The sequence below is a fragment of the Flavobacterium sp. B167r genome (assembly GCF_056824315.1).
In genome coordinates, this window is record NZ_CP124859.1 from 4,808,493 (window position 1) to 4,923,835 (window position 115,343).

The window sequence follows — 115,343 nt, forward strand, 5'->3', positions numbered from 1 at the left end:
CCTGTAAACAATACGTCATCTATAAAAATGACTTTTTTGTCTTCGACTATAAAATTGATTTGAGTTTTGTTGGCTTCAAGTGGTTTTTCTGTACGACGAAAATCATCTCTAAAAAAAGTGATATCCAAATAACCCAAAGAAATTTCAGGAACTTGGTATTCGTTTTCTAATATCTGTTTTAAACGTTCAGCTAAAAAAACGCCTCTTGGCTGAATTCCCACTAAAATAGTATTTGAAAAATCAAGATGTTTTTCGATTAACTGACAAGCCAAACGGTGAAGTATGATAGTAACTTCTTTTGAATTAAGTAATACTTTCTGGCTCATAATTAATTGTAATGATTGATCGGGCAAATATACGGAATCTGAATTTATTTGTTGGGGTGTTGAAGAGAGAAATGTTTTAGAGTAAAACAAATATGTATGGCTTGTTTTTAATATTTTAAAAAAAAAAACACTTTACAAAATAAATTTACTCAAAAATCATATTTTAGCTAATCATCAAGGTTCAATTTATTACAAATAATATTTTTAAATAACACACCTTTTAAATAGACGAAATCAACCAAAAACTTAAACTAAAAAAATGAATTTAACTGAATTAGAAGAAAGAATTAAAAATAATAGCTCCAAATTAAAATACAAATCTACATATGTGTCAAGTGCCACTGAAAAATCATATATGGGAACAAATTTAATTGAACTAAGAGAAGTATTAAAAGAATTTGAGGATGTAGAAATAATTAGTGATGAATTAAAACTAATAAAGTCTACCTCATTGTTTTCCAGCTATAAAGATGAAGAAATGTTCACTTCAAAAGAAAATATTATTCTTGATAAAAATGTCGAAGCAATACGAATTGGGCTAGAGTTTTTATTAAGATATAAAATTCAAATTGCTAAGCCTGATCATGGACTTTACATAAAATTACCGGAAATCGTTAATTTCGAAGATCTTTCAAAAGTTGCAAACGACTTAAAAAAATCTATCGAAATTCCAATTAATGATCAACAAGATGGGGGTTATATACAAATTCAATCCGCAGAATCAGGCTCTATCTGGCTTCTCATATCAGTCGGAACTATTTCTGCTGTAAACTTAATTGGTGGAATATGTTGGGCTGCTGCAGTTCTTAGGAAGAAGAAAGCTGAGGCTAAAATTTTTGAAGAGCATGCTCGCACATTAGAATTGAAAAATGACGCATTGACTGAAATAATTGAAGCTCAAAAACAACAATATAAAAACATATTACAAGCTGAAGCCGAAGAAATTGCAAATAAAAACTTTAACAATAACTCTCCAGAAGTTATAGAAAGATTAAAACTATCTCTTACAACTACTGCAGACCTTATAGATCGAGGAACTAAAATTTTACCTTCTTCAGACAAAGAATTGAGTCAATCTTTTCCTAATTATTCAAATTTAGATTTGATTGAATCTGCTATCAAAAAAATTGCAAATAATTAAACTTTTAAAATAATTGTTTATAAAAATTTTACTAATCCAAATCCTAAAACATTTCCAAAAAATTCTATAACACATTTCCCTGATTCTTGAAGTAATTTTAATAATGAATTTAAAAACTCAAAATCATGCAAAATAAAATACTTAGATTGTTAATGGTATTCGTAATACTGTTTTCATTTACAAGCTGTGAATTAGTTGGAGACATTTTTAAAGCCGGAATGGGAGTCGGAATTTTTATCGTAATCTTTATCATTGCGATTATTATCTGGATTTTCGCAAGGGTCTTCAAAAAGTAAAACATAAAAAAATCCCAAATTCAAATTGAATTGAATTTGGGATTTTTTATTGGATTTTATAGATTAAAGATTGTACATCTTCTTTCTTTGTTCCTGAATCTTTTCATCATCAAGATATTCGTCAAATGTCATGTAACGGTCGATAACTCCGTTTGGCGTCAATTCTACAATTCGGTTACCAACAGTTTGTGCAAACTCGTGGTCATGTGTTGTGAAAATTACAGAACCTTTAAAGTTTTTCAATGAGTTATTGAAAGCTGTAATAGACTCCAAATCTAAGTGATTTGTTGGTTCATCAAGCATTAAAACGTTAGCGCGCTCCATCATCATTCTAGAAAGCATACAACGTACTTTTTCTCCTCCTGATAAAACTCTAGAAGTTTTTAAAGCTTCTTCTCCAGAGAAAATCATTTTCCCTAAGAAACCTCTAATGAAAACCTCATCGCGCTCTTCTTCTGTTTTAGCGTATTGACGTAACCAATCCACTAAACTTAAATCATTTTCGAAGTAATCGTGGTTTTCAGCTGGCAAGTAAGCTTGATTTGTTGTAATTCCCCAATCAAAACTTCCAGAATCTGCTTTTTGTTCGTTGTTTAAAATTTCGTAGAAAGCAGTTGTAGCACGTGAATCTTTAGAGAAAAGAACGATTTTATCGCCTTTCGCCATATTCAAGTTAATATCTTTAAATAAAACCTCTCCATCTACAGAAGCAGATAAGTTTTCTACGTTTAAGATTTGATCTCCAGCCTCACGATCCTGATCGAAGATAATCGCAGGGTAACGACGGCTAGAAGGTTTGATTTCAGAAATATTCAATTTCGAAATCATTTTTTTACGAGAAGTCGCTTGTTTCGATTTCGCTACGTTTGCACTAAAACGACGAATAAATTCTTCTAACTCTTGTTTCTTCTCTTCTGCTTTTTTATTCTGTTGTGCACGTTGTTTCGCCGCTAATTGGCTAGACTCGTACCAGAACGTATAATTTCCTGAGTAATGATTGATTTTTCCAAAATCAATATCAGAAATATGTGTACAAACCGCATCTAAAAAGTGACGGTCGTGAGATACAACGATTACAGTGTTTTCGTAGTTTGCTAAGAAGTTTTCTAACCAAGCGATTGTCTCGAAATCCAAGTCGTTGGTAGGCTCATCCATGATCAATACATCAGGATTTCCGAAAAGTGCCTGCGCCAAAAGCACACGAACTTTCATTTTTCCTTCCATATCAGACATTAAAGTATAATGATCTGCTTCTGAAATTCCTAAGTTAGACAACATCGCAGCAGCATCAGAATCGGCGTTCCATCCGTTCATCTCTTCAAATTGAACTTGTAATTCTCCAATTCTGTCGGCGTTTTTGTCGTTGTAGTCTAAATAAAGTTCATCCATTTCTTTTTTAACAGCGTACAAAACTTTATTTCCCATCAAAACCGTTTCCAAAACCGTATGCTCATCGTACAAGTTGTGATTTTGAGTTAAAACCGACATACGTTTTCCCGGTTCTAAGTGAATATGCCCAGAAGTTGGATCCATATCACCTGAAATGATTTTAAGAAATGTAGATTTTCCAGCACCATTGGCTCCAATAACGCCGTAAATATTTCCGTGAGTGAATGTAGTATTTACTTCGTCAAACAAAATTCGTTTGCCAAATTGAACTGATAAATTATTGACTGTTAACATGAATGTCTTTTTAATTAATTTGGTGCAAAAGTACGGAAAAAGGTTCAGAGTTGCAAAGATGCAAAGGTGCTAAGTTTTTTATTTAACCATATAAGTAATATAAGTTCATTTTAGCAAAACTTAAATTTTCTTATATTACTTATATGGTTTAAAAATTCACAAAAATTTCTAAGTTGCAAAGATGCTAAGGTTTTTATTTTAACCATATAAGTAATATAAGTTCATTTAAAACTAAACTTACAATTTAAATGCTCTTAAAAATTACTCAAAATTGCAATTTACACCTTCAAAGACTAAACTTATAATCTCTTATATGAACTTATATGGTTTAAAAAATTTTACAATTTACTTTCTTTTGCTAAAGCGACTTCTAAACTTTCAAAATTAGGAAGCACTTTTGAAATAATTCCTTCTTTGTTGATGATAAAGTGTGTTGGGAAAGAATTCAGCTGTAAAGCATTATTCATGTATTCTTTCATATCTGGAATTACTGAATAGGACAAAGGTTTTCTCACTAAAAACGTTTTTAATTGTTCTGGAGAATCTTCGGCTAGACTCATGAAAACAATGTCTTTTCGGTCTTTGTAATCTTCAACTAATTTATTGACTTGCGGAAATTCTCTAATGCAAGGCGTGCAGTGAATGTACCAGCATTTTATTACGATGATTTTTCCTTTCATGGATTCATTTGCAACCAAATTTCCGTTTAAATCTTTGAATGAAAATTGCGGAAAAGCAGTTCCTTCCATCTTGTAGTTTTTGTAAGCATCAAAACCAATTTGGTTTATTGTTGCTTTTATGCTTGTATCTGTTTTTGGCTGAATTTTGAATAGTTTATAAACGTAAATATTCACCTCTGATTTTAATCGAACTGGAATGAAATTTCCGTTTGCCAATTGATCTAAAAAAAATTCTTTTGAGATTTCTTTTGAAGCAGAATCCAAAGCCGTAAAATCTCTGGAAAGCATTATTCCTTTATTATAAACCGACCATTGCTCATAAGTTTTCTGAATTTGTAAGGGATCAACTTCTGGATTTCCAAATTTATTTTGAGCGGTGCTTATTGTAAAAATAAAGAAAAGTGTAATTATAGTGATGAATTTCTGCATGGAATCTGAAACAATTGTATTTGATTTCAAAAGTAGTGAAAGTTTTTTAACCGCAAAGGCGCAAGGGTTTTCGCTAAGTTCGCAAAGGTTTTTTCTTTATTATGATTGAAAACGGAGCAATTCAGTAAGTTCAATATCCAAAGCATTTGCAATTCTTATAAGCGTTTTTATGCCTGTGTTTATTTTAGCTCTTTCAATTCTACCAATTTGATTTCTTGGAATGCCACAATCATCAGCTAAATCTTGCTGAGATAAACCTTTTTTTTCACGCAATTGTCTAATGTGAATTCCGAGATTTGCAATAAAAGTTTCTTCTGAAATATTCATATTTCAAAAGTCATAACAATTATTTTTTAATATGACACAAATTTGTGTCTAAAATTAATATATTTACAAAAAATATAAGATTATGACTATAGAAATTAATTTAAATGAAGTTCAAATTAGATTAAACAATCTTTTTACAGATGAAATTGATTGTAAAGAAATGGCAAAAATAATACGAGAAGTAAATCATGCGATTTCATTATCTATCATGAGAGATAGCGAAACCATCAAATTTGCAGTAAAAAATATTGATGATAGTTTTTATTGGCTTAATAAACTCGCAGAAGTTTTAGATCCTTATTTGGATGCATAAAATATTAGAAACCTTTTAAACATAAAAAAACCTGGCAGTAAAAACTACCAGGTTCATAATGCGCGTCTTTAGGCAAAAACCAAATAACAAATTACCTAAAGCCACATTTGTTAGAAATAAAATAGATTAAAACATAAATAACCAAACTCAATTTTAATCGTCCCGTTTTTTTATTTCTAGATTTTCAATTCTTTTTAGTTTAAAAAGTTCATTACTTTATATGATTTTCTGTTTCCAGATTTATCAGTTACGATCACAACAAACACTTGTTTACTGGCAAAACTGTGGCTATGAAGCAAAACCTCTTTGTTGTTTTGAATATTTCTATGACTTACAATAGTTTGTCCGATTGTGTTAAATACATCAACTTGAGCGATATCTTCATTGTCATTTGACACAGCCAAAGCATTATCTTTAAAATAAGCCACTGTTGTATTATTTGAAGCAGAAATAGTATCAACTGCTAATGCTTTTGCTGTTGCTTGTGATGCAAAATAGGCTGCATAAGCTTTAGACAATTCAGATGAATTACCGCAAGAAGAGGCATCCCAGTTTACAGACCAAGTCATTAAACCTCTTAAAGAAGGATATGGTCCGCCTGGTTGCATCGTGTAAGTTCTTCCTGAAAAAGTAGTTCCAGTTCTTAAATAATGCATCGCATTAATTCCCTCTGTAGGAGTTAAATAACCGCTACCTGCAGCACTTGGACAGGCTGGCAATGCAATAAGAACTTTTGAAGCTGGCAAACCATCAAAACGCATTCCTGTTGTACCAATGTTATAGCCTTTTATCACCATATCGGTTAGGGCTGTTACCATGTTTGATTTCTTAGCTGTACCATAATATTGTCCGTCTAATCCGTTTTCTCCACCTGTATTGTACAATTGCACTGCTAACAAGTCCAATTCGTTGCGCAGGTTTTGAATAATTGGAAGAAAAGAACCAAAAGTATCCGTATAAGTAGAATATCCTCCTTGTACATATTGTGTTTCTGGAGCTGCAGTTAATAAGAATCCAGGACCATAGTAAGCTTTTAATTCTTTGAAAGCATCTACTACGTTTTTTAATCTTGGATAAGCAGAAATACCTGCATAAGAAATGTCTCTTAAATTTCCTGCACTAAAATTCATCGATCCGCCTTCAAAGTCAATATCAACTCCATCAAATTGATATTCATCGATAATGGCTTTCATTCCATTCACAAAAATATTTTTTTGAGCTACAGTTTCTAAAACAACATGACCATTTTGACCTCCGATAGAAATAATAACAGGAACGCCGCTATCTCTAAGGGATTTTATATCATTTTTCAATAATTGTTTATTGAAAACACCGTTGGTCAAATATCTTGTATCATTTGTAGTTAATATTGGTGTGTAACCATCACGATTAACGGTTTCTACAAAAGAATAATCCACTACGTTAAACTTGCTTCCGACCATTTGAGAAAAATATAAAAACGGAGCACCAGCATTTTCCCAAGAATGTGCGTATCCTAAAATGATTTTAGATGGAAGCGGAATAAATCTGTTACTGCTTACTGTAGCAATTTTAATGGTATTATTTAATGTTGTTACACCAGATTTATTATCGGTTGCTTTAATTACAATTGGATAATCCTGATAAGCAGATGGCGTAAAATTATACGTATAAGTATTATTTGTACCTGCTGTCATATTAAATGTACCTCCGTTGATTGTAATCGTAACGCCAGAAACAGATCCGTCACTATCAACAGCTGTAACTGAAATCGGCACAACTTGGAAAGAGTTTTGGTAAATAGTAGTATTCGATGGTGAATTCCAAGTAATTACAGGCAATGAATTCGGGCAATTTGCGCCTGAACAAGTTAATGCAAAACTATATGTTTTTGAATCTGTTGTTCCGTTTGACGCAGTAGCTGTAACAGTTAACGTATGAGAAAGCGAAAACTGATTTGCTACTGGTGTCCAAATTGCTGTGTAAGTTCCCGAAGAATTAGTAGCGCTTATGGTTTGTCCGTCTAAACTAAATACAACAGATGAGATTGTAGTAGCATCTGCAGCACTTAACCCTACACTTGCTACGAAATTAATTGCTGATCCTAAATTTATAGCTATCGTCGAAGCTGTTGGCGCTGTTATGGCAACCACTGGCTTAGTTTCAACCACCGCTTGTCTGTTAAAATTATAAACCGTTGGAGTTGTTGGAACTGCAAAGTTGGCTAAGTTATTTGGATAGTAAGTAACATCACCGTTTTCCCATCCATTTAATTTCAAGCTTAAAATTTGATTATAACCTGCTACAACTGAATTATCAAAAGTATAATTTCCTGATGCATCTGTTGTTGCTAGAACACTTTTCCAGTTGTGTGTGTTATCCGTCCAAGGCAAAACAATTTCTACTTTAGCATTTGCTACTGGAGCTGAACCATTTTTAACCGTTCCGCTGATTAAGTTTGTCGCTGCCGCTAATGCTACTCTAGCCGTCGAAGTTGTATTGAAATTGTAAACCGTTGGAGTTGATGGAACAGGAAAATTTGCTAAATTATTTGGATAATAATTTACTTCTCCGTTTGACCAAGTATTCAACTTCAAACTTGTAACGGTTGTATAACCGTCTGTTACAGTATTATCAAAACTGTATTTTCCTTGTGCATCTGTTGTTGCGATAACGCTTTTCCAGTTGTGTGTATTATCTGTCCAAGGTAAAACCAATTCTACTTTTGCACCTGCAACAGGAGTTGATCCGTTTTTCACAGTTCCACTGATTTTGCTTGAACTTACTACAACATCTTGAGTGAAATTCAACGTTTTATTAGCATTCAAATTAGAATAAACTGTAGAAGCTGGAGTTAAAGTCTGTCCTGTTAAAGCCGCTGTTACTGTGTAATTTCCGCCAGAAGCTAAAGTTAGAGAATAAACTCCGCTTGCATTTGTAACCGCTGTGAAATTTCCTGCTGTAGAAGAAGCTGTAATGGTTACGCCAGAAACTAAAACACCATTATTTAAAACTGTACCGCTTACAGTGTAATTTACAACTGCTGTACCTTGAGTAAAGTTTAATGTTTTATTAGCGTCAATTGCATTATAAACCGTTGAAGCCGGAGCATATGAAAATCCTGATTTTGCAGCTGTAACTGTAAAATTAAGACCAGCTGTCAAACCTGAAATGCTGTAAGTTCCGCTTGCATTTGAAACCGCTGTTAAAGTTGTACTTCCTGAAACTGCCGAAACTGTCACGCCAGAAACTGGTGTAGAACCATCCAAAACTGTTCCGCTTACGGTATAAGTTGGCTGAGTTCCGTTGATTATAACTCCTGTTTGGTTTGTTGTAACGTTGGTCAACGAAACTGGAACAAATGTATAACTCGCTTTTAAAGCTGTTAGCGAATAATTTTGTCCAGAAGTTAAACTATTGAATGTAAAGTTTCCTGTTTGAGAAACTATTGTTTGGATAACTGCATTCGAAGCATTTCGCAATTCAACAGTAACATCTGTAACCAAAGCAGATCCATTTTTTACAGAACCCGCAATGCTTACTGTTCCTGGAACTACGCTTCCAAAAGAAGTATCAACTTGATTCAATAATGAATTTGGAATTGAACCTCTTGTATCTTGAGATAATTCCCAAATCATACCTCCCGCTAAGTTTTTAGATTTAATGTATTGTACTTTTAAATCCATTGATTGTTTATCTTCATAAGAGATAAACTCTTTTCTAGTAGCGTTATATAAATAAGGAACTTTTGTTGTGTTGTCAAAATAACGAACCCATCCTGCCGAAGCCGCAGATGGCGTTACCATCATTGTATTTGGATCTAAATAAGCATGCGAATTAGTAACTGGATTTCCGACTAAATCACAGATTTCGATGCTTCCTGATTTTTCACAAGCTCCAGCACCATCCCATGTTCCAGTTGGATTTTGCGGATTTGTACATCCAGGAACCACGTATCTTGGTGCTGCAACAAATAATCCGTTTGTTGAATTTGTAGCAACGTTATCGAATTTTTTTCCGTAGAAAGGCAATCCCATGATCAATTTATTTGCCGGAAAACCAATTACGTTTAAATATTGATTCGTTAATTCGTCTAATGATTCCGATTGCGTTGCGCCATACAACGGATCGTTTGGATTTCCGCTCGCATATAAAGGAGCATTGTAACAAGTTTTATCATACCAATTTCCTCCAAAATCATATCCGAAATAGGTAATATAATCACAATACGTCGAAATATCTTCGCTCATACCATATTGTGATTTATTGTTTGGCCCTAAATATTGTTTCGAAACGTTTCTAACATTGTTTCCAGCAGCAATCGTAACCAGCTTATTTGGCATTGCCTGACGCATGGCTTTTAATAAGTAAACCAAATTTTTGTTGTCGTCTGGACTGTATTTTTGCGGAGGAACAGGAGCGCCATTTACTATTTCTGTACCGTCAGTTCCACCCGAAAGAGGATATTCCCAATCGATATCAAAACCATCAATAAAAGGATAAGTAGTAATAAAGTTTGCCATATCTGCTGCTAAAGCTGCTCTTGCTACAGGACTTGCAGCAATTGGAGAAAGGTCTTGTCCTTTTGTCCAACCTCCAACAGAAATTAAAATTTTTAAATGCGGATACTTTTCTTTTAATTTCTTCAAATCATAAAAGTTTCCTTTTACTGGAGCATCCCAAGGGATTCCTCCTTCCATATGCTCAAAATCGGCATAGGTATCTAAACATTTTAACTTTGTATTCTCTGGATGGGCAGGATCATAAGTTGTCCCATAAAAAGAATAATTTAAATGCGTTATTTTGCTTCCATCAATTTTCGGAACATTGAAATCCCGAGCATAAATAGACCATTGCGCATAATACCCCACTACTTTTTTTCCGTGAGCTGGTTGAGCCAACGCTAGTAAGGGAAACAGTAACAAAAAGAGTAATCTGTAATAATGTTTCATAGTTAATAAATATTAGTTAATAGAAAATAAATAATTGGGCCACAGAAGCTTAAACTCTTCTGGGTTTCGCTCAACTGCAGATTGGAACCCCGCGGTCGATTGGAAATAAACTCAAATTATGTTCTATAGATAAATATTACTATTTCTGATTCATTCATAATCATTAGTAAATAGTAGTGATTGATATTTATTTATAATTTTTAAAAAATTAATCGTAAATACAAATGATAAATTTGGGACTAATCATCAATCTATACTCTCGTTTTTTTGTCATGTTTTGTTGTATTCTTTTTATTTGGTTTTTTAAAAGTTAATACTATTCTCACGGCTTATACTTTATTATTTGATTAAGTTAAGTGCTGATTATTCTGAAATCCCAGCCATAACCATCTCTACCGAGGAACTTCGGCAGAGATAATTAAAAGCCTGATTAATGGTAACTCTAATTAACACTAACTCAACCAAATTTTTATATTAGTTTCTTCAAACTCTCATAAACTGACAATTCTACGTCAGCATGATCTTTTGTATTGCATTGCTCAATTAAATTTTTTAAATCTGCTGATTTTAAAGTCGATTTATTATCTAATACAAGTAATAATTCTTGCGATGCGTCGCTTAATTTTTTTGATAAAGGCAAAATTGGCTGTACTAATGGCGCATTTGCGCTCAATTCAATCAATGCTTTATTAACAGCAATCCATTTATTAAAAAAGGCAGCCACTTTTGCTTTATTATCTGCCGATTTATTGGCTAAATATTGATTTACAGCTGCGTCAAATGAAAGCGCATCTTTTGCATCTGGTCCGCAAGCATCTGCAAACAAAGTAAACGGAGAATACATTTGATACTCTGTTCCTCCTTTGTTGCGCGTATATCCTTTTAAAGGCTCACTTACTTTAGAAAATTCTTCAAGCGATTGAATATTTTGGTTGTTGGCGATATTTCTTAAAATCACATCTTTGTTGCGAATGTGTGTAATGCCTAATTCTTCTAATCTGAAAGAAATATTTTCTAAACGTTTACGCATATTTTCCACATCTACTACATCTTCTGCAGACCAAAGTCTTTCCGCAATAGCAGCTGTTCTTGGCCAAACTCTAGAATCTATAGTTGTTGGTGTAGTCAATTCTGTCCACATTGTAGCTTCTCCACCTAAAATTCTTGCTTTTTCGTCGCTTGTTAAATTGGCTCCTTTTGGCATCGGATCATTTAAATAATGACTTGCAATTGGATACATCAAATCGATGTAATAACCATTTGAAAGAACGGTTTTGTATCCTTTTTTAACTGCGTCTACAAGAGATTGACCTGCTGGCATTCCTTCATTTGGACCTCTCCAAGAATGCACAATGGCTTCTTTAGACAAATCTTTCGTTAAGATTTCTTCCCAACCCATTAATTGTTTTCCGTGTTTCTTTAACATTGGAGCCAATTGCATGGTGAAATAAGTTTGTAATTCGTGGTTAGTCTTTAAATTATGTTTCTTTTTAAATTCTTGAATTTTTGGATTTGCATCCCAGTCTTTTCCTTCGTTTTCATCTCCACCAATGTGAAAATATGCCCCTGGAAACAACGGACAAACCTCATCAAAGACTTCGCTCAATAATTGATAGGTTTTAGGATTTGAAGGATCTAATGTTGGCGAAAAAATACCCGCATTTCTTTCAATTCCATAGGTAGCGATTGCTGTACCTTGAATATTTTTTTCGGATGTTCCTCCTGTCAGCGTGATTACTTTACTGCCAATTTCTGGATAAGCCGTTAAAATTGCAGATCCGTGACCTGGAACATCTATTTCTGGAACTATTAAAATACCGCGTTCATCAGCGTATTTTACGATATTTTTAATTTCCTCTTGTGTGTAATACATTCCATCTGAAGCTAATTGAGTAAACTTTGGATGTTTTTTCATTTCAATTCTCCAACCTTGATCATCAACCAAATGCCAGTGAAAAACGTTCATTTTTACTGCTGCCAATGCATCGATATTTCTTTTGATTACATCAACGGGCTGAAAATGTCTTGAAGCATCAATCATTAAACCTCTCCAAGTAAATCTTGGGAAATCTGAGATTTTTGAAACTGGAAAATAAAACGATTTTGAATTGTTTTGAAGCATTTGCAACAAGGTCTCCAAACCATGTAAAGCTCCTAAATCACTTGAAGCGTTTAAAGTGATTTTGTTAGAAGTGATATCCAAATGATAACTTTCATCTTCGTATAAACCAATTTTTCCGCTTTTAGTGCAATTGATTTGTAATTCCGCATTGGGAACTTCATTCAATTTGGCGATAAAACCTTGTTCAAAAAAAATACCTGTTCTACCATCTAAGCGGCGTAAAAAACGCGTTACTCCTCCAAATATTCTATCATTTGGATTTCCTGTAATGTTTACTTTAAAATTTTTAGTTAAATTAAAATTACCGTCATTAATAACAACATTTTGAGGCCAAGGCATAAGATTCAGCTGCTCCTTCTGGACTTGAGCACCTGCAGTTAAACCCGCAAATAATAGTACAAATAAATATTTCATTTTTCTTTTTTTTTGGTGGATACTTTTTGATAAATGTCCGAATTTATATAAAAAAGACAAAATCCAGAATGATATCTGCAGTACCTCACTTTTACAAGTAATCATCTGAATTTTGCCATTTGATTCATTTACAAACGAATCACAAAACTTTAATAATCAAAACGTTTAAATGCTTCAATTGCTTCATATTCAGCCAAACCTAATTCATCATATAAGATGGCTGTATTTTTATTACGATCTTCTGCCCTAACCCAGAATTCACGAGAGTCATTACCTTGAAACATTACTCTGTCTTTTTGAGACTGATGATGCAAAATCGCATGACGTTTCAACAAAACCTCTGATGGACTTAACGGAACAGCCATATCAATTTCGTGAATGTCCCATTCGTGCCAAGCTCCTCTGTAAAGCCACAGCCAGCAGTCATTCATGTATGGTTCTGGTTTAAGTATTTTTAAAGCGGCAAAAATGGCATTTAAACAAACCTCATGTGTTCCGTGCGGATCTGCAAGATCTCCTGCAGCAAAAACTTGATGCGGTTTTATTTTTGCGATAATATCTTTTACAATTGCAATATCTTCTGGTCCTAACGGATTCTTTTTAACTTGTCCCGTTTCATAAAAAGGAAGATCTAAAAAGTGTGTATTTTCATCTTTCAGTCCAATATATCTTGTGGCTCCGTAAGATTCTCTTCTTCTGATCAGTCCTTTTAATTTTCGAACTTCCAAGGAATCTATTTGATTTTCAGATTTATTGTTTAAAAATTCGATAACCGATTTGAAATTGATATCTGATTTTTCATCTCCAATAAAATCACTAGCTACTTCTGCAAATTTTAAAGCTTCATCATCTGAAACCGCAATATTTCCTGAAGTCTGGTAGACCACATGAACATCGTGTCCTTGTTTGATTAATTTAGAAAATGTTCCTCCCATAGAAATCACATCATCGTCTGGGTGCGGACTAAAAAGAATCACTCTTTTTTTAGCCGGATTTGCCCTTTCTGGACGAAATGAATCATCTGTGTTTGGTTTCCCTCCTGGCCATCCAGTAATTGTGTGCTGCAAAATATTAAACATATGGATGTTCATATCGTAAGCAGAACCTTCTTGAGCCAAAAGATCAGACATTCCGTTATTGTTATAATCACGGTCAGTCAATTTCAAAATAGACTGTTTTGTTTTTTGACACAACCAAACAATCGCTTTACTTTTTAATTCTGGAGTCCAAAGACATTCGCCAACTAACCAAGGTGTTTTGAAACGAGTTAATTCTGATGCCGCAGACTGATCTAAAACAAAAGTAGCATTAGGATGATTCTGTAAAAATGTAGCTGGAACTTCTGAACTGATATCTCCTTGAATTGTTCTTTTTATAATTTCAGCTTTGTTTTGCCCCCAAGCCATCAAAACAATACGTTTTGAGCGCAAGATGGTTGAAACTCCCATTGTAATGGCGCGTTTCGGCACATTATCAATACCATTAAAAGCTGATGATGCATCGACTCTTGTGATATGATCTAAGGTAATGATTCTTGTTCCTGAATTGATGTGCGAACCTGGTTCGTTAAATCCAACGTGTCCTGTTCTACCAATTCCAAGCAATTGAAAATCAAGACCACCCGCATTTTTAATATTCATTTCATAATCGATACAATATTGATTGATTTCCTCAATTGCAACTGTACCATCAGGAACATTAATATTTTCAGGTTTGATATCAATATGATTAAAAAGATGCTCATGCATGAAATAATGATAGCTCTGATTGTTCTCCTTGGTCATCGGATAATATTCATCCAAATTAAAGGTGATTACATTGCTAAAACTAAGTCCTTCTTCTCTGTGCATTCGCACTAGTTCCTCATAAACTTTGATCGGAGAAGAACCTGTTGCAAGACCTAAAACACAAGATTTATTTTTCTCCTGCTTAGATCTAATTAGCTGCGCAATTTCCTGTGCTACAATTACAGAAGCTTCAATAGAATTTTTGAAGATTTCGATATGAATTTTTTCAAATCGAGTTTCTTCAAATTTTCCCGCGCTTTTGTAACTAATATCAGGTTTTATTTCTAAAGCACTTTTCATTTCTTTTCTTTTTTGTAGTAATTACCATTTTGGTTTAAGAATGGTATAGATAGCTTTCACCATCTATACCATACTACTAACCAAACTTAATATTCTTTTTTTCTTAGAAATTTGGAGCGTTTACGTCCCACCAAGTTCTAGTCCCTCCGTTATCAGGACCGTTAAGTTTTGCGATACCTGTTTTAAGACCTTCTGGGTTACCATCTTTTTCAGTAGAAACAAAGTTGATTCTTCTTACACCGAATTCAGTAGTAATTGCACCAGCACTTTGGTTGTTAAGAATTGGTAATAATTTAGGATAACCCGTTCTACGGTGTTCAGCCCAAGCCTCCATACCGTCAGGGAAGTTAGCGATCCATTTTTGAGTAATAATTTTTTGCAATTTCACTTCATTACTTGCAGTGTCATCCCAAGCAACAGTCACATCATTCACAGCCAAACCGCTATTAAACGGAGCAACTGGATCTACATAATCTTTTGCTGTTTTTACATCATTTGCAATATAATCAGAAGCACCACCTACAGAAAGCTGTTCAAAAGAAGCCGTAATACCTGCTTTGTAAAATGTTTCAGCATCACCGCCCATATTCCAGCCTCTTAAAGCTCCTTCTGCTCTTAAGAAATAAATCTCAGCTGTATTTAACCAAACAACTTGTTTATCTTCATCTATTATCTTACCAAAGTTCGAAAACTTAATGTGTTTTGACTTATCACCAAGATTACCACCAGTACGGATTCCCTTATATTCTCCAGGGAATTCTTCTGAAGTTTTAAAGTAAACACTTATTCTAGGATCACTGTAACCTCCCATGATAGACTCCATATCCGCAGACATACGGCTATCATTATATTCATAAGCAGCAACTCTAAGTGGGTGTTGCGAAACATCTTTATTCACAATAAAGCTGTCTGCGTTTACTGTCATTACACCAAATTTTTGGCTAACTGCTTTTTCAGCTTCCGCTTTAGCTAATGTTGGATTTGCTTTTACAATACGCATTGCTAATCTTAAACGTAAAGAGTTTGCATATCTAACCCATTTTGTATAGTCTCCTTTATAAGTCGAACGATCGATTTTTGCAAAAGAACTTGTTTCACCTGCATCAATTCTTTTTGTTAATTCCGCAACAGCAAAATCTAAATCTTTAAACATTAAGCCATAAGCTTCTTCTTGAGAATCATAACCAATTGCTGCATCTGTAGTACCTAATTTAGAATAAACTATTGGTCCCCATGAATCTGCGGCTTTATGTAAAGTCTGTACTTTTACTATTGTTGCCAAAGCATAAAACTCATCATATTTTCCTTTAGATGCAGCTTCAACTTTTAAGTAATTTGCCATTACTTGCGTGTAAATAGCTTCCCAGCCCCAAAGGTTCCAGTTATCTGAAAGCGCATAAGAAAGGTTATTATTACCGTCAAAACCTGGCGCTGTAGTATATCCGCCCCAAGTGTTACCCGATAAATCTATAGCCACCTGATACTTCCACCCTGGCACATTTACCATAACGTTGTCAAACATTGTAGTAAAAGGCCCTTTAATATGATTAAAGTCTTGTGTTAATTCCTCTTGTGTAAAACCATCAGGATTACTGTTAATCTCGTCAAAATTATCTGTACAACCAACTAAGGTCAAAAGACCAAGACAGATTAGTGATTTTTTTATATTATTTGTTTTCATGATGTTTTAATTAGAAAGTTACATTTAAATTAAGACCAATACTTCTTGTTGATGGTAAACCGTAAATATCAACTCCTTGTAAACCCTGACCTGTACTTAAAGCAATGTTTGGATCGAATGGTGCATCTTTATAAAAGAAGAATAAGTTTCTTGCGATTAACGATAAAGTTGCTGTATTAACAAATGGAATTGCTTTTTTGTTAAAAGTATATCCAAGCGAAACCTCTCTTAAACTTACGTTTGTAGCGTCATAAACATATTCAGCTGTTGCTCCATTAAGACCACCTACAGCTTCATAATATTTTTGAGCATCAATTTTAGATACTTTTGTTCCATCAGGCATAACTGCATTTACAGCAACACCACCAGCATTTCTAGCATCTGCAGATCTTTTTGACACCCCATAAAAATCATTCATACCTTCAGTAATACTCATTACGTCTCCACCAAAGCGACCATCGATCAAGAAGTTAGCTGTAAAAGAACCAAATTTAAATGTGTTAGACCAACCTAACATAAAATCAGGGTTTGCATTACCAACTTCGTGAAAATCGGCTTCAACTGCTAAGTTTCCTTTATCATCTAAAACAATTTCCCCTTTATCATTTCTTACGATACCTTTTCCTTCAATAACACCAAATGGTCTTCCTTCAGTTAAAGAATATCTGTAATTGATATTATTTACAGGAGTTAATGGAATTTGGCCTCCTAATTCTGCTGGAATTTCTTTTACTTTATTTCTGTTATGAGAGTAGTTCACCATAGTTTCCCATGAGAATTTTTGTCCTTCAATAATTTTTCCACTTACAACAAGCTCGATACCTTGGTTTGCAATACTACCCGCATTTATTCCGTAGAAAGTATAACCGTAAGGGTTTGTTGCGGGAGCCGGAACTTGAATGTATTGATTTTTAGTTTCTGAGTTGTAGTATGAAATTTCGAAACCTAATCTATTGTTGAACATTCTCCACTCAGTACCAAATTCAAATTCTGATTTCAATTCAGGTTTCAATCCATCACCTGGTCTTGGCCCAACTACAGGAGGGATAATATTACCACCCTGAATAGTTGATTTTGGAGAAGTTACAAAAGCAGAAACGTCATTACCCACTTGAGCATAAGTTCCTCTCACTTTTCCGAAGTTAATCCATTCTGGCATTGTTGTCATTTCACTAATAAGAGCAGTAACTCCTACAGATGGATAAAAATAAGATGAAGTATCAGTATTTACTAAAGTAGAAGACCAATCATTACGTCCTGTAACATCTAAGTATAACATGTTTTTATAACCAAAAGTTGCAGAAGCAAAAACTGACTGAACTTCTCTTGAAGAACCTGTAGCCTGAAGGCTTAAGTTATCTAAACCACTAGCACTTGCAAAATTCCCCAAGGTAAACAAGTTAGCATTTACAAGTCCGCCAACAATACCAGAATCCAAAGTAGTTGATTGATTTGCTAATGTGTTATTGATACTTCCTCCTACGATAGCATTAAAGCTAAAATCTTCGTTGAAATTAGTATTAATTTTAGCAATCAAATCTCCGTAACGTTGTGTGCTTAAATTAGCAACATTTATATATCTACCGTTTATATTAGATAAAGAAGTATTTGTTGTAGCATAAATCTTTTTATCATAATCGTTTTCAACTCTATTGTAGCTATATCTAGCCCCAATGCTCAACCAATTGTTTGCTTTGTAATCTAAAGCTAAATTTCCATTGAAAAAATTATCTTTATCTACAGATTTGTTTCTGTTGATTAACCAATAAGGATTTTGAACATAGATATCAGCATTAGGTGCGCTGTAAAAGTTTTGACCGTATAGGTTTCTAGAAGGAATAAAAGTTTCGAAATTATCTTTATAATAATTAAAGTCATTTCCTCTTTGGAACAAATAAACTCCCGTTAATGGGTTTGAGTAAAGTCCGTTTACAGGTCTGTTATTAATTGTTTGCGATGTATATTTTGCATCAGCAGAAACAGTTAATTTATTGTTGAAAAATTTACCTGTCTGGCGGATTCCAAAGTTGTTTTTCTTTAAGCCGTTACCTTCAATAACTCCTGAAGCTGTAGTATTAGCGTAAGATATGCTTGTTGAAGAAACATCAGATCCAGTTGTAAAAGCAGCAGAAGTAATTTGAGTAACTCCTGTGTTAAAGAAGTCTTTTACAAAATCATTTGACTGTACTTTTCCTCCCCAAGATTTTTGTGCATCTGCTGTTCCATATTCAAACTGAAATTCTGGTAATGAGTGAACAGATTCGAAAGTAGTAACAGAAGAAACAGCTAAATTTCCTGTGTTTTCTTTCACTTTTTTAGAAGACAATAAAATAACCCCATTTGCTCCTTGAGATCCGTATAATACAGAAGCTGCCGCACCTTTAAGTACTGTCATACCTTCGTAGTCGTCTGGATTAATCAAAGAAATAACATCTCCTCCATCACGGTTACCTCCAGCAGTACTACCAAATGAATCATTTGACGCATTTGTATTACCCTGCTGATTTGATGTACCATTATACATAGGAATACCATCAATAACATAAAGTGGCTGGCTGTTCATGATAGATGAGTTACCACGAATTACCACTTTTGTAGATCCACCAGTACCTCCAGAACTTTTTGTTACCGCAACACCCGCAACTTTACCTGCGATTGTATTTATTACGTTGGCATCTTTTACACGAGTTAACTCTTCACCTTTAAGCTCTTGAGCTGCATATGTTAAAGATTTTCTTGTTTTCTTAAGACCTAAAGAAGTTACAACAACCTCATTTAATGCATTTGAAGCGCCTTGAACCATTTTTACATTAATTGTACCAGCGTCTCCTACAACTATCGTCTGAGTTTCTAGTCCTACATAAGTAAAAACTAAACTTTGACCTTTTTGAACTTCAATAGTATACAATCCGTCAAAATCGGTAGTCGTTCCCTTTTGACCTCCTTGCACAGCAACAGAAGCTCCTGGTAATGGCATACCGTCAGAATCTGTAATCACACCTTTGACACTTTTTACTTGTGCAAGCGAAACTTGCGCCGTAAAAACAATCATAAAGATTAAGAAAATTTTTTTCATGTTTATTTTATTTTGTTAGTTATGAAGTAAAATTATTCTTAAGGCATTGTTAAAAAAAATAAATTAAACCAACGACAAGAAAATTTAAACCAACGACATAAATCATTCAATAATACGTTTTACGAAAACGTTCTACTCGAAAAATTAAACACCTATATTCATTTTTTTTAAAATTTTATTCAAAAAAATTGGCTTTTTGCAGTTAATTGTTTAAAGTTGCACAATATTTAGACATTGTTAAGAAAAACCAAAAATCATTTAAACAACTAGAATCAGTTGAAAGAAATACGAAAAGTTAAATTTGATATTAAACTGCAAAATCATGTTTGGTTCTGGGGTATATATTTTACTTTAAACTTTTTAAGATGGGGTGCATATTTTAATGATTATCCATATGCATTCAAATCAAACCTAATTGAATTTTCATTGGTTATTCCTTTAGTGTATTTAAATTTATTCGTTTTAGTTCCAAAATATGTATTAAAACAGAAATACATAATGTATACTTTTTTATTGCTCCTGAGTTTATTTGGAATTTATTTAGCTAAAACTGCATTAACCTATTACATCATATCCGAAAATATTTGGCCTGAAGCCAATAGAGAATACCATCCTTTTGAGATTAATCATATCGTTGCAGTTTGTATAGGAGAATTGTATGTTCTAGCAATGGCATCTTCTGTATATCTGACTTTAACTTGGTTAAGAGAACGTGAAAGAAACAGATCTTTACGAGAAAATCAATTTAAGATCAAACTGAAATATCTTGAAAACCAGATTCAGCCACATTTTTTCTTTAACACATTAAACAATCTATACGCTTTATCTTTAGAATCATCAAAGAAAGTTCCAGATGTAATTATAAAACTTTCTAATTTGATGGAATATGTTTTGTATGATGTAAAAGGAACCAAATTTGTTCCGTTGATAAAAGAAATCGATTATATCCAAAATTATATTGAAATTGAAAAACTTCGTTTCGAAAATGTTGAAGTAACCATAAATTTAGAATCCAATATAGAAGATGTTGTTGTACCGCCTTTAATCTTTATTTCTTTGGTTGAAAACGCTTTTAAACATGGTGGATTAAACAACAAAAATTTAAAAATAAAAATCAATTGCAAAGTTATAGACAACAAAATACTTGATTTTGAAATCTTAAATAATTTTGTAATTTCACAAAACCATAATCCAAAAAAAGGAATTGGATTGGTGAATACAAAAAAAAGATTGAAATTGATTTACAAAAGCAATTTTAGTCTAAAACATCAAACCAAACTAAATTTCTACATAATTAGATTACAAATACCTACTCATAATGAAAATTAAATGCGTGTTAATTGATGATGAGCCACTAGCTATTAAAGTTCTGGAAAATTATTTCACCAATTTTACAGACTTTGAAGTTATAGCAACATTCACTAACTCTCTAGAGGCGCTCGATTTTCTCAACAGCACACCTGTTGACGCCGTCTTTTTAGATATCAACATGCCAATGATGACTGGTTTTGAACTTATTAGCTTAATAGAAAACAAAACAAAAGTTATCATAACAACTGCTTTTAGAGAATTTGCAGCCGAAAGTTATGATTTAGATGTGTTGGATTATTTGGTAAAACCAATTCCGCTACCGAGATTTATTAAATGCATCAATAAAATTACCACCGAATACAATCTCAAAAACAATATTAAAGTCGAAACTGCAAAAGGCGATTCTCATATTTTTATCAAAGTCGATAAAAAAATGATGAAAATTAATATTGAAGAAATTCTTTTTGTTGAAGGAATGAAAGAATACATCAAAGTGGTCACACCAGATAAAACCTATATTACCCATAAATCTCTTACATCACTATCTGAAGAATTACCCGCAGACCGCTTCCTTAGAATCCATAAATCTTATGTAATTGCTTTAAATAAGGTGAAATCTATAGAAGGAAACCGTGTTCAAATACAATCTTATAATATTCCGATAGGCCGAAACTACAGCAAAGAGGTTAAAAACAAGATATTGGAATAAAATATAATTACGAATTACATTTTCTAACTGGGTTAAAATTAACACTTTGTTGAAAAAACACGGTCGTTGGTTTAATTTTAACATTATTTATGCCTTTTTATTTTTTTTTGATACTCCTAACAAATATATTTACGGTCTTCAAAAAACAATAAAATAAAAAATTAACCTTATTATTATGAGTTCAGAAAATGTTCAAACCAAATGGGGGCAATTTATCTCTTTGATAATCGTCTTCTTCTTTTGGGGTTTTGTTGGTTCTGCTAACGACATCCTGATTCCAGTATTCAAAAAAGTATTTACGCTATCGCAAGTACAATCTCAATTAGTAGCGTGGGCTTTCTATGCTGCATATTTTGTTGGATCAATTATATTCTTTATCGTTTCTTTAAAAGTAGACGTTTTACAAAAATATGGATACAAAAAAACCTTATCAGCAGGATTAATTTTGTCTGCAATAGGTTCATTCTTATTTATACCTGCAGCTACAACTGAAAGTTTCCCTTTCTTTTTAACAGCTTTATTTACGGTAGGATTAGGATTCTCTATCCAGCAAATTGTTGCAAATCCGTTAGCAATTAAAATGGGAAGTCCAGAAACTGGAGCACACCGTTTAACACTTGCAGGCGGAATCAACTCTTTCGGAACAACAATCGGAGCTATTTTATTAGGTATTGCTTTATTCGGAATGGGTGACAACAAAAAAACTGCCCTTTCATTAGAAGACATTAAATTGCCATTTATAATTTTAGGTTTGGCTTTTATTGCTGTTGCTATATTTATGAACTTCTCAAAAATTGAGGATCCTGTAAAAGAGGAAGAAGCAATAATTGCAGAAAAACACAGTAAATTCAACATTCTTGACTATCCGCAATTATACTTGGGTATGTTAGGAATTTTTATTTATGTTGGAACTGAGGTAACTATTATCAGTAATCTACCAGCTTTATTACATACTAACGAATTCGGAAACATCTTAGAAGACGCAATCGCACCATTTATCGCGCTTTACTGGGGAAGTTTAATGATCGGTCGTTGGAATGGTGGAGCAAACGTATTCAACACTTCAAACTTAGTAAATACAGCTCTTAAATTTATCGTTCCAGCTGCGGCATTTGGAGTAATTATTGGAGCAAATATATTTGCTGCACACGATGTTTCTTCATTCTACATTTACCCATTCTGGATTTTACTATTTATTGCAGTAAGTTTTGTAGGTGGTAAAAATGCTGGAAAAACATTAATGCTTTTCGGAATTTCAGGATTAACCATGATGGTTTTAGGATTAGTATGGCCAGACCCGCAAATTGCTAAATTTTTCTTTATCTCTGGAGGATTGTTCTTATCTATCATGTGGCCTTCAATCTTCGATTTAGCGATTGCTGGATTAGGAAAAAACACAGGAAAAGCATCTTCTTTCTTAATCATGATGATTCTTGGTGGTGGAGTAATTCCATTAGTGCAAGGAAGTATCTGTGATTTAGATGCAACAAATCCAAACGGAATTTTCGGTATCACATACACTCACTTCTCTTACATTGTACCACTTCTTGGTTTTGCATATTTAGGATTCTACGGTTTCTACTGCCCTAAAATTTTAAAAAGACAAGGAATCAGTCACATAGAAAGTGCTGGTGGCGGACACTAAATATTAGAAATATCAATAAAAAAAAATCCAAATTCCTACCGAAAACTCGGACTCCATAGGAATTTGGATTTTTTTTATTTAATAAGAAAAAAACTCAGAACCTTAGCGTCTCAGAATCTTAGAATCTTACTTCGCATTAATAACATTACTCAAGTTCTTCTTAAAAAGAGCCTTATTTTGCGCCGTTAAAGAATAAACAACATCTTTATCCGCATGAACTACTATCTTATCGATATCTGCATTTAAAAGCGCTTGAGGATCCTTTATTTTCAAAGTACAAGCTCCATCAAAGAAACCATCATCTTCTATTGTTTTTCTAGCTTCTATTTTTGTACCATCGCTTAAAATAGCTGAAATAGTCATCTCACTATTTAATGTTTTCGAATAAAATCCGTCCATTACCAACATAAGGCGATAAGTATTTTTTAATTCTGGCCCTTTAAATTCATGCCTCGTAATATTATATTTGAGACCTTTGGCGAGAGTTTGAAATTTAACAGAACAATCCAATTCAAAAGTAGCAACATCACCCGCCTCATTTACCGAGGTAATAACTTTAGCGGCTTGAGCGTTTATCGAAAAACTAGCTACAAAAAAAGACAACATAAGTAGGATAACTTTCATATTTAACTGTTTAAGATTCAATATAAAAGTAAAAAAAAAGGTCTTTTCTCGTTAGAAAAAAGACCTTTTTATTTTGTAAGTATCTAAGGATTATTTGTTTCCTTTTTCGAAGTCAGCTACAAACTGAGCTAAACCGATATCTGTCAATGGATGTTTCAATAAACCGTGAATTGCAGAAAGTGGACCAGTCATAACATCAGCACCAATTTTAGCACAGTTTACAATGTGCATTGTGTGACGTACAGAAGCAGCTAAAATTTGAGTTTCGTAACCGTAGTTATCATAAACCTCCCTAATTTCTTGAATTAAATTCAATCCATCAGTAGAAATATCATCTAAACGACCAACGAATGGAGAAACATAAGTAGCTCCAGCTTTAGCAGCCAATAAAGCTTGTCCTACAGAGAAAACAAGAGTTACGTTAGTTTTAATTCCTTTATCAGAAAAGTATTTAGCAGCCATAACACCTTCCTTAGTCATAGGAAGTTTTACAACAATCTGCTCATGTAATTCAGCCAACTCCTCGCCTTCTTTAACCATACCGTCAAAGTCAAGAGCATTAACTTCAGCACTTACATCTCCTTCAACAAGATTGCAAATATCAACATAATGCTTAAGGATATTGTTTTTTCCAGTGATTCCTTCTTTTGCCATTAAAGATGGGTTTGTTGTTACACCGTCTAAAACACCTAGAGCTTGTGCTTCTTTAATTTGAGCTAAATTAGCTGTGTCTATAAAAAATTTCATAATTATTTGTTTAATTAAAAATGGTTTGTTCGTATTTATGTTTTTGCGAGTTTTCTTTAAATAAAGATTTTAAAGAAAAATCTAATTGCAAAATTACAAAATCAATATCAATAACGTTTTTAAAATTAAAACCATTTTTAAATTATATGTTAAAAATAAGTGTATTTTTTACATTTTATAATCAATTATAGTATAATTAAAAAAGTGAGCGAAAATTACTTCGAATTATTTCTATTCAATTCTTTCAATTCATCTCTAATTTCTTCCAGAACTTTCAAAGTATCTTCTTTGTAAAGCTCAGTATTATTTATTTTATCACTTATAGAAGCAAAAACCTTTCGAATTACAAGCCAGATAACAACAAAAAATAAAACCCCTAAAATCGTAGGTAAAAATTCAATTATCTTATCCATGATATTTATAATTTATAATGATTCATTAGCATTTTCTCATACATTTTATCTGGAAGTGCGCGTTTCAATACAATTGAAAACTTCTGCATGAAAGCTCCGACTTTATAATGTACGTTTGGTTTTTTAGTCTGAATGATTTTATAAACTGCTTCTGCCATTTCGTTCGGATTACTTCCTGCATCAACATGATCATTCATTGTTGCTAGAACATTTCCATAAACTTTTTCGTAAGCAGAATCTTTAATAACCGGCGCATGATAACGTCCAGCGGCAATATTAGTCGCAAAATCTCCAGGCGCCACATTCGTAATTTCAACACCAAAAGCTTTAACCTCCATTCTTAAAGCTTCAGTAATTAATTCTAAAGCTCCTTTTGATGCAGAATAAACGCTTCTGTATGGAAGTCCCATATAACCGGCAATCGAAGTGATATTGATAATAAGTCCAGAATTTTGCTTACGCATTTGCGGTAATGCAGCTTTCATAACCTCAATAGGTCCGAAAAAATTAGTCTCAAAATTATTTCGAATTTCTTCGGTCGGAATTTCTTCCAACGGCCCTGTAATTCCAACTCCTGCATTGTTAATTACAATATCTAATCTTCCAGAAGTTGCTATAATTTTATCTACAGCAGTTTTAATAGAGTTAGAATCTCTAACATCTAATGCAACCAAAGGAAACACTGAATTTAAAACTTTCTCAGGATTTCTGCTTGTTCCGTATACTACGAAACCTTTTTGATGTAAAAATTCACCAATAGATTTTCCAATTCCTGATGATCCTCCGGTAATTAAAACGACTTTGCTCATTTTTTTAGTTATAAGTTTTTGGATTTTGAGTTTTTAATTTTCCAACCAATATTTAAATTCAAGTTTAGAATCTAATTCTTTTATCAATGTGGAATCTGTAATTTCTTTTGAAAAATCTACAATAATTTTATTAGGATCAATGGTTGAATAATTTAATGAGTAATATTTATTTAAAGCAACTTCACTATTTTCTGGGCATCTGCCAACACTATTTCTGTACACTTTCTTATCAACATAATATTTCACAAAAGCCTTAGTAGTTTTTGGAAATTGCTTACAATAAGTATACTTACAAATTGTTTGCCCTCGATTTTCATAAATTTCTTTTCTATCATTATGCGCTTTAACAAAAAGATATCCAAAGCCTATAACTAGAATAATTAGAACTATTTTGGAAAGTTTCTCTTTCATATCTGAATTTAAAGATGTCCAAAAATAAAAAAATCCTCCTGAAAAGGAAGATTACAAATTAATTTAATTCTAAAAAAATAAAAAAATGGCAAGCGACCTACATCGCACCGCTCAACCACGTACCCTTGCTATGTTCCCATCCTGGGGGAGTCTGCAGGAGCTGGTCGTGTAGGACTTGCCGGTGCAAATATACAACCTTTTTATATTTTTGCAAGACCTTTGCGACAATAAAAATATCGTCGTATATTGCCTTATTCAAATTTTAAACTATGAAAAAATATAACTTCCTAGCTGTCATTTTATTAGGAATTACATTAATTGGATGTGGAGAAAAAAATAAAGGTGAAAATTCTTTATTTACCATCGATGATTCTGCTTTTCCAGCTCATCTTACGCAAAAAGAAGCGCTAAATATCGCAATTTTGAACCCAAAATCGAAAGAAATTGACAGCGTTGCCTACTTCGTAAACGATAAAAGAGTTGGAGGAACAAAAGGTGCTGAAAATTTTAGATTTGAATTAATAGATCAAAAATTAGGATATCAATACCTAAAAGCGAAGGTTTATTTTGGTGGAGATTCTTCTGATGCAACTACTAGAATCGAAGTAGTTTCAGATATTGAACCTAAATTATTAAAATATAAAATCGTAAATACTTTTCCTCACGACAAAAAAGCGTTTACTGAAGGTTTAGAATTTTATAAAGACACTTTATACGAAAGCACTGGACAAGAGGGAGCTTCATTCATAAAAAAATACGATTATAAAACTGGAAAGGTTTTTCATCAAATTGATCTTGACCAACAATATTTTGGAGAAGGAATTACATTTCTAAATGATAAATTATTCCAACTGACTTACAAAAACAAAAAAGGTTTTATCTACAATGCTAAAACTTTAAAGCTTGAAAAAACCTTTGATTACGAAAAAGATATTGAAGGTTGGGGAATGACAAATGACGGAAAGTACATTTACCAAACAGATGGAACTGAAAAAATTTGGAAAGTTGATCCAGCTACTCAAAAAATGATTAATTACATTAACGTTTATTCGGGGGCTTCAAAAATTAAAGCCGTTAATGAAATTGAATGGATTGATGGAAAAATTTATGCTAATGTTTGGTTCAAAGATGCTATTGCTGTCGTAAATCCAAATTCTGGAGCTGTTGAAGGAATTTTAAATTTATCTGATTTAAGAAAAACTATGACAGACATTACAAAAGATGATGTTTTAAACGGTATCGCATACAATTCTAAAACTAAAACTATTTTTGTAACTGGTAAAAATTGGAGCAAAATGTTCGAAATTACAGTTTCAGAATAATTTTTTTAGCCAAAAAACTATTTTACGAATTTCACAAGTTTTCACTTATTCATAAGGGAAAATTTGTGACTCGACCGCAGGGAACTGGCGAAGCAAATTTGTGTTTTATAACAATTCTTACTAATGATCACTTTAATCACAAACATACAAGAGTTACTACAAGTTCGCGAAACTTCAATTGACAAAGTTTCTGGTTCTGAAATGGCTAAACTTCCAACAATTAAAAATGCTTTTTTAGTTTTAAAAGACAATTTAATTGAAGATTTCGGTTCAATGGACAATCTTCCAAAAATAAATGCTGACGAAATTATTGACGCAACAGGAAAGGTTGTGCTTCCGTCTTGGTGCGACAGCCACACTCATATAGTTTATGCAGGAAATCGTGAGCAAGAGTTTGTAGATCGCATCAACGGACTTTCTTATGAGGAAATCGCTAATCGCGGCGGAGGAATTTTAAATTCAGCTAAAAAATTAAACGAAACTTCTGAGGAAGAAATTTATGAACAATCTAAAATTCGTCTCGAAGAAGTAATGCATTTAGGAACTGGAGCTGTTGAAATTAAATCAGGCTACGGATTAACAATCGAAGGCGAACTAAAAATGCTTCGCGTCATTAAAAAATTAGCTGAAAATTATCCGATTTCAATCAAAGCTACTTTCTTGGGCGCACATGCCTTCCCTACTCATTACAAAGAAAATAAAACAGGTTATATTGACGAAATTATAACTAAAATGATTCCGGAAATTGCCAAAAACAAGCTTGCAGAATATGTAGATATTTTCTGCGAAAGCGGTTATTTTTCTGTAGAAGAAACAGAAAAAATCATGCAGGCTGGAATTGATTTCGGCTTAAAGCCAAAAATACATGTGAATCAATTTAATTCGATTGGCGGAATTCAAGCTGGAGTTAAATTTAAAGCGCTTTCTGTAGATCATCTTGAAGTTATGAATCCAGAAGATATTGAAGCATTAAAAGACACAGAAACAATGCCTGTTGCTTTACCTTCTTGTTCTTATTTTTTAAGCATTCCATATACACCAGCGCGCGAAATGATAAAAGCAGGTCTTCCTTTAGCATTGGCTACAGATTTTAACCCTGGCTCTACTCCATCTGGCAATATGAATTTTGTTGTAGCAACAGCTTGCATCAAAATGAAAATGACTCCAGAAGAAGCTATTAATGCCGCAACAATAAACGGCGCTTACGCAATGGGACTTTCAGAAACTCACGGAAGTATTACAAAAGGCAAAAAAGCTAATTTAATACTGACAAAACCGATTTCTTCTTATTATCAGATTCCTTATGCTTTCGGAAGCAATCTTATCGAATCTGTTTTTGTTGAAGGCAAAATTTTAAAATAAATCGTTTGTCGAAACAAAACAATTCGATTCAATAATAAAAATCGAATTTGATCTGCCAAAATCTTTTTAAATCTGCTTGAAACATTTTGCGCAGATTTTTTTTTCACGCAGATTTCAAAAGATTTAAGCAGATGCGCACTGATTAAATTAGCAAAAAATTATTTCCTTTATCATTAGACACCGCCAGCATCTAAGTTACTTAGAAAGATTAGTCCATAAAAAAAGGTCTGTGAAAAATCACAGACCTTTAATATCAAAGTGGTATTTTATCCCATTAGGCTAAATTATCTTAAACTAAAGCTAGTTTTAGAAACTAATTCGTCATTATCAAAAACATTGATGAAGTAAGTTCCTTTTGCAAAATCTTTACCTGGAAGATCTTCACTCACATTAACGCTTTTGTTTTCATATTTTACAGTAGTTTTAAAGCTGTAAGTCAATGTGTTCTCTCCAAAGCTTTCTGTTTTCTTTTCGCCTAAAACATTGTTTTTAGCATCAATTACCTGCACATAATAAGTTTTATCACCAGATTTTGCAATTTGGTTTTCAGCAATAGTAAAACTAACTTTTAAGATATCTGCACGACTTGCTTTATCTGTTTCAATTTGCTTACCTGAGCTTTTTAATTTGTAAGCTGAAGTTTTAGTATTTAAAACTGATAATTTAGAACCTTTTTCTACAGTTTTAGCTAATTCTTCGTTTTGACCAACTAATACTTCGTTATATTTTTTAGATTCTCCTAAAACTACAATAGTACTATCTCTTTGAGTAGTTAAAACACCATTTTGTTTTTTCAACTCATCGTTTTCAGCAACTAAAGTTTTCATTTTACTCTGCATAGCTTGAACTTGAGATCTGTATTTAGAAACATCTCCTTTAGATTTGTTCAAATCATCCATTAGAGCAACCACTTTGTCTCTCTCTTGGATTAATTCGTCAGACATTGAAGTATTTTCAGCAATTGCAGCATCATAAGTTGCTTTTAACTCCTGCAAATCTTTCATTACTGATTCTTTTTCTGTCATAGTTGTAGTAAGTTCTGTCTTAACTACATCTGTATCAGAAGATAATTTAAAAATATACACTAAGCTACCGATCAGTAGGACTGCTAATACTGCGATTACCGCTTTTAGACTTGAATTGTTGTTCTTTGGGTTTTCCATATTTAAATAATTTTCTTTAATAACAAATTTAATAATTAATATAAGGTAATAACGTAAGTTTCTACAATTATATTATTTTTGGAAAATAAATTTTTTTCATGGAAAAATTAATCCCATTCACTATAAATGATTTAGCAAAAATCACAAATCATAGAAGTGGTGAAATAAAGTTCGGAGAAAAAATGATTGTTGTTCCTCCAGGGGCTGACATTGTTAATTTTCTTAAAGAAAGCGAAGCTAAATATGTGCTGTTAGGAATTCCTGAAGATATTGGCGTGCGTGCCAATTACGGAAGACCTGGAGCTGCTTCTGCATGGCAATCTGCGATAAAAAGCATTGCAAACATTCAGCATAATAGATTTTCTAAAGGAAGTAATATCATTGTTTTAGGACAAATTAATGTTACTACAGAAATGCGCGAAGTAGAAAATCTTGATTTTAATGACATTGACGATCGTTCCAAATTAAGCCAGCTGGTTGAAAAAATAGACAAAGAAGTATCTCATGTCATTTTTACTATAATTAAAGCAGGAAAAACACCAATTATTATTGGCGGAGGCCACAACAATTCGTACGGAAATATTAAAGGTGCCGCTCTGGCGAAAGGAAAACCGGTAAATGCCATTAATTTTGATGCACACTCTGATTTCAGAATTTTAGAAGGCCGTCATAGTGGAAATGGTTTTTCGTATGCTTATGAAGAAGGATTTTTAAAGAAATATTTCATTTTTGGCCTTCACGAAAATTACACTTCGAAAAGCGTTTTAGATATTATTAAAAAACTGGAAGACCGCGTTCGTTATAATACGTACGACAGCGTAAACATTAGAAAAGAAAAAGATTTTAATCGCGAAATGATTACTGCTTTGGATTTCATTAAAAATGATGCTTTCGGAATCGAAATCGATCTTGACGCAATTCCGAATATTGCCAGCAGCGCTATGACCATCAGTGGTTTTTCTGTTGAAGAATTGAGACAATTTGTTTCTTTCTTTGGCGAACACAAACATGCTACCTATTTGCATATCTGCGAGGGCGCACCAGATTTAGACAATTCTCCAAATAATAATTTAATTGGTAAATTAATTGGTTATTTAGTAACCGATTTTATCAAAGCAAACATAGAACCTGCTTAATTTTAAATATTCTATTTGATTATGCTGTAAGGCCTGTTTCCCAAATAAAAGCAAATTCAAACAAACGATTGAACGAATAAACATATCTTTGCATGCATTTTAGTAATTAAAACTAAAATACTTAATACCAAAGATATGTTATTCGAAGATCTATCACTTTCAAAAAGTATACAAAAAGCCGTATTTGAAGAAGGCTATTTAAATCCGACTCCTATTCAGGAACAATCTATTCCGATTGTTTTATCAGGAAGAGATTTAATTGGCTGTGCGCAGACAGGAACAGGAAAAACGGCAGCTTTTGCTATTCCAATCATACATCAATTACACCGCATTGTCGGTTCGTCAAAAAAAGCGAAACAAATTCGTGCACTTATAGTTACTCCTACTCGTGAACTTGCGGTACAAATTGGAGAGAGTTTTGATACTTATGGCAAGTATACCAACTTAACACAATTAACCATTTTTGGAGGAGTTTCTCAAAATCCACAAGTTGACGCTTTAAAAAATGGTGTAGATATTTTAGTTGCTACTCCAGGACGTTTACTTGACCTTCAAAAACAAGGTTTTCTTGATTTAGATCACCTGCACACTTTGGTGCTTGATGAAGCAGATCAGATGTTGGATATGGGTTTTATAAACGATGTCAAAAAAATCGTAAAACTAACTCCTAAAAACAGACAGACTTTACTTTTCTCTGCAACAATGCCAATTGCAATTCGCGAGCTTGCAGAAATGTTTCTTAAAGATCCCGAAAAAGTGGAAGTTTCTCCAGTTTCTTCTACAGCAGAAAATGTAGAGCAACGCATTTATTTTGTTGATAAAACTGAAAAAAGAAACTTATTATATAGTTTGATTAAAGAAGAAAATTTATCAAACGTACTTGTTTTCTCAAGAACAAAACATGGTGCTGACAATGTTGTAAAAGCACTTCGTAAAAAAGATATTCCGGCAGAAGCAATTCACGGAGATAAATCGCAAAATGCAAGACAAAGAGTTTTAGACGCTTTTAAAAACAAAGAAGTTGGAGTTTTGGTTGCAACCGATATTGCAGCGCGAGGAATTGATATTGAACAACTTCCTTATGTTATCAATTTTGATTTACCGAATATTCCTGAAACTTACGTTCACCGTATTGGCCGTACAGGCCGTGCAGGAAATGGAGGAATCGCAATTTCTTTCTGCGGAAAAGATGAGCTTCCTTATTGGAAAGACATTCAGAAACTGATAAAAGTAGATGTAAAAACGATTGCCGATCATCCATACCAATGGCATTCTGGAAGTCCAGAAGCTGGAGAAAAGCCTAAAAGTTCAAACAGAAGCGGTGGTGCTCACAAATCGAGAAAATCAGACAATTCTAAAAAAAATAAAAAACGCTGGTACTAAACAGCGTTTTTTTCTTTTATCAAGAAATTGATTATTTTAAATAATTTAACCGGTTCAAAAGGTTTAATTATAATATCATTCATTCCAGATGAAATCGCTTCATCTGTAATTTCATCCTTATCAAAAGCTGTCAAAGCTACAATTGGCGTTTCTATTCCTTGAAGTCGTATTCTTTTTGTAGTTTCAAATCCGTTCATCAAAGGCATATTAATATCCATTAAAATCAGATCAAACGTTTCGTCTTCTAAAATTTTAAGTGCCCCAAAACCATCATCTACTACTTTACAGACATAATTATTTTTTTCAATAATTTTCTTTGTAACAAGCTGATTAATCAAATTGTCTTCAACTACTAAAATTTTATAAACTTCGCATGAAGTCAAATCAACTTCAATCTCATCAATAATACTTTTCGTTTTAGCTAAATCATGTTCAAAAGCGATTGTGAACGAAAATGAAGTTCCTTTTCCTAAATCACTGTCCAAAGTAATCGTGCTTCCAAAAAGCCCCAAAAGTCTTTTTACAATGCTAAGTCCTAAACCAGTACCCTGATAATCTTCCTCTTTTCTTCCAACTTGAACAAACTTTTCAAAAATCTTATTTTGGTCTACAATTGCGATTCCTATTCCGTTGTCTTTTATTAAAAAATCTAAATAATAAAGCTTTCCTTCCGCCTTATTTAATTTTACAATAATTTCAACTTGCCCGTTTTTAGTGAATTTCAACGCATTACTTACCAAATTCATCAAAATCTGCGCTAGACGCAGTTTATCTCCAATTAAATACTCTGGAATACAAGGATCTATAGAAATAGAAATACTATTATTATTTTTCTGGGAAAGAAATGAAAGAGAGTTCTTAATTACCGTAATTTCATCTGAAATATTAAAAGTTAGGTTTTCAAGTACAATTTTGTTTTCTTCAATTTTATTGATCTGCAAAATATCATTTACAAGAGATAATAAGTATCGCGCAGAAAATTTTAGTGAACTTAAATGCTGGCTTCTTGAAATTTCCTTATGCTCATCGAGTAGCATATTGGTGATTCCGACAACACCATACAGCGGAGTGCGCAATTCGTGGCTTATCGTAGATATAAATTGTGTTTTGAGCAAAGAGGCTTCTTCTGCAATTTCTTTGGCTTTAAGAAGCTCCAAATTGTGTTTTTTCTTGTAAGCGATATTCTTTATCAGAGTGACAATTAAAATCAAAAGAATCAGAGAGATTAAAATAAAAAGAATCACAATAATTTTTGATTTTCTTAAGCTTTGAGACTGCTCTACTTTTTCGCCCTCAACTTTGTCAATCTGTCTTTTATATTCATCCAATTCAAGACTTAAACCTGCTTGAGATGCTTTTTTAAGCTTCTTAACATCGTACAAGTTATCCGAAAGATTATAATGATTAACAAGAGCTTCATAAGCTTCTTTGTGTTTATTAATTTTATTTAAAAAATGGGAATATTCTAAATAAGCATGAGCTAAATCAGTTTTTTCCTGACATTTTTTTCCAGATTCTATTGCGCTCAAAAAATAAGCGTTTGCAGCCTTATCATCATTTATATAACTAGAATAAATACCATTCAGCATATCAACAATAACTTCTGTCGTGCCGTCATTGTATTTAATTTTAGTGCTATTTACGTACTTCAGAAAAAGATTTCCTTGCTTGTAATTTCCAATATCAAAATAAGCCCATGCAATATTGACATTCGTAAAATAAACCTCTTTTAAGTCATTTATTTTCAAAGCATAAGCAACCGCTTTCTTATAATTTCGGATTCCTTCGTCAAACTGTTTTTTTTCAAAACAATACATATTCCCTAAATTATTATAGAGAAGACATTTTATAGAATCATTATTGGTTTTATTAGCGTAATACAAGCCTTTTTTGTAGAAAAAAATAGCCTTATCAAACTCTGACAATTCGTTATAATTAGCCGCTATAATATTATACGAACGAGCTATAAGGCAATAATCTTTTATTGCCGTAGCAGCATTTAATGCAACTCTAGAATAGATAAGTGATTTTTCGAAATTAGACTCCCTAAAATTTAAAAGGGCTTTCTTTACAGTATTATCAATTTTAGGATCGAGACTACAATTAGATTGCGCAATTGCTGAATTGGCAAAGCAATTCAGAACCAAGAGAAAAAGTAAAAAAATCCGTTTGTGGGGCATTAATCGGCTAATTTGATCAAATATACACTTTAAAATAAAAAAAAGCTGCATTTTGTAAAAAAATACAGCTTTTTGAATATTATTTAGATGCTGGGATAAAATTTAAAATCTCAGCGCTATTATTTACTCTTTATTTTCCTCCCATTGCCCTACAACAGAAGTCGCTAATGCATTCCCTAATACATTGGTTGCGCTTCTAAACATATCGCAAAAGTGGTCAATTGGAAGAATCAACGCAATTCCTTCAATCGGAATATCAAACATACCGCATGTTGCCGCAACTACAACCAAACTTGCACGAGGCACACCTGCAATACCTTTACTAGTAAGCATTAAAACTAAAAGCATTGCCATTTGCGTTCCTAAATCTAAATGCACATTATAGAATTGAGCAATGAAGATACTTGCAAAGGTCATATACATCATGCTTCCATCAAGGTTAAATGAATATCCTAGTGGCAACATGAACGAAACAATTTTATCTTTTACTCCAAAACCTTCTAATTCTTCCGTCAATTTAGGAAATACAGCTTCACTACTTGTTGTTCCAAAAGCAATTGCTAAAGGTCCAGTAATACGTCTTAACAATTCAGTCATTCTTCCTTTAAGGAAAATATATCCTACAAGAATTAAAATTGCCCAAAGCGTACCTATACCGATTAAAAATGAACCAAAAAACTTGAAATATGTAATAACCAATTCTTCTGCATCACGAATTGCAAACACACCTGCAATGGCTCCAAAAACTCCAATCGGAGCAAACTTCATTACATAGTTTACCATTTTAAGAACAATATGAGATAACTTATCGAAAGCACTAATAATTGGTTTTACTGTAGGCCCTAAAGATGCTGCCGCTAATCCAAAGAAAATAGAGAAAACTACAATCTGAAGGATTTCATTAGTCGCCATTGCTTCTACAATACTCTTTGGTACAATATGCTCAACGAAGTTATCAAAAGAAAGATTTTGTGTTTTACCTGTAACTTCAGAAGCTGCCGCCATGTCAACGTGCTCTAATTTTAAACCAACACCCGGCTGTAAAACATTTACGTAAAACAATCCAATCAAAAGAGAAATAAATGAAGCTGTAAAAAACCACCCAATAGCTTTTCCTCCAATTCTCCCAACAGTTTTAATATCTCCTAATTTTGCAATTCCCACTACCAAAGTCGTAAAAACTAACGGAGAAATAATCATTTGCACCAAACGAATAAAGATCGTAGCCAACATTTTGATTTTGCCACTAAATAACTTTGCCGCATCAGGCGAAATGGTATTGTGCAATATAATTCCTAAAATGGCTCCAAGAACCATCGCAATTATAATTTGCCCTGTTAATCCCGAAAGAAATGATTGTTTTTTAGTTTCTGTAACTTCTTGCATAAATTTTCTTTTTAATTATTAAAATATAAGACCCTCACTGTCTTACCTTTTATTAATATGTTTTGTTGATCAAATAAAAATCAGCCAAAACAATTGCCGCCATCGCTTCTACGATTGGCACTGCGCGAGGCACTACACACGGGTCATGACGTCCTTTACCTGTCATTGGTGTAATATTTCCTTTATTATCTAAAGAATCCTGAGTCTGCATAATAGTAGCCACCGGCTTAAAAGCAACTCTGAAATAAATATCCATTCCGTTGCTAATCCCGCCTTGAATTCCGCCAGAAAGATTTGTTTTTGTAGTTCCGTCAGGATTGTACAAATCGTTATGTTCGCTTCCTTTCATTTCAGATCCAGAGAAACCACTTCCGTATTCAAAACCTTTTACAGCATTAATAGAAAGCATTGCTTTTCCTAATTCTGCATGAAGTTTATCGAATACTGGCTCTCCTAAACCAACAGGAACGTTCTGAATCACACAAGTTACAACACCTCCTACAGTATCTCCTTGTTTGCGGATATCACGAATATATTCTTCCATAATCGCTGCCGATTTTTCATCTGGACAACGTACTGGATTGCTTTCAATTTTAGAAAAATCCAATTCTTGATAAGGTGTATCTAAATGAATTGGACCAACAGAAGACACATAAGCATTAATGTTAATTTCAGGTAACATTTGTTTTGCAATTGCTCCTGCCACTACTCTACTTGCTGTTTCTCTTGCAGAACTTCTTCCTCCGCCACGATAATCACGGAAACCATATTTCTGATCGTAAACATAATCAGCATGGCTTGGTCTGTAGTTATCTTTTATATGAGAGTAATCGTCTGATTTCTGGTTGGTATTTGGAATAATGAAACCAATTGGGGTTCCAGTTGTTTTTCCTTCAAATATTCCTGATAAGAATTGAACCGCATCTGGTTCTTTTCGTTGCGTAACAATTGCTGACTGGCCTGGCTTTCTTCTTGCCATATCTAGTTCAATTGCTTCAAAATCTAGTTGTATCCCTGAAGGGCATCCATCAATAATTCCTCCTAAAGCCTCTCCGTGAGACTCCCCAAATGTTGTTACTTTATATAGTGTGCCGAAGCTATTTCCTGCCATTGTATTTAGTTTTGAGCAAATGTAAGTTTTATGAATTAAATTAAAAAATTTAAAATTGTTAATACTAAGGAAGTTTTAATCAGTTAAAATTTACAATTTTATAAAAATATTACCAATTTCATAACCTTTTAATAAAATCAAATTTGACAAATTTTCATTCATTTGTACAACTTCAAATCAAGAAAAATTGAAAAAAAGAAATGTCGAATTGGTCATTCTTTCTGATGTTCACTTAGGAACTTATGGAAGTCATGCTAAAGAATTAAACAACTATCTTTCAAGCATTAAACCCAAAACTTTGGTCTTAAACGGCGATATTATTGATGCTTGGCAGTTTCGTAAATCTTATTTTCCAAAAGCACATTTACGAGTTATTCAGCGCATAATCGGAATGGCTTCTAAGGGTACAAAAGTCTATTATATTACTGGAAATCACGATGAGATACTCCGAAAATTCAGTGATATGAATATGGGTAATTTTGCTCTAGTTGATAAATTAGTTTTAGAATTAGACGATAAAAAAGCTTGGATTTTTCACGGAGATGTTTTCGATGCTTCGGTTCAGCATTCAAAATGGATTGCAAAACTTGGCGGATTAGGCTACGATTATTTAATTTTAATAAATCGATTTGCCAATTGGTGTTTGGCAAAACTAGGACGTGAACCTTATTCTTTTTCTAAAAAAATTAAAGCAAGTGTAAAAAAAGCTGTGAAATTTATTTCTGATTTTGAAACTACGGCGACCGATCTAGCTATCGAAAAAAACTACGATTATGTAATCTGCGGACATATCCATGAACCGAAAATCGTGACCAAAGAAAACAAATATGGCTCTACTTTATATTTAAACTCAGGCGATTGGGTAGAAAACTTAACTGCACTGGAATATCATAAAAAACGCTGGAAACTGTTTTCTTACAAAGCCAGTAATTTTTCAGAAGAAGAAAATCTTTTAGAAATGGAAGATCTCATAACTTCTCAGTTAATTTCATCTATAATCCTAAAATAAATATTTCAGGTATTTATTTTAAGAATTTTAACACTCCGAATTTCTAAAAATGAAAATTATATAACAATTTTCAAAAATATTATACGTTCTCTATCTGACTGTAATAATACATTTGAAAAAAATTAATTAACCATTTTTATGAAAAAAATACTTTTATCAGCCATGATGCTTGTGGGCTTAGCATTTACAGCTCAATCACAAGAAATTTCGAAACACGCTCTAGGATTACGTCTAGGAGACAATAACGGATTTGGAGGAGAAATATCATACCAATTGGGGCTAAGTCAAAAAAACAGACTTGAATTTGATTTGGGATGGAGAAACAGTAGAGATGTAGACGCAGTAAAAGGAGTTGCTCTTTACCAATGGGTTTGGAACATCGACGGAGGTTTTAACTGGTATGCTGGTGTCGGAGGAGGACTAGCTGCTTGGGATTACGATTACCACTACAACAATACAAGATTTAATGACAGCGGAACTTACGTTTTTGCAGCTGGAGATGTCGGTATTGAATACAGATTTGATGAAGTGCCAATTACTTTATCATTAGATGCAAGACCTGAAATTGGTTCTGGATATTATGACGATGATAATTTTGGTTTTGACGTTGGTTTAGGCGTTAAATTCAGATTCTAATTGAAAATAAAAAATAATTGTAAGAAGAAGCCTGTCCTTTTAAAGTGACAGGCTTTTTTTATATCTCCCAAAGAAATTAAAAAGGGCTTCGACTCCGCTCAGCCTGACAAACTTTGAAATCGCTTCCTAAGAAACAATCAATGTCAGGCTGAGCGGAGTCGAAGCCCATTCCTATATATTTTACTTAATAATAATTTCTTTCTTAGAATGAATTTTCACCACAGTATAAGGATATGAAATAACCTGCATAGTCATTGCATCTTTTGCAGGGCTATTTTCTTTTACCGTAATAATAATATTCTTATCTGTTTCTTCTACTTTTTCGACATCGATAGAATAACCGCTTGTGTTTTTCTCGCCCATATTCAAAATCACATAATTGTAATCGTGAACATTTGGGTTTTTCATCTTATCTGCCAAAAGCGGATCGTTTTCTAGCATTTTAACTTCATTGGGTTCAGTCAAAATTTCGAAAAATTTAATATTTCCACCGCCGTTCGATTGTGTTGTTAAAACTTCGTATAATGCGTTTGAATTCTCTACTTTCTTTACTCCGCACGAAACCAAAACAAAAATCACTAAAACAGAAATTACTTTTTTCATTTTTATCCTTTTAAATTAATGCTTTTCATATTTATAATCATCGACAGCTTTTTGGTACAAAGCTTCATATTTCGGCAGAATGTTTTTGATATCGAACTTTCTAGCCACTTCTAAAGCATTTGCTTTAAACTGACTTAAAACCGCATCATCTTTCAAAATTTTCAATGCATTTTGAGCCATTTCTTCCACATTGCCAACGTTGCTTAAATATCCTGAAAAACCATCAAAATTAACTTCAGGCAAACCACCAGAATTACTAGAAATTACTGGAACACCACATGCCATTGCCTCTAATGCAGCCAAACCAAAACTCTCTGTTTCAGAAGGTAGCAAGAACAAATCAGTCATACATAAGATCTTATCTATTTCATGGCTATTGCCGAAGAAAATAACTTTATCTAAAATCCCTAATTCTTGACATAAGATCTCTGCTTTTTCTTTTTCAGGCCCATCTCCAACCATCATCAGTTTAGCTGGAATTTCTTTCTGAACATTATAAAAAATCTTAATAATATCCGGAATACGTTTTACTTTTCTAAAATTACTAATATGTGTAATAATACGTTCATTCTCATTTGCCATTACATAACGGTGGCAAGGTGCGGTTGGATCTTTTTTTACTTTATCCAATTCAATAAAATTCGGAATTACTTTGATTTTATTCTTGATTTTGAATAATTTTAAAGTATCATCTTTCAAACTCTGAGAAACTGAAGTAACATAATCTGATTTATTGATACTGAAAGTTACCGCAGGTTTGTAAAACGGATGATTTCCAACAAGCGTAATATCTGTTCCGTGAAGCGTTGTAATCATCGGAAGATTAATTCCTTCATTTTTCAGCATTTGTTTTGCCATATAACCCGCATAAGCATGTGGAATGGCGTAATGTACATGCAGAAGCTCTATTTTATACAATTTAACCATATCGACCAATTTACTCGACAAGGCTAATTCGTAAGGCTGATAATGAAACAAAGGATATTCCGGAACATTTACCTCGTGGTAATGAACATTCGGATTTAAAAGTGCCAATCTAACTGGCTGGCTGTATGTGATAAAATGTATTTCGTGTCCTCTTCTGGCTAACTCGAGACCTAACTCTGTGGCTACTACACCACTACCTCCAAAAGTAGGATAACAAACTATTGCTATTTTCATGGATTAAATTTAATTCTACGAAAATACTCAAAAATAGCGTTTCATCAGGCTTTTAAATTGTTAGATTTTTGACAAAATTAGATTAATCCTAGTTAATGTTATTTTTAAGAAGCACAACATTAGAAGTAAAAAAGAACAGTTGTCCCGCTTTCCGCTATATCTTTTATGGCGAACCCCGCCATAAAAGGATACCGCTCCAATCGGGGCTAAATTAGAACTTTTGTTTACATCAGAAATCAAGTTTACCAAACAACGTGACACCTTTAAACTTGAAATCTGAAACTTCTAACTTTAAACAAAAAAAAGGCACAAAATTTAAATTTCATGCCTTTAAAATATTTTATAAATATATCTTAGAAAAATCTGCTGTGCCAACTTTCGCCAGCAGGAACTTCCCAAGCATCGTTAAATTCTTCAATATTGTTAACCAAATTATTAAATACAATTGTATTCGCCGTTACCGCTTTATCTTTAACCATTTTCTTAAAATCGATTAATGGTTTGTGCGCAATATGTTCTCCAAGTTTAAAAGTAACGTTCATTTTATCTAATAAATCAACGTCATATTTCTTTTCTAATGCTTGAATAAATTCAACAGAACTATCAATAGAACATCCCGTAGCCGCTTGAACATCTTGGTTAACTGCCAATATAATAAAACGATTGTATTTCAATAAAAACGAAGCTTCTAGACTTGTGCCGTGTGCAGCCCATTGTTCTACAAAAGCTTTTAAATCTGTTTCTATTTCAGAAAACTCTTCCTCAGAAAATTTTCTGTTCGATTGATAAATCCAAATTCTAGATTCACCTGGTAAATTTTCAAAAGGTATATACATTTTAATTTTAGATTTTAGATTGTTGATTTTAGATTTCTGAAAGTTTGAGGTTTCAAGTTTAAAAACTTAGTATCTCAGAACCTTAGCATCTTAGAATCTTAAAAAAATTATAGATCTTGTGCATTCGCAATTAATTCAGCAACATCCATTACTTTTACTTCTCCTTCTTTATGCGCGTGTTTAATTCCGTCAGTTAACATTGTATTACAGAACGGACAACCAGCTGCAATAATATCTGGCTTAGTTTCTAAAGCATCTTCTGTACGAAGAACGTTTACTTCTTTATTTCCAGGTTCAGCATCTTTAAACATTTGTGCACCACCAGCTCCACAGCATAATCCATTTGCTTTAGAACGTTTCATTTCAACTAATTCAACGTCTAATTTGCGAATTAAATCTCTAGGCGCTTCGTAAACTTTATTTGCTCTTCCTAAATAACAAGGATCGTGGAAAGTAATTTTTTTACCTTTAAATTGTCCGCCCTCAACAGTTAATCTTCCATCATCAATTAATGACTTCAAAAATTCTGTATGGTGAATAACTTCGTAATTACCTCCTAATTCTGGATATTCGTTTTTCAGTGTATTAAAACAATGTGGACAAGCCGTAACGATTTTTTTAGCTTCATAAGCATTCAAAACCTCGATATTCATCATGGCTTGCATTTGAAACAAAAATTCATTTCCTGCTCTTTTTGCAGGATCGCCAGTACAACTTTCTTCTGCGCCTAAAACTGCAAAAGAAACATTCGTACGATTTAAAATTCGCACAAACGCTTTAGTAATTTTTTTTGCTCTATCATCAAAACTTCCTGCGCAACCTACCCAAAACAAAACTTCTGGCTGTTTTCCTTCGGCAAGCATTTCTGCCATTGTTGGCACTACTAAACTTTCTGACATCTCTTTTTGTTTAATCGTTGAATGTTTAATTGTTTAATCGGAAATTGATCGAATTCTTAGTACGATTAAACGAATTAACGATTAACCGATTAAACTATATTTTTTTCTAATTCTCGTTTTTCCAATTTAAACGGTCTTGCTGGCTGTATTGCCAAGGAGCACCGTTGTTTTCGATGTTAGTCATCATTGCGTTTAATGACATTGGAGCAGCACTTTGTTCCATTACCAAATAACGACGCATATCCATAATAATAGATAAAGGACTAATATTTACAGGACATTCTTCAACACAAGCGTTACAAGAAGTACAAGCCCATAATTCTTCTGGAGTAATATAATCGTTTAAAAGTGATTTATTATCTGGAACAAAAACACCTTTATTAGCGTCAATATTTTTACCAACTTCAGTCAAACGATCTCTCGTATCCATCATAATTTTACGTGGAGACAATTTTTTACCTGTTTGATTTGCTGGACAAGAAGAAGTACAACGACCACATTCTGTACACGTATAAGCATTTAACAGCTGAACCCAGTTTAAATCCTGAACATCAGCGGCTCCAAATTTACTCGGAGCAGCGTTTTCATCAACTGGTGCCGCCGCAAACGGATCTGCATTTGGATCCATCATTAATTTTACCTCTTTTGTAACTGAAGCCAAATTATCAAACTGTCCTTCTGGTTTTAAATTCGCAAAGTACGTATTCGGAAAAGCTAAAAGGATATGCAAATGTTTTGAGAAGTATAAATAATTCATAAAAATTAAAATACCGACAATATGCAACCACCAAAAAACTTCAAACAATAATCCAACTGCTTCATTAGATGTACCATTAAAAATTGGCGCAATAAATTGACTTATCGGATAACTTCCTGCTTTATGAAAATGAGAATATCCTCCTGGAACATTTTGCAAATGCAAATCAGAAGCATTCATCAATAAAAACAGAATCATTAAAACTGTTTCAAAATACAAGATGTAATTAGCATCGCTTTTAGGAAAACCATTTAAATCAGAATTGATAAAACGCTTCAATCGAATCACATTTCTTCTGATCCAAAAAACAACTACAGCAAAAATTACAAGTATTGCTAATATTTCAAATGAAGCAATTAAAACATCATAGACTACACCTAAATACGGCGCAAAAATTCTATGCGTTCCAAAAAGTCCATCAATAATAATTTCTAATAATTCGATATTAATTATTACGAAACCAACATATACAAAAATATGAAGGATTCCTGCAACAGGGCGTCTCACCATTTTTGACTGCCCAAGAGCAATCAATGCCATGTTTTTCCAACGAGCTTTAGGATTATCTTTTCGATCTACATCGACTCCCAAATTAACATTTCGGATGATTTTTTTTACGCTCGCTGCAAAAAAACCGAAACCTACTATAAGAAGTACTGCGAATAAAATATTATCTAAATAACTCATTTATAATTATTTTTTATCTGTTGAGTTTGTTTCTTCTGTTGGCGCTACGTATGGTTTGTTTTTCTTACCGAAAAGAGAAACGTTTACGTAACGAGTTGGATAAAGACGTACATCTTGCAATAACAGTTCAAGCTCTTTTGACGTTTTTGCTAAATTATTATACAATGCATCATCATTTAATAATTTTCCAGCTGTACCTTTTCCTGAATTCAAATTACTCATTAAACCATCTACTTTAGCTAAAGTCTGGTTCAAGTTACGAACTGTTTTACCTAAGTCTGCTTTGTTTAATGAATCTGAAATTTTATTGAAATTGCCAGACATTTTATTGAAGTTTGTAACCATTCCATTAATCTGTCCTTTATTAGTATCCAAGATATTATTAAGACTTCCAGAAGCTTTATGAAATTGCTCCATTGTTTTACTCAACTCAGCAATTGTTTTCTTTAAATTTTCTTGGGTGTTTTTGTCTAAAGTATTATTTAATCCTGTAACCAAATTATCGATATTCAAAAGCATTTTATCAAGCTTTTGCTGAATTGGTTCAATTTTCCCTCCTAATGATTCTGTCAATCCTAATTCAACAGAAGAAGTTAATTTCTGCCCGTCTTCTGCTAAATTTTTATCAGAAAAGTTTGGAATAATTTTAATTTGTTTCCCCGCGATTAAACTTGGAGAATAGATCGCCGCTGTACTTGATTTAGTAATAGGAAAATCAGTTTTAAGTTGAAGTTCTACTAGTAATTTACCAGTTACTTCATCAATTGTAATTTTATTTACTTTACCAATCGCAAGTCCATTAAGGGTTACTGGAGCTGATGGAGATAAATCTTCAACATTATCATATTCAGCATATAATGTAGTATAATTTGTAAAAAGGTCTCTTCCCTTTAAAAAACTATATCCCCAGATAAATAATAAAATAGACGCGATGACTAAAATAGCCGTTTTAATTTCTCTTGTTAGTTTCAAAATTCTAAGTGTTTGTACAAAATTAATATAAATATTCGAACTTGTGCTTATTATTTAATTGCGTCCTGAATATTGATTTTTTCACCATCTTTAGTTGCTACTAAAAATGCAGCCCCATATCCTTTACTTTTAGCTTCTTGCAGATATTTTTGTGCCGTTTCGTAACTTGAGGTTTCTTCGTAGAAATATTTATAAATATTATTTTCGTATATCATCGTTACATTTTTAAGCCCTTTAAAGTTTTTAGGTTCCAAAGGTGTTTTTTTAATGCTTGCAATAAGCTGTACTTTAAAAAAAGTTCCTTTTGGAGCATTTTTCGTTACTGCAACTGGCGTAGTTGTTTTTGGTTTTGCGGGAGTAGTATCTCTTATGGGCCGACTCTCAGTAGCTTCCGCTCCTGACCCAAAATATTCGCGTTTGTAACTTAAAATTGCTTCTGCAATCGCTTTTGCAATATCGTCCTGACCTTCTTCAGAATTCAAAATATTTCCTTCTGTCGGGTTAGATACAAATCCTGTTTCTACCAAAACTCTTGGCATATATGCTTTATGAAGTACCATAAAAGGAGCTTGTTTTACTCCGCCGTGACGAAGTTTTTTTCCTAATTTCTCGAAGTTTTCTTCAATTTTAGTTGCAAGCGTAATACTATTATCTAAATATTCTTCTTGCATTAAAGTCATACCAATCATCGATTCCGGAGAATTAGGATCGAAACCTTCATATTTACGTTTATAGTCTTTCTCTAATGTAATTACAGAGTTCTCTTTTTTCGCCGCTTCAAGATTTGATGCTACTTTACTTAAACCCATTACATAAGTTTCGGTTCCGTCTGCAGCGGTATTTTTATTGGCATTACAGTGAATAGAAACAAAAATATTTGAATTTGCTCTGTTTGCAATATTAGCTCTTTCCACCAAATCGATAAAAACATCTGTCTTACGAGTATAAATTACATCAACATTAGGATTAAGTTCTAAAATCTTCCCCACTTTTAAAACAATAGCTAAAGCAATATTTTTTTCAATTCGTCCGCTGTAAACAGCTCCAAAGTCATGATCTCCGTGCCCGGCGTCAAGTGTAACCTTAAACACATTTGACTGACTATGAGCACAAAAGGACGATATTATTAGAAATAAAGTAAATATTACCTTAAATTTGTTAATTCTATTCATAAATCTAAAAGTTAATTTTAATAAAATGCAGCTGTTATAATTTTTAGAATTGATTATTTTTGCCAAAAAATTATATGTAAGTTTGACATGTCAAAAAACAAGCCATAATTTTACAAAAATAGCATTTAAACCTTTGCATACAAACTTATTTAATATCGTTTTAATATCATTTTTCCTAACTATAGGTTGTGGTAATCTATATTCGCAAGAAATAAAAAACAAAAAAAAACCTTTACCTGCTGTAAAACAAACAGATAAAGAAACCACTGCGATTACAGATACCATAAAATTGGATACCGTTAAACCAAAAAAGACTTTTTTGGATGGAAAAGTACGATATGTAGCAAAAGACTATGCTAAAATTGATCAGAAAAAAAAGCTGATCACTTTATATAATGAAGCTGAATTATATTATAAGGATGTCGAATTAAAATCTGGTATCATTGTTCTTAATTATGAAAAAGATGAAGTTTATGCAGGAAGAATTAAAGATTCTGCAGGGGTTCTATCTCAATATCCAAACTTCAAACAGGGATCAAGTGAGGTACAGCCAGATTCTATCCGTTTTAATTTTAAAACAAAAAAGGCTTTAATTTATAATTCAAGAACAAAACAGGGCGAGTTAAACATTAAAGCCGCTGTTACCAAAAAAGAAAATGACTCTGTATATTTCTTAAAAGGTGCACGTATCACAACTGCTCAAGATATTGACAATCCTGAATACTACTTTCAAACTAGCCGAATAAAATTTGTGCCTGGTAAAAAAATCGTTGCCGGTTTAACACAATTGGTAATTGCTGATGTCCCTACCCCTCTTGCATTACCTTATGGTTTTTTTCCGTTAAGCAAAGAAAAAAGTGTTTCTGGTATTATTATTCCGAGTTATAACGACTCTAATACTCGTGGTTTCTCATTACAGAACGGAGGTTATTACTTCGCGTTAAGCGACAATTATGACTTGACCGTACTCGGTGATTATTATACAAACGGAAGTTATGCCATGCGATTTGAATCGGCGTATGCCACACGATATAAGTATAGAGGAAATGTCAACATTCGTTTCGAGAATTTAATTAGCAGCGAACGTGGTTATCCTGACTATTCAAAACAGAACATTTATAACATTCAATGGTCACATTCTAAAGATACAAAATCAAATCCTAATTCGACTTTCTCTGCTTCTGTCAACATGGGTAGTAGTAAGTACTTCAAACAATCTATCAACCAAGCCAATATTGGATCAAATTTAAATAACACATTAAGTTCGTCTATTTCATACAACAAAACCTTTAATACTATTCCTGGTTCACGTATTTCGTTATCTGCAACCCACAGCCAGAATACGCAAACAGAAGACATTATTATGACTCTTCCAGCTTTACAGGGAAGTATTGACCGTGTATATCCTTTTGTTGGAAAAGATGGTGTAAAGAAAGGATTAATTAAAAACATCAACTTACAATATAATGTAAGCGGTAAAAACTATTTCAAAACAAAAGATTCTTTGTTTTTCAAACCACAAATGTTTGATGAAGCTCAATTAGGAATGCAACACACAATTCCGTTGAGTACTAACTTTAAAATTTTCAAATATTTTAGTGCAGGAGCCTCTACAACTTACCAAGAAACATGGGTAAACAAAACAATTGAAAAGGTTTACGATCCTACTGCTGCACAAACGGTAAACAAAAATGTAAATGGTTTTGACTCTTTTAGAACTTACAATTTCAGCACGAATTTAGGAACGACGATCTACGGAACCTTTAATTTTGGAGATGACAAAAGAATTCAATCTATTAGACACGTAATGCGTCCAAGCGTTACCTATGCTTACACACCAAGTTTTGAAAAATATTATAACTCATATGCTGTCGATGCGTCTGGAATAATTACTTCTGAGTATACAAGATTTGAAAACGGTTTATTTGGAGCGCCTGGAAAAGACAATTCAAACATTGTAGGTTTTGCTTTGAGTAATACTTTTGAAGCCAAAGTAAGAGATCGAGACAGCACAAAAACAGAACCTAAAAAGATAATGCTGTTAAACAACTTGAACTTTAGCACAAGCTATAATTTCAATGCTGACGGAAAATCTACTTTTGGATGGCAGCCTGTATTAGTTAGTGGTGGAACGCAGTTTTTTGACAATAAAATGAATATGAACTTTGGTGCGACATTAGATCCTTACGCGATTGATAATGGCGGTAACAAAATTGACAAATTTAATATTGACAATGGAGGAAGTTTGTTTAGAATGACTAGTGCAAACGTAACTGTCAACTATTCATTCTCCAATAAAGGAACCGGAGATAAGGAAAAGAATACACAAAGTCAGCGGAACGGAGGAAGAAACGACGACTTGTTTGGTACAAATACCGATTTAAATGACAGCCGTAACAGCCAATTTAATGATGACCCAGATAAAGAAGATGTCATAACTGAATTTTTTAATTCTAAAGTTCCATGGGATATGACACTTGCCTATTCATTAACGTATTCAAACGTAAAACGAGAAAGCACCATTTCTGGAAACTCTATCATGGTTTCTATCAACACAGATCTTACTCCTAAATGGAAAGCAGGGGTTTCTACAGGTTACGATTTTGTACAAAAAGGAGTTACCTTTACGCAATTCCGTTTTGAAAGAGACTTATTAAGCTGGAGAATGGCATTTAACTGGCAGCCTTTGGGTACAAACTCTAACTGGAATTTCTTCATCGGAATTAAATCTGGTATGCTTAGCGATATCAAATGGAACAAACGTAGCGTTTCAAATAGATAAACTACTTTCGAATCAAAATATATTATTATGAAAAAAATCATTTTCACCGATAAAGCTCCAGCTCCAATCGGACCTTATAATCAAGCTGTATTATCTGGAAACACGCTTTATGCTTCTGGACAGATTGCAATCAATCCTGAGTCAGGAGAATTGATTACAGACAACATTAATGATGAAACCAATCAAGTTATGAAAAACATTGCTACTATTCTTGAAGCCGCAGACATGACTTTTGAGAACGTTGTAAAATCAACTATCTTCATCATGGACATGAACAACTTCGGAGCAATAAATACCGTTTACGGATCTTATTTTAACGAAAAAACCGCTCCAGCTCGTGAAACGGTTCAAGTGGCTTGTTTGCCAAAAAATGTTAATGTAGAAATTTCTATAATAGCTGTCCAATAGCATCTAATAATAATTGTGCCGTTGCTTCATTGGTTGCCAGCGGCACATTATGCACATCGCAAACGCGAATCAGCATATTAATATCCGCTTCGTGAGGATGGCTTGACAGAGGATCTTTAAAAAAGAAAACCATCTGCGTAATTCCTTCTGCTACTCTTCCTGCAATTTGCGCATCGCCTCCAAGAGGTCCAGAAAGCATTCTTTGAGTTTTAAATCCAGCAGCTTCTGCTTTTCCTCCCGTTGTACCAGTACCGATAAGCCTTATTTTTTCATTATGCAAAATAGCTTCATTTTTGACTAAAAAATCAATTAAATCGGCTTTTTTTCCATCATGAGCAATAATGGCAATTTCCATAAAACCAGAACTATTGATTAGCGACATGGTATGCAATTAATCCATCAATAGGTCTTCTTAAAACATTTCCTAACTGAAGTTCGTATTTATCGAATGTTTCTTGTAATTCATCTTTCAAATAAAATGCAATAGAACCAACAAAATGAACAGGAACTTCTTTACAGTTGTCGAATTGTTTGATATAATTCTTAACAAAAGATTTCATTCCTTTGAAAATGATTTTTCTGCAGAACTCAGTGTCTTTATGCTTAATTAAGAATTTAGCATAAGTAGCTAAATAAGCATTAGGATTTGCTTCTTTATATAATTTGTTTTTAATAAAATCTGGATCAACGTCGTACTCTTTTTCAAGTTCAACAGCCAATTCTTTAGGCATTTTATTAAAATAATATTTTCTAATTAATTCTTTTCCAAAAACGTTACCGCTACAATCATCCATAACAATGTATCCTAAAGACTGTACCTTTTGATGCAATACTTTTCCATCAAAATAACTGCAATTAGAACCTGTTCCTAAAATAGAAACAATTGCTTCTTCTCCTTTTGGAGTTGTTGCGTAAACTGCTGCGTAAGTATCTTCCTGAACATCTACAATAGCGTTAGTAAAATACTCTTGAAAAATTTGTGATAATGCTGTTTTCATTCTATCTGTACCGCAACCAGCACCGTAGAAGAATAAATGAGTAGCATTTTTTTTGTTTTGTAAGATATCGAAACGGTCATTTAATCTCTCGATGATTTCTGGCTCGTCTAGAATTTCAGGATTTAATCCTAAAGTTTGTGTTGTGAATAATACTTTTCCATTATCATCTATCGCAATCCAATCGGCTTTAGTAGATCCACTATCAACTATTAATTTCATTTGTTTAGTTTTTGGAATTAGGTTTTCTATTTTTAATTTAAAAAGTGTAATTTTTACATTAATTATAGAAGTAACAAAATAAGAAAATCCCGTTATTTTAAGTAACGGGATTTTGCAAAAATATATATTATTATTTTAAACCTGCAATATGTACAGATAAATCAATTAATTTGCTTGAGTATCCGTACTCATTGTCATACCAAGATACTAATTTGAAGAAAGTTGAATTTAAACCAATTCCAGCAGTAGCATCGATGATAGAAGTTCTTTTGTCAGAGATAAAATCTTGAGAAACAACTGCATCTTCAGTATAACCTAAGATACCTTTTAATTCGTTTTCTGAAGCTTTTTTCAAAACAGCCATAATTTCTTCATAAGAAGTTTCTTTAGCTACTTTTACCGTTAAATCTACTGTAGAAACGTCAGCAGTAGGTACACGGAAAGCCATACCTGTTAATTTTCCATTTAATTCTGGAATAACTTTTCCAACCGCTTTTGCAGCACCTGTTGAAGAAGGAATGATGTTGATTGCAGCAGCACGTCCACCTCTCCAGTCTTTTCTAGAAGGTCCGTCAGCAGTCATTTGAGTTGAAGTTGTAGCGTGAACAGTAGTCATTAAAGCTTCAACGATTCCGAAGTTATCATTGATTACTTTAGCTAAAGGCGCTAAACAGTTTGTAGTACAAGAAGCGTTAGAAACAACTACGTCAGAAGCTTTAGCAGTTTCGTGGTTAACCCCCATTACAAACATTGGAGCATCTGCAGATGGAGCAGAAATGATTACTTTTTTAGCACCACCTTTAATGTGCTCATTTGCTGTTTCGATAGTTGTGAAGATACCAGTACATTCAGCAACAACATCTACATCAACTTCGTTCCATTTTAAGTCTGCTGGATTTCTTTCAGCAGTGATACGGATGTTTCTTCCGTTTACATATAATTTTCCTTCTTTAACTTCTACAGTTCCGTCGAAACGACCGTGAACTGAATCATATTTTAATAAGTAAGCTAAATGATCTACGTCTAACAAGTCGTTGATTGCAACAACTTCTACATTATTTCTATTGAAAGATTCTCTGAAAACGATTCTTCCAATACGTCCAAATCCGTTTATTCCTAATTTTACTTTTGACATTTTACTAAATTTTTTGCTTTTGTTTTTATTACACTAATTGAAAGTCTAATTTCCTCACAATAAACTTCTCTTTCTTTTTAAACTTTATATTGGTTATGTCGACATGATGTCAGACACTCTTAATAATTCTCTATCAATTTCTGATTTACCCTTAATTGCTTGCTCAAGCGGCGTTAAGATTACTTTATCTTCACGAAGTCCAACCATATAGTTAGATTTACCTTCAATTAAAGATTCTACAGCTTTAACTCCTAATCGGCTTGCTAAAACACGGTCAAAACAAGATGGAGAACCACCACGCTGCATGTGTCCTAGTACAGAAACACGCACATCGTATTCAGGTAAATTAGCTTCAACATAATCTTTTAATTCGAATACGTTTTTACCAATTTTATCTCCTTCAGCAATAACAACAATACTTGATGATTTTCCTGATGCTTTACTTTTTTGAAGTGAATCTAAAAGACGATCTAAACCTAAATCTTCTTCAGGAATAAGGATTTCTTCTGCTCCAGCACCAATACCTGCATTAAGAGCAATGTGACCCGCATCTCTACCCATAACTTCTACAAAGAAAAGACGGTTATGAGAACTCGCTGTGTCTCTAATTTTATCGATACAGTCTACAACAGTATTTAAAGCAGTGTCATACCCTAAAGTAAAACTTGTACCATAAATATCGTTATCAATTGTACCAGGGATTCCCATTACTGGGAAATCAAATTCTGAATTAAAAATCAATCCTCCAGTAAAACTTCCGTCTCCACCAATCACAACCAAAGCATCTACACCAGCCTTAACAAGGTTTTCGTGTGCTTTTTTTCTACCTTCAGGGGTTCTAAACTCAACTGAACGAGCCGATTTTAAGATCGTTCCACCTTTGTTTACAATATTATTTACGCTTCGTGGTCCCATTTCCTTGAAGTCTCCTTCAATCATTCCTTGATACCCTCTATAAATTCCGATGCATTCTATATTATGGTATGCGCAAGTTCGAACAACTGATCGTATTGCAGCATTCATTCCAGGTGAATCTCCTCCTGAGGTAAGAACACCTACTTTTTTTATTGTTTTTGGCATTATTTAAGTATTAAAGTGTAAAATTAGCAAACATTCATCACTTTTCGGGTTGCAGTTATCATAAATTAATAAAATCTGTTAAATTCAAACGTTTTCGTTAATAAGTTTTTTCTAGGAAAAAATTTCATTAAAAATAATAAAACAGTATTTTTTTAATTAAATCGTCAAAATTAACAATACCCCTATGAAGTGTTATAAAAATCAGAATTTCCCGCTCACATGGAAAATTTTATTAGAGTGCCTAAATTTAGCACAAAAAAAACCATTATGAGAATAATGGTTTATAAAAGTATATTTTTAACAAAGTGTTAATAATCATTATCTGGAATCATACCTTGATTATTGCTAGGAGTAGTTTGCGGCTGGTCTTTCTTCTTCTTTTCTTCTTCTTTTTTTCTTTTCTCCTCGTCTTCTTTAGCCTTTTTCTTGTTTTTATCTGATTCTTTCTTACTTGTAAAATTAATATAGTCCGGATTCATATAAGAATCTTGCATTTGATCAGCAGAAGAAGAACCTTTTACCGCTTTTTCGATTTTATGGCTTTTAAATAGCTTATTTACCAACTCACTAAAGGTGTCAAAATCTACCTCATACGAAATACCGACCCCTTGCGTATAACCAATTCCTTGTCCTATATAATTAATGTCATTTTCTTTATTGAATAAACGAAGGTTCATTGTACCATCTTCATTTACACGGTACAAGATCTCAATATCACCAACAATTGCAGATTCGTTTACACCTCCAACAGGAACCCCTAGCTTACCATTAATTGTAATACGTTCATTTACCTGAGACGAAATATTGGCCACAAACTGACCATCAACCTCCTGCCCTGTTCTTCTATCTGCAGCAATATAATTTAAATCGATATTTACCTTATCATTATCCGATTTGATAATTCCTCCCAACAAACTCGAAGCTGTTTCTGTTAATGTTCCAGAGAAATCTCCCTGACTAAATCCGTCCGTACTCATAAATGATCCCGTTGACAGCAAATAAAGCGCCTGAGTCTGACGAATATCTTTATCGTCGAGTTTATATTGTATTTCAGATTTTAAAACATTACTAACAGAAGGGAACTGAATATCGAAATTAGGCTCTGGACTAGCCAAATCGCCTCGCAATCCGATAACAACTTCTACAGGAACTTTTTTATTGAAAGAAGAAGTATTATCCAAAAGTACTGCTGGATTGGCTTGCGTTTTATAAACAGCTTCTAAATTCAGCTGAGCACGCATCGGGTTTCCTTCCCAAATAATCGAACCTCCCTTTTTAACCGTAAACTTTTTATCGATAAGTCCGCCATATTTAAAATTATAAGTTCCTTCGTATGCCTGGAAATCTCCCCACATATTAAATTTACCTAAAGTATTGATTTTAAACAAAAGCGATCCATATCCTTTTCCTTTCATACCATGCCCAGAATTTCGATCTAGAATAACTTCTACTTCGGCATCTGGCGTAATATCGAAATCAAATTCGAGCTCAAGTCCGTTATAATCTCTTGTTTTTTCTACAATTCCATTGGCCAGATTATACTTTTCTTTTGGCGTCACAAAATGAATCCAGCTGCTTTCACCAACACTTTGCGTATTGTTTATTGGTATTTTGACCTCGGTGCCTTTTTCAGATTTTGCATCTACCTTAATAAACAGAGCATCTACAGGACCTTTTATACTAGCCGATCCGTTTATAAATGCCGTTCCAAAATAAGCAGCATCGTCACTGTCTTTTGTGTCAAGCGCCAATAATCGTTTAGAAGTGATATTTAAATCTAATTTCCAATCGCCAAAATTATTATGCTCAATGCTTCCATTCAGCAAACCTTTCGTACCATATTTAGTATCGGTTAGCTGGTTATTTCTAAATAAGAATTTTTCGTTAGTCAAATCAATTACGGTTCGATCGCTCAACTCATAATCCGTATTCAGATACGGAATTGTCATTCCTGCTTTTTCTACATAAAGACGTCCATTGATTTCTGGTTTTTTCAAATTCCCGACAACGGCTGCATTTCCAGAAACAGTACCACGAACATTAGATATAACATCACCTCCGATAGTTCCTAATGTGGCCAGATTGAAACCCTCTAGTTTCAAACTCATATCCATAATGGTTTCTTTATTTTCTACAGCAAAAGTTCCGTTTGCTCTAAACGATTCTGTAAAACCATTTTGTATGGACGAATTGACAGTGAATTTTTTAAAGCTCTCGTCACCAGAAATATCAAAATTAAGCGTACCCAATTCTGTTTTATTCATAACCAAATGATCGATTTTAATGGATGCCGTAGGCTGATAAACATTTTTATTTTGTTTATAATTCACACTTCCATTCAAATTACCATTGAATACAAATTTGGAATTTACAGGTGTAATTTTATTAATATCTACATCTTCAAAAGTCAGTTCCAAATCTTTATAATCGGCGCCTTTTATAACTCCGTTAAGATCAATTTTCTGATTTTCGTGAGATAATACGATATTATCAAACGTGAAATTTTTAAAAAACTGATCAATTATAATCTGATTATCTTTTTCAGCGTCTTCGTTTAAGTGCCAGATATAGTCCTTAAACTTCATTTCAGATTTCTTAATTCCGATAATATTGTTTTTACTCTTATCTATTGTATGATACAAGTCTAGATTAAAGTAATCTTCTCCTTTATTTCCACCTTTAAACTCCGAACGCACATAAAGAGTATCATTTGCCGTAACATTAATCAAGTTAAAATCACGTATTTTATAATAAGGCGTTTTAATACTATCTAATTCGACATAGGCATTATAAAGCGGGTTCTTATTATCGATATTAATGCGAATATTATCAAATGTATTTTTGTCTGCTGTAATTTTTTTCGATCTGAAACGGAATTTAAATTCCTGTAAATCAGAATCTATTTTTCCTCGCACAACGGTAGACGAATCAATATTTATTTGCGGATAAAGCATTTCAACGACTTTATCGTAAACACGGAAATTAAAACGTAAAAATTGCCCTTTCCTAACTTTGTAAGGTTTATAATTGGTATATAAACTACCAACAGAATTCATGACCAATTTATCCAATTGATCAAATCTAAATTTACCCACAATTTTTCCGTCGACCACATCATTCGAACTAATGGTAATTGTTCTTAAACGATCGGCATCAAAACTTGAATTCAGATTAACTTGATCAAAAACATAAGTCGCTTTTGGGTTTTGATATTCTGCATCATTTATAAAAATATCACCTTGAAGATTTTCGATTGAATTTCCAGTCAGCTGAACGACAACATCTCCTTTAAATTTCGAAATAGAATCACCAATAAACTTAAGTTTACGTAAATCTGAATTTTCAACATTAATATGAAAGTCGTAACGATTCTCTTTTTTACTTAAATCCAACAAACCATCAAAACTTAAATTCAAGTTCGGATCGTTTATCGCAATTTGTCCTTTATAATAAGGAAGCTTAAAATTCCCGTTTACTACAATATTATTATAGGTGTATTTATTGTAATCTAATTTCGAAATATCTCCTTTAACAACAGTATTCAAATATTTCTCAGTAAAACCAACTCCATCTACGTCTAGATTCAAGGTAGTTCTTCCAATATCTTTTCGGCCTAAAACAGTTCCAAGATCAAAATTCGTCAAAATGATGTTTCCAGAATAAGAAGCTCGGTCAATAAAATCCATATTATTTAAATGGAGATCTACTTGCCCGTTTCCGAGATCGGTTGCCATTTTAAAATCTGTTTCCAAAGCTGTAGTAGAAACTTTTGCTTTTCCGACAATATTAAATTTTCCGATTTTCTTCATTTCCTTCGGAAGCCTTTTTCCTAAAACAACAGGAAGAAGAATCACCAAATCATCATAACTTGAAAGCAATTTATCAAACTTTCCATCCATAGAAAACTTCTGAGTTTTGCTTCCTAAAAGATTTCTAAAATTGATTGTTCCGTTAATTTTTGATCCGTTTGTATCGCTTAATCTTAACTTTGTAAGCGTCATATTATTTAACGGGCCGTCTAATTTTGTTTTCAGTTTAAAATGCTGATTCTTACCTAAACCATCATAAAAATGACGAATATCGTTTGTCGCAATAGATGAAGAATCTATCACAACATTAAAGCGAACTTTATCTGTAAAATCAAGAAAATCTGATGGTTTATAATTTAAAATAGCTAAGCCATAAATTGATGATCTTTTGGTTTTTATAGCCAGATTTTCAACTTTAATCTGTTTTTTAGTATAACTAAATTTCCCAGCAAAATTCGAAACATACAAACCGCGGTGATCCATAAACGAAAACCTGTGAATATTTGTATTTACATCTGGGCCATACAATTTAAACTCGCTGATATATGCGTTTAGTTTTGTAAAATCAAGAAATTTAGGCGTCGTTTTATTTTCATCAACAACAGAAAATCTTCCTTTTTCGATGTAGCCATTTTTGGCCGTTAGCAAAAAGTGTTTCGTTGATTTTTTCTTAGGTGTATTGTCAACTTCGAAAGCCTGAATAAATTTATTGATATTGTTCTCGTCTTCGCCTTTATAGGTTTTCAGATTAAAAATCAAACCTGTTAAACGCAAATCTCCAAAAATAAGATCTCCATCTAACAATCTGCTGAAACTGGCAATATCTGTTGTAATAATATCCGAATAAATCATCGTTTTTTTATGATGATCTAAAATCGTCACATTCTTCAATTTTACTCCACCGAAAATATTGATTGCTGTTTTTTCAACGTTAATATTAACCTTGTAATCTTCGTTTAATCGGTTAGTAACATAATTCGCAATCTGTGTCTGAACAACAGGAAGAGATAGTATGATAGCAAGCGCTAACAAAAGTAAAATCAACCCAATTAGGGTTCGTGATATTATTTTCTTTACCTTTTTGATAGCTTCTTAATTTTAGTTTTTCTTTTAATTTATTTTGAACAGACAAAGAACGGCTGTTTTTGATAAAAATTCTTTAATTTTGGGCACTGCCTAAATCAAAGAAATTTAATAATTTGATTTGTCAAATATAATTCAAAATTTGTGCCTTTATATGCAAAATCCTGAGGTTTTTATTCTAGCCATCGAAAGTTCATGCGATGATACTGCTGCCGCGGTTTTACATAACGACAAAGTATTGTCAAATGTTGTAGCCAATCAATTAATTCACAATCAATACGGAGGTGTTGTTCCCGAATTGGCCTCACGCGCGCATCAGCAGAATATTGTTCCTGTGATAGATGCTGCACTTCGCAAAGCAAATGTACAAAAAGAACAATTAAGCGCAATCGCATTTACGCAAGGACCAGGATTAATGGGCTCTTTATTGGTAGGAACTTCCTTCAGCAAATCATTATCTTTAGCCTTAAATGTGCCGCTAATTGCTGTAAATCACATGCATGCCCATATTTTAGCTCATTTTATTGATGAAGAAGGTTTTGACAAACCTGAATTTCCTTTTTTAGCTTTAACAATTAGTGGAGGTCATACTCAAATCGTAAAAGCAAAAAGCTTTTTTGATATGGAAATTATTGGAGAAACTACAGATGATGCTGTGGGTGAAGCATTTGATAAAAGTGCCAAAATTCTTGGACTTCCTTATCCGGGCGGACCTTTGATCGATAAATATGCGAAAGAAGGAAATCCGAAAGCATTTCCTTTTACAAAACCGAAAGTTCCGGGATTAGATTTCAGTTTTTCTGGATTAAAAACAGCTATTTTGTATTTCATTCAAAAAAACAAACAGCTGAATCCAAATTTTATCGAAGAAAATCTGAATGATATTTGCGCTTCTATTCAGCATACAATTATCGAAATTTTAATGGATAAAATAAAACTTGCCGTAAAAGAAACCGGAATTACTCAAATCGCTATTGGCGGAGGAGTTTCAGCAAATTCTGGAATTCGAGCGACATTAAAAGAAACCGAAAGCAAATACGGCTGGAAAACTTTCATACCGAAATTTGAATACACAACAGACAATGCTGCAATGATTGGAATTGTAGGATACCAAAAATACTTATCTAATCGTTTTGAAACTTCTGCTGTAGTTTCTAAAGCAAGAATCGAATTTTAAATCATGCAGTTATTTTTCAATCCGAATATAGACGAAACAACCCAAAGTTTTTCTTTTGATAAAGAAGAAAGCCGTCATATTATAAAAGTTCTTCGAAAGAAAGACTCAGACATTCTACAAGTTACCAATGGCTTTGGATTATTATTCGAAACCCAAATTACATTGGCTTCAGACAATAAATGTACTGTTGAAGTCCTTTCGATAAAAAATGCCGAAAAGCCAAAATTCCACTTGCATTTAGCTGTTGCTCCAACCAAAATGAATGATCGTTTTGAATGGTTTCTAGAAAAAGCTACTGAAATTGGTATTCAAGAAATCACCCCTATTTTCTGCGATCGTTCTGAACGAAAAGTAATTAATAGAGATCGTTTCGAAAAAATCATTTTGTCGGCAATGAAACAATGCAACGAAACATTTCTTCCAAAATTGAATGAAGCTATTTCGTTTAAAGACTTCATTAAACAACAGCAAAATGGTTTGCAATTAATTGCGCATTGCGAGGAAACCGATAAAAAATCCTTGAAAGAGGTTTTAAAACCTAATGAAGATGTTACAATATTAATTGGTCCAGAAGGCGATTTTTCTGAAAAGGAAATTGCATTTGCATTAGAAAATAATTACAAGCCTGTAACTTTAGGCAATACGCGTTTAAGAACAGAAACAGCTGCTGTTGTGGCTTGTCATAGCGTTGTTTTCTTTAATGAAACACCAAACTAAACACAATCTTGTCATTTCGACGTAAGGAGAAATGACAAAACAAACAATAAATGAAAAGACTTTTTTACTTATTATTACTTTTTTCAAGTGTTTCTTTTTCACAAGAAATTGCTTTGCTTAAATACAGCGGCGGCGGCGATTGGTATGCAAATCCTACCTCTTTACCCAATCTGATTAGTTTTTGCAATGCCAATATTAATACTCGCATCAAAAACAAACCTTCAACTGTAGAACCAAGTAATCCAGATTTGCTTTCGTATCCGTTTGTGCATATGACTGGCCACGGAAATGTTGTTTTTAGCGATGCTGATGTCACAAACTTGAGAAATTATCTAACTGCTGGCGGTTTTCTGCATATTGATGATAATTACGGAATGGATCAATTTATTAGAAAAGAAATCAAAAAAATATTTCCGAATAATAATTTAATTGAAATTCCTGCCAATCATCCTATTTTTCAGAAACCGTTTCCTTTCCCACACGGATTGCCAAAAATTCACGAACATGACGGCACTCGTCCCCAAGCATTTGGAATTTTTATAGACAATAAACTTGTTTTACTTTATACTTACGAATGTGATTTGGGTGATGGATGGGAAGATCCAGAAGTTCACAACGATCCAGCAAACGTAAGAGACAAAGCCCTTAAAATGGGTGCAAACATTATCAATTATATTTTTACTAATTAAATTTTAGAAGGTGCAATTGACTCACGAAGAAAATCAATTTGAAAGAAAAACATTTCCCATCACTTTAGTATGCGATCATATTTACTTTCAGCAAAATATTGGTTCTTTATTCAGAATTTCTGAAGCTTTTGGAGTTGAAAATATTATCTTTTTCGGAAAAGGCATTCCGCTGACACCTAGAAAAATCAATAAAACTTCGCGAAGCACGCATCTTCATGTGGCTCATTCTGTAATTGAAGATTTTAACGAACTTCAATCCTTTCTTTTGAATAATGACTTTGAAATTATTTCACTAGAAATTGCTTCAAATAGCAAATCTTTAAAAGAAGTTAGCATTCCAAAGAACAAAAAAATCGCACTTTTGATAGGAAGCGAGATTAACGGAATTTCTGATGAACTTTTAAAACTTTCTCACCAAATCGTACACATCAATATGTTTGGCAAAAACAGCAGCATGAATGTCGTTCAGGCAGCAAGTATTGCACTTTATGAGATTACTTCTTTGTAAAAAAGACATTTTAAAAACCGATTTTTCACTTCCCTCACAAAATTTACTACTTCTGTAAACACAAAAAAACCGTTAAACTGCAAATAATCAAGACGAAATGCATTAAAAAAATAAAAAAGAAGGAAAAAACTTATTAATATTTTTTACTAAATTTTTGTAAGAATCAATGTTTGTAAGGGGTTATAAAATTTCTCACAAAATAATCTTTGTAATATTTTTCTACAATATTTTTTTGTTATAAAATTGCCACATTATTTAACTAATCAACGTTTTTATAACAAAAAATCCAAATTATTATGAAAAAAGTTATTATTACCACATTTGCAGCAATAATGCTGTTTGCATGTCAAAATGAACAATCATCTGATTCTGATAGCGCAGATGCTAGTGTTGCTTCTAGAAGAGGATGCGCTACACAAGAAGTTTTGGAAGCTCAATTAAAAGCCGACCCAATGTTGGCGATTAGAATTAACGAAATCGAAACTTTTACAGTACAGCATGAAGGTTCTAGTTTTACAGGCCGTTTGGTAAATGGAAAGATCGAAATTCCAGTGGTGGTTAATGTTCTTTACAGAACGGCTGCACAAAACATTTCGGACACACAAATTCAATCTCAAATTGATGTTCTAAACAAAGATTTTAATGCTTTAAACTCAGATTACAATAATGTACCAGCATTATTCTCAGGAGTTAAAGCTAACATCGGAATCACTTTTGTTTTAGACCAAGTTATTAGAAAATCGACAACTAAAACTTCTTGGGGAACAAATGATGCAATGAAAAAAACTGCTCAAGGCGGAATTGCTCCTACTTCTCCGACTACAAAATTAAACATGTGGTCTTGCGCTATAGGAGGAGGGATTTTAGGTTATGCTCAATTTCCTGGAGGTGCTTCTTCAACTGATGGAGTTGTAATCGATCCTCGTTATTTTGGTTTATCTGGTACTGCAAACGCACCATTTAACTTAGGAAGAACTGCTACACACGAAGTAGGCCACTGGATGAACTTACGTCATATCTGGGGAGATGCAACTTGCGGAAGCGATCTTGTTGCAGATACTCCTACTCATAATACTTCAAACTTTGGAGTTCCTGCATACCCACACTACAGCACTTGTACTGGAACACCTGTGGAAATGACAATGAACTACATGGATTATGTTGATGATGCAGCAATGTATATGTTTTCAACTGGACAAAAAAACAGAATATCAGCTATTTTTACAACTGGAGGAGCAAGAGCCTCATTTGCACAATAGTTGAATCAAAAAACCAATCAAAGCGAGATGAAAACATCTCGCTTTTTTTATTTCAGCCTAGGTATTAGAATGCTTTTTCCTATATTTATAGTCTAAATTTTAATCATGATCACGTCAAAAACCATTTCGAGAGGAATTTTAAGAGCCCTAGCAACAATCTTAATAATTGGCCTCGTTTTATATTTTTTATATGAAATTCAGACTGTAATTGTATACTTATGCGTTTCTTTATTATTATGTTTAATTGCTAATCCACTGATTTTATTTTTAAAAAACAAACTCAAATTCAGCAATTCAATGGCCGCATCAACTACGATCATCCTTTTTATATTTCTGATTGTTGGTTTCATTTTATTGTTTGTTCCTTTAATTATTTCTCAGGCAAACAATTTATCCCTTTTAGACACAGCGCATCTTCAGACACAGTTTGTGCAAACAGAACAAAGTATTGAACAATATTTTAATATTCAGCATATTGACTTAAATAAAATTATAAAAGATTCTAAACTTACTTCGTTGTTTGATTTTAGTTATTTTACAGGTTTCATCAATTCAATTATTAATTTCATGGCCGATATGGGAATGGGATTGGTATCAGTGTTTTTTATCACTTTCTTTTTTATTAAAGATCAAGAGACTTTTAAAGATCAGGCAAGAAGAATACTTCCTGATTCAAATGAAGATAAAATTCTAAATTCTATTACAAAAATAAACCATTTACTAACACGATATTTTATTGGACTGTTATTACAATTAATTGTGGTATTTGTTCTGTACCTAATTGTCTTACTGATTTTTGGAAATAAAAATGCTTTTGTAATTGCTTTTTTATGCGCAATTCTAAACATAATTCCATATTTGGGACCAATTATAGGAACAACTTTGGCGGGAATTTTAACGATGATAAGTATGATTGGTCAAGATTTTCAATCTGAAATATTACCAAAGACAATCTATGTAATTATTGGCTTTTTAATAGTTCAAGCAATTGACAATAATGTAAGTCAGCCAATAATTTCATCAAAAAGCGTAAATTCGCACCCGTTAGAGATATTCTTAGTAATCCTGATCAGTGGTATCACATTTGGAATTGTCGGAATGATTATCGCCGTTCCTGCATTTACAATGATTAAAGTGATTTTAAAAGAATTTTTTCCTGACAATAAAATTGTATCCGTATTAACCGAAAGAATTTAGCTTTGAACATTTCCCTTTTGCATCCAGATATTCAACAATTTATTATTCAAAATACTGGTGCAGATACAACAAAATTGGCGCTGCAAAAAAATCCGTTTCCAGAAGTGGATTGGATTTTAATTTTAAATCAAATTGAAGCGAGAACAAAAGCTAAAGAAAAACTTCCGACTTGGTTTGCCGCAGAAAATATAATTTATCCAAGTAAAATCTCAGTCGAACAAACTTCCTCAGAAAAAACAGCAGCTTACAAAGCCTCTTTAATTTCTGGTGAAACTCTAATTGATTTAACCGGAGGTTTTGGTGTTGATGATTATTATTTTTCGAAGAAATTCAAATCGATAACACATTGTGAAATCAATGAAGAATTATCAGCCATTGTATCGCACAATTTTGAACGGTTAAAAGTTGAAAATTGCACTTTTCATGCTGGCGATTCCATTCATTTATTAGAAGAAACCAATCAGAAATTTGACTGGATTTACATTGATCCTTCCCGAAGAAATGACAGCAAAGGCAAAGTTTTCATGCTAAAAGATTGTTTGCCAAATGTTCCAGAACTGCTTGATTTTTATTTCGAAAAATCAGATTCTATTTTAATTAAGACTGCCCCGTTATTGGATATTTCGGCAGGATTGTCAGAATTAAAGAACGTAAAGAACATTCATATTATAGCGCTTGAGAATGAAGTTAAGGAACTTCTTTTTGAGATTCATAAAGATTATTCAGATAGAATAACCTTAAAAACAGCTAATATTTTAAAAGAAAAAATAGAAACTTTTGAGTTCGTTTTAGGCGATGAAACCTCATATCCGTTTTTTGATTTTCCGAAAAAATATCTTTACGAACCAAATGCTGCCATTATGAAATCTGGCGGTTTTGATGAAATAAGCATTGCTTTTCAAATTGATAAATTACATAAACATTCGCATTTATATACTTCTGAGAATTTAATTGATTTTCCTGGGAGAAAATTTGAGATTCAAAAAGTGATTTCATACAATAAAACCGATATGAAAAATGAGCTGGCCAACAAGCAGGCCAATATAACCACACGCAATTTTCCAGAGACCGTAGAAAACATTAGAAAAAAATGGAAAATAAAAAATGGAGGTAATTTGTATTGTTTTTTTACAACTGATGTAAAAGATAACAAAATAGTTTTAATTTGCACCAAAATAAACTAATACAATGAAACAACTAATTACACTAACTCTTTTTCTATTAACCTTAACCGCATTTGCCCAAAAACCTTGTGAATATAGTGTAAATGTAAATGACTCTCTTGGAAGCTACAAAGTAACAAATGAGTATTTAATGAGTGAAAAATATTTTGGAGGAAACTTTGATTACATCTTCTTTTCATTAGCCCAAACAGACGGATTGCCTACTTTAAATTTACAGGCCATTCAGAAAAGTAAAGATTTTATTAAGGCTAACTGCTTTGATAAAAATTCAAAAATCTTTTTACAATTAGAAAACGGAAAAATTGTAACCTTGATGCACATCAATCAAGAAAATTGCGGTACATTAATTCGTGATGAAAAAGGCTTCAATAATCGCGTAAACACAGGAATTTTTATGTTTATGAAAGATAATTATGAAGAACTGAAAAAGTCTCCTATTTCAATTATGCGAGTAAAATACCTTACCAATATTGAAGATTATATTGTAAAAAGAGAGCTTAAATCTGAGTTAAACGGAAAGGTTACGCATCCTAATACTTATTTCCTAGAAAATATAAAATGCGTTGAATAATTAATCGCATTTCCATTTCTGGTTGGACACTTTATCTTTTAACCCTGATTTTAGATTATAATGCCACCACTCCGATTCAAATGAATTGAAGCCATTTTTAATCATAGTACTTTTTAAATACGCTCTTTTTGAAAGTATTTCTTTTGAAAGCTGTTTAAAATTATGACTGGCCATCGTTCCAAAAAAATCAAAAGAAGTTCCCATATCAACTTCTTTTCCTTTTATATCGACCAAAGAAATATCTACGGCTCCTCCTCTATTATGGATGGAGCCTTTTTTTGGATCGGCAACATAAATAGGATTCGATACAATCTCCCACATTTTTTTCTGAATATCTAAAGGCCTGTAACAATCATATAATTTGATTTTGTAACCTTTTTTCTGAAAATCTTTATTAGCCGCAATTAATGCTTTTACGGTTTTTAAACGAAGCATACATTCTGCACAATCGTACACTTTTGTTTTTAGGAAATTATCTTCGGTTGCATATTTCATATCACAGATAAAATCATTGCTATAATCTCTCAGATTTACAAATGTTGTATCCGCTATTTTAGCTTCAGCTTTAGTAGCGTAAACTTCATTTTGAGCATGCAAAAGGCTAATTCCTAAAAGAAAAAAAACTAAAGTTTTTAAAGTGTGATTCATTTTTAGATAAATTTTAAAAAATGAAATTAAACAAAAAATCTCAATAACCGGCTTCCCTAATTTCTCTTTGAAGTTAATTTTTCGCGAAATGCCGAAATTAAAAAAAATAGAATCATAAAAAAGCGGTTTTCTAAACCGCTTTTTTATTTCTTTTCAGGATTATATCTCTCCGGTAACTAAAATATTTTCTTTTACACCTTTGTTTTTCAGCATTCTAAAATGAGAACGAACAGCGTGATAAAACGGATATGAAGTATAAGGCAGACCATATTCTTCGGCGTAACGTTTTATAATTGGAGTAATATAAGGATAATAAGTATGTCCAACTGCAGGAAAAAGATGGTGTGCTACGTGATGCGTAAATCCTCCGTATAAAAAATTAGCCAATTTGCTTTCTGTACTAAAGTCTTTGGTGACAATCATTTGATGTACTACCCAAGTATCTGAAAGGTTTCCATCTTCATCTGCATGAGGGAAATGAGCATCTTCATCAACGTGAGTCGAAACCAATGCCACAACACCAGTTGCACTACCGCATAAATGCATCGATAGCCAAGCAAAAAGAATCATATACCACGGCTGATTCAAAAGCATCATTGGTATAAACAGGAGGTAAATTAAATTAATGATTTTGGCGGCAAACAATCTGTAAACTTCTTGCCTTGGAATCTTATCCACAACTTTTTTTATATAATTATCCTTTGTGCCAAAAAAGTCTTTAAAATCTCTAATATAAAGCCAGTTTAAGCTATAAAGAGGATAAATAAACCACATGTAAATGTGTTGGTACTTGTGGTGATTAAACAGCGGGCTGTTCGGGAAAATTCTAATAATATCACTCTGTTTGATGTCAACATCCCAATCTGGTACGTTTGGATATGCATGATGAAGGCCTATATGACGTCGCATCCAAAGCCAATGATTGCTACCGAAGAGTTCTAAAACATACAGAAACCATTCGTTGTGTTTTGGCTTTTTAAATAAAGCTCCGTGCGCAGCATCATGAAAAGCATTTATAAATAAGACAATCATTGTAATACCAGACAAAATGTAAAACAGAAATAGAAGTGGGGTCTGGTCCCCAAAAATTAAAATACAGGCGTAGAATAAAAAAAAAACTGCCAGAAGTCCAATAGACTTCACAACATTTAATACATACAAGGACGAATTTTTTAAGACCGTTTCATTCACTTCTAAACGCATCTTTTTAAAAAAATCATCCGCTCCTGGTTTAACATAAACCGGTCGTTTTAATTTTTCCATGTTGGTTACTGCTAGAAATTGTTAACCAAATTTAATAAAAAAAAACTTAATTCATTGGCATATAATCAATTAAAGTGAAGTGGATTAAAACAAAAAACCACTCAAATTTGAGTGGTTTAATTAATCTAATAAAATTTAAATTTGTTAGATATTTTTTGGAAAACTTTTTATTATTCCTCAAACTTTTTGTCCGCCAGACGCAATCTGATATTATGAATACGGCCTTCTATTTCTTGCAAATCGTTTAAAATAGTTTGTTTTTCATAAACCGCTCCAGCTTCATTAACCATATTTTGCCCATCGGAAGCAAAAAGATCATTCAAATCCACATCTGGAAAATTTTTACTTAAGCTAATAATAAATTCAGAACCAATATTAGCCGTTCCATGTAAATATCTTCCAATCATTGCAGGGCTAAATCCTAAAATTGCCCCAACCTCCTTTTGTTTTAATCCTTTATCCTTAAAGAATTTACTTAGTTTCTCGTGATACATCATCATCATTAAAATTCATCCAAAATATAACCAAAATATATTTTTAACATTAAAAAGAATAATAAATATAATATTATTCCTACATTTACATAACCAATAACCATGTCATTAATAATTAGCAAAGATATGTCAAAATTAATCAATAATAACAATTTTAAAGAAGATAATTCTCACAATAAAAAAGCTTATGAATTTATAGATAAGCATTTACCAGTTACCTATGTTGATCTTACCATTGCTTGCATTGTCAAAAAAGGACTGCCTACTCCTCCTAAGGCTTTAATTAGAAACGTAAGAAATAAAACGATATTGAGAAATGATATTTTGCTTGCATTAGTAGAAGTGGCTTATGAAAACAAAGAAGCAATTGAAAAAATAAAACTTTTGACCTCTCAATAATTATTAGCACAACATTCATATAAAATTTCAAAGTAAGAATATGTCTTCGAAAAACATTAAAAACAAAAAGAATCTACAGTCAAAAAAAGATGTTTCAAATCTTGAATATACTTCTGTTTATAAATTATACGGAATGACTTTGGAGCAATATACTCAAGGTCAAACTATTCATTCACAATATTTCAGTCAATTAAAAAGCATACAATTAAATAAATTTACAGATGTTTAGAAAATTCCCATTCCTTCTGGTTTTATTGTAAAACCTATACGAACCATATTGGTATGCTTTTGATAATCTATCAAACTTTCTGTATACCCAATAAACCATTGAAGGGTAACATAATAATTTTCATCTTTATAAGGTCGCCAGTTAAGCTGTGTTTGTAGAGAGCCGTAATTGATAAGTCCGCTTCCTTTTCTAAAAAGCACATCTGCACTCCAGCGTTTAGGTTTTATTTGATAAGTTGCACTGGCTTCTCCATAACCCACATATTGGGTTAATCCTGGATTATCATCTTTGTCTACGATAGGGATCCAGCCTCTTATTCCAACAACCCACCTTGGCGAAACTTGAGATTTTAAAGAAAACGCAATCATATTCCAGGTTCGTGAATAGATAGAATCTCTTCCGTTTGACTCGTGTTCAAATGAAATTGAGCCATATGTTAATCTGTTTCCTTTCAAATAAAAAGGTCGAACAAGTGCAACTCCCGGATTAAAGTTAATTTCAGAGAAAGGTTTAGAGCTGGCATATATATCCCAAAAAGCTTTTTGAGTATACATTAAATAAGGAAAAAATCCGCCCCATAAAGGCTTAGAATTTAATCTAAGCTTGAAACTGACTTGATATTTGACGTCTGCAGAGTTTCTCGTTATAGGTTCATCTAAAGGAACTCCTGTCAAAAAGTAATTATCTTTATGAACTGAAAAACTATTTTCTTTCAATAAAGAATCTGCCGCTCGAAAATTCTTTTTTTCTTCAACAATTTGAGAATTAGATTTGAACGATATTAAAATCAAGAAGATTGATAAATATTTAAAATACATTAACCGTGTAAATTTGAGATTATTTTGATGTCATTTACACTAAGTTAAGTTATTTTGATAATTAAAAAAATAATAAAAACCATTCACAACCCTTTTTCTTAGGTTTTTTATTTTTTCCAGTTACTTACAAATATATCGTACAATCTTTCCGCATCAATATCAATTTCTGAAGCAGAGTACATAATATTCAGCTTAGAATACTGCTCATTATAAGCCATTTTCCAAAGAAATTTAGAAACACGTCCGTCATATTTAGCAACATTTTCAATTGTAACAGCAACCAAAGTGTCACCTCCTACTTTCTGTAATTGCAAATCTGTGACATCTGCCCATTCTATTCTTCCAAAAGCTTTGGCTACCGGGGTAGTCTTTCCTGAAAAACCATTTGAATCTACTTGTATTAATGGAGATTTATCTTTTAGACTTACTAGGATTTTAAATGTCAAGACTAGCATTATTAAAAGAATAGCACCAGAAGCAATTGACAGTTTTATTTTAACTATTCCATCAAAAGTTCCAATACCGTATAAAACTGCAATCGCTAATAAAATACAGATTGCAGTGGCGTACAAAAGCAAATTTCTGGTTTTCTTGGCATTTCGGTATAAATTTATTGCTTCATTCATAGGGCGTATAGAAGTTTTTATTTGTTATTAGAATTAAAAAATGAAGAAGCAATTTACTATATTTTTTTTTGAAACACCTAGAAGTTCCCATAAACATTGACTTTTCAAACCAAAGCATTTTTAGATTTTCAAAATATTACCATGAAAAAGAATGATTTCAAAAATAAAAGGAAACAATTTGCCTAAAAGGAATTATTTCTTTAAACTATTCTACATCAATTTTTTACACGACTGGGAATTGTATAACTTCTGCCTGAAATTAAATACTTCTGTACGCCAACGTCATTTGTACCTTTATTATAAAGTTAAATATTCATAATAAAAATATAGATTATGGCAGAAATTAAAATTGAGAAAAAGAAGCCAATTTGGCCATGGATTGTAGCAGTCCTATTGATCTCAGCACTTGTATACTATGTCTTTTTAAGAGATGACCAAGTGCAAAACGAAAACAGAATGGAAATCGAAAACAATTCTAGTGTAGATAGCACAGCAAATTATTAAGAAACTATGGAAAATAAAGATAGAAATTTATACAGATTAGATGAGCTTTCTGATTATAAAGTTGCTTCAAACTATTCTGATGTAAGAGGTTGGAAAATTGTAGACGCAGACAACCGCACAATAGGAAAAATTGATAATCTTTGGGTTAATAAAGATATGCAACGCGTTGTTTATCTTGATGTTAATCTAGACAAAGGATTAATTGAAGACAGTCGTAATGAAGTACATGATGCAATTGCGAATGAAAATGGAAAGGAATTTATCTACAAAGATGGAGACAGCCACATTATCATCCCAATTGGCTCTGTTAGCATAAATAAAGACACTAAAATTGTCATGGCCAACAACATTGGATATGATACATTTAGAAAAACAAGCAGATATAACTGGCAAAATGATTTTGATAGGGAATACGAAAGAAGAGTATTGAATTCTTATTATCCTACTGAAGAATCGCGCCTTGCATCTGAAAGCAATGACGATACTTTTTACAAACGAAGAGAATTTGACAATTATTAATACTTCTTTAATTGATATTAAAAATCTCAAAAAAGAATAAAAGATCAAACGTTAAAAATGTTTGGTCTTTTTTTATTTGAATAAGTTCCTAACAAAAGGATAAAAACAAAAAAGCCACTCGATTTGAGTGGCTTTTGTGATCCCAGAAGGATTCGAACCTTCGACCTACGCATTAGAAGTGCGTTGCTCTATCCAGCTGAGCTATGGAACCATTAACTTTGAAAATTCTAAGAATAGAAATAAATTCTCATTACTTAAAACAAAAAAACCATTCAATTAGAATGGTTTTTGTTGTGATCCCAGAAGGATTCGAACCTTCGACCTACGCATTAGAAGTGCGTTGCTCTATCCAGCTGAGCTATGGAACCATTTCTTTTTAAACTTATGGTAAAGTTTGTCGGGGTGGCAGGATTCGAACCTGCGGCCTCCTGCTCCCAAAGCAGGCGCGATAACCGGGCTACGCTACACCCCGAGGCAAAAATTAAGCGGAGAGACAGGGACTCGAACCCTGGCGACGGTTACCCGTCGACAGATTAGCAATCTGCTCCATTACCGCTCTGGCACCTCTCCTTGCTCAAGGAATTGCTTCCGTTTTGCGAGTGCAAATGTATAACAACATTCCATATCTCACAAGCTTTTTTTTGAGTTTTTTTAGTTTTTTTTCATCTTTTTTCAAAACCACTTCACAATCAAACGAATAGAATTAACAAAAAATTCACCCTAAATTTAAATTCAGCTCGATTCAATACAAAATTTGAATTTATTCAAATAAACATTAAATTTGCTTTACTAACTATTATTAAACAGAAAATGAACAAAAGAGTTGTTATCGTTTCTGCCGTTAGAACACCTATCGGAAGTTTCATGGGCGGGTTATCTAGTGTACCTGCACCAAAATTAGGCGCTGCCGCTATAAAAGGAGCCCTTTCAAAAATTAACCTTGACCCAAAATTAGTCGATGAAGTTTTCATGGGAAATGTAATTCAGGCGGGCGTTGGACAAGCTCCAGCGCGTCAGGCTGCATTATTTGCCGGATTATCAGAAGAAGTTGTTGCTACAACAGTAAATAAAGTCTGTGCTTCTGGAATGAAAGCCGTAATGTTTGCTGCTCAAGCAATCGCATGTGGAGACGCTGAAATTGTTGTAGCGGGCGGAATGGAAAGCATGAGCTTGATTCCTCACTACGTACAAATGCGTGCCGGAAACAAATTTGGTCCTGCAACAATGTTGGACGGAATGCAAAAAGATGGTTTGACAGATGCTTACGACAACAACGCAATGGGAGTTTGTGCTGATTTATGTGCATCTGAATACAAAATCAGCCGTGAAGAACAAGACGCATTTGCAATTCAGTCTTATGAAAGAAGCGCAAAAGCTTGGGACGCTGGAAAATTTGACAATGAAGTTGTCCCTGTTGAAGTACCGCAAAGACGTGGCGAACCTATTATATTTTCTAAAGACGAAGAATATACTAATGTAAAATTAGATAAAATTCCATCTTTAAGTCCTGTTTTCACAAAAGACGGAACTGTAACTGCCGCAAATGCTTCAACAATTAATGATGGAGCCGCTGCTTTAGTTTTAATGTCTGAAGATAAAGCAAATGCATTAGGTTTAAAACCTTTAGCTTACATAAAAGGCTATGCAGATGCCGCACAAGAGCCAAAGTGGTTTACAACTACTCCTGCAAAAGCATTACCAAAAGCTTTAGACAAAGCGGGAATTTCAATCTCAGATGTTGATTTCTTCGAATTTAACGAAGCATTCTCTGTAGTTGGATTGGCCAATGCAAAAATATTAAACCTTGACAACAATAAAGTAAACGTAAACGGTGGCGCAGTTTCTTTAGGGCATCCGCTTGGAGCTTCTGGAGCGCGTATCATTGTGACTTTACTTAATGTTTTAGAACAAAACAATGCAAAAACTGGAGCTGCTGCAATTTGCAACGGTGGTGGTGGCGCATCAGCAATTGTTATCGAAAGAGCTTAAAACAATATCACAAAAAATCAGGAGTTATAAATGTAACTCCTGATTTTTCAACTTATAAATTTCCTTAGATGTTTGGAATTTGCAATTTAGCCATAGTGCCCGTTCGAGCTGAAGCCAGCGACAGAAGTGAAATCGTCACACAGCTTTTGTTTGGCGAACATATCGAAATTTTAGAACGCCATAATCAATGGGCCAAAATAAGAATTCAATTTGATGATTATGAAGGCTGGGTAGATTCTAAACAATATCAGGAAATTACCAAAGAGCAATTTGATCTTTTGAGTAAAGAGTCAATTATTTTAAATGCGGACTTAATAGATTACATCACAGCTCCCAACAATTTATTGCTTCCAATTCCGCTTGGAGCTTCTTTATCTTTTTTAAACAACAACGAAATCAACACTTCAAACTTTGATTTTGAAGGAACCAAAACCAGTGGTATAAAACCTAAAAGTGCTTTAATCAAAACCGCTTTTATGTATTTGAATGCTCCGTACTTATGGGGTGGAAAAACACCTTTCGGAATAGATTGTTCTGGTTTTACTCAAATGGTTTATAAGTTAAATGGCTATAAAATTCACCGAGATGCGTCACAGCAAGCACTTGAAGGAGATCCTTTAAGTTTTATTGAAGAATGCGAATCAGGAGATTTGGCTTTTTTTGATAATGATGAGGGAAATATTACCCATGTCGGAATCATTATGGAAAACAATTACATCATTCACGCAAGTGGAAAAGTTCGTATTGACCGTTTGGATCATACCGGAATTTATAATCCTGAAACAAACAAGCACACCCACAAACTTCGTGTAATTAAAAAGATTATATAACCTTCAAAAAAGCAAAATGACAAAACTTGATTTATCCAAAACAGGCTTTCAGATTAACAATATAAACATCGAATTCCCAATTGATATAACAGTTTTAAAACAAGCTTTAGGAGACTACCGATATACCAAAAAACAATACAATCATATTTACACTTGGGATGAGTTAGGCATTATGGCTTTTTCTAAAGAAGGAAATAAAGTTGAAAGTTTAGCTATTGAATTTGAAGTTAGAGACTATGATTATTGTGCAAAAAGCATCTTTACAGGAGAATTTATTTTTGACGGACAAGAATTACTTCAATACTACGAAAACAATAAAAATCAGCTGGTAAAACTTTTTAAAGGAGATCGAAGCGGCGCTTTCATACTTAACGGAATAAGTGTTTGGTTTGATAAAGAAGATGGTAAAATTACAAGTTTGAGCATTTCAGCCAACGAAGAAAAAGAAAAGAAAATCACCGCAGTTGTTGATCCTGAATTCCAATTATTTGAACCTTTATGGCAAGAATGGATTTCGGAAATAAATAAAATTGTTTCTAAAAATAATGATTACTACAACCTTACAGAAGGAATTTCTGAAGAAGATATTCAAGAACACAGAGAACTTGAAGGTGAAATCACAATACCAACTGCATTAGTAAATTTTTACAAAGTTCAAAATGTAGATTACGATACTGTAACGGCTGTTTTTCAATTTGGAGTAAACAATTGGAGTTATGATTTAATTCCGTTTGGAGACATCGCAGAAGAATGGAATTGTATTCAAGATTTACAATTTGACGAAGAAGATTTACCAGAACAAGAAATAGATTTCGAAAAAATCCAAACCGATAATTACGCCAATCCAAAATGGATTCCGTTTGCAACTGGAAGAAACGGCGATTATTTAGTTTATGACACAGATCCTGCTTCAAAAGGAAAATTTGGCCAGATTATTGAACTTCAAAATGAATCTTGGTCAAGAGATATTGTCGCAGATTCTTTAGAAGAATTAATCAAAAACGAAATCAATAATTTAAGAGCTGGTAAAACCGAACACTTTGATTTTATTATTGGAAAAGAAAGTTAAAGCGCTCGGATTTATACTGATATTTTTGTTTTTACTCTCGCAGATTTAGCAGATCCGGCAGATTTATTTTTTCAAATATTTCTTTACGCCCTCTATATCAACATCTTTTAGTGATCTTTCATCAATAGCACCAAATTTCGTAAAATTTAATTTAGCTTCTTCCAAAGTCATATGGTTTGGTCCTTCTCCTCCATTTTCCCAAAAACAAACTGAACAAATATCATAAAAACCATCTTCCCCATATCCGATAGAATAATATTCACAACAAGGACATAATCCTGCTTTTTCAGGTATTCCTTGAACCTTATTTCCAAAATTCAGACCTATCTCAGTTAATTTAAATTCTAAATAAGAATTGCTCACAAATAATAGTCCACTAATTATAGATTCAATTATCAGTCCTTCTGATTCTTCATTAAGAACTGGTTTTGTAGTATTGCTTATTAATTCAATAAGACTCTCTGAGATATTAGGATAAGATTCATCTGCTATCGCTTCAATAATATCTTCTTTATTATCAAAAAACCAATAATTATGTTCCAAAATATCCAATTTCTCTTTGTCAGACATTTGTTTCAACTCATGAATTGCAATTATCTTTTTGGCTTCAAATCTTTCCATCTAACTTTTATTCTTTCTTTATGAATACACTAAGCACTAAGACGAATCGTTTTTCTAAACTCAGAAGGACTATACCCTTTCTGTTTTCTAAAGAACTTATTAAAGTGGCTTTCATCAGTAAAACCAAATTCATACGCAATTTCATTAATACGCTTATCGCTGAATTGCAAACGATGCTCAATCAGTTTCGTTTTGTAATTACTGATATATTGCTGCATGGTTTCGCTAGCATGTTTCTTAAAATAACGACCTAAATACGTATTCGAAATTCCAAAATAATCACTGATTGATTCTGCTTTAATCTTTTCAGGATAGTAAATATTGTTTTGAATATATTGCAGAATATCCATTGCTTTCGCTTCTGTACTTATTGAAACTTGTTCAGGCAAATATTTCGCAATATTTCTCGCCACGATAATAATCAGCGTATTCACCAACTGCTGAATCAATTCCTGATTGTAAACATCTTTATCCTGATGTTCACGGCAAATCGCTTCAATCATCACTTTTACCAAACATTTATCAGGATCATTTTTTAAGATACAGCCCGGCTGGTGATTGGCATTTTGAAGAATATATTCCAGCCTTTGAATGTTTTCATTCTGCAGACTCGAATTTTTCAAATAAATGTCATTAAATCTTAAAAAGAAGAACTTCGTTTCAGTTTCAATCGTAAAATTATGACAATCTTCAGGCGTTAGCAAAAACAAATGCCCAGGATCATACTCAAAAATATTCTTATTAATACACTGTCTTCCTGTCCCTTCCAAAATATAAACCAATTCGAAAAAATTATGGCGATCCCCCACGTCTGGATATTCATTCAGCGTTTCAAAAGAAACCGTAAAAGGCTCATATAAGTTTTCTTTTTTCATAATTCAATTTATTTGAAGATGCAAATATACCTAAAAAAGACAAATATATACCAAATAAGAATCACAAAAACAGTATAATTTTGTCTTATCAATTTTAAACGAAAAAAATCACTATCATGGAATATAGAAAGTTAGGCAACTCAGAACTAGAATTATCAACCATCACTTACGGCGCTTTTGCTATTGGCGGAACCATGTGGGGCGGAACAGAAAAGAAAGATTCAATCGACTCAATTCACGCATCAATTGATCACGGTGTAACTACAATTGACACCGCTCCTTTTTACGGATTTGGTTTAAGCGAAGAAATGATTGGAGAGGCAATTAAAAGTCAAGATCGTTCTAAAGTTCAATTACTTACTAAATTTGGTTTGGTTTGGGATGGAAGCAACAACGGAAAAGGCGATTTCTTTTTCGACGCAGATGATAACGGTAAAAAAGTTCCTGTTTACAAATATTCATCAAAAGCAAACGTAATTAAAGAAGTTGAAGAAAGTTTAAAACGTCTTCAAACCGATTATATCGATTTATTGCAAATTCACTGGCCAGATTCTACAACTCCAATTTCTGAAACAATGGAAGCAGCAGAAAGTTTAATTCAGCAAGGAAAAATCAGAGCTTTTGGAGTTAGTAATTACAACGTTTCACAAATTCAAGAAGCACAAAAAACAATTCAAATCGCTTCAAACCAAGTAGCTTATAGCATGCTGAACCGTAAAATTGAAAACGAATTAATTCCGTTCACAGTTTCAGAAAACATCGGAATCATTGCTTACAGTCCGATGGAAAGAGGTTTATTGACAGGGAAATATTTCACAGACAGTAAATTAAAAGAAAACGATCACAGAAACGGCTATTTCAGCCAATTCGATCTTCAAAAAGTAAAAACTTTAGTCGAAGAATTAACTTCATTAGCACATGCAAAAGAAGCAAGTTTATCGCAATTAGTTCTTCGTTGGACTTCTTTACAAAAAGGAATTGCAATTGTTTTAGCGGGAGCAAGAAATGCAGAACAAGCTATTTCAAATGCCAAAACAATGAATTTTGATCTATCAGCTTCAGAATTAGAATTCATCAATCAGGCAATTGCTAAAATAAAATAATTCTCTTTTAAAATATTTAAACACATAGAAACATAGATTTCCTTTGTCTACAAAGGCGTTTCACTTGTATAATCACACATAGCTATGTGTTAGAAACTAGTTTCTTTCAATTCACTTTTCACGAAAGAAAAATCTATGTTTCTATGTGTTTAAAAACAAAATCTCAAAAAGTATAACAATTTGGGTGTGTCCCAAGGGCCGGGCTATCCGTTGCAATCTTTTATGCCGAACCCCGGCACAAAAGGATTTTCACTCCTATCCCTCACACATCAGTTTTCATAAGAACAATAAAAATGAAAAAGATATTTATAATTAACGGCGGACAAAAATTCGCGCATTCAGGAGGAAAATTCAATAAAACAGTTCAAGATTGGACAGTAGAATTTCTTTCAAAAAACAACGATTACGAAATAAAAACAACTCACGTTGAAGACGAAATTGATCTTCAAAAAGAAGTAGAGAAATTCGTTTGGGCAGATTTAATTATCTATCACACACCGGTTTGGTGGTTTCAAATTCCGAACCTTTTCAAAAAATACATCGATGATGTTTTCACGCAAGGCCACAATAACGGAATCTATAAAAGCGACGGAAGAAGCCGTGTTAACCCAGACATCAACTACGGAACTGGCGGACTTTTACACGGACGCAAATACATGCTTACCACAAGCTGGAATGCTCCTGCAACGGCTTTCACACTTCCAGGAGAATTTTTCCAAGAAACTTCTGTTGATGACGGTGCAATGTTTGGCTTCCACAAAATGAACAAATTCACAGGAATGGAACGCGTAAACGGATTTCATTTCCACGATGTCGAAAAAGGCGCAACACCAGAAAATATCGTTATCTTTAAAGAGAATTACACGAAACATTTAGAAGAAACCTTTAAAAACTTATAATTATGATTTCGATTACAGCAATTTTGAAAAGTAAACCAGAAAATTTAATTGAAGTTCAAAACCTGCTTACACATCTAGTAACCGAAACTAGAAAAGAGGCTGCTTGTATTCGTTACGATTTACACACTTCAGAAAATGTTTTTATTCTCTGGGAAGAATGGAAAGATCAACCAGGTTTAGATTTACATAACAATCAATCCTATCTGAAAGATTTCATCAAAAAAACCGAAAGCTTAGTTTCAAGTCCAATTCAGGTTTACAAAACAGCTCAAGTATTATAATCTCTTCCTGCAAGGTTTTCAAAACCTTGTAGGTATAACTTTAAACCTTCTTCAAAAAACCTACAAGGTTTTGAAAACCTTGCAGGATCGAAATTGTTACAGATATAACTTAATTATTCAAAATAATTATTCAAATAAAAGCTAAATTGCCTCTCATTCAGAAACATAAAAACTTATGAGTCATTATCATCTTGCCGAAATTAATATTGCCAAAATGAAAGGAGTCGATATCAACGATCCGATAATGAAAGAATTTGTAGATAATTTAGATGCTGTAAACACCTTAGCCGAAGAAAGCGAAGGTTTTGTCTGACGATTAAAAGACGACACCGACAGTTACAACGCTACAAGTCTGAATCCGTACAATGATGAGCAAATCATTATAAATGTATCAGTTTGGGAGAATATTGAAACTTTAGAACATTATATGTACAAAACTTTTCACAGCGAATTTTTAAGACGTCGTAAAGAATGGTTTCAAAAATTCGGGCAAGCACATACCGCAATGTGGTGGATTCCAAAAGGACAAATTCCAACCATGGAAGAAGCTGTAGAAAAGTTAGATTATCTCCAGAAAAATGGCCCTTCAGAGTTAGTTTTCGACCTTAGAAACAAATATCCGATGCCTGTTGAAGTATAGTTTTTTTCGCCACGAATTTCACTAATTTCACTAATTTTTCTTTTCTAAACTAAAAAATTAATTCGTGCAAATTCGTGAAATTCGTGAAATTCGTGGCAAAAAAACCTTTATTTAATTCCTCCAAAAGCTCCGAAACACATGTTTTTATGTAAAATTTCAACTTTTGAAAAACCTACTTTTTTCATCAAATCCAATTGGTAATTCATCGATCTCGGAGAATCTTCTTTTTCAATATAATCCAAAACTTTATGGCGATACTCTGTACCTCCTATTCCTTCCAAATATTCTCCATAACGTTGCCAAGTATAATCATTCAACAAATCAGTATCTTGTGTAATTAAATCCGAAATCATCAAACATCCGCCTGGTTTCAATAATTTGAATAATTTAGTGAAAGTCGTTTCCCAATCCTGATCATCACGCAAATGATGCAAAACAGCTCCTGCCAAAATAATATCAAAACTGTCTTCTTCTAAATCAACTTCACGGATATCACCTTGCTTAATTTCGACTTTTCCATTTGTTCCGTTTGAAACCCTTTCAAAGGCGCGATCCAACATTGGCAAACTCAAATCGACCAAAGTGCAGTTTAAGTTTGGTAATTTAGACAACATCATTAAAGTATAATTTCCTGCACCACAGCCAACATCTAAAATAGTTGCAGCGTTTGGAACAATTCGTTTTGAAGCTTCCGTTATTAATTCCAAAGAAATTGTAGCATCGATTGTCGCCACTTGTCCAGTTTCTAAATTTGAAAATCGTTCGACATCATTGTCAAATCGTTCTTTGATTTCTTCAATAGTTGATTTTTTCATGGTCTTTGTTTTTAAAATTTTCACGCAGATTTAAAAGAGATTAAAGCTGATTTCAAAATGATTTTATTTTTTTTTATTCTTTACTATTCAAATAAAAAAAATCTGTTTTAATCAGCTTAAATCTGCTAAATCTGCGTGAAACCTATTTTTTTCTTTTTTATTCTCTCGCAGATTGGGAGATTCAGCGAATCTTTTTGCTATTATATGATTGGGAAATTATTATGGTTAAGATGATTTATCTAAAATAATAATCTGCTGAATCTGTTTAAATCTGCGAGAGGTTTATTTTTATATTTCAAAACTACCTCTTTCATAAATACTTTAAAAATACTATTTTTATCAATTAATAATACTTTAAAAGTATCATGGAATTACGTCACCTAAAATATTTTCTGGCTGTAGCCGAAGAACTTAACTTTACCAAAGCTTCAGAAAAACTCTTTATTTCCCAGCCACCTTTAAGCAGGCAAATAGCTGAATTGGAAGAAGAACTTAAAGCCAAACTTTTTATTCGAAACAATAAAAAAGTAGAACTCACAGAAGCTGGAAAATATTTTAAAGAAGAAGTGACAGCGCTTTTTCAGAACTTGGAACATATTTCTGTCAAAACAAAAAAGATTGCAGAGAACGTTTCTGGCGAATTTAGAATCGCTTATATCAGTTCGATTTATTCTTCAGTAATTTCAGATTTAATAAAACATCTTAAAGCACAATTCCCATATGTCAATTTCAAACTTTTCGAAATATCGACAACCAAACAAATAGATGCTTTAGAAAAAGGTAAAATCGAAATGGGAATTATCCGATCGCCTATTCATTCGCCAAAAATAAAATCGCATTTATGGTTTAAAGACGGATTTTCATTGGTTTACAATAAAAAAGCCTTTCAGATAAAATCAGAAAATGATATTTTAAAACTAAAAGACGAAACGTTTATCTTTTTCAACAAAGATTACGCACCTCATTATCATGAAGTTTTACTAGAACTTTGCGCTTTTTATGGCTTTACGCCGAAGATTATTCATGAAGCAAATAATATTAATTCAATAGTGCAATTAGTCAAAAATGGATTGGGAATTTCGATTGTTCCATCAAATATTGCTAAAAATAATCAGGATTTGGAAATTGGTTTTGTTGAATTGAAAAAAGTCAATTTATATACAAATGTTTCCTTGATTACTTCGAAAGACGATCATTCTGAAATCACGCAATCTGCTGTTGAGTTTTTATTGCCACAAAGGAGCTAGGACGCAAAGTTTTTTTTGCCACAGATTATAATGATTAAAAGGATTTTTTCTCATTTTTGTCATTTCGACGAAGGAGAAATCTCCACGAGAAGCTCTACAAAGAATGGCTTATAGCAACGGAGCTACTTGCGAAGATTTCTCCTTCGTCGAAATGACAAACTTTATGAGAAACATCTGCAGAATCTGCTTAAATCTAATAAAATCTGCGTGAAATAAAAACTTAGCGTCTTAGCGCCTTCGTGGCCATAACAAAAATTCGTTACAAATTAGTACAGAAATCCACATCGTAAAAAGAGAACTTTTAAATACCTTAGCAAATTATAATCCCATTCCATAAAAAATCAATCAAAAATGGCTGAACAATCTTCAATTCAGTGTCCAAACTGCGGAACTCCTATCGATGTAAATGATGTTTTAAAACATCAGTTGGAAGACAGCATCCGTAAAGAATTTCAACAAAAAGCAAATGTTCAAAACCGTGAATTAGAGCTTAAAAACGAGCAATTGGAAAAAGCGAAATCCGAGTTTGAAGCGAAGAAAAAGCAAGAAAACGAACTTTTTGCTGAACGTTTGGAGCGCGAGAAAAAAACAGCCGAAAAAGAAATTTCAGAAAAACTAAAAGCGAAACTGGAAGAAGAAAACAAAGATCGTTTGTTATTGATGGAAAAAGAACTCTCTGAAAAATCTGAAAAAATCAGAGAATTGAATAAAATGGAAGGTGAAATCGCAAAATTACAGCGCGAAAAACTGGAAATGAAAGAAGCAATTCAAGCCGAAGCCGAAAAGCAGTTAAACGTGCAACTGAATTTGGAACGCGAGAAAATCAGAAAACAGGAAGACGATAAAAACGAATTGAAATTCAAAGAACTTCAAAAACAGCTGGAAGAACAAAAAAAGCTGACTGAAGAAATGAAACGCAAGCAAGAACAAGGTTCAATGCAATTGCAAGGTGAAGTAATGGAATTAGCGATTGAAGAATGGCTGGCCAACAATTTCCCGCTTGACAGCATTGACGAAATTAAAAAAGGTGCAAATGGCGCCGATTGTCTTCAAGTCGTAAACACGAGAGAGCACCAAAATTGCGGTTCTATTTATTATGAAAGCAAGAGAACTAAGGCGTTTCAGCCTTCTTGGATTGAGAAATTCAAAAACGATATTAGAATCAAAAGAGCCAATATAGGAGTTTTGGTTACCGAAGTTATGCCTTCAGGAATGGACCGAATGGGAATGCGTGACGGAATCTGGATTTGTACGTATGAGGAATTTAAAGGTTTAAGTGCAGTTTTGCGTCAGTCTTTAATTCAAATTAATCAAGCAGTTCAGGCACAAGAAAACAAAGGCGATAAAATGTCAATGTTATACGATTTCCTTACAAGCAACGAATTCCGTTTGCAGATTGAAGGAATTGTAGAAGGTTTCACAACAATGCAAAGTGATTTAGATTCTGAAAAAAGAGCAATGCAGAGAATTTGGAAACAGCGTGAAAAACAAATCGAAAAAGTGGTTCATAATACTTTAGGAATGTACGGTTCGATTCGCGGTATTGCTGGAAATGCGGTTCAAAGCGTAAAAGCTTTGGAACTGGATTTTATTGAAGGAGAAGAAGAATCAGAAAATGATGAACCTAAAGAATTGTTTGAATAAGATTAAAATATCCTAAAAAAAAATCTCTCGCAGATTTTGCAGATTGAGCAGATAAAAATCAATTTAATCTCTAAAATCTATGACAGAAAAAAATCTGCTCAATCTGCCAAATCTGCGGGAAACAATAATAAAACAAAACTTTTAATCCACTTTCTTAAAAACAGCCAATTTCCCCGAAGGATTCGACAAAGTCAATTGATTATTTCCAATAGAATATGTTGTCGTGTTTTGCAAAGCTTTTAAAAACTCTCCTTCTTTATTCCCTTGTGGACAAGCCATTAAAGTCGAAACTACTTTCGTAAAACGCAAAAGATCTTTCTCAAAAAAGATTTGCCCCGTTATCGAATTACAGCCTCCGTATCCCATAAATCTATTTTCTGTGGAATTAATTTCAATTCTTGGAAATTCCTTTTGAAAATCGGTTGCGAAGACTTTATAACCATTTAATTCTTCCAAAACCCAAATATCATGAAGACGATAATCGGTTAGATATTTTCCGCATCCGCTTAATTTCTTCGCCTCTAATTCCGAATTATTTCTAATTTCAACTTTAACGCTATAAGGCGAAATTGCCCCGGACATCGAATCTTGGCAATCCAATTGCTGAATTGTAATCGTTGCCGAAGTATTTTCATTACTTACTTTATACATTTTCACATTAGCGTCCATTGCCCGAACCGCATCAACGGCAGGAAAAATGATTTTTTCTTTCCCTGGAATTAATGATGTAAAAACGATTTCCTCATTCCCTATTTTGATTCCCCAAAACGGTTCGTTTCCAGTGCCTTTAAAATAATATTTTAAATCTTCTTCTGTAGAAATTGTTGAAGTTGTTCCAGCAGAATCTTTATTTGATGTCGTTCTGCAACCTATCATTACAATTGACAACAATAATATTGAGAGTATTTTTTTCATGAGATTTCAGTTTAAAAAAGTATTTCTTGTTCCAAAATATCTGTAAAATTCTTATGAATTTACGACATTTTTTTGAAATGCTTATTTAGAATCTTTTCAAATTTTAAAAACTAAATAATCATAAAATCATCCAAAACCCTTATTACGTATAAGATTAAGACAAAATACGTAGTCTTCAAAACATATCCATTACTTAAAAAATAAATAATTTACGTACTTAAATAAGTATAAATACTTATATTTGCGTAGTAATACTTAATTAAAGAAATCATGATTAGAGTAATAGTAGTTGGAAACGGCATGGTTGGTTATAAATTTTGCGAAAAGTTTGTTGCAAAATCAGGACAAGAAAAGTATCAAATCACAGTATTTGGCGAAGAACCAAGACGCGCTTACGATCGCGTTCACTTAAGCGAATACTTTGGAGGAAAGACTGCAGATGATTTATCACTCTCAACAACCGAATGGTACGAACAAAACAATATTATTCTAAATACGTCTGAGTTAATTACAGATATTAATCGTGATGCAAAAACAATACATACGCACTTAAACAAAACACATACGTACGACTACTTAGTTTTAGCTACAGGTTCTTCGGCTTTTGTACCACCAATTGAAGGTGTAGAAAAAGAAGGTGTTTTTGTGTACAGAACCATCGAAGATCTGGACGCTATTATGGGTTACGCCAAAAAAATAAAACAAAAAGGTGCTACTGAAGCAGCTGTTTTAGGCGGTGGCTTACTAGGATTAGAAGCTGCAAAAGCGGTTCGAGATTTAGGATTGAATCCACATGTCGTGGAATTTGCTCCTCGTTTGATGCCGAGACAGTTGGATCAAGGCGCGAGTGATATGCTTCAATCTAAAATAGAAGAATTAAATATCGGAATTCATCTTAATAAAGCAACGCAATATATTGACGGAAAGGAAAGTATAACGGGAATGATGTTTGCAAACGACGAATTGTTAAAAGTAGACATGTTGGTTATATCTGCCGGAATCAAACCTCGCGACGAACTGGCTAGAGTTTCAGGACTTGAAGTTGGTGTACGGGGCGGAATTGTGGTAAACAATCAAATGCGAACATCAGATCCTTCTATTTTTGCGATTGGTGAAGCAGCACTTTACAATCAAAACATTTACGGACTTGTTGCGCCAGGTTACGAAATGGCTGATGTTGCTGCGGAGCAAATCTTAAATGGTGGCAAAACCATGAGAGAAACCATCGATATGTCAACACAACTGAAATTAATTGGTGTTGAAGTTGCGAGTTTTGGCGATCCTTTCATCGAAAATAATGACGTGACGGCTATTATTTATGAAAATAAATTAAGTGGCGTCTATAAAAGAATCAACGTTACAAAAGATTCAAAAAAGCTTTTGGGTGGAATCTTAGTCGGAGATTCTAGCGATTACGGTTCGCTTTTCCAAATTTATATTAACGAAATGGCGTTGCCTAAAAATCCAGAAGATTTGATTTTAGGTTCTCGCGGCGGTTCTGAAGGTTCTTCTCTTGGAAGTGTGATGGATTTACCAGATACAGCCGTAATTTGTTCTTGCGAAAATGTTACAAAAGGCTCAATCTGCTGTAAAATTTTAGATGAATCTTGCGCTACTTTTTCAGATGTTGTAAAAGCAACGAAAGCAACTTCAGGTTGTGGAGGTTGTAAACCAATGGTTTCTGATTTGGTAAAAGCTACTCAAAAATCTTTAGGAAAAGAAGTAAAAGAGGTTATTTGTGAGCATTTTAGCTATACACGTCAAGAATTATTCGATTTGGTGAAAATCAACAAATACGAGAATTTCTACGATGTTTTAGATCATCACGGAAAAGGCGACGGATGCGAAGTTTGTAAGCCAGTTGTAGCTTCCATTTTCTCAAGTATCTATAATGATACGGCTAACAAACACGTAACCACACAAGATACAAACGATAGATTTTTAGCTAATATTCAGCGAAACGGAACCTATTCTGTTGTTCCAAGAGTTGCTGGAGGTGAAATTACTGCTGAGAAATTAATCGTAATTGGTGAAGTGGCAAAACAATTCGATTTGTACACAAAAATCACTGGAGCACAAAGAGTTGATTTATTCGGAGCACATTTAAGTGATTTGCCAAAAATCTGGAAAATCTTAATCGAAAATGGTTTTGAAAGCGGTCACGCTTACGGAAAATCACTTCGTGCTGTAAAAAGCTGCGTTGGAAATGCATGGTGTCGTTACGGAATGGACGATAGCGCTGGATTTGCCATCGAACTAGAAAACAGATACAAAGGAATTCGTTCTCCGCATAAATTAAAAGGTGGAGTTTCAGCTTGCATTCGCGAATGCGCCGAAGCACGCGGAAAAGATTTCGGTTTAATCGCTGTGGAAGGCGGTTGGAATTTATACATCGCTGGAAATGGTGGTGCGAATCCAAAACACGCAGTTTTATTGGCTGAGAAAATCGACAAAGAAACTGTAATCAAATACATGGATCGTTTCTTAATGTATTACATCCGCACTGCTGGACCGCTAATTAGAACTTCAACTTGGTTAGAAAAATTAGACGGAGGTTTAGAGTATTTAAAACAAGTAATTATCGAAGATAGTTTAGGAATCTGCGAAACACTTGAAGCTGAAATGCAGACAATGGTTAACACTTTCGAATGCGAATGGAAGCAAGTTCTAGAAAAACCAAGATTAATGAAACGTTTCAATCATTTCGTAAACTCTGACCAAAAAGACGACAACATTGCTTTTGTTCCTATGAGAGATCAAAAAATGCCAAAAGCTTGGTCATAAATAAATAATTTAAACACATAGAATCATAGAATTAACTGAACTTAAAAAAGGCGTTCCACTTGCATAAACACACATATCTCTGTGTTAGAAACTAGTTTCTTTTAATTTTCTATTTCTCAAACAAAAAACAAAAAATCTATGTTTCTATGTGTTTAAAAAATTAAGCTCCAAAAAAAAAGAAAAAAAAAACATCATTAAACGTTTGCTGTCCTTCTTACCCTCTTTTTTACTGCGCCATCATAACTCTCATGATTGTAAAAAGAGGGCTAAGAAACAGGAACCAAAAACTCAATCAAAATGGAAGAAATCTTAAATCAATACGAAACAGTTCACGCGAGTGACGCAACAATTTGGTTCAAAGCTGGTAAAGTAGAAGATTTTCCAACCAACCGAGGCGGATGCATCAAATACAAAAATAAACAAATTGCAATTTTCAATTTTGCGCGTCGCAACCAATGGTATGCGTGCCAAAATGCATGTCCGCACAAAATGGAAATGGTGCTTTCAAGAGGAATGACAGGTTCTGCAGATGATATTCCGAAAATTGCTTGTCCGATGCATAAAAAAACATTTTCTCTTGTTGATGGTTCAAACTTAAACGGCGAAGAGTATAGCATTGCAACGTATCCTATTAAGATTGTAGAAGACGAAGTTTTTGTTGGGTTTGTAGATTAGACTTTTTTAAGATGACGTTAAAAGAAGAAAGAACCAAGAAGCAAGATTTGAAAAACTTTGAGCAATCTTTCTTCTTGCTTCTTTCTTCTTCCTATCTACTTTCCCACTAATTTACGTATCTTTGAAATCTATCACCTAACCAAAAAAATGACTACACCTTTTCTAAAAGCAAGCGAATGGATTGATGCTGAAAACGCTCAGGATCCGAATATAGAATTAGACCAAAACACCGAATATCCAAAAGAATTATTGTATTCGAACAGGATGTACGAAAAACTGATGCAGTTTGAACCAAAAGCTTCAGAAGAAGTTCAGATTGCTTCAAAAGCACAGCACATCTGCCGTTGGAAAGTAGCTCGAGAATCGTACCCGATGGATCGCGTTGGCTATTTGAAATGGAGAGAAGAACTCAAAAAATTTCATGCAAAAACTACCGCAGAAATATTAGTAAAAGCTGGATATGACCAAACTTTCATCGATCGTGTTTCTTTTTTAATCGAAAAAAAACTGCTTAAAAAAGATGCTGAAACGCAATTACTAGAAGATGTAATTTGTTTGGTATTTTTAGATTATTACTTAGAACCTTTCGTTCAAAAACATGATGACGAAAAACTGAAAAATATCATCAAGAAAACTTGGGATAAAATGTCGGATAAAGGACATCAGGAAGCTTTAAAAATCAATTATTCTGAAGAAAACTTAAACCTAATAAAAGCTTCTTTGGGATTGTAAACAGACATGAAGAAAAGCAATCAGGAAGCAGCAGAAAAAATCACTTTCAAAAATTTACGACGACTGTATTTTTTTGCGCTTCTTACTATTGCCTTAACTATAATTATCAGTCAGTTTCTTGTTCAATACAATCTGAATCAACAGTTAAGCGATTCTAAAATTATTAATTTTTCTGGAAAACAGAGAATGCTGAGTCAGAAAATCGTTAAAGAAGTTCTGATTTTACATTACGTTTCTGATTCGGCTACAGCCAAAAAAACTTCCCACTTAAAAGAGGTTTTAACACTTTGGAAAAAAAATCAAAATGCATTAGAAAATGGAAGTGATAGCTTGGCTTTCCCAAAAGGAAAAAGCGAAACACTGAATAAATTATATCTGGAGATCAATCCGATTTTCAATAAAATTGCGCAGACGGCCGATTCTTTTTTACTCAATTTACAACAAAAAAAATCAGTTTCAGAAAACCAAAAACTAGTTCAAACTATTTTAGAAAACGAAGGGCTTTTCCTTTCGAAAATGAATCAGATTGTAACGCAATACGATCTTGAAGCACACGAAAAAGTAACCGAACAACGCCGAATTGAATATTGGATTTTTGGTTTTACTTTGCTTGTTCTGCTTTTAGAATTCTTCTTCATTTTTAAACCAACCAACAAGAAAATAGAAAGATTAATTGCCAAGCTTTTATCTTCTGAAAAGAAAGCTTTAAAACTGGCATACGACACCGAAATTATCAGTGAAATCAAAGAAAATTCGGTAAAAGAACTGAAATCGCTCAATTATGCGATGGAAAATACTTTACTGTATTGCCGAATTTCGCCAGATGGTTCGATCATTCATATTGGAGAAAAATTCGCCAAACTTTTAAACTACACCAAATTTTCATCTAATAAAAAATTCTCTGAAGTACTGACAGAAGACGAAAAAGAACAAGTTAATTTTGACCGTTTAATTTTCGAAAAACAGCGCAGTGGCTGGCAGGGCGAAATGAAGATTTTAAACAAAGAAAATAGAGAAATCTGGCTGGATTTGTCAATGGTTCCCGTAATGATCAAAAAAGACGAACTGGAACTCTTAATCGTTTGTTTCAACATCACCGAACGCAAAAAAGCACAACGTGAAGTTGAACGTTTAAACCTTGAAAATACAACAGAAAAAATCAATCAACAGAAGATTATTTCAAGTAAAATCGTTGAAAATCAGGAAAACGAGCAAAACCGAATCGCCAAAGAGATTCATGACGGAATCGGCCAAATGCTTACAGGTTTAAAGTTCAGCCTAGAAAGTATTAATCTGGATGATAGAGAAAAATCAGAACAAAAAATTGAGTATTTAAAGAAACTTTCCTTAGATATTATAAAAGGAGTTAGAACGGCAACTTTCAACTTAATGCCACCAGAATTAAGCGATCATGGAATCGTTTCGTCGCTTTCAAAACTAACGCAAGAACTTTCGAAATTAACTGGAAAGGAAATCCTTTTTTACAATAAAACCGACTTTGACCAGCGTTTAGATTCCTTAATCGAAATCAACATTTACCGTCTTACACAAGAAGCGATAAATAACGCCATAAAATACGCCGAATCATCTCATATTATTGTGCAACTTTCACATAGCGAAACGCTTTTAAGTGTTATTGTAGACGACAACGGAAAAGGCTTCGACGTCAATTCAGTCGACAAAAAACGCAACAGCGAATCTGGAATGGGACTTTTATTCATGAAGGAAAGAATCCAATACATCAACGGTCGCGTATTCATGAACTCAATTCCAGGCGAAGGAACGAGAATTACGTTCAACATTCCTATTCTTAAATCAGATAATAGAGTCAATGTGTCAATTAGATAATTACTAAAAATGACCTTTAAAAGAATTATCTAATTTTCAAATTGACTTATTATCTAATTAATAAGGGCGAGCCACCATTAGAAAAAGTGGGCAAACAAACTTTATCTATATTCGCCCACTTTCCCTAATGCTGTCGGGCTATCCGCGCTACTTCGGTAGCTAGCTCCTATCCCTCTCGCAGGTTCAGTTTCCAAAAGATGTTTTGATTTTATCAGTTTTCAGAAACAATCCAAATCAATTGCTTCCAGCTTTAACTGGAGGTTTACAAACAAGTATCACAATGGCTTTAGCCAAATGGGTAAGTTTGGCTAAAGCCTTTTGCTTCATCTATAAAACCTCCAGCTAAAGCTGGAGGCAACTCAATATTAAACTTTGTCAAAGTTGAAATACTTCTACCAAATCAATTGCCTCCAGCTAAAGCTGGAGGTATCTAAAATAAGTCTCAAAAAAGGCTTTAGCCAAAATTTACCTAAGCCCTTCATTTCTTGACAAAAACCTTCAGCTAAAGCTGGAGGCAATTCAACACCAAACTTTGTCTAAGTTGAAATCCTTCTATTGTCTTCCTGAGCGAAGTCGAAGGATCGCAAAGTATATCTAAAAAGATTAACGATTTAGATTATAGAGTTTCTGTACGTGGGCTTCGACTTCGCTCAGCCTGACAAACCTTTGCTATTTCTATTCCAAATTTGAATTTTGACATTTGAATCGTCTCTTTTTCTAATGATTTTTTAATCTTGAAATTTGGAATTTCAAAAAATTGGAATTTATTTTTAAAAAAGTACGTATATTAGCATCTTCTTTATAGATGAATATACGTAAAAATCTAAAATCAAAATTAAGTAAACTATGAGTAATATCATTCGTGTAGTACTGGCAGATGACCATGTTTTTGTTAGAGATGGAATCAAATCCTTACTCGAAAACGAAGCAAACATCGAGGTTGTAGGCGAAGCAATCGATGGTGCAGATGCGCTTGAAGTCGTTGCGTCGACCAAACCTGACTTACTTATAGTAGATATTCGTATGCCCAACTTAACAGGCATTGAGGTAGTAGAAAAACTTAGAAGCGATAATAATAACGTAAAAATCATCATGCTTTCGATGCACGAATCGGAAGAATATGTTTTAAAATCTATAAAAGCTGGTGCCGACGGTTATTTGCTAAAAGGTTCAAGCAAAGAAGAATTCTTAAAAGCACTGCATAATGTTTCTGCTGGAGGAAAATATTTCAGCGGTGATATTTCTTCTATTTTAATTGGTCAATTGACAAATTCGTCAGCATCATTAGAACCTAAACAAATTTTAGGCGAAGAAATGATGATTACCAAAAGAGAAAAAGAAATACTTACGCTTTTATTATCAGGGAAAGGAAACAAAGAAATCGCTGAAGCCTTAGATATCAGCAAACGAACTGCCGAAGTGCACCGTTTCAACTTAATGAAAAAACTGAAAGTAAAAAATCTAATGGAACTTTCTAATAAAGCGGCTGAGTATTCTTTAATCTAAAAAATACGTATAAATACGTAATTATTTTTCAAAAACTGCGTTTTAGCAGGTTTTAACTAAGTTATAGTACTTACTTTTACATAAAAATAAGAAGTACTATGAAAAATACAAACTCACTATCGCAATCACACAAAATTTTATTTTTGAACACATTGGCATTTACAGTGTGTTTTGCCTGCTGGACATTAAACGGGGTTTTAGTAACCTTTTTAGTCGATAACGGAATTTTCCATTGGGATGTTATTCAAGTTGGATGGCTTCTTGGAATTCCGATTTTAACAGGATCAATAATGCGTCTCCCGATCGGAATCTTGACAGATAAATTTGGAGGAAAATATGTTTTTTCACTTTTATTATTACTAAGTTCAATTCCACTATTCCTCCTTCCCTACGCCGACAGTTTCTTTATGTTTGCCCTACTTAGTTTCTTATTCGGAATGGTGGGAACAAGTTTCGCGGTCGGAATTGGATATACCTCAATCTGGTACCCGAAAGAATGGCAAGGTCGTGCACTCGGAATATTTGGAATGGGAAATGCCGGAGCGGCAATTACAACCTTTTTAGCGCCTTCATTATTAAATCATTTTTCAATTGATGATCCGCAAAATGGCTGGAAAATTCTTCCTGTAATTTATGCTGTTTCATTAGTGGTTATTGGCCTGGCCTTTTTAATTTTTGCTCAAAACAAAAAGGCAGAAAGCAATGGTAAAACTATTTCGCAAATGCTTACGCCTTTAAAATCGCAAAGAGTTTGGCGCTTTGGAGCTTATTATTTTTTAGTTTTTGGATGTTTTGTAGCCTATTCTCAATGGTTGTTGCCAAATTTCATGAACGTTTACCAAACAAGCTTAGTTATGGGAGGGCTATTTGCAACGATGTTCAGCTTGCCTTCTGGAGTAATCAGAGCATTTGGAGGTTATTTGTCTGATAAATTCGGAGCAAGAAAAGTAATGTACTGGGTTTTGGGTTCTTCTGTGATTCTGAGCGCTTTATTATCAATTCCAAAAATGGAAATCACAACTTCTGGTCCAGGAATTTTGGCAGCTAAAAAAGGGGTTGTAAACGAAATCAGCGATAAAACCGTAAAAATTGGAGATAAAGAATATCCAATCACGCAAAAAACAGCCAATACTGATGAAAGTGCTATTTTCCCGACTTCTACAAGTTGGCAGGATGTTGTTGTTTCTCATAATCAAAATGTTGCTAAAAAAGAACTAATTGCAAAAGGCGTAACAGTTATTAAGTTTGATGCCAACATGTGGGTTTTCTTGGTTTTGGTGATTCTAATCGGAATTTCTTGGGGAATCGGGAAAGCAGCGGTTTACAAACATATTCCTGAATATTTCCCTAACGAAGTTGGAGTCGTTGGCGGAATGGTTGGAATGATAGGCGGTTTGGGAGGTTTTTTCGGCCCAATTATCTTTGGATACTTACTGACGGCGACTGGAATTTGGTCAAGTTCATGGATTTTCATTTTAATATTTTCAACCATTTGTTTAGTTTGGATGCATTACACTATAGCGCAACTGTCTAAGAAAAAAGAAGTTAAAATAAGTAAAGCAAGATTAGAGCCTGCGTATTAAACTTATATTAAAAAATAATTAAAAATATGATCTCAATCATATTTTATGACATCTTTTTCTTATAAATTTACCCTCGATATAAACCAATAACTTTATGAAAAAACTTAAACTAATTTTAATACTTATCGTAGGATTAAGTTTCAAAATTCAAGCTCAAGAATTAGATGTCAACTTGCAAATCAGACCCCGTTTTGAATATCGCAATGGTTACAAAACCCTTCTTCCAGAAGGACAAAAAGGAACCTCTCAAATTTCACAGCGTTCACGTTTAAATATTAATTTCAAACAAGAAGATCTAATTGTAAAATTGACTCTTCAAAACACAAGAACTTGGGGAGATGTAACTCCTGCGACAGTTGCTGATAAAAATGGTGTTGCTGTTTTTGAGGCTTGGGCACAATACAACTTCACTGAAAATTGGAGTGCCAGAATGGGACGTCAGGTGCTTTCTTATGATAACCAGCGTATTCTTGGTGAAATGGACTGGGCACAGCAAGCTGAGAGCCATGATGCCTTAATAGTGTCATACCATGATGAATCTCAAAAATTAGATTTTGGAGGCGCTTACAACTCAACTGCCGAAAATACTGTACAAACGCCATATACAGTTGCCAATTACAAAGCAATGCAATATGCATGGTACCACAATCAATTCAATGAAAATTTAGGTTTAAGCTTTTTAGCATTGAATACAGGTTACGAATATGCTCCTAATCCAAATCCCGAAAATAAATTGTTAGTAGATTACAAACAGACTTTCGGACCGTATTTGACTTATAAAACAGGTAAATTAGATACTAGTTTTTGGGCATACGGACAAACTGGAAAAAGTACAGATTTAGAAGTAAGCGCATATAATTTGGCTGCTAATTTCGGATATCAAATAACAGAAGCTTTTAAAGCCAGTTTAGGTTACGAATTTTTATCTGGAAAAGCTTCAAATGACGGAAGTACTGTAATCAAATCATTCAACCCGATTTTTGGAACAAATCACGGTTTCAATGGTTATATGGATTATTTCTATGTTGGAAATCATTTAAATAATGTTGGTTTGCAAGATGCTTTCTTAAAATTGAATTACAATGTAAACAAATGGCAATTTGCTTTGATCCCGCATGTGTTTTTATCTGCAGCTGATGTAGTTACACCTTTAAATGAAAAACTAGATTCGTATTTAGGAACTGAGGTTGATGCAACTTTTGGATATAATTTCAAAAAAGACATCACGGTAACTGGTGGTTATTCTCAAATGTTTGGATCTAAAACCATGGAGTTTATCAAAAACGGAGATGCAAGCCACACCAACAACTGGGCTTGGCTAATGATTTCTGTGAATCCTAGAATTTTTACTTATAAAAAATAATTTTTCTTTAAAATTAACTCCTATATTTTACCCTTTTCCTATTTCGGAAAAGGGTATTTTTTTTGGTCAATAAAATTGCATTACATATGCTTTAATTATTTATATTTGAAGCGATTAAGAACCCCCAAATTCTATCCTAATGAAACCATTTCTAAAATTATCGATGCTAACCTTTTTGGTTGCCCAAAGTGGTATTGCCCAAAAATTCAGTGATGCTCTAATCTCAAAAGACTCACAAATTAATTTTGCCAAAACGCAAAAAAGAGGCATTAAAAAAAACAACATTGTCTACTATGTTGAAAATGATTTACAAACAATATCTGCCTACAAAAGGAAGAAATTAAAATGGCAAACCAATGTCATTTCTGTTTGCGGAAAACCCCAAAAAGGAACTCCTGAAATTAGATACGTAGGTTATAACGCAGATAAACTACTTATCGTAATGGGAAAACATCATTTTGCAGAAATTGATATCAATTGCGGTACAACAAGACTAGTTGGTTAAGATTTAAAATACAAAGTGATTTTTATAAATCAAATTCTATATGAAATGCCTTTTTTCAAGTTTTGAGAATGGGCATTTTTTTTGTTTCTAAATCAATTTAAAAATTTTCTTAATTAGTATATTTGATTGATAATTTCAAATATAAATCAATGAACAACTGGACTCAAAGATGGGACGACCGTTACAAAACGGAAGAATTTGCATACGGCACAGCACCCAATAATTACTTAAAAGAACAAATCGAAAAATTAGAAATAGGCTCGATTCTTTTCCCTGCTGAAGGCGAAGGAAGAAATGCCATTTTTACAGCAAAACTAGGATGGGAAGTTTCTGCTTTTGATATTAGTCAAGAAGGTAGAAACAAAGCGCTTCTTCTTGCAGAAAACAATGATGTTACTATCGATTATCAAGTTGGCGAATTAGAAACTTTAGATTTTCAAGAAGAGCAATTTGATGCAATTGCTTTAATTTATGCTCATTTTCCAGCTTTAATCAAGTCTGAAATTCACAAACAGCTTGACAAACTTTTACGAAAAAACGGTATTATTATTTTTGAAGCTTTTAGCAAAAAGCATTTAGAATATGTAACCAAAAATGAAAAAGTCGGCGGACCAAAAGACATTGAATCTCTATTTTCAATCGAAGAAATAAAAGCTGATTTTCCGAATTATGAAATCATTGAATTAGAAGAAAAAGAAATTGAACTGAACGAAGGTATATTCCATAACGGAACTGGTTCTGTAATTCGATTTGTGGGGAAGAAAAAATAAAAAAACGACGTAGAGATGCAATGCGTCTCTACAAAAACGTAAATGCCTCAACACAGCAAAACCTTAGCTTCTTAGAATCTTAAAAATATTTATGCTCCATAATTTCAGATCGAAGGGTAGAAACCTCCAAAATCCCAACGCGTTTCCCTTCCGTTTTAATCAAAGCTTCCTTTTTAAGGCTAGATAAAATTCGAATCGCCTGTTCTTCAGTAGTTCCTGCAAAATCTGCAATTTCCTTTCGCGAAAGCTCAATATCAATCAAGCCACTTGTTTGTCCGAATTTTCGATGAATATAAAGCAGTAAATCAATTACACGTTCGCGCACATTCATGTGAGCAATCTTACGGATATTATTTTCGCTTTTGTTCAATTCTTCGGCATAAAATAACATTAAAGCATACGTAAATTCAGGAACATGCTGTAGAATTTCCTGCATGGTTTCATTACTGAAATTACACAAAACGGTATCTTCCAACGCATAAGCACCAATTAAATAACGTTTGCTTGTCCCGAATCCGCGGAAACCAATAATGTCTCCGTTTGAAGTCAAACGGACAATTTGTTCTCGTCCGTTAATTCCAGTTTTTACCGTTTTCGCTTTTCCTTTGCAAATAAAATAAAGTCCTTGCAAAGGCGCTCCTTCCGTAATAAAACGATCCGATTTTTTACAGATTATATTCTGTTTTTTAGAAATATAATTCGTCATCTGCTCTAAATGCAAGTGCTTCTTGATGAAACAATTTTCATTCGTACAGGAATAACATACGGCTTGCTCTTCTTTCATGAGTTCTAATTTTTAGCACGTTAAAAACTAATTTGTTGCTACTCATTTATTTTCATCAAAAATAAAAAAATAAATTCAAAAAATAAGTATTAATACGTAAAAATACTTATTTTTGCATAAGTACTTTCCTAAAGCACCCATTCAATAAAGTAGTATCTCTAAATAGAACACTAAATGCAAACTACGAAGATCAAAACTACCTGTTCCTACTGCGGCGTTGGCTGTGGCATAATCGTAACCAACGATGCTAAAAATGGCGTAATGGTCGAAGGCGATAAAGATCATCCTGTAAACAAAGGAATGCTGTGTTCTAAAGGAATGAATTTGCATTATGTAGTAAACGATATTTCAGACAGAATTTTGTATCCAGAAATGCGCGGAAGCAAATCCTATCCGCTGGAACGTGTAAGTTGGGATACCGCTCTAGACCGCGCTGCAGCCGTTTTTTCTTCTATTATTAAAAAACACGGACCAGACAGCGTCGGATTTTATATTTCCGGACAATGTTTAACCGAAGAATATTACTTAGTCAATAAATTGGTAAAGGGTTTTTTGAAAACCAATAATATCGATACGAATTCCAGACTTTGCATGAGTTCTGCGGTTGTGGGTTATAAAAAGACTTTTGGAGAAGATTCTGTTCCAATTTCTTATGATGATATAGAATTGGCAGATACTTTTTTGATTACAGGAGCAAATCCTGCTTGGTGCCACCCTATTCTTTTCAGAAGGCTTGAAAAACACAAAGAGAAAAACCCAAAAACAAAAATAATTTGCATTGACCCGAGACGAACAGATACTGCAGCTTTCGCCGATTTGCATTTGCAGATTATTCCGGGCTCAGATATTATTTTATATCATGCGATTGCCCGAAGAATTATCGAAAAAGGCTACGTAGACCATGATTTCGTTAAAAATCACGCAGAAAATTTCAAACAATATAAAGACTTAGTTCTAGGAACTTCACTTGAAAAAGCCTCCAAATTGTGTGGCATCTCTGCAAATGATATTAAACTTGCCGCTGATATTATCGGAAAAGCAAAAGGATTTATTTCGCTTTGGGCAATGGGATTGAATCAAAGTGCTGTTGGAGTTGACAAAAATACGGCTTTGTTGAATTTGTCTTTATTAACGGGACAAGTTGGTAAACCAGGTTCAGGACCTTTTTCATTAACGGGTCAGCCGAACGCAATGGGCGGACGTGAAGTTGGCGGAATGGCGACACTTTTAGCGGCGCATAAAGACATTGCAAATCCAACGCATCGTAAAGAAGTTGCTGACTTTTGGGGCGTGGACGAAATTTCAGACAAACCGGGTTTAACGGCAACAGAAATGTTTGAAGCCTTAGAATCAGGAAAAATGAAAGCCGTTTGGATTATCTGCACCAATCCGTTAGTGAGTTTGCCCGATTCTAGAAGAGCCGAAAAAGCGCTCCAAAATGCAAAATTCGTTGTTGTTCAGGATATTTCACATAATGCCGATACAGCCAAATTTGCCGATTTATTATTGCCTGCTGCGGGCTGGTTGGAAAAAGAAGGAACAATGACCAATTCTGAACGTCGTATTTCTTATTTGCCAAAAGGAATCAACGCGCCTGGAGAAGCACTTCCAGACCTTGAAATCTTGATTCGTTTTGCTAAAAAAATGAATTTCAACGGATTCAATTTCAACAGTGCGGAGGAAGTTTACAAAGAACATTGCGCACTTACCAAAAACACGAATATTGATATTTCATTCTTAAATTATAATCGTTTAAAAACCGAAGGAACTTTTCAATGGCCTGTTCCAGATTACAATCATCCGGGAACGCCAAGATTATTTACAGATAAAAAATTCTATACGCCTTCTGGAAAAGCAATTTTTAATTTGCCAGTTTCCATAGAAAATACATCAGTACAACCAAATGACGAATTTCCTTTTATTTTAACAACAGGAAGAATTCGCGATCAATGGCATACGATGACCAAAACCGGAAAAGTATCTCGTTTATTAACGCATATTCCGAGTCCAGTTTTAGAAATAAATCCGATTGATGCTTTCAAAAACGATATTAAAAATGGTGATATTGTAGTCGTTTCAAGCAAGAATGGAGAAGTTCGCGTAAAAGCAAAAGTGACTGATTCCATCAAAGAGAAAGTGGTTTTCTTGCCGATGCATTGGGGAAAACAGCTTGAAAATGATTTAAATAGAACGAATAATTTAACAAATACTGTTGTTGATCCAATTTCAAAAGAACCTGATTTTAAGTTCACAACCGTTTCGATTAAAAAATATGTAAAACCATTTCAGAAAATTGCAATTATTGGTGCTGGAGCAGCTTCTTTCCGATTCATCCAAAACTATCGCGAGTTTAATTCGACTGATGAAATTATTGTTTTTTCTAATGAAGTAAATCCGTTTTATAATCGCGTTTTACTTCCAGAATACATGACGGGAGAATTTACTTGGGAACAACTTTTAAAAGTCAAAGACGGCGAAACTTTCAATAAATTGAAAATTACGATGAAAGCTGGAGTAGCGATTGAAAAATTAGATCCAAAACAAAAAACAATTATAGACAGTCAAGGCGAAGTTCATACTTTCGATTCATTGATTATGGCAACAGGAAGCCGCCCTTTTGTTCCCGAAAATGCGCAACTTCATCTTCCTGGGCGTTTCACCGTGAGAAGAAAAGAAGATGCTGATCGTTTGAAAAAACATTTAGACAGCACGAATCTTCCTTCAGAAGAACAACACGTTGTCATTATTGGCGGCGGATTATTAGGATTAGAATTGGCTGCAGCTTTAAAACATAAAAAAGTAAAAACCACTATTATTCAGCGTGCTTCACGTTTGATGGAACGTCAGTTGGATCGGATTTCAAGCAAACTATTGGCTGAAGAAGTGCAGCTTCGCGATATTCAGATTTATTTTGATAATGAAGTCAGTACCGTTTTTGAAACCGATAATCCAAATGAAATTGAGATTGCTTTAAAAAGCGGAAAAATCATTACGGCAAATGCGATTGTTTATACGATTGGAACGATTCCGAATATTGAAATTGCTCGCGAAAGCGGTTTAGCTTGCGGACGCGGCGTGAAAGTAAATCAATATTTACAGACTTCGAATCCAGACATTTTTGCGATTGGAGAAATAGCCGAATTCGAAAATAAACTTTTCGGAATCACTTCTGCCGCAGAAGAACAAGCCAATATTTTGGCAAACTTTCTAGCGGGCGACATCAGCAGTTATTACAAAGGTTCGATTTTGATGAATATTCTAAAATTAGAAGACATCAACCTTTGCAGTATTGGCGATTTGACAATTCCAGAAAATGATGATTCGTATGAAGAAATTGTTTTTACCGATTTGAAAAAACGTTATTACAAAAAATGTATCGTAAAAGATGATCTTCTAGTCGGAGCGATTTTAATGGGCGATAAAAACGAGTTTGCCGAATTCAAAACGATGATTGAAAGCAAAATCGAATTATCAGACAAACGAAATACGCTTTTAAGAGGAAGCTCAAACGCAAAACCAGTTTTAGGAAAACTAGTTTGTTCTTGCAGTCAAGTCGGAGCCGGAAACATAGAAGAAACCATTAAAAGTGGTGTCAACGATTTCACTGAATTATGCAAAAATACAGGCGCAGGATTAGGCTGTGGAAGCTGTAAAACCGAAGTTAAGGAAATATTGGCGAAGTGTAAATAAGTTTCAGTCGCAGTCCCAGTTTTCAGTGAATACCAAAATTGAAAACTGGGACTGCGACTGAGACTGAAAACTAAATAAAAATGGAACTAACAAGATTAATAGTAAAAGGAGGCGTCATTTCGCCAGGGGAATTACGAGAAGTAGTCAATATTGCTTTGGAAGAAGGACTGGATTCTATTTCCTTTGGTTCTAGACAGGATATTATTTTCCCGAAAGGGTTTAAATCTTTGGATAAAAATACTTTAGGAAAACACCATTTTGTTTATCCAGATCAAAAAAGCGGCAACAATATTGTTTCTTCTTATGTTTCGACTGATATTTTCAGAAATACAAATTGGCTTACTGGAAACCGTTTTTTATATATTTTAGAAGAATTTAAAGATCAGCCAAAACTTAAAGTCAACATAACCGATCCGAAGCAACAATTGGTTCCTTTGTTTACGGGACATTTAAATTTTATTGCTTCAGAGCTAGAAGATTATTGGTACTTATACATTCGTCTTCCAAAATGGGAGAAAATTGAAGTCTATCCCGTTTTGATTTACAGCTGGGATTTGGCGAAGATTTATTATGAAATCGAAAAAATTTCTGAAGAAGATTCCCAAGATATAGAAATGCTTTTTGCTTTGGTAAGCGAAGCTTTAGATACAAATAATCGTACGATTGACAAACCACTGAATATTCCGTTTTATCCATTTCCGTATTACGAAGGAATGAATAGAATGGGAATTGATCAATATTGGTTAGGACTATACTGGAGAAATAATTTATACGATTTGGATTTTTTGAAAGAAATGTGCGATTTGTGTTTTGAATGCAAAATCGGAAAAATCTGCATCACGCCTTGGAAATCTTTCATCATAAAAGGAATTCCGAAAGACCGAAAATTAGAATGGGAAAAATTTCTAGGAAAAAGAGGAATTAACGTTCGTCATTCTTTATTAGAATTAAACTGGCATTTACCTGTTGCAATGGAATGGGCCTTAAATCTGAAAACTTTTCTAGTTAGAACATTAGATCAATTCGACATCAGTACTTATGGATTAAATTTTGGAATTTCAGAATACAACCGCGAAGGGCATTATTTTACTTCGATTGTCATCGAAAAAAACGAACTTCCAGCAGCTTTAGAGTCCATCAAAATTAGAGATACTTACAATGTTTTATTTGCAAAGAATTTCGACCCGAATACGCGCGAATACATTGTACATTCACAAGATATTGACAAACTCGAACTTCCAACGATTTTAATTGAATTAAGCCGGAAATATTTCGACGAACTCGGAAATTCGACTTCAGAAACAGCTGAAAATCCGCAGAAAAAAGAAAAACCGCAATTAGATATTTATCAATGTCAAGAATGTTTAACGCTTTATAATTCGGAATACGGAGATGAAACTCAAAAAATTCCGAAAGGCATTTTATTTGAAAATCTTCCTGAAAATTATTGCTGTTCACTTTGCGAAGCACCAAAAAGTAATTTCAGCATTTTGGAACCAGTTGAAAGTTAACGAGTTCTAAAAAAGTAGCCCCTTTTGTATTCAAAAATTGCGTATATTTAGCTTACTAAGAATTTATATAAAAGCATTATACTTAAAAAGCTTTTAAAACCAATTAGTTAACATCTATTTACTCAATAAAAATACAGTTATGATAAAACGAAATCCAAGTGCTCCTGCTGTAAACAACACTGATATTCCAGCAGAAACAGCAGTAGAAACCACTACAGAAGTGCAACCAGAAACTAAGACTACAGTTAAAAGAACAACAAGAACCGCTGCAAAAACACCTGTCGCAAAAACAACTACTTCTAGAACAGCTGCAACGAAAACAACGGCTGCAAAAGCTCCTGTTGCAACTGTAAAACCAGTAGCAAAAACGCCCGTAAGAGCTGCTTCTAAAACGACTCCGGGAGCAACTGTAAAAAAAGCCACCACAGGTTCTGCAAAAAAAGAACCTATTGTTTCTGAAATTATAGAAATAAAAACCAACGATACTTCAGAAAGCAAACCTATTGTAACTGTTGAAAAAATTGGTAAAGAAAAAAACGATATAAAATCAAAACTTAAAGCTAAACTTAAAGCAAAAAAAGAAAAGGAAAAGAAAAGAGAAAAAGCGATTAAAGCAGTGATTAAAAAATTAGAAAAAGCTAAAAAAGCAAAACTAAAAGCTGCTGCGAAGAAAAAAGAAAAAGCTAAAAAAGCAAAAGTGAAAGCTCAAGCCAAAAAAGCTGCTGAAAAGAAAACTACAGCTTTGAAAAAAGCTAAAGCAAAGGCTAAAAAGAAAAAGTAATTTGAAAAAGGGTTTGACGTAAAGTTGAGCCTTTTTTGTTTTTAGTATTGTTTTGTCATTTCGACTAAAGAGAGAAATGACAAACTACATGAAAACAGCTTATCTATCCTCCAATCGCGATCATACTGCGATTGTCAAAATGTTTTGTCGGATCATCCATTTCAGAAACGCTTACCATTCCCGCTCTAACCTTCTTTTTATTTTGAATCGATTCAGAAATCAAACCGGTTATAGATTCTCCATTTCTAAAAGCAGTCAATAAATCAGTTTCCGAATTAGAGAAAAGACAGTTTTTGATTTTTCCATCGGCCGTTAAGCGGATGCGGTTGCAGCTGTCGCAAAACGGATTTGTAATCGAACTGATGATTCCGAAATTACCTTGAAAATCTTTTATTTTATACGTTCTTGCGGTGAAGTTTTTCTCGTCTTCTAGTTTTTGGATTTCTTCTAATGAAAAACTGTTTTCAACTAATTCCAAAATTTCTTTCTGCGAAACCATTTTACTTCTATCCCACTCGTTACCTGCAAATGGCATAAATTCAATAAAACGAACAGAAATCGGAAGAAACTGAGTTAGTTTTACAAAATCTACAATTTCGTTATCATTGAAACCTTTCATCAAAACCACATTTACTTTCACTTCAAATTCATTATTTAAAAGCAAATGCAAATTATCAATTACCTTCTCAAACTGATTTCTAAGCGTTATAGAATGAAATTTAGTTGAAACCAAAGTATCTAAACTCAGATTGATTTTTTTTACATTAAACTGCTTTAAAACATCAATGTGACGGTCAATTAAAATTCCGTTTGTAGTAATTGAAAGTGAAATATTTAAATCGGATAATTTAGAAACGATTTCTGGAAAATCTTTTCTAAGCAAAGGTTCTCCTCCAGTTAATCGTATTTTGCCAACACCATTTTCTACGAAAGTCTGAGCAATTGCAAAAATCTCTTCAGCCGTCATTAAACTCGCTTTTGGAGACAATGCGATTCCATCCGCTGGCATGCAATACGTACAACGCAGGTTGCATTTTTCCAGCAGCGAAATGCGCAAATAATTATGCTTGCGCCCAAAACCATCCGTCAAAATAGTGTTAGAGGCTGTCATGATTTTTTCCTTTTAAAATATGAAAAACGTGCAAAACGTGAGGAAAAACAGCATCCATCGATTCTCTTACTCCGTTTGTTGAGCCAGGTAAAGCCAAAACCAAAGTTTTACCCAAAGTTCCTGCAACACTTCTAGACAACATCGCGTACGGCATTCTATCTTGCCCATAACTGCGAATAGCTTCTTCAATTCCTGGAATTCGGCTTTCTAATAATGGAGCCAAAGCTTCTGGTGTAACATCTCTTGGAGATAACCCTGTTCCGCCTGTAAAAATCACCAGCTGATTTTCTTTAGCGAAAGCTTTAGTTTTTTCCTGAATAATTTCTAATTCGTCTGGAATGATTTCATAATGAGAAGTTTCAACTCCGTATGAATCTAATTTTTCAACAATTGTTTTTCCAGATCTGTCTTCTTTATCACCAGCAAAAATCGAATCGGAACAAACGAAAACTGCTGCTTTTATTGCATTTGGGAATTTATTTTTGAAAGAAGATTTCCCTCCTTCTTTATTGATTAATTTGATGGTTGAAATCTCGATTTCTTTATCAATCGGTTTCAGCATATCGTACATCGTCAACGCTACGATTGATGCGCCGTGCATTGCCTCAACCTCAACTCCTGTTTTGTAAACGGTTTTTACTTTGAAAATAATATGAATATCTAAACCTTCAATATTATATTCTACAGAAGTAAATTCAATTGGAAGCGGATGACAATCTGGAATAGATAAATGCGTGTTTTTTACCGCAAATAATCCGGCCGTTTTTGCCATCTCGAAAACGTTTCCTTTTGGCACTAAATTATTGACAACAGCATCAATTGTTTCTTGTTTGCTAACTTTCACAATTGCGGTTGCGGTTCCGACTCTTAAAGTGCTTATTTTATGCGTAATATCTACCATTATAATTTCTTAGGTATTTTGTTTCCAAGTGAATGTATCGTTCTCAAACATTTCTTTGCCAAAAATCGGCACATCAGTTTTTATCCAGTTTACGATGGCTTCTGTTGCTTCATAAACTTGTTTGCGACGCGTAGCCGAAACAAAAACGAACAAACAGATCTCGCCCGCTTTTACAACTCCCAAACTGTGATAAATATGCATACAAGTTAAATCGAATTTAGCGAAGGCTTTTTCACGAATTGCATGCAAAGCTTCATTCGCCATATCTGTATATGCCGAATAATCAATCGCTACGACTGTATTGTCATGAATGACATCAGCGCGAACTTGCCCTAGAAAAATATTATGCGCTCCAATTGTGTGTTTCGATTGGTGCTTGGCGATCGATTCTGCTATAAATTCAGGAGAAATCGGCCCTTCTACAAATACATTTTTACTCATTTTTTTATTTTTTTTGCCACGAATTCACGAATTAAAAAGATTTCTATTCGCTTGCTTTGTCACCCTGAGCGGAGTCGAAGAGCGTTCCAATTGGAATCGGGCTTCGACTGCGCTCAGCCTGACAAATGCAAATTAAAAAATCCTATTAATCTGTGTAATCTGTGGCTATATCTTTTCTTCTTTTAATAATTGTTTCATTTCTAAAGCTCCACCAACAATGCTTTTTACATTTTGAAATTGATTTTTCTGAAGCAATTCTACTGCAATTTTACTTCTAATTCCAGATTGGCAGAAAACGTAAACTGATTGTTTTTTATTCAAATTTTCAAGTTCGTTTTCTAAATTTAAAAGCGGAATCTGAATGCTGTTTTTAAATTTGATTTTTGGCAATTCATCTTCATTTCGAACATCTAAAAAAACAACCTCATCGTTTTCTATTTCATCCAAAAGAAGCTCAAATTTCACTTCTTCTATTTGGTTTTCAGCTGAATTGTATTTTCTTTCGAAATCTTCTTTCGTAATTTCTAAAGTTGAAGTTTTTTCGAAATCATACTTTTGCTGTTCATTCTTCAAAATATTATAAACCAATATTTTTCCGCTTAAAACTTCTCCAATTCCAAGAATCATTTTTATGACTTCATTTGCTTGAAGCATTCCGATAATTCCAACACAAACTCCAATTACACCGGCATCTTCGCAATTTGCTCCGTTCGAATTTTTATCTGGATACAAACATCTGTAAGTTGGTCCGTTTTGATAATTGAAAACCGAAACTTGTCCTTGGAATCTAAAAATAGATCCGTAAACCATTGGCTTATTCACTGCAAGACAAGCGTCATTAATCAAATATTTTATTGAAATATTGTCTGTTGCATCAACAATGATATCGTATTTTTCAAATAAAGAAAGCGCATTTTTTCCAGATAATTTCTCTGCAAAAACATTCACTTTAATTTGAGGATTCAGTTCAGAAATCATCGATTTTGCTTCTGCTGCTTTTCCCTTTCCAACCGCCGAAGTTTTATAAATTACTTGTCTGTGAAGATTTGAAACTTCGATAAGATCATCATCTACAATCCCTATTTCACCAACTCCTGCAGCAGCCAAATAAGGCAGAATTGAAGCTGCCAAACCTCCTGCACCAATTACCAAAACTTTAGATTTCAGCAATTTGTGCTGACCGACATCTCCTATTTCAGGAAGTATGATTTGTCTGTTATATCGTGAAGTTTCGCTCATGAATTTATTTTTAACCTCCAGCAAATGGTGGCAATAAAGCTACAATATCACTGGTTTGCAAAGTATAATCTGTAGCTTTTGAAACTATTTTTTGATTTACTGCAACGCTAAAAGATAGTGATTCAAACTCATATTTTTCATTTAAATCTTGCAACAGTTTTTGCAGAGATAATTCTTCTGAAAAAGATAGTTTTTCAAATTCACATTTTGTTTTTTCAGCGACAGCTCCAAAATATTTAACCTCAATCATTTTTATAAATTTAAATTTTGAAAAATGAATTCATCATCAAAATGCTCTTGAAAATATTCCGTCAGTTTTGATGTATTTTTCACCACTTCGCCAATCACAATAATGGCTGGTGATGAAATATTCTTTTCGGATACCAATTTAGTAATTGTACCGATAGTTCCTATTACTTTTTGTTCTGAATTTTTTGTTCCATTTTGAATAATTGCAATTGGGAGATCATCTGTTCTATTCTCCTGATAAATAGTAATTATTTCATCCAATTTATGCATTCCCATTAAAATAACTACTGTCGCCGCCGATTTTGCAGCCAAATGAACATCTTTAGACAATTTATGATCTGAAGTCGTTCCCGTAATTACCCAAAAACTTTCTGCAATTTTACGTTGTGTCAAACTGATTCCTGCCGTAGCCGGAACGCCCAATGCTGAAGAAATTCCTGGAACAACAGCCGTTTCTAAACCAAATTTTACCGCATAATCAATCTCTTCGCTTCCTCTTCCAAAGACGAAAGAATCGCCTCCTTTTAAACGAACCACATGACCGTAACGGTTGGCCATCGAAACAATCAATTCGTTAATCTGGTCTTGCGTGTAAGCGTGGCAGCCCAAACGTTTTCCAACAAAAACAATTTCTGCGTTTGATGCATATTCTAGTAATTCTTCGTTTACCAGAGCATCATACAAAGCTACATCAGCGCTTTCTAAAGCTTTAATTGCTTTTAGCGTAATCAATTCAACGTCACCTGGACCTGCGCCTACAATAGTCAATTTTGGTGTTTTCAAATTTCGCATAGTCTTTTTAAGTTAAATTGATATTCAAATCGTTTAATTCGTCGGCCGAATTAATATTGGTTAAATGAAAGTTTTCACTTTCTTCTATATTGATAATCTGATGGGGTAATTTCACCAGCAAATCCATCATTTTTAATTCATTCGAATCAATTGCTTCTTTAATGGTCGGAACAATATTTTTTGAATAAATTCCGATTAAAGGATGTGTTTTACTTTCTGATGCAAAAACTGTAATTCCCGCTTCTTTGGTATGTTTTGAAATTAATTCTTGCAATAATTCGGTTGAAATTAACGGAATATCACAGCTTAAAATCAGATTGAATTCGGTTTCTGAATGTGATAATGCCGTGTAAATTCCACCCAACGGACCTTTATCTACAATTAAATCGGGTATTTTTTCATACTCTAAATAATCATATTCTTTTGATGCCGTAATCAATTTAATTTGATCCGTAATTGGCAAAATTGCCTGAATAATGTGCTCAATAAAGGGTTTATCCTGAAACAAAACCAATCCTTTTTCTGACTGCATTCTTGAGCTTTTTCCTCCGCAAAGAATAAATACTGATATTTCCATGGTTTGTTTTTGTTTCAGGTTTAACGTTTCAAGTTTTTCTCATCTTGCGTCTCAATGGTTGAAACCATTGGCTATGTTCTTCTCTTTTTTTTAATATAGTCCAAGGTTTCAACCGTGGGTACACAACGCTGATCTAATTATTTCTAAGGAAAAATCAATTTAACGCTTGCCAATAAAATGACAGTTCCTAAAACCATTTTTAATGTTCTGTTCGAAAAAGAACCGCTTCCGTAAAATCCACCTAACATTCCTCCTACAACTGCAATTGGAACTAAGTAAAAACTTTCCATCGGAATTGTTTTTCCTCCTAAAAAGAATCCTAACATTCCCGCGAAAGAATTCACAAAAATGAATAAACTCGAAATTGCTGCCGATTCTTTTACTGAAGCCCATCCTAAAAACAATAGAATTGGACTTAAAATAATTCCGCCGCCAATTCCTAACATTCCAGATAATAATCCGATGGCAAAACCAATAGCCAATGCAAACGGAAGATTGATTTTTACTTCTTCTTTTTCTTTAAAACTAAATATTCCAAACAACCTCAACGCCGCAAAAACGAGTACAATTCCTAAAACTATTTTATAAACCGCATTATCTAAAGTTATAAAACCGCCAATAAACGCCGCTGGAATTGAAGCAATTGCAAACGGATAAAAGAGCTTTGGCTTGAAATAATTATTTTTATAATAAAACAAAAATGAAATACTCGAAACAAATAAATTCAGCAATAAAGCTGACGGTTTCATAATAGAAACTGGGAACGCAAAAATGCTCATCAATGCCAAATATCCCGAAGCTCCGCCGTGCCCAACACTTGAATATAAAAATGCAATTACAATTAAAGCAAAACTGAATAATAGTATATTTTCGGAAGTTAGGAGGTTCATTTTTTTTATTTTTTTTGTTTCAGGTTTAAAGTTTCAAGTTTATTCCTGTGTGTTTTTATTTATATAGCGCTTTATCTTTTTTATCATAAAATCTTTCCTCTTGCATCTTTCTTCTTTCCCTATATTCTATTCTCTAAAAACTCTAATCAATAGGCAGAATCGTTACCGAAGCACCCTTTTTTATGTTTTCGACATCATGCGGAACGATCACTAGTCCATTCGCTACAGCGAAAGTATTCAGCATTGCAGAACTCTGTCCGTCTAGAATCTCGACGCTCGTTTCGTTGTATAACGCTTTCAGGAAAAGTGTTTTACCTGTCGTATTGGTAATCTGATTATCTAATTTACGGACAATTTTTGGCAGATGCGTATTAGAAAATCCCATTTTGTTTTTGACTGCAGGATATACATAGATATAAAAATTAGTCAATGACGAAGCTGGATTTCCTGGAAGCGCAAATACCAAAGTATCTTTTTTAGCACCAAAAAACATCGGTTTTCCTGGTTTTTGATTGATCTTATAAAAAAGTTCTTCTACTCCATTTTTCAATAATGCTTCTTTTACAAAATCATAATCTCCAACAGAAATTCCTCCAGAAATTAATACAATATCATTCTTTTTAAGAATTGACTGCAATGCTTTTTTAGTCGCTTTTAAATTGTCTTTAACTTTATGAACTTTAATTTTATTGATTCCAATTGTCTGAAGCGCAGCTTGAAGCATTATTGAATTGCTTTCGTAAATTTTCCCTTTCGGAAGTTTTTTGCCTGGTTTTACCAATTCATTTCCTGTCACTAAAATAGCCACTTTCGGCTTTTTGTAAACCGTTATTTCTGTAATTCCCAAACAGGCTAAAAAACCAATTGCCGCAGGAGTAATCAATGTATTCGCTTCAAAAACAACATCTTCAGCATTAATCTGTTCTCCTTTACTTCTTACATTGGCAAAAGCTTCTGGCTTTTGGGCAATCAAAATAGAATTTTCGTTAGCCATTACATGCTCCTGCATGACCACAGTATCCGCACTTTTCGGAACGTAAGCGCCTGTAAAAATACGCACAGCTTCATTTTCTTTAAGCTTTATATTGATATGATCTCCAGCTTGTGAAATTCCGACCACATCAAATTGATGTCTTATCGAATGAGTAAAAGCGTATCCATCCATTGCAGACTGTCTAAAAGGCGGCATTGAAATAGGCGAATAAACTGTTTCTGCCAAAATATATCCCAATGCTTTATCTACCGAAATTTTCTGGGTTGACAAAACGGAACTATTTGCAGCAACAATCTCTAAAGCTTCTTTTACTTCTATCATTTGTTTTTCGATTATAAAACTAAGTAAAAATACTTATTACAAATATAAGTATTTATCATTAGGTAGATTAAAAAAATTCTATTTTCTTTTATGGTCTATAAAATTACTCTAATTTATTTAAAATCAACTTTAAAATTTCCATATAGATTTTATAAAAATAGTTAAACAAACTTTCTTTTTTTAGCTTTTTTATGGCCTGTAAACCTTTAAAAAGTTTTTTCAACGTTATTCTTAAGCTCAAATAAAGTGTAAAATACTACAATTATAGCTGGCAAATGAAATTTATCTTAACATTTACCTGATACTTAAACCCCTTATTAAGTCCTTTAAAATAAGGCTTCAACATAAAATACAATTCTCTACAGCTCTTGTAGAAGTATATTTTTTCAAAAAAAACACAACAAACTTTTGGTTTTTATTATATAAAATTTAACTTTGTCTATAGGATTAGTAGAGTTTTAAATAGTATTTCAAACCTTAAAAACTATTATTGTGAAAACAACAGAAAGCATATCGCGTTACAATCTTCGTAAAAACTACACTTATAGCACTATTTGTTATATGTGTATCTGTTGTAAATAATCTACTTATTTTGTTTGCCTTTAGATTTCATATCGAAGCAAACCTTTTAAATCACCACCAAAAACATTTACTGAATTTAACCCAAAGTCTCTTCCGATGCATTTTTTGTGTTGGGTCAGATTCTTGAAACTATATCTATTATTCAATAAATTAAATAACTAACAATTAAAAAAACTAAAATGAAAACAATGCAAAGCTGTTGCTGTAAATAAAAAAAGCCATTTCTGCGGCAACAGAAATGGCGAGGCTTAAAGAACATTTATCACTAAATCAAGAACACATTTAGAGTGCTGTAAAAACAGTGCTCAGGGCGTCTTGTTAATTACTTAAAACCAGTACAAAGAAATGAAAAAAAAATTAAACCTATATATACTCTTGCAGTTGCTCTTTATAACGGCAGGAATACACGCCCAAAATACCACGCCTCTTATTCAATCCAAACTTGACGGAACTGTTGTAGATGCCATTACAAATCAGCCCGTTATAGGCGCTTCGGTTACCATCAAAGGAACAACTCACGGTGTTGTGACAGATGCTGAGGGAAAATTCTACTTTCAAACGGGACAAAAATTTCCGTACACATTAATTGTAAGTTACATCGGATATAAAAAATTAGAAGTTATTGTTGAGAAAAATCCAGTTATTATTAATCTAAAAGAAGAACGCCAAGAATTAGACGAATTGGTAGTTGTGGGTTACGGAACTCAGAAGAGAAAAGATATTACAGGCTCTGTAGCTTCGGTTCCAAAGGCTAATTTATCTCAGGTAACTTCTTCGGCAGATAATTTATTGAGAGGAGCTGTTGCAGGAGTTGTAGTTACACAAAGTTCTGGCCGTCCGGGCGCTTCTTCAAGTGTTCGCATTCGCGGAGGAAACTCCATCACTGCTGGTAACGAACCGCTTTATGTAGTTGACGGAATTTTAATTTACAACGATAACAGCAATAGCGGCGCTGGAGTAGCTTATTCAGGCGCAAGTGTAAACGTTCTTTCGACCATTAATCCTGCTGATATCGAATCTATCGAAGTTCTGAAAGATGCCTCAGCAACAGCGATTTACGGTTCACGTGGTGCGAATGGTGTTGTAATTATTACGACAAAAAAAGGAACGAAAGGACAAGATAATATTTCGTACCAAGGTTATTTCGGATTTCAAAACATTTCAAAGAAACTGAGATTAATGAATGCTAGCGAATGGGCAAGTTTAAGAAATGATGTTCAAGCAAGTATTGGTCAAGCTCCTTCTTTTTCTCCTGAGCAGATTGAAGCTTTAAAAACTTCTGGAAATTACGATTGGCAGTCGGCTGCTTTTGTAACTGCTGCTCCCGTTCAGAACCATAATTTATCTTTTTCTGGAGGAGATGAAAAATCAAGATATGCCGTTTCTGCAGGATATTTTGACCAAGACGGAATTGTTTTAGGATCAGATTTCAAACGTATTTCGCTTCGTGCCAATTATGAACGAAACTATTCTCAGAAATTTAAATTTGGGGTAAATACCAATTATACTAACTCCATTTCAAATGGTGTTGGAACAAATGGAGGCGCAGGAGCTGGAAGAAATCCGAATCCATTAGTTAGTGTGTTATTGACTGCTCCGGTTGTTCCTATCAAAAATGCAGATGGAAGTTATAATGTAACCAATAATCCTTACGCAACTTCTGTAAATGGTTTTGTTCCTAATCCGATAAACGATTTGGATAATACCATCAACGAAACCAAATTAAACAGAATTCTAACCAGTTTATTTGGCGAATATAAATTCAATAAAGAATTGACTGCAAAAGTAGCTGTAAGCGGTGATGTTTTGAATACGAAACAGAATTACTACGCTTCTTCAAATACGACTACAGGTGCGGGAACAAAAGGATTAGCTTCAATCGGAGAAAGAACAGTTAGTTCTGTTTTGAATGAAAACACACTTAATTATAACACAACTTTTGGCGAAAATCATAAATTCTCTGCTTTAGGAGGTTACACGCTTCAATACACAAAAGGCGAAGTGGTAAATGCAGGAGCTCAAACTTTTGTAAATGATGCCAACACTTACAACGCTATTCAAGATGGTGTACCAGTAAAACCGTATAGCGACGCTTACGAAAGTGTTCTGAAATCTTGGCTCGCGAGGGTAAATTATTCTTATAAAGGAAAATACAATTTCACATTATCAGGTCGTGCAGACGGTTCTTCTCGATTTGGTTCTGAATCGCTTTGGGGCTACTTCCCTTCTGCTGGATTTTCTTGGAATATTACTGATGAAGAATTCGCAAATAACATTAAAGGTGTAACTGAAGCCAAACTGAGAATTACAGCGGGAACAACAGGAAATCAAGAAATTGGAAACTACCTTCCGCTAGCTTCAATGGGTTCTGTAAATTATTCTTTTGGCGGAACTTTATACACAGGTCTTGCTCCTACTAGATTGGCAAATCCGGATTTGAAATGGGAAAAAACAAATCAGTACAATGTTGGATTGGATTTATCCTTATTAGATCGAAAAATCAATTTTGTTTTTGATGTGTATTACAAAAAGACAAAAGATTTATTAATCAACGTTCCTGTTCCGTTAAGTTCGGGTTATGCGACAGTTCTTCAAAACATTGGAGGAGTTGAAAATAAAGGTTTTGAAGTTGGTTTGACAACAGAAAATATTAAAACAAAAAACTTCGCTTGGAATTCGAATATCGTATTTTCTTTAAACAGAAATAAAGTTACTGAGATTGGAAATGACGTAAACGAATTTTTCCCTGTAGTGCCAAATGGTTCTTTACTTCAACAGCAACCCGTTATTGTAAAAACAGGTTTGCCTTTGGGAACTTTCTGGGGATATAAAACCAACGGAATTTTCCAGACTCAGGAGGAAATTAATACACAGCCAAAAATCAACAGTTTGGCCAACACAAAAGTTGGAGACAGAAAATATGTTGACACAAACGGAGATGGCGTTATTTCGGCTCTTGACAAAGGAAATCTAGGCACTTCTCAGCCAAAATTTGTTGGAAGTTTCAGCAACACTGTTTCATACAATGATTTTGACTTGAATTTCTCTTTTCAAGGAGCATACGGCGGAAAAATCTTCAATGCTTTAAATCAGCAATTAGAAATTTCTACGCTTGGAACAAATGCTGCGGCGACCTTAAATGATCGTTGGACACCAACAAATCCGAGTAATGAGATTCCGAGAGCTTCTAGTTCGCCGCTTGGAATTGTTTCTGAACGCTACGTAGAAGATGCTTCTTTCCTAAGATTGAAATTAATCACTTTAGGATATACTTTACCTAAAAGCGTTTCTAAAAAATTGGGAACGAAAAGCGTAAAAGTTTACGTCTCTGCAGAAAACTTAATTACATGGACGAAATACACTGGTTATGATCCAGAGGTAAGTTCATACGAACAAAACAACTTATATCCGGGAATTGACTTTGGTTCTTATCCAAACTCTAAAACATTCATCTCGGGCTTGAACGTAACTTTCTAAGTAAAAAAATATCAAAATGAAAAAGATCATTATAACATTACTTTTAAGCGTCGGTTTTTTGACATCGTGCGCTGATCTAGAGATAACGCCAACCTCTTTTGTAACCGAAGACAATTATTTTGTCACTCAAGATGATGCCACTGCAAGTGTAACTGCTGTTTATGCCTCTTTAAACCTTGATCCAGGCGAGCAAAGTTTATTCGGAAGAAACCTTTATTTCTTAACCGATATGGCTTCCGATTACGCGGCAGCGGGGGTTTCTGCGACGAACCCGCAAGTTCGAGCTTTGAGCAGCTTAACGCATGATGCAACTTCAGATCGTGTTCAAGTGGCTTGGAGACAAATTTATGCGGGAATCAATAGAGCCAATGTTTCTATTGATAATATTCCGAAAGTATCAGGCTCTGACGTAATCAAAACAAGACTAATTAATGAAGCTAAATTCATCAGAGGTTTGCTTTATTTTCAAGCAGTTCGTCTTTGGGGAGGAGTTCCGATTGTTCTGCATGAATCAAAATCAATCAATTTAGGAGATTTAAAAACCAATCGTGCTACGGTTGATGAAGTTTACAATCAAATTATTAAAGATTTAACTGATGCAGAAGCTTTACCAAAAACCTATACCGCAGCAGATGCAGGACGCGCGACTTCTGGTGCTGCAAAAGCAATTTTAGCAAAAGTATATCTGACTAGAAAAGATTGGCCAAATGCTATTTCAAAATCAAGAGAAGTCATTGATGGCGGTTACGGATATGCTTTGTTTGAAGATTTTCAAGACATTTTCACTAAAACTAAAAAGAACGGCAAAGAACATATTTTCTCTGTTCAGTTTGAGCCAAATCAAGCAGGAAACGGTTCTAGCGGAAGCACTTTTCAGGCAACTTCTTTTACCGGATTTACTGCAACAGAACCTGCAGACATCATTTCAGACGTTGCTTTGTTTTATGATATTTATGCCGCTGGAGACAAAAGAAGAGATGTAAGTTATGCCAAACAATTGCTTAATCCAGCAACTGGAACGCTTTATACATTTCCGAAACCCATCTTCAAAAAATATTTGGATGTAAGCAATTTGGCAACGCCTTCAAATGTAGCGATCAACTTTCCTGTTATTCGCTACGCAGATATCCTTTTGTCTTTAGCGGAAGCGATAAATGAACAAGGCGGGCCAACAGCCGAATCTTACGAATTAATCAATCAAGTACGAAGAAGAGCTTTCGGAAAAGCCATTACAACTCCAGATCCTACAGTTGATTTATCTGGATTAGACCAAACTTCTTTTAGAGCCGCTATTCAGGAAGAACGTAAAAAAGAATTTGTTCAAGAAGGACAAAGGTGGTTTGACTTGGTGCGTTGGGGAACATTGGTTACAGAAATCAAAAAAGTGACGGCTAAAAACTCAGTTTCAGAAAGAAATAATCTTTATCCGATTCCGCAAAGCGAAAGAAATATTAATCCTGACGGTTTACCACAGAATCCTGGATATTAATCAAGAACCTTTTAACTAAAAAAACTATAAACTATGAAAAATTTTAAAAATAGCATTGCTGTCAAGAGTCCGAAAAAAGGACTTTTGGTTACTGCTATCCTAATTGCACAATTGGGATTAGCACAAGAGAAAACAGAATTTAAAGGAACAATCGGTAAAACTTTGGCTGATTCTAAAGAATATTGGCCAGATCCTGTAAAAGCTCCAAAAGACGCTCCGAATGTGGTTTGGATTCTGTTAGACGATGTTGGATTTGGAGCGGCAACTGCTTTTGGCGGACTAATTAATACGCCGACTTTTGATAATCTAGCGAATAACGGACTTCGTTACACGAACTTTCACACTACAGCAATTTGTGCTCCTACCCGCGCCGCTTTGTTGACTGGAAGAAACTCAGGAAGAGTTCACGTTAGCGGATTTTCTCATACCATTCTTTCAGCAGGCTTCCCAGGTTGGGACGGTAGAATTCCTTCTGATAAAGGAACCATTGCGGAAATCCTTCGCGAAAACGGTTACAATACGTTTGCTGTTGGAAAATACGGCGTTACGCCAGA

The 115,343-nt window shown here is 33.5% G+C and carries 98 protein-coding genes, 4 tRNA genes, 1 other RNA gene and 1 pseudogene (2 of these 104 cut by a window edge); 50 read left to right on the forward strand and 54 right to left on the reverse strand.

Translation table 11 applies throughout. From position 1 onward, the window contains the following. On the reverse strand, positions 1 to 326 hold the 5' portion of the coding sequence (pyrR, locus tag QLQ96_RS20950) for a bifunctional pyr operon transcriptional regulator/uracil phosphoribosyltransferase PyrR (RefSeq protein ID WP_125722863.1). It extends 214 nt beyond the left edge of the window; 326 of the gene's 540 nt are visible here — the first part of the coding sequence; the start codon lies at positions 324 to 326; its stop codon lies off the left edge, out of view. A gap of 259 nt (positions 327 to 585) precedes the next feature. Here pyrR and QLQ96_RS20955 point away from each other — a divergent pair, with 259 nt between their 5' ends. Next, positions 586 to 1,467, forward strand: a complete 882-nt coding sequence (locus QLQ96_RS20955) for a hypothetical protein (protein WP_482493070.1) — start codon at positions 586 to 588, stop codon at positions 1,465 to 1,467. Positions 1,468 to 1,592: 125 nt separating this feature from the next. Next, entirely contained in the window at positions 1,593 to 1,763 is a 171-nt protein-coding gene (locus QLQ96_RS20960; protein WP_482493071.1) for a hypothetical protein, read from the forward strand. 63 nt (positions 1,764 to 1,826) lie between these two features. On the opposite strand, the gene QLQ96_RS20965 is transcribed toward QLQ96_RS20960, so the two are convergent. The 3 genes from QLQ96_RS20965 to QLQ96_RS20975 form a co-directional block, all read right to left on the reverse strand. Next, complete coding sequence (locus QLQ96_RS20965) at positions 1,827 to 3,446, reverse strand: ABC-F family ATP-binding cassette domain-containing protein (protein ID WP_482493072.1); 1,620 nt, start codon at positions 3,444 to 3,446, stop codon at positions 1,827 to 1,829. A gap of 338 nt (positions 3,447 to 3,784) precedes the next feature. Continuing rightward, positions 3,785 to 4,585, reverse strand: a complete 801-nt coding sequence (locus tag QLQ96_RS20970; protein ID WP_482493073.1) for a TlpA family protein disulfide reductase — start codon at positions 4,583 to 4,585, stop codon at positions 3,785 to 3,787. Positions 4,586 to 4,654: 69 nt separating this feature from the next. Further along, a complete protein-coding gene (locus tag QLQ96_RS20975) occupies positions 4,655 to 4,882 on the reverse strand; it encodes a helix-turn-helix domain-containing protein (protein WP_482493074.1) in 228 nt (75 codons plus the stop codon). A gap of 82 nt (positions 4,883 to 4,964) precedes the next feature. Between QLQ96_RS20975 and QLQ96_RS20980 the strand changes: the two genes are divergently transcribed. Further along, the gene (locus tag QLQ96_RS20980; protein ID WP_482493075.1) at positions 4,965 to 5,195 is read left to right on the forward strand and encodes a hypothetical protein; all 231 of its coding nucleotides are present in this window, start codon (positions 4,965 to 4,967) and stop codon (positions 5,193 to 5,195) included. Positions 5,196 to 5,389: 194 nt separating this feature from the next. On the opposite strand, the gene chiA is transcribed toward QLQ96_RS20980, so the two are convergent. From chiA to QLQ96_RS21005, 5 genes are all read right to left on the reverse strand, one after another. After that, entirely contained in the window at positions 5,390 to 10,126 is a 4,737-nt protein-coding gene (gene chiA / locus QLQ96_RS20985) for a T9SS-translocated chitinase ChiA (protein WP_482493076.1), read from the reverse strand. A gap of 469 nt (positions 10,127 to 10,595) precedes the next feature. Next, positions 10,596 to 12,662, reverse strand: a complete 2,067-nt coding sequence (locus QLQ96_RS20990) for a beta-N-acetylhexosaminidase (RefSeq protein ID WP_482493077.1) — start codon at positions 12,660 to 12,662, stop codon at positions 10,596 to 10,598. A gap of 149 nt (positions 12,663 to 12,811) precedes the next feature. Next, positions 12,812 to 14,749 (reverse strand): glucosamine-6-phosphate deaminase, encoded by a 1,938-nt coding sequence (nagB, locus tag QLQ96_RS20995; protein ID WP_482493078.1) that lies wholly within the window; start codon positions 14,747 to 14,749, stop codon positions 12,812 to 12,814. Between the two features lie 103 nt (positions 14,750 to 14,852). Next, positions 14,853 to 16,430 (reverse strand): RagB/SusD family nutrient uptake outer membrane protein, encoded by a 1,578-nt coding sequence (locus QLQ96_RS21000; protein ID WP_482493079.1) that lies wholly within the window; start codon positions 16,428 to 16,430, stop codon positions 14,853 to 14,855. A gap of 10 nt (positions 16,431 to 16,440) precedes the next feature. Beyond that, a complete protein-coding gene (locus QLQ96_RS21005; RefSeq protein ID WP_482493080.1) occupies positions 16,441 to 19,506 on the reverse strand; it encodes a SusC/RagA family TonB-linked outer membrane protein in 3,066 nt (1,021 codons plus the stop codon). Between the two features lie 276 nt (positions 19,507 to 19,782). Between QLQ96_RS21005 and QLQ96_RS21010 the strand changes: the two genes are divergently transcribed. From QLQ96_RS21010 to QLQ96_RS21020, 3 genes are all read left to right on the forward strand, one after another. Continuing rightward, on the forward strand, positions 19,783 to 20,835 hold the full coding sequence (locus QLQ96_RS21010; RefSeq protein WP_482493081.1) for a sensor histidine kinase: 1,053 nt from the start codon (positions 19,783 to 19,785) through the stop codon (positions 20,833 to 20,835). Then, positions 20,825 to 21,526 carry a LytR/AlgR family response regulator transcription factor gene (locus QLQ96_RS21015; RefSeq protein WP_482493082.1) on the forward strand — a complete coding sequence of 234 codons (702 nt, stop codon included), beginning with the start codon at positions 20,825 to 20,827 and terminating at the stop codon, positions 21,524 to 21,526. The genes QLQ96_RS21010 and QLQ96_RS21015 overlap by 11 nt, the downstream gene beginning before the upstream one ends. Positions 21,527 to 21,701: 175 nt before the next feature. Further along, on the forward strand, positions 21,702 to 23,171 hold the full coding sequence (locus QLQ96_RS21020) for an MFS transporter (protein ID WP_482493083.1): 1,470 nt from the start codon (positions 21,702 to 21,704) through the stop codon (positions 23,169 to 23,171). Positions 23,172 to 23,297: 126 nt separating this feature from the next. On the opposite strand, the gene QLQ96_RS21025 is transcribed toward QLQ96_RS21020, so the two are convergent. The 6 genes from QLQ96_RS21025 to ffs form a co-directional block, all read right to left on the reverse strand. Beyond that, a complete protein-coding gene (locus QLQ96_RS21025; protein ID WP_482493084.1) occupies positions 23,298 to 23,795 on the reverse strand; it encodes a hypothetical protein in 498 nt (165 codons plus the stop codon). Between the two features lie 90 nt (positions 23,796 to 23,885). Beyond that, a complete protein-coding gene (fsa, locus tag QLQ96_RS21030) occupies positions 23,886 to 24,542 on the reverse strand; it encodes a fructose-6-phosphate aldolase (RefSeq protein ID WP_482493085.1) in 657 nt (218 codons plus the stop codon). A gap of 215 nt (positions 24,543 to 24,757) precedes the next feature. Continuing rightward, complete coding sequence (locus QLQ96_RS21035) at positions 24,758 to 24,955, reverse strand: hypothetical protein (RefSeq protein WP_482493086.1); 198 nt, start codon at positions 24,953 to 24,955, stop codon at positions 24,758 to 24,760. A gap of 5 nt (positions 24,956 to 24,960) precedes the next feature. Further along, on the reverse strand, positions 24,961 to 25,764 hold the full coding sequence (locus QLQ96_RS21040; protein ID WP_482493087.1) for an SDR family oxidoreductase: 804 nt from the start codon (positions 25,762 to 25,764) through the stop codon (positions 24,961 to 24,963). 33 nt (positions 25,765 to 25,797) lie between these two features. Further along, entirely contained in the window at positions 25,798 to 26,175 is a 378-nt protein-coding gene (locus QLQ96_RS21045; protein WP_482493088.1) for a hypothetical protein, read from the reverse strand. Between the two features lie 83 nt (positions 26,176 to 26,258). Next, positions 26,259 to 26,356: signal recognition particle sRNA small type (ffs, locus tag QLQ96_RS21050), an RNA gene on the reverse strand. Between the two features lie 88 nt (positions 26,357 to 26,444). Between ffs and QLQ96_RS21055 the strand changes: the two genes are divergently transcribed. Further along, entirely contained in the window at positions 26,445 to 27,497 is a 1,053-nt protein-coding gene (locus tag QLQ96_RS21055; RefSeq protein ID WP_482493089.1) for a glutaminyl-peptide cyclotransferase, read from the forward strand. Positions 27,498 to 27,620: 123 nt separating this feature from the next. Further along, on the forward strand, positions 27,621 to 28,859 hold the full coding sequence (gene hutI, locus QLQ96_RS21060; protein WP_482493090.1) for an imidazolonepropionase: 1,239 nt from the start codon (positions 27,621 to 27,623) through the stop codon (positions 28,857 to 28,859). 284 nt (positions 28,860 to 29,143) lie between these two features. Here the strand turns inward: hutI and QLQ96_RS21065 are convergent, their stop codons facing one another. Continuing rightward, positions 29,144 to 30,022, reverse strand: coding sequence for a hypothetical protein (locus tag QLQ96_RS21065; RefSeq protein WP_482493091.1), 879 nt, complete (start codon positions 30,020 to 30,022; stop codon positions 29,144 to 29,146). A 98-nt stretch (positions 30,023 to 30,120) separates the two neighbouring features. On the opposite strand from QLQ96_RS21065, the gene QLQ96_RS21070 reads away from it, so the two are divergent. Further along, on the forward strand, positions 30,121 to 31,158 hold the full coding sequence (locus QLQ96_RS21070; protein WP_482493092.1) for a formimidoylglutamase: 1,038 nt from the start codon (positions 30,121 to 30,123) through the stop codon (positions 31,156 to 31,158). 135 nt (positions 31,159 to 31,293) lie between these two features. Continuing rightward, the gene (locus QLQ96_RS21075) at positions 31,294 to 32,541 is read left to right on the forward strand and encodes a DEAD/DEAH box helicase (protein ID WP_482493093.1); all 1,248 of its coding nucleotides are present in this window, start codon (positions 31,294 to 31,296) and stop codon (positions 32,539 to 32,541) included. On the opposite strand, the gene QLQ96_RS21080 is transcribed toward QLQ96_RS21075, so the two are convergent. From QLQ96_RS21080 to aroC, 3 genes are all read right to left on the reverse strand, one after another. Next, positions 32,538 to 34,721, reverse strand: coding sequence for a response regulator (locus QLQ96_RS21080; protein WP_482493094.1), 2,184 nt, complete (start codon positions 34,719 to 34,721; stop codon positions 32,538 to 32,540). The two genes, QLQ96_RS21075 and QLQ96_RS21080, sit on opposite strands and share 4 nt — an antisense overlap. 123 nt (positions 34,722 to 34,844) lie before the next feature. Next, a complete protein-coding gene (locus tag QLQ96_RS21085) occupies positions 34,845 to 36,107 on the reverse strand; it encodes a dicarboxylate/amino acid:cation symporter (RefSeq protein ID WP_482493095.1) in 1,263 nt (420 codons plus the stop codon). Between the two features lie 52 nt (positions 36,108 to 36,159). Continuing rightward, on the reverse strand, positions 36,160 to 37,218 hold the full coding sequence (gene aroC / locus QLQ96_RS21090; RefSeq protein ID WP_482493096.1) for a chorismate synthase: 1,059 nt from the start codon (positions 37,216 to 37,218) through the stop codon (positions 36,160 to 36,162). Between the two features lie 187 nt (positions 37,219 to 37,405). Between aroC and QLQ96_RS21095 the strand changes: the two genes are divergently transcribed. Together QLQ96_RS21095 and QLQ96_RS21100 are read left to right on the forward strand one after the other, a co-directional pair. Next, a complete protein-coding gene (locus QLQ96_RS21095) occupies positions 37,406 to 38,227 on the forward strand; it encodes a UDP-2,3-diacylglucosamine diphosphatase (protein WP_482493097.1) in 822 nt (273 codons plus the stop codon). Between the two features lie 138 nt (positions 38,228 to 38,365). Further along, positions 38,366 to 38,863, forward strand: a complete 498-nt coding sequence (locus QLQ96_RS21100; protein ID WP_482493098.1) for a hypothetical protein — start codon at positions 38,366 to 38,368, stop codon at positions 38,861 to 38,863. Positions 38,864 to 39,043: 180 nt separating this feature from the next. On the opposite strand, the gene QLQ96_RS21105 is transcribed toward QLQ96_RS21100, so the two are convergent. The 7 genes from QLQ96_RS21105 to QLQ96_RS21135 all read right to left on the reverse strand — a co-directional run bounded on the left by QLQ96_RS21105 (position 39,044) and on the right by QLQ96_RS21135 (position 45,950). Continuing rightward, positions 39,044 to 39,466, reverse strand: a complete 423-nt coding sequence (locus tag QLQ96_RS21105) for a protease complex subunit PrcB family protein (RefSeq protein WP_482493099.1) — start codon at positions 39,464 to 39,466, stop codon at positions 39,044 to 39,046. A gap of 15 nt (positions 39,467 to 39,481) precedes the next feature. Continuing rightward, entirely contained in the window at positions 39,482 to 40,627 is a 1,146-nt protein-coding gene (bshA, locus tag QLQ96_RS21110; RefSeq protein ID WP_482493100.1) for an N-acetyl-alpha-D-glucosaminyl L-malate synthase BshA, read from the reverse strand. A 353-nt stretch (positions 40,628 to 40,980) separates the two neighbouring features. Beyond that, positions 40,981 to 41,463: an ABC transporter ATPase gene (locus QLQ96_RS21115; RefSeq protein ID WP_482493101.1), complete on the reverse strand. Its 483-nt coding sequence runs from the start codon at positions 41,461 to 41,463 to the stop codon at positions 40,981 to 40,983. 107 nt (positions 41,464 to 41,570) lie between these two features. Then, complete coding sequence (locus QLQ96_RS21120; RefSeq protein ID WP_482493102.1) at positions 41,571 to 42,362, reverse strand: (Fe-S)-binding protein; 792 nt, start codon at positions 42,360 to 42,362, stop codon at positions 41,571 to 41,573. 106 nt (positions 42,363 to 42,468) lie between these two features. Beyond that, entirely contained in the window at positions 42,469 to 43,806 is a 1,338-nt protein-coding gene (locus tag QLQ96_RS21125) for a 4Fe-4S dicluster domain-containing protein (protein WP_482493103.1), read from the reverse strand. Positions 43,807 to 43,812: 6 nt separating this feature from the next. Further along, positions 43,813 to 44,778, reverse strand: coding sequence for an MlaD family protein (locus tag QLQ96_RS21130; protein ID WP_482493104.1), 966 nt, complete (start codon positions 44,776 to 44,778; stop codon positions 43,813 to 43,815). A gap of 50 nt (positions 44,779 to 44,828) precedes the next feature. Further along, a complete protein-coding gene (locus QLQ96_RS21135) occupies positions 44,829 to 45,950 on the reverse strand; it encodes an N-acetylmuramoyl-L-alanine amidase family protein (RefSeq protein WP_482493105.1) in 1,122 nt (373 codons plus the stop codon). Between the two features lie 49 nt (positions 45,951 to 45,999). On the opposite strand from QLQ96_RS21135, the gene QLQ96_RS21140 reads away from it, so the two are divergent. Further along, entirely contained in the window at positions 46,000 to 48,732 is a 2,733-nt protein-coding gene (locus QLQ96_RS21140) for a putative LPS assembly protein LptD (protein WP_482493106.1), read from the forward strand. A 27-nt stretch (positions 48,733 to 48,759) separates the two neighbouring features. After that, on the forward strand, positions 48,760 to 49,140 hold the full coding sequence (locus tag QLQ96_RS21145; RefSeq protein ID WP_482493107.1) for a Rid family detoxifying hydrolase: 381 nt from the start codon (positions 48,760 to 48,762) through the stop codon (positions 49,138 to 49,140). Here the strand turns inward: QLQ96_RS21145 and QLQ96_RS21150 are convergent. The 5 genes from QLQ96_RS21150 to QLQ96_RS21170 form a co-directional block, all read right to left on the reverse strand. After that, positions 49,121 to 49,495, reverse strand: a complete 375-nt coding sequence (locus tag QLQ96_RS21150; RefSeq protein WP_482496993.1) for a methylglyoxal synthase — start codon at positions 49,493 to 49,495, stop codon at positions 49,121 to 49,123. The two genes, QLQ96_RS21145 and QLQ96_RS21150, sit on opposite strands and share 20 nt — an antisense overlap. 10 nt (positions 49,496 to 49,505) lie before the next feature. Next, positions 49,506 to 50,357, reverse strand: coding sequence for an N-acetylglucosamine kinase (locus QLQ96_RS21155; protein ID WP_482493108.1), 852 nt, complete (start codon positions 50,355 to 50,357; stop codon positions 49,506 to 49,508). A 130-nt stretch (positions 50,358 to 50,487) separates the two neighbouring features. Further along, positions 50,488 to 51,492 (reverse strand): type I glyceraldehyde-3-phosphate dehydrogenase, encoded by a 1,005-nt coding sequence (gap, locus tag QLQ96_RS21160; RefSeq protein WP_482493109.1) that lies wholly within the window; start codon positions 51,490 to 51,492, stop codon positions 50,488 to 50,490. Positions 51,493 to 51,585: 93 nt separating this feature from the next. Continuing rightward, on the reverse strand, positions 51,586 to 52,572 hold the full coding sequence (gene pfkA / locus QLQ96_RS21165; protein ID WP_144219088.1) for a 6-phosphofructokinase: 987 nt from the start codon (positions 52,570 to 52,572) through the stop codon (positions 51,586 to 51,588). 308 nt (positions 52,573 to 52,880) lie between these two features. Then, complete coding sequence (locus QLQ96_RS21170) at positions 52,881 to 57,425, reverse strand: translocation/assembly module TamB domain-containing protein (RefSeq protein WP_482493110.1); 4,545 nt, start codon at positions 57,423 to 57,425, stop codon at positions 52,881 to 52,883. 193 nt (positions 57,426 to 57,618) lie between these two features. Here QLQ96_RS21170 and tsaD point away from each other — a divergent pair, with 193 nt between their 5' ends. From tsaD to QLQ96_RS21210, 8 genes are all read left to right on the forward strand, one after another. Further along, positions 57,619 to 58,641: a tRNA (adenosine(37)-N6)-threonylcarbamoyltransferase complex transferase subunit TsaD gene (gene tsaD, locus QLQ96_RS21175; protein WP_482493111.1), complete on the forward strand. Its 1,023-nt coding sequence runs from the start codon at positions 57,619 to 57,621 to the stop codon at positions 58,639 to 58,641. Between the two features lie 3 nt (positions 58,642 to 58,644). Then, the gene (locus tag QLQ96_RS21180; protein WP_482493112.1) at positions 58,645 to 59,358 is read left to right on the forward strand and encodes a 16S rRNA (uracil(1498)-N(3))-methyltransferase; all 714 of its coding nucleotides are present in this window, start codon (positions 58,645 to 58,647) and stop codon (positions 59,356 to 59,358) included. 50 nt (positions 59,359 to 59,408) lie between these two features. Next, complete coding sequence (locus tag QLQ96_RS21185; protein ID WP_482493113.1) at positions 59,409 to 60,047, forward strand: DUF4159 domain-containing protein; 639 nt, start codon at positions 59,409 to 59,411, stop codon at positions 60,045 to 60,047. Positions 60,048 to 60,057: 10 nt separating this feature from the next. Continuing rightward, positions 60,058 to 60,555: a TrmH family RNA methyltransferase gene (locus QLQ96_RS21190; protein ID WP_482493114.1), complete on the forward strand. Its 498-nt coding sequence runs from the start codon at positions 60,058 to 60,060 to the stop codon at positions 60,553 to 60,555. Between the two features lie 296 nt (positions 60,556 to 60,851). Further along, complete coding sequence (locus tag QLQ96_RS21195) at positions 60,852 to 61,814, forward strand: zinc metalloprotease (protein ID WP_482493115.1); 963 nt, start codon at positions 60,852 to 60,854, stop codon at positions 61,812 to 61,814. A gap of 105 nt (positions 61,815 to 61,919) precedes the next feature. Beyond that, entirely contained in the window at positions 61,920 to 63,011 is a 1,092-nt protein-coding gene (locus tag QLQ96_RS21200; protein ID WP_482493116.1) for an AI-2E family transporter, read from the forward strand. Between the two features lie 2 nt (positions 63,012 to 63,013). Continuing rightward, positions 63,014 to 64,195: a THUMP-like domain-containing protein gene (locus QLQ96_RS21205; RefSeq protein ID WP_482493117.1), complete on the forward strand. Its 1,182-nt coding sequence runs from the start codon at positions 63,014 to 63,016 to the stop codon at positions 64,193 to 64,195. Positions 64,196 to 64,199: 4 nt separating this feature from the next. Further along, a complete protein-coding gene (locus QLQ96_RS21210; protein WP_482493118.1) occupies positions 64,200 to 64,766 on the forward strand; it encodes a hypothetical protein in 567 nt (188 codons plus the stop codon). Here the strand turns inward: QLQ96_RS21210 and QLQ96_RS21215 are convergent, their stop codons facing one another. From QLQ96_RS21215 to QLQ96_RS21225, 3 genes are all read right to left on the reverse strand, one after another. Further along, the gene (locus QLQ96_RS21215; RefSeq protein ID WP_482493119.1) at positions 64,767 to 65,414 is read right to left on the reverse strand and encodes a M15 family metallopeptidase; all 648 of its coding nucleotides are present in this window, start codon (positions 65,412 to 65,414) and stop codon (positions 64,767 to 64,769) included. 159 nt (positions 65,415 to 65,573) lie between these two features. Further along, entirely contained in the window at positions 65,574 to 66,677 is a 1,104-nt protein-coding gene (locus QLQ96_RS21220; RefSeq protein ID WP_482493120.1) for a fatty acid desaturase family protein, read from the reverse strand. 170 nt (positions 66,678 to 66,847) lie between these two features. After that, positions 66,848 to 67,180 (reverse strand): helix-turn-helix domain-containing protein, encoded by a 333-nt coding sequence (locus QLQ96_RS21225; RefSeq protein ID WP_482493121.1) that lies wholly within the window; start codon positions 67,178 to 67,180, stop codon positions 66,848 to 66,850. A gap of 93 nt (positions 67,181 to 67,273) precedes the next feature. Between QLQ96_RS21225 and QLQ96_RS21230 the strand changes: the two genes are divergently transcribed. Beyond that, positions 67,274 to 67,570, forward strand: coding sequence for a hypothetical protein (locus tag QLQ96_RS21230; RefSeq protein ID WP_482493122.1), 297 nt, complete (start codon positions 67,274 to 67,276; stop codon positions 67,568 to 67,570). Positions 67,571 to 67,610: 40 nt separating this feature from the next. Then, positions 67,611 to 67,799: a hypothetical protein gene (locus QLQ96_RS21235; RefSeq protein WP_482493123.1), complete on the forward strand. Its 189-nt coding sequence runs from the start codon at positions 67,611 to 67,613 to the stop codon at positions 67,797 to 67,799. Here the strand turns inward: QLQ96_RS21235 and QLQ96_RS21240 are convergent. Together QLQ96_RS21240 and QLQ96_RS21245 are read right to left on the reverse strand one after the other, a co-directional pair. Then, the gene (locus QLQ96_RS21240; RefSeq protein WP_482493124.1) at positions 67,796 to 68,617 is read right to left on the reverse strand and encodes a phospholipase A; all 822 of its coding nucleotides are present in this window, start codon (positions 68,615 to 68,617) and stop codon (positions 67,796 to 67,798) included. The genes QLQ96_RS21235 and QLQ96_RS21240 overlap by 4 nt on opposite strands. A gap of 107 nt (positions 68,618 to 68,724) precedes the next feature. Then, positions 68,725 to 69,243, reverse strand: a complete 519-nt coding sequence (locus QLQ96_RS21245; RefSeq protein ID WP_482493125.1) for an STM3941 family protein — start codon at positions 69,241 to 69,243, stop codon at positions 68,725 to 68,727. Positions 69,244 to 69,576: 333 nt separating this feature from the next. Between QLQ96_RS21245 and QLQ96_RS21250 the strand changes: the two genes are divergently transcribed. Next, positions 69,577 to 69,747, forward strand: a complete 171-nt coding sequence (locus QLQ96_RS21250) for a hypothetical protein (protein ID WP_202003879.1) — start codon at positions 69,577 to 69,579, stop codon at positions 69,745 to 69,747. 6 nt (positions 69,748 to 69,753) lie between these two features. Then, positions 69,754 to 70,266: a PRC-barrel domain-containing protein gene (locus QLQ96_RS21255; RefSeq protein WP_202003876.1), complete on the forward strand. Its 513-nt coding sequence runs from the start codon at positions 69,754 to 69,756 to the stop codon at positions 70,264 to 70,266. 137 nt (positions 70,267 to 70,403) lie between these two features. On the opposite strand, the gene QLQ96_RS21260 is transcribed toward QLQ96_RS21255, so the two are convergent. The 4 genes from QLQ96_RS21260 to QLQ96_RS21275 all read right to left on the reverse strand — a co-directional run bounded on the left by QLQ96_RS21260 (position 70,404) and on the right by QLQ96_RS21275 (position 70,836). After that, a tRNA-Arg gene (locus QLQ96_RS21260) sits at positions 70,404 to 70,477 on the reverse strand. 83 nt (positions 70,478 to 70,560) lie between these two features. Beyond that, a tRNA-Arg gene (locus tag QLQ96_RS21265) sits at positions 70,561 to 70,634 on the reverse strand. A gap of 29 nt (positions 70,635 to 70,663) precedes the next feature. Then, positions 70,664 to 70,738: transfer RNA gene (locus QLQ96_RS21270), tRNA-Pro, on the reverse strand. A gap of 14 nt (positions 70,739 to 70,752) precedes the next feature. Beyond that, positions 70,753 to 70,836: transfer RNA gene (locus QLQ96_RS21275), tRNA-Ser, on the reverse strand. Between the two features lie 240 nt (positions 70,837 to 71,076). Here QLQ96_RS21275 and QLQ96_RS21280 point away from each other — a divergent pair. The 3 genes from QLQ96_RS21280 to QLQ96_RS21290 all read left to right on the forward strand — a co-directional run bounded on the left by QLQ96_RS21280 (position 71,077) and on the right by QLQ96_RS21290 (position 74,154). Further along, on the forward strand, positions 71,077 to 72,255 hold the full coding sequence (locus tag QLQ96_RS21280; protein WP_482493126.1) for an acetyl-CoA C-acyltransferase: 1,179 nt from the start codon (positions 71,077 to 71,079) through the stop codon (positions 72,253 to 72,255). A 68-nt stretch (positions 72,256 to 72,323) separates the two neighbouring features. Beyond that, complete coding sequence (locus tag QLQ96_RS21285; protein ID WP_482493127.1) at positions 72,324 to 73,085, forward strand: C40 family peptidase; 762 nt, start codon at positions 72,324 to 72,326, stop codon at positions 73,083 to 73,085. A gap of 16 nt (positions 73,086 to 73,101) precedes the next feature. Beyond that, entirely contained in the window at positions 73,102 to 74,154 is a 1,053-nt protein-coding gene (locus QLQ96_RS21290) for an SMI1/KNR4 family protein (protein WP_482493128.1), read from the forward strand. 63 nt (positions 74,155 to 74,217) lie between these two features. Here the strand turns inward: QLQ96_RS21290 and QLQ96_RS21295 are convergent, their stop codons facing one another. After that, positions 74,218 to 74,775, reverse strand: coding sequence for a CPCC family cysteine-rich protein (locus tag QLQ96_RS21295; protein WP_482493129.1), 558 nt, complete (start codon positions 74,773 to 74,775; stop codon positions 74,218 to 74,220). A gap of 29 nt (positions 74,776 to 74,804) precedes the next feature. Next, on the reverse strand, positions 74,805 to 75,650 hold the full coding sequence (locus tag QLQ96_RS21300) for an AraC family transcriptional regulator (RefSeq protein WP_482493130.1): 846 nt from the start codon (positions 75,648 to 75,650) through the stop codon (positions 74,805 to 74,807). A gap of 116 nt (positions 75,651 to 75,766) precedes the next feature. Here QLQ96_RS21300 and QLQ96_RS21305 point away from each other — a divergent pair, with 116 nt between their 5' ends. The 4 genes and pseudogenes from QLQ96_RS21305 to QLQ96_RS21320 all read left to right on the forward strand — a co-directional run bounded on the left by QLQ96_RS21305 (position 75,767) and on the right by QLQ96_RS21320 (position 78,573). Then, positions 75,767 to 76,753, forward strand: a complete 987-nt coding sequence (locus QLQ96_RS21305) for an aldo/keto reductase (RefSeq protein WP_482493131.1) — start codon at positions 75,767 to 75,769, stop codon at positions 76,751 to 76,753. Between the two features lie 293 nt (positions 76,754 to 77,046). Continuing rightward, on the forward strand, positions 77,047 to 77,652 hold the full coding sequence (locus tag QLQ96_RS21310; protein WP_482493132.1) for an NAD(P)H-dependent oxidoreductase: 606 nt from the start codon (positions 77,047 to 77,049) through the stop codon (positions 77,650 to 77,652). A 2-nt stretch (positions 77,653 to 77,654) separates the two neighbouring features. Further along, on the forward strand, positions 77,655 to 77,933 hold the full coding sequence (locus QLQ96_RS21315; RefSeq protein ID WP_482493133.1) for a putative quinol monooxygenase: 279 nt from the start codon (positions 77,655 to 77,657) through the stop codon (positions 77,931 to 77,933). A 175-nt stretch (positions 77,934 to 78,108) separates the two neighbouring features. Continuing rightward, positions 78,109 to 78,573, forward strand: a pseudogene (locus QLQ96_RS21320) (DUF3291 domain-containing protein). 107 nt (positions 78,574 to 78,680) lie between these two features. On the opposite strand, the gene QLQ96_RS21325 reads toward QLQ96_RS21320, so the two are convergent. Next, positions 78,681 to 79,388 carry a class I SAM-dependent methyltransferase gene (locus QLQ96_RS21325; RefSeq protein WP_482493134.1) on the reverse strand — a complete coding sequence of 236 codons (708 nt, stop codon included), beginning with the start codon at positions 79,386 to 79,388 and terminating at the stop codon, positions 78,681 to 78,683. Positions 79,389 to 79,753: 365 nt separating this feature from the next. Here QLQ96_RS21325 and QLQ96_RS21330 point away from each other — a divergent pair, with 365 nt between their 5' ends. Together QLQ96_RS21330 and QLQ96_RS21335 are read left to right on the forward strand one after the other, a co-directional pair. Continuing rightward, positions 79,754 to 80,635, forward strand: coding sequence for a LysR family transcriptional regulator (locus QLQ96_RS21330; protein ID WP_482493135.1), 882 nt, complete (start codon positions 79,754 to 79,756; stop codon positions 80,633 to 80,635). A 351-nt stretch (positions 80,636 to 80,986) separates the two neighbouring features. Continuing rightward, entirely contained in the window at positions 80,987 to 82,279 is a 1,293-nt protein-coding gene (locus QLQ96_RS21335) for a DUF2130 domain-containing protein (protein ID WP_482493136.1), read from the forward strand. A gap of 141 nt (positions 82,280 to 82,420) precedes the next feature. On the opposite strand, the gene QLQ96_RS21340 is transcribed toward QLQ96_RS21335, so the two are convergent. After that, positions 82,421 to 83,194 carry an META domain-containing protein gene (locus QLQ96_RS21340; RefSeq protein ID WP_482493137.1) on the reverse strand — a complete coding sequence of 258 codons (774 nt, stop codon included), beginning with the start codon at positions 83,192 to 83,194 and terminating at the stop codon, positions 82,421 to 82,423. A 270-nt stretch (positions 83,195 to 83,464) separates the two neighbouring features. On the opposite strand from QLQ96_RS21340, the gene nirB reads away from it, so the two are divergent. From nirB to QLQ96_RS21385, 9 genes are all read left to right on the forward strand, one after another. Next, on the forward strand, positions 83,465 to 85,978 hold the full coding sequence (gene nirB / locus QLQ96_RS21345; RefSeq protein WP_482493138.1) for a nitrite reductase large subunit NirB: 2,514 nt from the start codon (positions 83,465 to 83,467) through the stop codon (positions 85,976 to 85,978). 297 nt (positions 85,979 to 86,275) lie between these two features. Beyond that, positions 86,276 to 86,653 carry a nitrite reductase small subunit NirD gene (nirD, locus tag QLQ96_RS21350; protein WP_482493139.1) on the forward strand — a complete coding sequence of 126 codons (378 nt, stop codon included), beginning with the start codon at positions 86,276 to 86,278 and terminating at the stop codon, positions 86,651 to 86,653. Positions 86,654 to 86,800: 147 nt separating this feature from the next. After that, positions 86,801 to 87,385 (forward strand): DUF4202 domain-containing protein, encoded by a 585-nt coding sequence (locus QLQ96_RS21355; protein ID WP_482493140.1) that lies wholly within the window; start codon positions 86,801 to 86,803, stop codon positions 87,383 to 87,385. Positions 87,386 to 87,391: 6 nt separating this feature from the next. Beyond that, complete coding sequence (locus QLQ96_RS21360; RefSeq protein ID WP_482493141.1) at positions 87,392 to 89,233, forward strand: ATP-binding protein; 1,842 nt, start codon at positions 87,392 to 87,394, stop codon at positions 89,231 to 89,233. Positions 89,234 to 90,079: 846 nt separating this feature from the next. Further along, positions 90,080 to 90,739: a response regulator gene (locus tag QLQ96_RS21365; protein WP_482493142.1), complete on the forward strand. Its 660-nt coding sequence runs from the start codon at positions 90,080 to 90,082 to the stop codon at positions 90,737 to 90,739. 98 nt (positions 90,740 to 90,837) lie between these two features. After that, entirely contained in the window at positions 90,838 to 92,322 is a 1,485-nt protein-coding gene (locus tag QLQ96_RS21370) for an MFS transporter (protein ID WP_482493143.1), read from the forward strand. A 94-nt stretch (positions 92,323 to 92,416) separates the two neighbouring features. Then, positions 92,417 to 93,685 carry an alginate export family protein gene (locus tag QLQ96_RS21375; protein WP_482493144.1) on the forward strand — a complete coding sequence of 423 codons (1,269 nt, stop codon included), beginning with the start codon at positions 92,417 to 92,419 and terminating at the stop codon, positions 93,683 to 93,685. A 139-nt stretch (positions 93,686 to 93,824) separates the two neighbouring features. Beyond that, positions 93,825 to 94,190, forward strand: coding sequence for a hypothetical protein (locus tag QLQ96_RS21380; protein ID WP_482493145.1), 366 nt, complete (start codon positions 93,825 to 93,827; stop codon positions 94,188 to 94,190). A 149-nt stretch (positions 94,191 to 94,339) separates the two neighbouring features. Continuing rightward, positions 94,340 to 94,960: a class I SAM-dependent methyltransferase gene (locus QLQ96_RS21385; RefSeq protein WP_482493146.1), complete on the forward strand. Its 621-nt coding sequence runs from the start codon at positions 94,340 to 94,342 to the stop codon at positions 94,958 to 94,960. A 79-nt stretch (positions 94,961 to 95,039) separates the two neighbouring features. On the opposite strand, the gene QLQ96_RS21390 is transcribed toward QLQ96_RS21385, so the two are convergent. Further along, entirely contained in the window at positions 95,040 to 95,744 is a 705-nt protein-coding gene (locus tag QLQ96_RS21390; protein WP_482493147.1) for a Crp/Fnr family transcriptional regulator, read from the reverse strand. A gap of 174 nt (positions 95,745 to 95,918) precedes the next feature. Here QLQ96_RS21390 and QLQ96_RS21395 point away from each other — a divergent pair, with 174 nt between their 5' ends. The 3 genes from QLQ96_RS21395 (at position 95,919) to QLQ96_RS21405 (ending at position 101,726) form a co-directional block, all read left to right on the forward strand. Then, complete coding sequence (locus QLQ96_RS21395; protein ID WP_482493148.1) at positions 95,919 to 99,434, forward strand: molybdopterin-dependent oxidoreductase; 3,516 nt, start codon at positions 95,919 to 95,921, stop codon at positions 99,432 to 99,434. Positions 99,435 to 99,514: 80 nt separating this feature from the next. Next, a complete protein-coding gene (locus tag QLQ96_RS21400; RefSeq protein WP_482493149.1) occupies positions 99,515 to 100,945 on the forward strand; it encodes a rubredoxin in 1,431 nt (476 codons plus the stop codon). A gap of 139 nt (positions 100,946 to 101,084) precedes the next feature. Continuing rightward, positions 101,085 to 101,726, forward strand: a complete 642-nt coding sequence (locus QLQ96_RS21405; protein WP_482493150.1) for a hypothetical protein — start codon at positions 101,085 to 101,087, stop codon at positions 101,724 to 101,726. Positions 101,727 to 101,829: 103 nt separating this feature from the next. Here the strand turns inward: QLQ96_RS21405 and moaA are convergent, their stop codons facing one another. The 9 genes from moaA to QLQ96_RS21450 form a co-directional block, all read right to left on the reverse strand. Then, positions 101,830 to 102,837 carry a GTP 3',8-cyclase MoaA gene (moaA, locus tag QLQ96_RS21410; protein ID WP_482493151.1) on the reverse strand — a complete coding sequence of 336 codons (1,008 nt, stop codon included), beginning with the start codon at positions 102,835 to 102,837 and terminating at the stop codon, positions 101,830 to 101,832. Continuing rightward, a complete protein-coding gene (moaCB, locus tag QLQ96_RS21415; RefSeq protein WP_482493152.1) occupies positions 102,824 to 103,738 on the reverse strand; it encodes a bifunctional molybdenum cofactor biosynthesis protein MoaC/MoaB in 915 nt (304 codons plus the stop codon). The genes moaA and moaCB overlap by 14 nt, the downstream gene beginning before the upstream one ends. Before the next feature lie 9 nt (positions 103,739 to 103,747). After that, entirely contained in the window at positions 103,748 to 104,179 is a 432-nt protein-coding gene (locus QLQ96_RS21420) for a molybdenum cofactor biosynthesis protein MoaE (RefSeq protein WP_180909287.1), read from the reverse strand. Between the two features lie 165 nt (positions 104,180 to 104,344). Continuing rightward, positions 104,345 to 105,418, reverse strand: a complete 1,074-nt coding sequence (moeB, locus tag QLQ96_RS21425; RefSeq protein WP_482493153.1) for a molybdopterin-synthase adenylyltransferase MoeB — start codon at positions 105,416 to 105,418, stop codon at positions 104,345 to 104,347. A gap of 10 nt (positions 105,419 to 105,428) precedes the next feature. After that, positions 105,429 to 105,668 carry a MoaD/ThiS family protein gene (locus QLQ96_RS21430; protein WP_482493154.1) on the reverse strand — a complete coding sequence of 80 codons (240 nt, stop codon included), beginning with the start codon at positions 105,666 to 105,668 and terminating at the stop codon, positions 105,429 to 105,431. 2 nt (positions 105,669 to 105,670) lie between these two features. Continuing rightward, positions 105,671 to 106,459: a uroporphyrinogen-III C-methyltransferase gene (gene cobA / locus QLQ96_RS21435; RefSeq protein ID WP_482493155.1), complete on the reverse strand. Its 789-nt coding sequence runs from the start codon at positions 106,457 to 106,459 to the stop codon at positions 105,671 to 105,673. Between the two features lie 7 nt (positions 106,460 to 106,466). Further along, positions 106,467 to 107,036 (reverse strand): molybdenum cofactor guanylyltransferase, encoded by a 570-nt coding sequence (locus QLQ96_RS21440; protein WP_482493156.1) that lies wholly within the window; start codon positions 107,034 to 107,036, stop codon positions 106,467 to 106,469. Positions 107,037 to 107,179: 143 nt separating this feature from the next. Further along, positions 107,180 to 107,926, reverse strand: coding sequence for a sulfite exporter TauE/SafE family protein (locus QLQ96_RS21445; RefSeq protein ID WP_482493157.1), 747 nt, complete (start codon positions 107,924 to 107,926; stop codon positions 107,180 to 107,182). A 142-nt stretch (positions 107,927 to 108,068) separates the two neighbouring features. Continuing rightward, positions 108,069 to 109,241, reverse strand: a complete 1,173-nt coding sequence (locus QLQ96_RS21450; RefSeq protein ID WP_482493158.1) for a molybdopterin molybdotransferase MoeA — start codon at positions 109,239 to 109,241, stop codon at positions 108,069 to 108,071. Between the two features lie 927 nt (positions 109,242 to 110,168). Here QLQ96_RS21450 and QLQ96_RS21455 point away from each other — a divergent pair. The 3 genes in view from QLQ96_RS21455 to QLQ96_RS21465 are tightly spaced (at most 33 nt apart) and all read left to right on the forward strand, a layout consistent with a single transcriptional unit that may run on beyond the window. Then, complete coding sequence (locus QLQ96_RS21455) at positions 110,169 to 113,300, forward strand: SusC/RagA family TonB-linked outer membrane protein (protein WP_482493159.1); 3,132 nt, start codon at positions 110,169 to 110,171, stop codon at positions 113,298 to 113,300. Between the two features lie 16 nt (positions 113,301 to 113,316). After that, positions 113,317 to 114,789 carry a RagB/SusD family nutrient uptake outer membrane protein gene (locus tag QLQ96_RS21460; protein WP_482493160.1) on the forward strand — a complete coding sequence of 491 codons (1,473 nt, stop codon included), beginning with the start codon at positions 113,317 to 113,319 and terminating at the stop codon, positions 114,787 to 114,789. A gap of 33 nt (positions 114,790 to 114,822) precedes the next feature. Then, positions 114,823 to 115,343: the 5' portion of an arylsulfatase gene (locus QLQ96_RS21465; RefSeq protein ID WP_482493161.1), read on the forward strand. It continues 1,396 nt past the right edge of the window; only the first 521 of its 1,917 coding nucleotides appear in the window; its start codon is at positions 114,823 to 114,825; its stop codon lies off the right edge, out of view.

Coding starts and splice junctions, on each gene's coding strand:
- QLQ96_RS20980 (WP_482493075.1), top strand. CDS start 4,965: ATGACTATAGAAATTAATTTAAATGAAGTTCAAATTAGATTAAACAAT.
- QLQ96_RS21215 (WP_482493119.1), bottom strand. CDS start 65,414: ATGAATCACACTTTAAAAACTTTAGTTTTTTTTCTTTTAGGAATTAGC.
- QLQ96_RS21370 (WP_482493143.1), top strand. CDS start 90,838: ATGAAAAATACAAACTCACTATCGCAATCACACAAAATTTTATTTTTG.
- QLQ96_RS21325 (WP_482493134.1), bottom strand. CDS start 79,388: ATGAAAAAATCAACTATTGAAGAAATCAAAGAACGATTTGACAATGAT.
- QLQ96_RS21285 (WP_482493127.1), top strand. CDS start 72,324: ATGTTTGGAATTTGCAATTTAGCCATAGTGCCCGTTCGAGCTGAAGCC.
- QLQ96_RS21310 (WP_482493132.1), top strand. CDS start 77,047: ATGAAAAAGATATTTATAATTAACGGCGGACAAAAATTCGCGCATTCA.
- aroC (WP_482493096.1), bottom strand. CDS start 37,218: ATGGCAGGAAATAGCTTCGGCACACTATATAAAGTAACAACATTTGGG.
- QLQ96_RS21385 (WP_482493146.1), top strand. CDS start 94,340: ATGAACAACTGGACTCAAAGATGGGACGACCGTTACAAAACGGAAGAA.
- hutI (WP_482493090.1), top strand. CDS start 27,621: ATGATCACTTTAATCACAAACATACAAGAGTTACTACAAGTTCGCGAA.
- QLQ96_RS21040 (WP_482493087.1), bottom strand. CDS start 25,764: ATGAGCAAAGTCGTTTTAATTACCGGAGGATCATCAGGAATTGGAAAA.
- QLQ96_RS21045 (WP_482493088.1), bottom strand. CDS start 26,175: ATGAAAGAGAAACTTTCCAAAATAGTTCTAATTATTCTAGTTATAGGC.
- QLQ96_RS21440 (WP_482493156.1), bottom strand. CDS start 107,036: ATGGAAATATCAGTATTTATTCTTTGCGGAGGAAAAAGCTCAAGAATG.
- QLQ96_RS21375 (WP_482493144.1), top strand. CDS start 92,417: ATGAAAAAACTTAAACTAATTTTAATACTTATCGTAGGATTAAGTTTC.
- bshA (WP_482493100.1), bottom strand. CDS start 40,627: ATGAAAATAGCAATAGTTTGTTATCCTACTTTTGGAGGTAGTGGTGTA.
- QLQ96_RS20955 (WP_482493070.1), top strand. CDS start 586: ATGAATTTAACTGAATTAGAAGAAAGAATTAAAAATAATAGCTCCAAA.
- QLQ96_RS21220 (WP_482493120.1), bottom strand. CDS start 66,677: ATGGAAAAATTAAAACGACCGGTTTATGTTAAACCAGGAGCGGATGAT.
- QLQ96_RS21290 (WP_482493128.1), top strand. CDS start 73,102: ATGACAAAACTTGATTTATCCAAAACAGGCTTTCAGATTAACAATATA.
- QLQ96_RS21100 (WP_482493098.1), top strand. CDS start 38,366: ATGAAAAAAATACTTTTATCAGCCATGATGCTTGTGGGCTTAGCATTT.
- QLQ96_RS21200 (WP_482493116.1), top strand. CDS start 61,920: ATGATCACGTCAAAAACCATTTCGAGAGGAATTTTAAGAGCCCTAGCA.
- QLQ96_RS21085 (WP_482493095.1), bottom strand. CDS start 36,107: ATGCAAGAAGTTACAGAAACTAAAAAACAATCATTTCTTTCGGGATTA.
- QLQ96_RS21295 (WP_482493129.1), bottom strand. CDS start 74,775: ATGGAAAGATTTGAAGCCAAAAAGATAATTGCAATTCATGAGTTGAAA.
- QLQ96_RS21335 (WP_482493136.1), top strand. CDS start 80,987: ATGGCTGAACAATCTTCAATTCAGTGTCCAAACTGCGGAACTCCTATC.
- QLQ96_RS21080 (WP_482493094.1), bottom strand. CDS start 34,721: ATGCCCCACAAACGGATTTTTTTACTTTTTCTCTTGGTTCTGAATTGC.
- QLQ96_RS21055 (WP_482493089.1), top strand. CDS start 26,445: ATGAAAAAATATAACTTCCTAGCTGTCATTTTATTAGGAATTACATTA.
- nirD (WP_482493139.1), top strand. CDS start 86,276: ATGGAAGAAATCTTAAATCAATACGAAACAGTTCACGCGAGTGACGCA.
- moeB (WP_482493153.1), bottom strand. CDS start 105,418: ATGAGCGAAACTTCACGATATAACAGACAAATCATACTTCCTGAAATA.
- QLQ96_RS21195 (WP_482493115.1), top strand. CDS start 60,852: ATGAAAAAAGTTATTATTACCACATTTGCAGCAATAATGCTGTTTGCA.
- QLQ96_RS21150 (WP_482496993.1), bottom strand. CDS start 49,495: ATGGAAATTGCCATTATTGCTCATGATGGAAAAAAAGCCGATTTAATT.
- QLQ96_RS21120 (WP_482493102.1), bottom strand. CDS start 42,362: ATGTCAGAAAGTTTAGTAGTGCCAACAATGGCAGAAATGCTTGCCGAA.
- QLQ96_RS21255 (WP_202003876.1), top strand. CDS start 69,754: ATGGAAAATAAAGATAGAAATTTATACAGATTAGATGAGCTTTCTGAT.
- QLQ96_RS20960 (WP_482493071.1), top strand. CDS start 1,593: ATGCAAAATAAAATACTTAGATTGTTAATGGTATTCGTAATACTGTTT.
- QLQ96_RS21135 (WP_482493105.1), bottom strand. CDS start 45,950: ATGAATAGAATTAACAAATTTAAGGTAATATTTACTTTATTTCTAATA.
- QLQ96_RS21445 (WP_482493157.1), bottom strand. CDS start 107,926: ATGAACCTCCTAACTTCCGAAAATATACTATTATTCAGTTTTGCTTTA.
- QLQ96_RS21300 (WP_482493130.1), bottom strand. CDS start 75,650: ATGAAAAAAGAAAACTTATATGAGCCTTTTACGGTTTCTTTTGAAACG.
- fsa (WP_482493085.1), bottom strand. CDS start 24,542: ATGAAATTTTTTATAGACACAGCTAATTTAGCTCAAATTAAAGAAGCA.
- QLQ96_RS21245 (WP_482493125.1), bottom strand. CDS start 69,243: ATGAATGAAGCAATAAATTTATACCGAAATGCCAAGAAAACCAGAAAT.
- QLQ96_RS21125 (WP_482493103.1), bottom strand. CDS start 43,806: ATGAGTTATTTAGATAATATTTTATTCGCAGTACTTCTTATAGTAGGT.
- QLQ96_RS21280 (WP_482493126.1), top strand. CDS start 71,077: ATGAACAAAAGAGTTGTTATCGTTTCTGCCGTTAGAACACCTATCGGA.
- QLQ96_RS21075 (WP_482493093.1), top strand. CDS start 31,294: ATGTTATTCGAAGATCTATCACTTTCAAAAAGTATACAAAAAGCCGTA.
- QLQ96_RS21230 (WP_482493122.1), top strand. CDS start 67,274: ATGTCATTAATAATTAGCAAAGATATGTCAAAATTAATCAATAATAAC.
- QLQ96_RS21240 (WP_482493124.1), bottom strand. CDS start 68,617: ATGTATTTTAAATATTTATCAATCTTCTTGATTTTAATATCGTTCAAA.
- QLQ96_RS21025 (WP_482493084.1), bottom strand. CDS start 23,795: ATGAAAGTTATCCTACTTATGTTGTCTTTTTTTGTAGCTAGTTTTTCG.
- QLQ96_RS21035 (WP_482493086.1), bottom strand. CDS start 24,955: ATGGATAAGATAATTGAATTTTTACCTACGATTTTAGGGGTTTTATTT.
- QLQ96_RS21000 (WP_482493079.1), bottom strand. CDS start 16,430: ATGAAAACAAATAATATAAAAAAATCACTAATCTGTCTTGGTCTTTTG.
- QLQ96_RS21380 (WP_482493145.1), top strand. CDS start 93,825: ATGAAACCATTTCTAAAATTATCGATGCTAACCTTTTTGGTTGCCCAA.
- QLQ96_RS21330 (WP_482493135.1), top strand. CDS start 79,754: ATGGAATTACGTCACCTAAAATATTTTCTGGCTGTAGCCGAAGAACTT.
- QLQ96_RS21070 (WP_482493092.1), top strand. CDS start 30,121: ATGGAAAAATTAATCCCATTCACTATAAATGATTTAGCAAAAATCACA.
- QLQ96_RS21005 (WP_482493080.1), bottom strand. CDS start 19,506: ATGAAAAAAATTTTCTTAATCTTTATGATTGTTTTTACGGCGCAAGTT.
- chiA (WP_482493076.1), bottom strand. CDS start 10,126: ATGAAACATTATTACAGATTACTCTTTTTGTTACTGTTTCCCTTACTA.
- nagB (WP_482493078.1), bottom strand. CDS start 14,749: ATGAAAAGTGCTTTAGAAATAAAACCTGATATTAGTTACAAAAGCGCG.
- QLQ96_RS21065 (WP_482493091.1), bottom strand. CDS start 30,022: ATGGAAAACCCAAAGAACAACAATTCAAGTCTAAAAGCGGTAATCGCA.
- QLQ96_RS20975 (WP_482493074.1), bottom strand. CDS start 4,882: ATGAATATTTCAGAAGAAACTTTTATTGCAAATCTCGGAATTCACATT.
- QLQ96_RS21305 (WP_482493131.1), top strand. CDS start 75,767: ATGGAATATAGAAAGTTAGGCAACTCAGAACTAGAATTATCAACCATC.
- QLQ96_RS20990 (WP_482493077.1), bottom strand. CDS start 12,662: ATGAAATATTTATTTGTACTATTATTTGCGGGTTTAACTGCAGGTGCT.
- QLQ96_RS21015 (WP_482493082.1), top strand. CDS start 20,825: ATGAAAATTAAATGCGTGTTAATTGATGATGAGCCACTAGCTATTAAA.
- QLQ96_RS21020 (WP_482493083.1), top strand. CDS start 21,702: ATGAGTTCAGAAAATGTTCAAACCAAATGGGGGCAATTTATCTCTTTG.
- QLQ96_RS21360 (WP_482493141.1), top strand. CDS start 87,392: ATGAAGAAAAGCAATCAGGAAGCAGCAGAAAAAATCACTTTCAAAAAT.
- moaCB (WP_482493152.1), bottom strand. CDS start 103,738: ATGGTAGATATTACGCATAAAATAAGCACTTTAAGAGTCGGAACCGCA.
- moaA (WP_482493151.1), bottom strand. CDS start 102,837: ATGACAGCCTCTAACACTATTTTGACGGATGGTTTTGGGCGCAAGCAT.
- QLQ96_RS21420 (WP_180909287.1), bottom strand. CDS start 104,179: ATGAGTAAAAATGTATTTGTAGAAGGGCCGATTTCTCCTGAATTTATA.
- QLQ96_RS21105 (WP_482493099.1), bottom strand. CDS start 39,466: ATGAAAAAAGTAATTTCTGTTTTAGTGATTTTTGTTTTGGTTTCGTGC.
- QLQ96_RS21185 (WP_482493113.1), top strand. CDS start 59,409: ATGAAAAGACTTTTTTACTTATTATTACTTTTTTCAAGTGTTTCTTTT.
- QLQ96_RS21355 (WP_482493140.1), top strand. CDS start 86,801: ATGACTACACCTTTTCTAAAAGCAAGCGAATGGATTGATGCTGAAAAC.
- QLQ96_RS21210 (WP_482493118.1), top strand. CDS start 64,200: ATGAAACAACTAATTACACTAACTCTTTTTCTATTAACCTTAACCGCA.
- QLQ96_RS21455 (WP_482493159.1), top strand. CDS start 110,169: ATGAAAAAAAAATTAAACCTATATATACTCTTGCAGTTGCTCTTTATA.
- QLQ96_RS21460 (WP_482493160.1), top strand. CDS start 113,317: ATGAAAAAGATCATTATAACATTACTTTTAAGCGTCGGTTTTTTGACA.
- QLQ96_RS21145 (WP_482493107.1), top strand. CDS start 48,760: ATGAAAAAAATCATTTTCACCGATAAAGCTCCAGCTCCAATCGGACCT.
- QLQ96_RS21235 (WP_482493123.1), top strand. CDS start 67,611: ATGTCTTCGAAAAACATTAAAAACAAAAAGAATCTACAGTCAAAAAAA.
- cobA (WP_482493155.1), bottom strand. CDS start 106,459: ATGCGAAATTTGAAAACACCAAAATTGACTATTGTAGGCGCAGGTCCA.
- QLQ96_RS21315 (WP_482493133.1), top strand. CDS start 77,655: ATGATTTCGATTACAGCAATTTTGAAAAGTAAACCAGAAAATTTAATT.
- QLQ96_RS21430 (WP_482493154.1), bottom strand. CDS start 105,668: ATGATTGAGGTTAAATATTTTGGAGCTGTCGCTGAAAAAACAAAATGT.
- gap (WP_482493109.1), bottom strand. CDS start 51,492: ATGTCAAAAGTAAAATTAGGAATAAACGGATTTGGACGTATTGGAAGA.
- tsaD (WP_482493111.1), top strand. CDS start 57,619: ATGCAAAATCCTGAGGTTTTTATTCTAGCCATCGAAAGTTCATGCGAT.
- QLQ96_RS21250 (WP_202003879.1), top strand. CDS start 69,577: ATGGCAGAAATTAAAATTGAGAAAAAGAAGCCAATTTGGCCATGGATT.
- QLQ96_RS21365 (WP_482493142.1), top strand. CDS start 90,080: ATGAGTAATATCATTCGTGTAGTACTGGCAGATGACCATGTTTTTGTT.
- QLQ96_RS21225 (WP_482493121.1), bottom strand. CDS start 67,180: ATGATGATGATGTATCACGAGAAACTAAGTAAATTCTTTAAGGATAAA.
- QLQ96_RS21155 (WP_482493108.1), bottom strand. CDS start 50,357: ATGAAATTAATAGTTGATAGTGGATCTACTAAAGCCGATTGGATTGCG.
- QLQ96_RS21405 (WP_482493150.1), top strand. CDS start 101,085: ATGATAAAACGAAATCCAAGTGCTCCTGCTGTAAACAACACTGATATT.
- QLQ96_RS20965 (WP_482493072.1), bottom strand. CDS start 3,446: ATGTTAACAGTCAATAATTTATCAGTTCAATTTGGCAAACGAATTTTG.
- QLQ96_RS21180 (WP_482493112.1), top strand. CDS start 58,645: ATGCAGTTATTTTTCAATCCGAATATAGACGAAACAACCCAAAGTTTT.
- pfkA (WP_144219088.1), bottom strand. CDS start 52,572: ATGCCAAAAACAATAAAAAAAGTAGGTGTTCTTACCTCAGGAGGAGAT.
- nirB (WP_482493138.1), top strand. CDS start 83,465: ATGATTAGAGTAATAGTAGTTGGAAACGGCATGGTTGGTTATAAATTT.
- QLQ96_RS21390 (WP_482493147.1), bottom strand. CDS start 95,744: ATGAAAGAAGAGCAAGCCGTATGTTATTCCTGTACGAATGAAAATTGT.
- QLQ96_RS21400 (WP_482493149.1), top strand. CDS start 99,515: ATGGAACTAACAAGATTAATAGTAAAAGGAGGCGTCATTTCGCCAGGG.
- QLQ96_RS21450 (WP_482493158.1), bottom strand. CDS start 109,241: ATGATAGAAGTAAAAGAAGCTTTAGAGATTGTTGCTGCAAATAGTTCC.
- QLQ96_RS21340 (WP_482493137.1), bottom strand. CDS start 83,194: ATGAAAAAAATACTCTCAATATTATTGTTGTCAATTGTAATGATAGGT.
- QLQ96_RS21395 (WP_482493148.1), top strand. CDS start 95,919: ATGCAAACTACGAAGATCAAAACTACCTGTTCCTACTGCGGCGTTGGC.
- QLQ96_RS21115 (WP_482493101.1), bottom strand. CDS start 41,463: ATGTATATACCTTTTGAAAATTTACCAGGTGAATCTAGAATTTGGATT.